Source organism: Indioceanicola profundi, from assembly GCF_003568845.1.
Lineage (GTDB): Bacteria > Pseudomonadota > Alphaproteobacteria > Azospirillales > Azospirillaceae > Indioceanicola > Indioceanicola profundi.
The window spans coordinates 113,815-228,680 of sequence record NZ_CP030128.1 but is presented as its reverse complement, the minus strand read 5'-3'; the positions used below and the strand labels follow the sequence as shown (position 1 = coordinate 228,680).

Sequence of the window (114,866 nt, the reverse complement as noted above, 5' to 3'; positions counted from 1 at the left end):
CGCTGCGGGTGTTCATCGCGTAGCCAACCAGCACGACGGATGCGAGGGCTAGCGTCCACAGGACGAGTAAGAGTGCGAACCCCTGTTCCTGTCGAAGCGGGTTTGGCATCAGCGTTGTTTCGACTGCACCTCAGCGCCGAGTTGAGCCCCGGTCGGCGGCACTGACGCAACCTCATTTTTGGCGCGCGGGGGCGGCCTCTGGTCCTGGACCGGTGGCGGTGCCCGGTCCTTGATCTTGATTTCGGACCGTTGCTCGCCCTTGACAAGGATGACGCGGTCGCGTGCGATCTCCTCGACGGACCAGGCACCGATTTTTTCGCCGACCGGAACGCGTTCGATGCGGGGCGATCCGTCGCTCTCGATCAGGACGACCTTTGTCGGTGGCATATCTAGGATGCCGACCAAGCGGATCGCACTTAGCGCCACGTCGGGCGCGGGTTCAGCCTCTTCCGCCACGACTGGTCGCCTGCTTTCGTGAAACAGCGGGCGCTCGACCACCTCATCATAATCTGACCGCGGGTTCATATCGAAGTCAGCCACTTCGATCTCCACCGCCTCCTCATCTTCCGGCTCTTCAACGACCTGCACCGGCGCCGCTCGCACAGGCCTCTTCTCGTCTGTCCCAATCTGCAGCCCGATGATCGACGCAAGCGCGATGCAAGCTGTGCCAAGAAGAATCTTCAATCGGTTCGCCTGGATTATGTGCCCGATCATGTACTCTCTCCACAGGCGCGGAATCTGACGATCTTCGATGCAGGCTAGTCTGGACAGGATGGGGGTACAAGCAAGCTGTGGCAATCATTCGGTCTACGCCGTCCGACGCGGGCCTGCTGTGATTGGTTCTTTGCGAAATCCGTGGCCACACTCGGGGCTTGCAAGCTCTACTGCGAGGTACGAAGAGGGCGTGGCCATTCTCCGCTCTGGCACCATCCTGCAAATAGCAGCGCATCGCTTGAGACGTCACCTCCGACGTGAACTGCTCAAGCAAGCTCTTACTGCTGCGCTTCCTGGCAGCCCTTGGCACATGATACGATCTCCGTTCTCCCCGATCTGGGGCAATGCCCAGAACACAACATTGTCAGGCCTCCTTCTACCGTAGCTGCAAGACGCCAAGTGCAACCTGTCAATAGAAGCAGGTGCAGGCCGTCAAAAACATACAAACAAATATGCATTCTCCACGCTCGCTGGGTCGAACCAGTCGAAATGTCCATCATTTCGGCCGCAAAAGCCGCATCACCCCGCAATTATATTCACATCCGCACCCTATGCGCACCCTAAGAGGGTGGGCTTACGCAAATATGTAAGTATCCCGTGCTTATCCATAGAGCGCGATGTGAAAAGTTCCGCGCATTCTTTGATATTCTGAAGATGCTCAAGATAGCAGATGTGATTATGCCTATGTCCCTGTGGGGACGGGTAGCACTCCTGCTACGGTAAGTTCACATGCGACTTCAACACGCCGCATGTTCTCCAAAGATGCGGCATACTGTGTTGGCAGACTGCCGTGTCTTGCTCGAGCTGCACAGATCTGCAGCGCTGGTGCGCAAGAAAGCGCCGGTTTCTTCATGTTGCCGCTAATCACGCTCAACCGCGAGCGCTGATGAGCATCCGGCTTTCCGGGAAGTCACAATTCGGGAGGACACAGGAATGCGTAGGTCCATCACAGGGGTCCTTACCGCCGTTTCAGCCTTCTGCCTGATGGCGGCTGCCCCCCTAAGCGTAGAAGCAAAGGGGGGCAGCAACCAAGGCCGTGGCCACTCGCCGCTTATCCTCAAAGACCAGGGCAGCTTCTTTGTGGGCGGCGAAACCATGTCGCGCGGGCCGGACGACGATATCACCGTGGGGCAGATGTATGTGGAGTACATGATCCCCGCAACCAAGCGACGCAGGCTGCCGGTGGTTATGTTGCATGGATGCTGCCTGACCGGAAAGACCTATGAGACCACCCCGGACGGGCGCATGGGCTGGGACGAGTACTTCGTGCGCAAAGGCTATCCGGTTTATGTACCCGACCAGGTTGGCCGCGGACGGTCTGGTTTCAATGCCACCATCTATGAGCAGGTCAGGGCCGGAGAGCGTCCTCTCTCCGACCTGCCGCGCATCAACCAAGCTAGTTATCAGCGGGCCTGGCAGATCTTTCGATTTGGCCCTGAATATGATCAACTTTTCCCCGGTCAGCAGTTTCCGGAGGATGGATTTGACGAACTGTTCCAGCAGATGGTGCCTGATCTGATAGGCTGGTTACCGACGCCAAATCCGACCTGGGCGCGACTTGCCACACTGTCCGATAATCTGAACGGCGCCATTCTCATGGGACATTCGCAATCGGGGTTCTTTCCGCAACGTGCGGCCTTGTCGGAGAACGCGACCAACGACATAAAAGGGCTGATCTCACTGGAGCCCGGCAACTGTGCGGCCACAGCATTAACTGATCAGGAGTATGAGTCGCTGGCTAGAATCCCAACCCTTGTCGTCTTCGGTGATTTTATCGAGGAGGACACGTCCGGAATATGGGCAAATGCCTTGCGCGACTGCCGCCAATATGCCGAGAGGATCAATGCGGAAGGAGGCGATGCGGCTGTCGTCTTCTTGCCGGATGTCGGCCTGCACGGCAACACTCACATGTTTATGCAGGACCGTAACCATCTGCGGGTCGCAGATTTCTTGCTCCAATGGATTCGAGATCATGTCGACCACCGGCACGGCGACAAACGGGGCAAGTGATACCTGAACCGATGATGCAAATGCATCAACGGATGTGGCACTGTTTTTGAAATGTCGACAGCAGGGTATTCAGCCGCTTCAGGCGACGACACCGAACAGGCTGGCGGGGATGGCAGCGACCTGGCCTTTGCGGACCATGATCAGAACGTCGCAACCGGTGGCTGGCCGCTGCGCTGTTGTTCAGGTACTTGCATTGCCACAGCTTGCGGAAGAGGGCCGAGCGATCGCGGCATCACGCTTGGCGCTTCGCGCTAAGCAGGAAGTCGATGGTCTGCCCCGCGTGCATCCCGCAGCACGGTACAGGGATATCCAGCAGCCCTTCACCTGATTTTAGGTCTCATCGATCCGCCTGTACTCGTTCGGCTCCAGCGGTTAAGGGTGGTGTGGGCAAGCATGATTCCACGGCTGGCCAGCATGCGCTCAAGATCGGGATAGCTGATCGGGAATTGCAGATACCAGCGAACCGCCTTCAGGATCCTCTCGGAGAATCGGCTGAAGCCAAAGCCCCGATGCCCTCCGTCAAATTTTGCAACGGAATCCCAACGACCAAGAAGTTGATGGTGCCGCGACCGACATTTCCCAAGTGGGCTGACTCGGAAGGCCACCGAAGAACTACTGCACCATAACGTATCACCTCGTCGGCACGTTGACAGTAGCTCCAGAAAGCCGTCACACGCCCGGTCCAGGCCGGTCAGGGAAGAATGGCAGATCATACAAAGTAGAGCATCAGCCCTTGGCCCAGCCCCAGAGGTACCGCACTTTCTCGACAAAATCCGGCAGGTCAGCCATGCCCGATCGCCTACTATATCGGGGCCATATCAAGGCTGGAGGAGCCCATGAGCGTTGCCTTCTCATGCGCCACATCAGTGATCCCCTCTGACTTCATCAGATCCAGCGTGAAAGGCCGATTGGCCCTGCCGTCGGCACTCAGCTTCCCACTTGAACCGATCCTAACCAGAAAGTGGGTTCTGGCGACCCTGGCAGGGATGAGCATTTCCACTGCTCACGCACAGATGCTTGAGCACGGGGGAGAGGATGAACTCATCATCTGGGGACGGGCTTTGGACCTGACCGGCAAGGCCAGTGCGGCGTCCCAGGGCGTCATCGGCTATGCGGACTTCTCTACCCGGCCCATCATGCGCGTGGGAGAACTGGTTGAAGTTGTACCCGGTCTTATCGCTACTCAGCATTCCGGCAGTGGCAAAGCCAACCAGTATTTCCTCCGCGGCTTCAACCTGGATCATGGAACGGACTTCGCCGCCTATTTCGACGCTGTACCCGTCAACCTCCGGACCCATGGACATGGGCAAGGATACCTCGATCTTAACTTCGTTATTCCCGAGCTTGTGGAGGTGGTTGAGTACAGCAAGGGAACCCACCACGCCGCCAACGGCGACTTCTCCTCAGCCGGTACCGCCCGGATCCGAACATATGACCAGCTGGAAAAAGGATTTGTGGAACTAACCGTGGGATCCAACGACTATTACCGCGGCATCGCTGCCGACTCTTTCGGACTCGGCCCGGCCACCCTGCTGCTCGCAGTCGAAGGGGAAGCATACGACGGGCCGTGGAAGCTGGAGGAGGACTTGGAAAAGGTGAATAGCCTGATCAAGTACACCATACCCCTTGAGCGCGGGCGGATGGAACTTGCCGGTACTTTCTACCAATCGGACTGGCGCGGGAGTGACCAGATTCCCGAGCGGGCGGTGGAGCAAGGCCTCATCTCAAGATATGGCTTCATTGACCCCGATCTGGGGGGCGAGACCACTCGAGCGAGTCTAACCGGACAAATTGAAATTGGTGGTCTCACGGCCAGCGTCTATGCCGTTGCCTACGATTTCCGACTGTTCTCCAATTTCACCTATTTTCTCACCGATCCGGTGAATGGAGACGAATTCGAACAGCGTGATAAGCGCACGATCTGGGGTAGCTCCGCCGACTATGCGCATGATTTCGGTCTGGTCGGCCGAGAGGCAGTGGTGAGGATCGGAACGGATGTGCGCCACGATCAAATCGATCATGTCGGTTTGTATCAGACGGTATCGCGCCGCAGGATCTCCACGGTCCGTAAAGATGCCGTGGACGAATTCAGCATAGGAGGCTATGTGGAGCTGGAGGCAAATTGGACCGATCGGCTGCGGACGATGACCGGCATACGCGCGGATCATTACCGGTTCGACGTTGCCTCGCATGTGGGGGAAAATAGCGGGGATGGGAATGACAGCATCCTCAGCCCAAAGCTTTCAATTGCATATCTCGCCGGAAGCGCGACGGAATTTTATGGTAACTACGGGCAGAGTTTCCACTCCAATGATGTCCGCGGCGCGACAACGACGATAGATCCCGCCACGGGCGCGGCGGTTGACCAGGTAGAACCGCTAGTAAAATCCGAAGCTGCCGAACTTGGTGTCCGCACCCGCCTTGCCGAAACGCTGCTTGTGACACTCTCCGCCTTCTGGCTCGACCTGGACTCTGAACTGGTGTTCGTGGGCGATGCCGGCACAACCGAACCAAACCTGGGATCCCGCCGTTATGGGGTAGAGGTCGCGGCTTTCTGGCAGCTGGCAGACTGGTTGACTCTCGACTTATCTGCAGCCACCACGCGGGCGAGGTTCCGAAACGCACCAGATGGTGAGAACCGAATCCCTGGCAGCATCAAAGAGGTTCTTGGGGTCGGTGCCGTCGCCACTTTTGACACCGGCCTGAACGGCAGCCTCCGTCTGCGCCATTTCGGCAGCATGCCCCTGATCGAGGACGGTTCCCTGCGCTCGGGAGCAACAACCCTGGTCAATCTCGGCCTAGCGTACAAAGTCGGCGCGTTCGAGTTCAGCTTCGATATCTTCAACCTGTTTGATGCTAACGATTACGACATAACCTACTACTTCGCATCTCGATTGCCAGGCGAGGACGCCTCTGTTGCGGACGTACATTTCCATCCGGTGGAGCCTCGCTCCGCGCGGGCGGCCATAAAGGTAAGGTTCTAATAAGAACCAGATAGCTTTGGTCCCACTTGCTCCAGCCTGTGGACCTGAGCCGGAAACGGGGCTGAGAAGAGAGCAACTCTCAAGGATTTGACCCTATGAAGCAGCCCTGAGCGACTTCGGCGGTTGCCCTCGCCGTCGGGGTGCTTCTGCCGATGGCATCGGGCGGTCCAGCAGAGGCCCCTGCCCCGCCGCCTGGGTCAACAGTCTCTGCCCGGAGGAGATGAACCATTTGCTCCCGCCCTGGGATGCGCCGATGTGCAGCCTTTCCAAATGGAGCTGTCAGGTTGCCGGCGCCCGGTCCCTGCTGCTGCATCCGCTTCACGGTCGAGATCATCAGCGAACCCGTATGCTGTACCACTGCTTCAGCTAGAGCCCGCGCGAGGTCGAGCTGATCCAGGCGGCGCGGCATTGAGGTCGGTAACAAGACCATCCGGGAGCGGGGGACTGCATTTCGGTCGGGACTTCGCCGCCGCCCTTAGCGCCGTCGGCTCAATCCGGGCAACAAGCATTTCCTGGATGAAGTGTTTATCCGCATCCGCGGCAAGCATTACATATAGCGCGCGATCGACCAGAACGGACTCGTCCTCGACATCCTGGTCCAGAGCTGGCGCAACACGAGGGCGACCAAGTGCTTCTTTCGCAAACTGCTGAAAGCGCCGCGCTTTGCGCCGCGGGTCATCATCACCGACCGGCTGAGATCATACGCGGCCGCGAAAAGGGAGTTGAAGCTCGACGGCAAGCATGGCAGAGCCGCTGCCTGAATACTCGCTGCGAAGTCCCGCACCCGACGGCGCAAGCGGCACATGAGACGGTTCAGATCCGCCGGCCACGCCCAGCGGATCCTCTCCTCCCATAGCCTGATCCACAACCACTTTCAGGTGCGTCGACAGCTCACCTCTGCCTTCGAGTACCGCGCCGCCCACAGCTGCGCCCTTATCACCTGGGGCGTAGACGCCGGCCTTGCCCAGGTGGGCTGATCCGCGAGACGACTACGGATCGGCGGGCCAAAATCCCCCATCGCGCCAGCAACTTGACAGCGCCCCGCACCGACAAGGGCGATTGCCCGATCCTTACGCGAAAAGGGGCGGGTCCGATCGGACCCGCCCCTGCTGTCTACCGGTCCGGCGTCAGACCGCCTTGGACTGGCTCAACACGCCGGTGGACTGCCGGTCCAGGTCGTCCTCCGGAGACTTCACGAATTCCGGGTCCGGAACAGGATCGAAGGAGCCCAGCACCATCGTGAAGGACAGGATGCCAATCAGCTGGGCAACGCCGGCGCAGGCGAAGGCCAGCGCGAAGGAACCGGTTCCGCTGATGATATAGCCGGTGATCACCGGGGCCGCAGCGCCGGACATGTTGTTGAAGACGTTGGTGATGCCGCTCACCGTGCCGCCGGCGCCCTTTGGTGTGATCAGGGCCGGAACGGTCCAGCAGACCGGGGCGGCGCAGGAGAGGCCGCTGAGGGACAGGGAGATCCAGAAGATCGCCCAGGCCGGGTCCTTGGTGAAGACCGCGCCGATCACGCTCAATCCCACCAGCAGACCCGCTATCAGTACCGTCTTGCGCACCTTGGCCTCGTCCGCGCCGCGGCGGATCAGCCGGTCGACAAGCCAGCCGCCGACGATCAGTTCCGCCACCGTGCCGCAGAGCCACGGAATGGCAGCGTGCCCGGCCGACTTAATGATGCTGATGCCCAACTAGTTTGGCAACCAAGTCAGGAACAGGAAGAAGACGTAGCCATAGGCCGCGAAGCCGAGGGCCGCTCCCCAGACCTTCCGCCTGCCGAGCAGGTAGCGCAACATCTTCGGCCCGCCGCCCTTGACCGTCTGTCCCTCGGGTGCTGCCCCTTCATTTTTGATGTAATCGTGCTGGCGTTGTGCCGAGCTGTCGGCACCCGCCACCATGGCGGAGGCGCCATCCGTGGTGTCCTTCGCCCGGACCATGCTGGCGGCAATTTCCTCCATGGAGAGGTTGAGTTCGTGCGCGCCCGCCGCAACGCTTTCCTTGAGACTGGCGACGTGCTCGCTGCGCTGCCGGGCCAGAGCCTGGACCGTCACATCCAACGCGAACTTGATGACCCTCACCGGTTGGCCAGACAGGTCCCCACAATGTCCCAAGGTCATGGCAGTAGGTCGGGAATCGCGCCAGACCCCCGTCCAGTAATTATATCGAAAGTATTAGGTGTCTAAAACGTAACGGGTATGGATGGGGAAAAACTAACTCTATTTTGCTGTCAGGCCACTCCAGCGCCGTGCTGGCGGCATTAAACGGGAGGAAAGTTCATGATCGGGGGCATGCAGCTTGTGGAATTCGGCAAGGCCGATATTGAGAACGTCATGGCCAAGATGTCCGTCAAGGACATTGACGGTCTGGCCTTCGGGGCCGTTCAGCTCGATGCCCAGGGGCGAATTCTGCAATACAATGCGGCGGAAGGCGCGATCACCGGCCGCGATCCCAAGGCCGCGATCGGAAAGAACTTCTTCACCGAGGTCGCTCCGTGCACAAACACGCCGGCCTTCAAGGGCGCGTTCGATGCCGGCGTGAAGGCGGGCAATCTCAATACAATGATCGAATACACGTTCGACTACAACATGAAGCCGACCAAGGTGAAGGTCCACATGAAGAAGGCTTTGGTCGGAGACAGCTACTGGGTCTTTGTAAAGCGGGTATAGTCCGGCCCGCATCTCCAACCACAACCCGTGCAGCCAGTCTGCTTTGTCCGGGCCGGCCTTCCGGCAGGGCTCCTCCTTGCGTGGGAATCGTCATGTACGGATTCGGAAGATTTTCCTTTTCTGGCACCCCGGCTCTGTACGGTCCACAGCTTCAACGGCAGACCAACGGCTTTGGGGCGTGGATCGCGGGCGGCGCCGGATCAAGCATTCCGGAGCTGCTGGCATGACGACCGCACCAGCTGACATTGCGACACCAGGCTGGTGGCAAAACCGGTCCATTCTTGGTCGTTTCGTCAAGGATCTCGTGGAGGGCGAGCTGCAACGCCTCCGGCCGGGAGCCGGGGACGCCCTGCTGAAGGACCGGACCGAGAACCTCGAGATCGGCCCAGCTGGGCTGGGTGCGGACAGTTTGGAACTGATCACGCTGGCGACGGCGTTGACGGAGGCGCTGCATCTGCACCGGTCGGGCGTTGAGGACCTCCTCCTTGCGCGCCGACAACTCTCCGAGTGGATCGATATCGCGGCGGTTGGCCTCAGCCACTACGCCGAAACAGTCACCTTCCGCACATCCGGAAGCACAGGCCAGCCGAAGCCATGCCAGCACGGTCTGAACCGCTTGCTCGAGGAGACGGAGCACCTGGCGCGCATTCTCGGCCCGGTCCGGCGCATCGTCAGCCTTGTGCCCAGTCATCACATCTACGGCTTTCTCTTCACGGCGCTTTTGCCGCAGCAGCTCGGGATTCCGATCCTGGACGGGCGCGGGCGCCTACCGGCCAGGGTTGCGGCGGATCTCCGCAGTGGCGATCTCCTCGTCGGCGTGCCTGAGCTCTGGACCAGCGTGGCGCAATCCGGAATACGCTTCGCTCCCGGCGTGCGAGCCGTGACCTCCACGGGCCCGCTGGCGCTGGAGGTGTTCAGGGCTCTCGAAGCGCAGGGTTTGGACAAAATTCTGGAGGTGTACGGCTCCAGTGAAACCGCAGGCATCGGATGGCGCGCCAGCGCCGATGAACCCTATCAGCTCTTCCCATATTGGCAGCTGCGCGCAGACGGGACAGAGATTTCGCACACCGGCTCAAGCCTCGCTGTCGCCTTGCAGGACAAGATCCATCTGCTCTCGCCTGGACAATTCCATGTTGCCGGGCGCCTGGACGGAGCCGTGCAGGTCGGAGGCGTGAACGTCTTTCCAGACCGCGTTGCCGCCGTGCTCCGGCTGCATCCCGGCGTCCAGGATGCCGCTGTCCGGAGCTTTGGCGGCCCGGGTGCGCTCCGCCTGAAAGCCTTCATCGTCCCGCGCGACAAGGCCGCGGGGCCGGTTTTTGCAGCCGAGCTGCGCGACTGGGCGGAAACGCGCCTTTCCATCCCCGAATGCCCGAAATCCTGGACTGTGGGAGAGGCATTGCCGCGCACCCCGCTTGGAAAAGCCGCGGATTGGCATCCTCTTATGTCCCCGGAGATGCGCTGATGCCCGGCCATCATGCAGGCGAAGGCGCAATCGACCTTGGGGGACCGCTTGTCCTGGATGAGATCGAGCGCGTCGCCCACGGGGCAGCGGTCACAGTCAACCCTGCCGCGAGGGAGCGCATGGCCGCCGCCGGCGCAGCCCTGTCGGGCCATGTCGAGGAACGCCGCCGGATTTACGGCGTGACCACCGGGTACGGGCCGTTGGCCGAGCATCATGTGCTGCCGGAATGTGCCGAGGCGCTGCAGCGCGGCCTGATCTACCATCTGGCCAGCGGTGTGGGCGCTCCGTTGCCCTCCGACCAGGTGCGCGCCCTGATGGCCGTGCGGGCCGCAAACCTTGCCCAGGGCTACTCCGGGATTGGGGCGTCAAGCTTTGCGCTGCTGCTGGATATGCTGAACCGGGATGTGGTGCCCGTGGTGCCGGAAATGGGCACTGTGGGGGCGAGCGGCGATCTGACGCCATTGGCTCATGTCGCCCTTGTGATGATCGGCGAGGGCGAGGCTTTTGTCGCCGGAAGGCGGGTTGCGGGCGCCGAAGCCCTGGCACACGCCGGATTGATTCCCGCCCAATTGGGGCATAAGGAGGGCTTGGCCCTCGTGAACGGGACTTCGGCGATGACCGGGATCGCCGCGCTGAACGGCAGCCGCTGCGGACGCCTGCTGGACCTCGCACTCCAGATGGCCGTCTGCAACGCCGAGCTGTTCCACGGGTACAGCGAGGCGTTTGATCCGCGCTTCGGGATGGTGCGCCCGCATCCGGGCCAACGCTGGGCCCATGCCGAGCTTGCGCGGCTGTGCCGCAGCAGCAGCCGGCTTCAAGCACCCCAGCAACCACCGCCCGTGCTGGAAAAAGTGGATGCCCAAAGCGGCGTCTTGCACAATCGTCCCCTGCTCCAGGACCCCTATACAATCCGCTGCCTGCCCCAGCTGTTCGGCGCAGCCAAGGACCAGCTCGACCATCACAACGGGATCGTTGAAACCGAGCTTGTCAGCGCGACCGACAATCCCCTGATCTTTGCCGCGGATGGTCATGTTCTGCACGGCGGCAACTTCTTCGGCCAGCATGTGGCCTACGCGTCGGACAGCTTGGCCCTGGCCGTGACCGGGATCGCGGTGCATGCCGAGCGCTGTTTGGCACGGCTTACGGACCCGCGGCGCAATGGCGGCCGGCCCGCCTTCCTGACCGGCGGGACCGTGGGGCTGGACAGCGGACTGATGGGGGCGCAGGTCACGGCAACGGCACTCGTGGCGGAAATGCGCAGCCTGGCCGTTCCAGCCTCGATCCAATCCATTTCAACCAATGCCGAAAACCAGGATGTTGTCACCATGGGCACCATCGCGGCGCGCAGAACGGCGCGTCTGGTGGAACTTGCCGCCTATGTGCTGGCGATCCAGGCAATCGCCCTGGCCCAGGCCATGGAGATGACCGAAGGCTCAATAAAGGCCTTCGCGGTCTCCAGCCGGGAGCTCCTGGCAAGGGTTCGTCAGACGGTTCTCCCGCTGGATCGCGACCGCCCGCTGTCGCCGGACATCGCGGCATTGGCGTCTCTGTTCCTGTCTACCCGCTGGCGCCCGACCCTGCCGCAACACGATATGCCTGGAGAGATCTGATGACGCTTCCGGAGCGGAGCCTGATTGGCTGCCCCCGTCTCAAAGAGCAGCTCTTCGACGGAACAATCGATCCGGACAGCCTTGAGCTGGGCGTGATCGGCTTCGACCGGATCGGTCTCGTCCGCCTCTACAACCGGTACGAGGCTGGGGCTGCCGGGCTGTCGCACGGCGCTGTGTTGGGCCAGCCGCTGTTTACAGCGGTGGCGCCTTGCATGAACAATTTCATGGTGGCTGAGCGCTTCGAGAGCGAGGCCGAGCTCGACGAGACGGTTCCCTATGTGCTGACCTTGCGCATGCGCCCGACCCGGGTGCAGCTGCGCCTGCTGCAACGGGCGTCAGCACCTTTGCGTTTCGTTCTTGTTGGACGGACCTGATGCTGGCGGACATGCCCCCATGCGAGCTTCCCGCGTCGGGCGAAGCAGATGAAAGCCTGCTGCGGCTTCTCTACCAGGTGCCGATTGGCATCGTCCAGTTTGACAGCACCGGCCGCATCGAGCTTATCAATCCCGAAGTGCCGCGCCTGCTGATGCCATTGCTGGCGAGCTGCGCCGACCCGGACAATCTGTTCAGCATTCTGGAGACTTGTGTTCCAGATCTGCCGCATCTGGTGGGCAGTCAGGCTCTGCCTAGCGGCTCTGTATGCGAGAACCGGCGCATCTATATCGGCAGCCTCGGTCCCGCCCAACGGACGATCTGGGCCTCACTCACAGTGACGAAGATCAGCCCGCATCGCTATGTCGGCACGCTCACCGACATTTCGGAGTTGGTCCGCCAGGAGCAACGGACCCGCCTGACAGACGCTTGGTTCGCCGCCATCCTGCAGGGGGCCACCGGATACATGCATTGCACGGTCGATGATTTCGGCCGGGTGCTGGACTGGAACAGGTCCGGCGAAAACCTGCTCGGTTGGAGGCAGGAAACGATGCTCGGCATGCCGATCCGCGTCATCTTCCCACCAGGCCCCCAATTGGACCATCAGATGCGGGAGCGTTTCGCGACGGCCCAGGACCAGGGCTGGCATCTCTCCACCGGCCCGATGCTGACCCAGGACGGGCAGCGGTTCAGCGGGGACTGTCTTGTCTCCGTTCTCGATGCGGAGCCGAAGAACCGCCAGTACCTTTTCATAGCCCGGCGCCTTCATGGCGAGTACGTTGAGGCCGATGCGCTGGTCAGGCTCGCCACGACCGATCATCTGACCGGAGTTCTCAATCGGGCTCGGCTTTTCGAACTGGCCGGCCGGCAGCTTGTCCAGTCCACGCAGCGGAGCGAGCCGCTGTCGATGATCATGCTCGACCTGGACCATTTCAAGACCATCAACGACCGCTTTGGTCATCCTGTCGGCGACCGGGTGCTGCAGCGGTTCGCAACTCTATGCCGTGAGGAAATCCGGAGCATCGACCTGCTGGGACGCATTGGCGGAGAGGAGTTCTTGGTTCTCCTGCCCGGGTGCGATTTGGAGGTCGGGAGAGCCATAGCGGAGCGCCTGCGCCGGCGGATCGAGCAGGAAGCAATCCGCCTGGACGAGGACGCGGTCTCCGGACCGGGGCATATTGCAGTCACCGCCAGCGCCGGGGTCGCCGCCTTGGAGACCGGCGAAACCTTGGAGCAGCTGCTGCGGCGAGCCGACCGGCTGCTCTATGCCGCCAAGACGCAGGGACGGAACTGTATAAGGGCCGCATTTGCGCCAGCCTCATAGACACTTTCACCCGCGCGGCGGGGCTTCGGACAGAAACGCCGATCAGGGCCTCCGGCACGATTTCGGCCCTCCATACTGGGTCGGATCCTCCGGGACGCCGCTGACACAAAGCTTGGCCAGATGAAGCGCTACAAATCACCTCGGCAGGTGCAACGCTTCCTGTCTATTCACGACCGGCTTAGCAATCTTTTCCACCTCCGCCGCAGCCAGCACACCGCTACTAGGTTTCGTATCGCACGCGCTCAGGGCTTCACGGCCTGGACGGAGATTGCTGGTAGCCGATTGGCTGCTTAAGCCAACCCCGTTCCTACTCCCTGGGCATCAGTGCGTTCCTGGTTACCCGCATGGGCCATCAACTTGACGGTGCACGCCGGCCACTCCGGCTGCATTGGGAGAACAGCGACATAGACCAGGTTGCAAGGGAGACAGCGCATGAAGGGCTTCGATCCCGGGTACCGAAGCCCTCACGCTCAGACGCTCCAGGTATCAGACCTGCGCAAGTCCACCATCGACGAACACCTCGCCGCCGGTCATGAAGCTGCTGTCCGAGGATGCCAGGAACGCGGCCACCGCCCCCGTCTCCGCCGGGTCGCCCATGCGCCCGAGGGGCGTCGTGCGGCCGAGCGCAGCCATCCCCTCCTCGCCCAGCACCTCAAGCGCCAACTCCGTCTTGGTCGGCCCGGGAGACAGCACGTTGACCCGGATTCCCGTGCCGCGCAGATCCAGCGCCCAGCTGCGCGCCAGATTGCGGATCGCGGCCTTGGTCGCGCTATAGATGCTGAACTGCGGCGTTCCCATCACGCCCGTGCTCGAGCCGGTCAGGATGATCGACGACCCCGCTTTCATCAGCGGCAGCCCCTTCTGCGCCGTGAAGACGAGCCCCTTCACATTGACATCGAAGAGCTGGTCGTAATGCTCGGGCGTGATTTCCCCGAGCGGCGCGAACGCTCCCGTGCCGGCATTGGCGAAGAGAATGTCCAGCCCGCCCCGTTCGGCTTTGACCGTGTCGAACAACCGGTCGAGGTCGGACAGGTCCGTCACCGAGCCCGCTACCGCCCGCGCCGAGGAGCCTAGCCGCGCCACAGCGGCGTCGAGCGCCTCCTGCCGCCGGCCGAAGATGTAGACGAAGGCGCCTTCTTCGATGAACCGTTCGGCGGCCCCGAACCCGATGCCGCTGCTGCCGCCCGTCACCACCGCCGTCTTGCCCTGAAGCCTGCTCATGATGTGCTCCTTGATTGAGGTTGCACTGAGCTGGCGACACACCCACCTAACAACAAGTATGCACCTTTTTGTAAGTACCCTGGAAAATGACAAGACATCCTTCAAACCCGATCCAGCCACCGCCGCAGCCCCCGCGGCCCGAGCCGAGTTGCACCCCGACTTTGCCCGGCTTCACCTGCGGCCTTGACGCGACCTTGCGGATCATCGCCGGCAAGTGGAAGCCGCTGATCCTGTACTTCCTCGCTCAAGGTGGCCCGTACCGCTATGGCGAACTCCGGCGAGCGGTGCGCGATGTCAGCGACAAGATGCTGATCCAGCAGCTCAAAGAACTGGAGGCCGATGGTCTCGTGAAGCGGACCGATTACAAGGAGATTCCCCCGCGGGTAGACTACAGCCTCACCGCTCTGGGCCGCAGCTTGGCCGAGGCCCTCGTGCCGCTCTGTTCCTGGGGCACGGAGCACATGGAGGAGGTGAGCCGGGTTTTTGCCGAACGGGACGCCTGGACCGGTGCCGTCAACCTGCCGGCCGTAGGTCGCAAAGAGGGCTGATGCGTTCTCTCTCAGACCTTGAAGACCGCCCCGGTCACCTCAGCCCAGGTCAGGAAAGCCTGAGCCCGATGGCAGCGATGGTCGGCATTGGAGAGATTAGCGGGTCGGCGGAAGAGATTGGCGATTGGCTCATGAGCGGACAGGAACCGCTGCGCCTGGCCTGGTGATTTGAACCGCTTCATCATGCGCTTCCGTCGTCGGGTCGGCTGATGGCTGTTCTCGGCCCTCTTGTTCAGCTCTTTATGGTGCCGGTGTTCGGTGCCGGGCATGATTGTCCGCTTTACGGCACCGTAGCTGACCAATTCTCCTCTTCCAGCCGGCGCAGCTTCCTGAGCTCCGACGGACCCAGGCCGTCGTACTTCTGCTTCCAGCGGAAAACGTCGCCTGGCTGATCCCCATCTTGGCTCAGGCCTCGTCCACCCCCGTGCCCAGCTCCGCTTGACGCAGGGCAAAGGCGATCTGCTCATCCGTGTACTTCGACGTCCTCATCGACCGGCACTCCCCATCCTTGGGTCAACAATCATGCCGAACGACTCTCAATCTGACTGGAGGCATTTTCCGGGAAGGGGTCAGAAGCCCTTGCCCTGAAAGAGGAGACTGCATTCGTGGTCGCGGATGCGGATGGTGCAAGAGCCAGTGCGCTCCACCTTACTGGTGCTGCAGGCTCCTGCTTCTGAATACAAAACGCCCTATGGGTCGTCAGAGCCTGCACCGTCGTGATGCATTCAGGCACCGACATCATATCGCCAGACACTCGCCTCCCACGCTGCACTCTGGCTGGCGTGGGATGGCAGGGCTGCACTGTTTTGGTTGGGAAAGACAATCAGGCCGAAGACATGGTCGGCAACCCGGGCAGTGCAGACCGGAAGCAGCAAACGGCGGTACGGGATGTGCTCCTCTCCCGGCAGGCTGAGCCGGCCGCCATAGCCGACCGGCTGCGCCGTAAGGAGACATTCGTCGAAAAGGCGGCGATGCCCCTCATAGATTTCTGACGACAGCAGCTCATCCATATGGCGCCCGGTCGGGTCATATCCGAATACGCAGCAAGCACCCGCTCCCATCCGCAGGCAGAGATACCGGCCGCTGCTCGTACGATGATAGAGCAGCATCCAGGGCAGGACAGCCATCGGCATCGTGACAGGATCCAGATCCTGGGTCTGTGGCAACCCCTGAGGCGAGCAGAGCGACTGCCAATAGCGGAAGCCCTCCCGGAGTGGCGGGGTGTCAAGGAAGCCCAGAGAGTTGGAAACTATCATACAAGCCTGCGAGGATCATCAAAGAGGAGGGACTAGTCCCGTGCGCTGATGCCGCCATGTCGTCAGGACTGAGCGCACTCCTACCCGGCGCGGATTGGGTGGAGATGATCAAAGTTCATCGGCATTGCCCTTGTAGGCATCCGCAGCACCGACGGTGAAGCCACGACCATGGGGATAGCGCATCGCGGCTTTCGCCTGGGCGGCTTGCGCCATCGCACCCCAGACCAGAAACTGCCGGCCCTGGCTCCAGCTGTCCAGCACCCGCTGCGGAGCCGCTGGCGCCACACGGGCGAAGGCTCGGTGCGTGATCCGGGCTAGGAAGGCCTGATCGCCTGCATTCCTGTTCTCTTCCAGCACATAGAGCAGGCTTTCTTGGCTCTTCTGCTGGACCACAGCGTCTTCACCGGTGTGAATGCTGCGAGACAGGCTTTCAAGCTCCGCAGCCATGGCCTGTTCCTCGCGCCGGAGCGCCAGGGTGATCTTGGCCTTGTCCCGCATCTGGTGCGTGATCTCCTGCAGCTGGCGGTGCCGCGCGGCATAGAGCGCCTTGGCGTGGCGAATGCGCTTGCTGACAAGATCGGCAATATGTGCGGCAGCAGCGATGCTGGCAACTATACCGAACCAGAACGGTAGCCCGTCCATCATCACTGGTCCAATTGGGCTGCAAGCCTGGTCGGGAGCCCTGATGAGGCGGAATTCGTATCGTCCTCCGGCTCCATAATCTCGATCAGGTAGAACCCTGTTGCAGGGGGAAACGCCTTCTCGACAACTGCTTTCGCCTCCGCGATCGACAGTGCCCACACCTCTACCCTTTGGGAGCGCGCCCACCAAGGGGCTAGGAACGGGTGCTCCTTCTGCTCAAGCAAGGCCCGTTGCACATGCCGGATGATCAGATGGGCTTCAAAACGCCGCCCCGGGCGCTCAGGGCGCGCGAAAGCCTCCTCTTCGCCGACAACCCGGATCAGCGCGGAGCGGCCGGCGGAAAGGTCGGCCAACCGCTTGGTCACCATGTACTGGCGCCGACGTGCCGATTTGACCTCTGCCTCGAGTTTAACAAGCCGGGGCAGCATGCTTTCCCGCCGGGCTTGCAGACGCAGGGCCAGAGTACTGCGCTGCTGAATCCGCTCGTCCACCCTGTCCTGCTTGAGATCGGCCCGGATTTTCGCCTCAGCCCCATACGCGATGGCCATGTCCGCCAAGTACGAAACCCCGGCAATCACAACGCAGACCACCAAGGCTTCAGTATTGGCCTGGATCATCAAGTTTTACGCGAGACAAATCGTTCGGAATAGCCCCCCATCCGAGCCATCATTGATCTCTGGACGCGGCGACACTCGTCAGGACGGCATCCCGAGAGCGTCATTGCCAGGTTGCGGGACAAATACGCAGTGATAAATTCGACCGCCGCAAACCGTGCGACATCCTCCTCAATGCCCTTGGCCCAGAGAGCCGTGAATGCCTGGTCGAAGGTCAAGCGCACTATGCGGTGATGACATTCAGGTACCCACATTCCACCCCTGTTCCTTGCTCCGCCTATCCGAGCCATGTGCGTTCACAGCAGCCGGACGGTCTGCCTTGCGCCGCACCTCGCAAGATCGAGAGTCGCAGTCCAGGCGTTGAACTGCCGTTAATTTCGAAAGTAGATTTACTTTCGGAGATATCGGGGTGCTTTACTACCCGTGCAGTCTTGATGAGCCCGGTCGAAGTGGTATGTAGGATCAACGTTCGCGATTGGCAAGGGAAAACCGGGTAGTCTTCTTTATGCGACCTGCATGTCTTTCCAGGTCCGTTTAAAACCCGGAGCCGCCGCAGGTGCGGCCGGTTACGGTGCCAGTGGAGGAGAGCATCCTCTCCCGGCGTCTTGAAGACTTGGAACCGCCCCTGATCTGGCACGGCTACACTGTGCAATCGCCCGCTAATCAGTTCAGCACCAAGCCTGCAGATGTCCGCCACATCCTGCGCGGGGAGCCGTGCTGCGCGAAGGCGCAGGAACTGACCAGGCGGATGCGGATAGTAGGGCTGCCGCTTTGATCCAAGGTATGCATCCCATAGATTTCAAATAGCCGCTCCAGTGCAGGCTGGGAATCGCAAGTCTCCGGCGCTAGCACGCCTGCCGGCATGGGCAGAGCGTCAGTTCATGAGGTAAGCCACAACCCCGCCATCTGGCTGTGAATGTCAGTTTTCAGCCTCTTACTTCGATTCACCAGGGACGGTTTCTCCCTAATGCTGTTGATGTAACGTTCCTGCCGGCGATTGCGTCGGCATTTTCCTGCCAAGGAGCATGAGATGAACGACGACCGGACCGAAGGCTCGATGAAGAAGATGAAAGGCGACCTCAAGGAGGGCGCTGGCAACCTGACCGGAGACAGCAAGCTCCAGTCCGAGGGCAAGGCGGACAAAGCCGAGGGTAAGATCCAGAATACCGTCGGCAACGTGAAGGATGCCCTTACAGGCAAGGACCGCGCCTGAGCCTGGTGAGACCATGAGAATGGAATGCGGCCTCCCGCGGGGCCGCATTCTCGCATTCAAGAGAGGAGCCTGGACATGTTGAAGTTCTTGGGCAGCGCCATTGGCATCATCTTTCTCATCGGGCTGATTGTCGTCATCGGCATCTTCGCGCTGATTTTCTAACAACCAGAAGCATAGAGCGGCCCGGGAAGACGCTCGAACGAGCGCTGCGCTTGACCATGATCCTGCTGGGCACCCTCCTGCTGATCGCCACAGCGCCGCCTAATTGATCTGGCCGGACATCGCTCTCTTCCTGGAGACAGACAGCGGGTGGAATCTCCATTTACATTGCCCGAAGCGGACTACCCCTGCCGGAGGGGTCTCCGTTCTCTCTTATGATGGGGGCACTCTGGAGGAGCCATGGAATCTGGGGAAGCCATGGACAGGTGTATTGTCGAGGTCGGCGGGGTGGCTGCCGGCATCCTGGTCAAGGAGGCGCGAGGCTATGTTTTCTTCGCTGCCAAAGGGACATCTCCACTTGACCAGCACCGCTTCGCCAGCGTGGCATCGGCGGAGCGCCAACTCCGTCACATGCTCGACGGAAATGCCCGGCACTCGAAACGGAGGGCCACATGACGGATGTACGCCTGCCCGATGGACGTGGAGAAGGGGTCGAGCCGGCACGTTATGCCTAGACCTGCTGCATGATCCCGTCGCTGTTCGTAACAGGCCAGGTGGAGCAGGCCCGGGCCAATCGCTATGCGGCGCTTGGTTGCCTTAGCAAGCCCTGTCATGAGGCCGTCTTGCTGTCCAGCATCGTGGCGGCCGGCCAACGCGATCGCTTCCTCGCGGGCTGGAGCTGTTCGGGATGCACCTCACTCTGCAGATCTGATCGGGGCCTCCTATCAGGATCAGCCATCGCAGGCTGGTATCCTCCTGGCCCCTTTGTCAGTCACCCCGCGGGTTGCCGTCGGAAAATCAGCGGCACCTAATGGATCAGAAACCTCCCTGCGCTGGTTGGGACAGGGCCCAAGCCCTTGAGACAGGGAGAGACCAAGTGCCGCGCAGGATCAACGTCACGATTTCGCCGGAGATGCGCACCCGGATCGTCGACCATCTCAAAGGCCAGTCAGGTGTGGCGAGCATCACCTTGCACCGCGGCGCTTCTCTGGGCTCTGATGATGACGTCCTATCTATCGACACATCCAACAATGCCGCTCTGGCAGCGATCAAGTATCTCGACCAGATCGGAGCATTGAGGGTCGGCTCCGTGACGATCAGTGAGCCTTCCGTGGTGATCTCGTCCGGTCAGGCGCGGTCCTTGGACGACGAGGGCAACGAAGCGATCTGGGAGGAGATGGGAGCGCTGATGCGCCGGGAGTCCAATCTCTCCATCAACTATCTTCTTCTGATGACGCTCTCCGGCGCTATCGCCGCCTTCGGGCTGGTCACGGACACCCTGCACATCGTGATTGGCGCCATGCTGGTTGCGCCCGGATACGCCCCCCTGCTGCGCATCGCATTTGGATTGCTGGGCCATAGATACAGTGCGAGGGCCGGAATATGGTCGACCTGTGTCGGGTATCTGCTGCTGGGAGCAGGCGGGCTTATTGGTACTGGCCTTGCCCTCTGGCTGCACAAGAACGCCGCGACGGACCTGACCAGCCTGTACTGGGTGGATTACTGGTCGAAAATCACCGCGACGGGAGTTGCCACCTCCTTGCTCGCCGGCATCGCCGGCGGCGTCATAACGTCGTCCCGGCAGACCGTCCTCGCCACAGGCGTCATGGTGGCCCTCGCCCTGGTGCCGAGCATGGCGATCGTCGGGATGGGGCTGGGGTCCGGTAACCTTGATCTTGCGCTGGATGCGCTGGCACGGTGGGGTGTCGAAGCACTCTGCGTGCTTGTTGGCGGTGGTCTCACTCTTGCTGCCAAGCAGGCGCTCGTGCATCGGCGAACGCATGCGAACTCGATCTGATGTCGGTGTGGCACACCTGTCATTCGCGGAACTTTGCGGCCTCATAAAAGCGGGGGCGGGGTTGGAATCACCAGCGCGCCAGCTCTTGTGTACAGCGCGCCGGGCCGTCGGTCCGAAAGCATTGGTGGTCGAGGAGGGGTTCTTGTCCTGACTGGCGCCATGCGGCGGCGCAGGATGGCGGTGCGGTTGATGAACTGAAGTGGCACCCTATCCTCTGGCCTCAGCCCATTACGGCATCTAGGGCGAGACGGGCCGGATCATCTGACCGGTCTACACAGCTGAAGCACAATGCGCGCTTCCGTGCCGGCTCGCCACGGTCAAGAAGCCTGCCCCAGTGCACCATGGTCCAGCTGTTCGTCACAGCCTCACTCTTGCAGATTCTACGCAAATAGCGGAACGTTCGCAAAATTCTGCAACTCTGGGCCTCCGCCCGGGTCTGAATAAAGGAGAGGGACGATGACGATCACGCGCAGAATGCTTGGGGCAATGACCATCGCAGCTACCCTGCTGGCGCCGATGAGCGTCGCGGCCCAGCAACCTGCAATTACCGTGGCCTCGACCACATCGACCGAGCAGTCTGGCCTGTTTGGGCATATCCTGCCCATCTTCACCGAGGAGACCGGCATCGAGGTCAAGGTCGTGGCACTGGGGACCGGGCAGGCCCTGGATGTTGGTCGGCGCGGCGACGCCGACGTGGTGTTCGTGCACGACAAGCCGTCGGAGGAGAAGTTCCTGGCCGAGGGGCATGCCGAGGAGCGCCTTGACGTCATGTACAATGACTTCGTGATCGTCGGCCCGAAGGACGACCCGGCCGGTGTCAAAGGCATGAGGGACGCCACAGCCGCCCTGAAGCGCATCGCGGAAGCAAAAGCTCCCTTCGCCTCGCGCGGGGACGACAGCGGCACCCACAAGGCCGAATTGCGGCTCTGGACGCAGGCGGACGTGGACGTGAAGAGCAGCGGCTCCTGGTATCGCTCCACCGGCTCCGGCATGGGGCCGACGCTGAACACGGCCGCCGGCATGGACGCCTATGCCCTCACCGACCGCGGCACCTGGCTCAGCTTCAAGAACCGCCAGGACCTTGCCATTCTTGTTGAAGGGGATGAGCGCCTCTTCAACCAGTATGGCGTCATGGTGGTCAGCCCCGAGAAGCACCCGCATGTGAAGGCCACCGAAGCCAAGCGCTTTGCAGACTGGGTGGTCTCGCCCGAGGGCCAGGCCGCCATTGCCGATTTCAAGATCGGGGGCGAGCAGCTGTTCTTCCCCAACGCCGGGGAATGAGCCCGGACATGCCCCGCCGCCGCCGCCTGATCCTGGCCGCCGCCATGTTTGCCATGCTGCCCGGCATGGCGTCCGCCGCCGATGCCGTGAAGCTGCATGCCGCCGGCAGCCTGAAAAGCGCCCTGACCGAACTTGCTATGGCCTTCACCACCGATACCGGGATCGCCGTCGATCCGGTCTTCGGGCCGTCCGGCCTGCTGCGCGACCGACTGGCCGGCGGCGAGCCAGGACATGTTTTCGCCTCCGCCAACATGGAGCACCCACAGGCCCTGCACGCGGCCGGGCTGACGGGTCCCGTGCGCCCGTTCGCCCGCAACACCTTGTGTGCCCTGGTCGGGCCGGATCTTGCGGATATCGGCAGCGCACAGCTGCTGGATATGATGCTCGCCCCGGACACACGGCTCGGCATCTCCACGCCCAAGGCCGACCCGTCAGGAGACTATGCCCTCGCCCTGTTCGCCAAGGTCGAGGCTGTACGGCCGGGCAGCGCCGCGGCTCTGGACGCCAAGGCGCAGCGCCTGACCGGCGGGCCGGACGCCCCCACCCCATCCGCGGGGCGGAACATCTATGCCCATCTGGTGGAGACGGGAGCGGCCGACATCTTCCTCACCTACTGCACCAACAGCTTGGAAGCCGCTCGGCAGGTGCCGGAATTGCGGTCCATCGCTGTGCCCAACGAAGTGTCCGTCGGGGCCGAATATGGCGTCACCCTTCTGAAGGGCGCGCCGGACGCCGCAGGGCATTTTGTCAATTACCTGCAATCCCCGGAGGGCCGGGCCATATTGCGCGGATATGGCTTCAGCAGCCCGGGGTCCTGACCCGGGCCAGAGGAAGGAACCGCCATGTCCAGCCCGATGGAACTCCGGCCCGGCGAAACCGCCGTCAACGCCCCTGGAGATTTCAATGCCGGGATCTACTTCATCGGCCGCATCCGCACCCCCTGGACGCGGCGCGCGGAGTGCCCGCGCCAGGGCCGGCTGGACGGCCCGGTCTGCCGGATCGAACTGTTCGAGCCCTGGGCGGCAGCCCTGGACGGGCTTGCCGCCTATGAACGGATCGAGGTGCTGTACTGGCTGCACCTGTCGCCGCGCACCATCATCCGGCAGAGCCCGCGCAATGACGGGGTGGCCCAGGGGGCCTTCTCCCTGCGCACGCCGCTCCGGCCCAACCCCATCGGCACGCAGATGGCGGCCCTGGTCGGGATCGACGGGCCGGTGCTTCATGTCCGCGGTCTCGACTGTGTGGACGGCACGCCCTTGCTCGACCTGAAGCCGGACCGCTGCGCCTACACGCCACTGGCAGCGCCGCAGCCGGGCGACAGCCACGCCGGTGACAGCTGACCACCAGCCACGCGGCGGCCATGGCTCCACGCTCTAGAGGTAATGCGATGCGGCAACTGTTTCTCACCCTGGCTGTCCTGGTTGCGGGCATGGCGGGTAGCTCGTCCACAGCAGCAGCTGAGGCCCGGACCCTCACCGATGATGCCGGTCGCACGGTGACCCTGCCGGGCGCGGTGTCCAGGGTGTTCACGGCGGGGCCGCCGGCCGCCATCCTGCTCTACACCCTGGCGCCGGAGATGATGCTTGGCTGGCCGCGGGAAAACCGGATGCTGGAAAAGGCATACATGGCCGAGCCCTATGCCAGCCTTCCGGCCACCGGACGCTTGACCGGGCGCGGCAGCAGCGCCGGCCCCGAGACCATCCTGGCGCTCGGCCCCGACCTGATCCTGGATGTCGGCTCCACCCGCGCCACCTTTGCGGATCTCGCCAGCCGCGTCCAGGCGCAGACCGGCATCCCTTACATCCTGCTCAGCGGCCGTTTCGAGGACATGGCCGGCACCTACCGGTCCCTGGGCAGGATTCTCGGGGTCGAGGCAAGGGCGGAAGCACTGGCCGCCTATACGGATAGCCTGATGGCCGAGATCGACCGCCGCATTGCCGCGCTCCCCGCCTCCGCGCGGCCCCGGGTTTACTATGGCCGCGGTCCCGACGGGCTGGAGACCGGCCTCGCCGGGTCCATCAACACGGAGATCATCGAGCGGGTTGGAGCTGTGAATGTGGCGGCGGGCGGCGGGTCCGGCGGGCTGGCACAGGTGTCGCTGGAACAGGTGCTGGCCTGGAACCCCGACGTGATCATCACCACCGACCCGCATTTCTTCCAACACGCCCGCACCGATCCGCGCTGGTCCGGTGTGGCCGCCGTCCAGGCGGGCCGCGTGCATCTGGCACCGAAGCTGCCCTTCGGCTGGGTGGATTTCCCGCCCGGCGTCAACCGCCTGATCGGCGCCCGCTGGTTGGCTTCCATCCTCTATCCGGACCTCTTCCCCGAGGACATCCGCCCCATCGTCCAGGATTTCTACAAGCGATTCTATCATGTCGAGCTCTCGCCGGAGCAGGCTGACCAACTGCTCAGCGTCGCCGAAGCCGAAGAGGTGGAGCGGTGACCACGGATGCGGCATCGCTCCAAATCCGCGTGCCGGCCTGGCGGCGCTGGAGCCCGCTGCTGGCCGTGCTGCTGCTGGTCCTGATCGCTTTCGGCGTCGGCGCCTATCCGATCTCCCCGGTCGATCTGCTGGCCTCGGTATGGGCGCGGCTCACCAGTGCCAGCAGCGGATTGGCTCCGGCGGCGGAAACGGTGATCTGGCAGGTCCGGCTGCCGCGCGTAGCCGCCGCTTTGATGGTCGGGGCGGCGCTGGCCACCGCCGGGGCGGCCTATCAGGCCATGTTCCGGAACCCCCTGGTCAGCCCCGACCTGCTGGGTGTCTCCGCCGGCGCCAGCCTGGGGGCCATCCTGGGCATCGTGCTGTCCCTGCCGCTCGTCCTGATCCAGGGCTTCGCCTTTGCCGGCGGCCTGGTCGCGGTTGGCGTGGTCTACGCCGTCGGGGCTGCCGTCCGGGGCCATGACCCGGTGCTGCTGCTGGTGCTGGCGGGCATCGCCGTGGGCGCCCTGCTGAGCGCCGCCATCTCCATGCTGAAGGTGCTGGCCGACCCGTATGACCAGCTGCCCGCGATTACCTACTGGCTGCTGGGCAGCTTGGCGTCCACCACGCCATTGGACGCCTGGTCGATCGCTCCGGCCCTCCTGCTGGGACTTGTGCCGCTGTGGCTGCTGCGCTGGCGCATGAACCTGCTGACGCTTGGCGAGGAGGAGGCCCGGGCGCTCGGGGTCGAGACCGGTCGCCTCAGGCTGCTCTACGTGGCGGCGGCAACGCTGGTAACGGCGGCCAGCGTCTCCATTGCCGGGGCGGTTGGCTGGGTGGGGCTGCTGGTGCCGCATGTGGCCCGCATGCTGGTGGGACCGGATTTCACCCGGCTGCTGCCGGCCGCGGCCCTGACCGGGGCGGGCTTCCTGCTCGCGGTGGACACGCTGGCCCGCACAATGGCCGCCGTGGAGGTGCCGCTCGGCATCCTGACCGCCTGCCTCGGCGCCCCCTTCTTCCTCTGGCTGATGGCCTCGGGGCGCAGGGGCTGGCTATGAGGCTGGAGCTACGGGATCTCGCCTATGGCTATCCGGGGCGCACCCTCGGAGAGAGGGTCTCCCTTACGCTTGGCTCCGGCGAGCTGCTCTGCCTGCTGGGTCCGAACGGGAGCGGGAAGACCACTTTGTTCAAGACCCTGCTGGGCCTTCTGCCGCCGCGGGCCGGTCGCGTGCTCCTGGGCGGGGCCGACCTGTCCAGCCTGACGCGGGCGGAGGTGGCCCGGCGCATCGCCTATGTGCCGCAATCCCATACGGCCTATTTCCCGTATTCCGTGGCCGAGGTGGTGTTGATGGGCCGTACGGCCCATCTCGGGCCCTTCGCCAGCCCGGGCAGCATCGATCACGCCGTTGCCGGGAGGGCGCTCTCGGCCATGGGCATCGCCCACCTCGCCAACCGTGCCTACACCCAACTTTCCGGCGGGGAGCGGCAGCTGGCGCTGATCGCCCGCGCCCTGGCCCAGGCCGCCCCCATTCTGGTCATGGACGAACCCACCTCCAGCCTGGATTTCGGCAATCAGGTCCGTGTGCTGGAACGCATACGGGCCCTGAAGCGGGAAGGACAGGCCATCATCCTCTCCACCCACGACCCGGCGCAGGCCCATGCCTTGGCCGATCGGGTGGCGCTGCTGGAGCAGGGCGGGATCATGGCCCTGGGACCGCCGCAAGAGGTGGCCACCGCTCAGACTCTGGCCCGGCTGTACGGCGTCAGCGTCGCGGTGGAACGGCTCGCCAACGCCGATCTTGTGGCCGTGGTGCCGCGCTACTGAGCGTGATCCACGCCCACCATGACGTCGGACGCCTTGATCACGGCGTAGGCGTCTTTGCCGACCTCGAGTCCGAGAGTGTCCACCGAGCCGTTGGTGATCGCCGCGGTGACGATCGTGCCGTTGCCGACATCAATCCGGACATGGGCCGTGGTGACGCCCTTCTCGATCCCGACCACCTTGCCCTTCAGGGCATTCCTCGCGCTGATCCGCATGTGTCTTGCCTCCTTTGTTGTCCCCTCTCAACAGGCCAAGGCACGTGCCGTTCTGTTCTCATCGTGTGAATCGGTGTGGGGCCTTGTGCCGATCGGCGCGACTAAGTTTTTGATTCAACAAGGAACTGATGGGTCAAACTTAGGTTCGGAAATACAGCCGAGAACAGTCATCAGCCAACCCGACGACGGGACCGCACCATGAAGAAGTTCAAATCACCAGGGCAGGCCCAACGGTTCCTGTCCGTTCACGACCAGGTTACGAACCTCTTCCGCCGCCCTGCTGATCTCTCCCATACCGGTCATCGCCGACACAGGGCCCAGGCCTTCCAGGCCTGGGCCCTGTGTCGGCGCGGCCTTCGCCATCTGAGAGAATGCACCAGCCCTCTTTGCGACCGACGGCCGGCAAGTTGACGACATTGTCGTGCTTGTCATGCCAGCGCTATACCGGCAAGCCACCAAGCCCATCGAGTTGATGGTGTCATCAGGATACCGCCTGAGCAGCTTGGTGGACATGGTCCCATTGCCTACCTCCTTGTCCGACCGACATGTCGTTAGGGCCAGTTTAACGAATGATGCCTCACACAGCCTGATCCACCAAAAGCGACCTGTCGAAGGACTCGATATCAATGTCGTCCTCGAGCCTACTGCCTCCGGCGGATTTGACACATCAGATCGTCATGTCCAACCCGGCGGCCCAGTTCGCTGTGGATGCCAATGGGCGGTTCCAGTTCCTCAATCCAGCCTGGGCCACCATCACTGGCTTTGATCCTGCCGAGTGCCTCGGCCGTTCCTGCCGGGAGTTCGTCCATCCGGATGATCAGGTTCGGCTAAGCAAGAGGCTCCTCGGCCTGATCTCAGGGCAGGTTACTTCTACGACTGGCGAATACCGTGCCCAGTGTCGGAATGGCAGTTACCGCTGGGTTGAAGTCCAGACCCAAGCATTGACGTCGCCGGACGGACACGTCGTCCAGCTATTCGGGACAGTCACGGATCTCAGCAAACGGAAGCGGGCCGAGGATCTCAGCCAAGGTGAACAGGCCGTTCTGGAAGCGATGGCCAATGGGGCCACGCAGCAGATCCTGCTCAATCAGATATGCCTACTCTATGAAGACCTTATTGCGGGCAGTCGCTGTTCCATCCTGTTGCTGGATGAGAGCGGCCTGCGTCTACGAAGCGGAGCCGGTCCCAGCCTACCGCCGGCCTATAATGAAGCTGTTGATGGCGTCGCCATCGGCCCGGATGCTGGATCGTGTGGGACTGCTGCCCACACTGGGGAGCCGGTGATCGTCACCGACATCGGCACGGATCACCGCTGGAGCAGATTCCGTTCCCTCGCCTTGTCGCACGGCCTTCGGGCCTGCTGGTCCTTCCCGGTTATGGTGGACGGCACGGTCTACGGCACCTTCGCCATTTACCATCCCATTCCCCATGCCCCCGACGAATGGGAACTGGAGTTGGCTCACCGGCTCTCCCGGCTGGCTGCCATTGTGGCCAGGAAGGCTCAGGGGGAGGCAGCACTACAGCGAAGCATCCAACGGCACGACTTGGCCATACAAGGGGCCAGCGTTGGTCTGTGGGAAATGGACTTCCAGCGGGCCTCGATGTTCACCTCCCCCCTGTACCGGACCATGGTCGGTCTGGACCAGGAAGATGAGGCCAGCATCACCTGGGCCTACCCTGAGGAAAGTCTTCCGGCCTACCTTCTGGAGCGGATGCATCCCGAGGACCGGGACAGAACGACTGCCGTGATGCGTCGGCACCTGGATGGTTTCGGTCACTATAATGCTCAGTACCGCCTGCTTCAGCCGGATGGGCAGTATCGCTGGTTCCATGCCAAGGGACAGGCGATCTGGGACGAGAAGGGACAGCCGGTCCTGATGGCCGGCTCTCTCTATGACATCACTGACCAGATGATGGCCATGGAGCGGCTCCGTCTCAGTGAGCAGCGGTTCCGTGACTTCGCTGAAACGGCGTCGGACTGGTTCTGGGAGAGTGATGCTGATCACCGCCTCTCCTTCATCTCAGAGCGAGGCCTCGAGCGGTTCGGGCTCAGCCCGGCAGACATTTTGGGACGGCTCCCTACGGAGATCGTGGAGGAGGACACCACGGCACCGAGGTGGGCTAAGCATGCCGAAGATCTCCGCCTGCACCGGCCGATCCGAAACTTTGAGTTCGGCTTCCGGACCGCAGATGGCGACATCCGCCATTTCCGGATCAACGGAAAGCCGATGTTCTCCAAGGACGGCTTGTTCTTGGGCCACCGTGGTACAGGTACGGACATTACAGCCGAGAGGCAGACGCTGGCTGCTCTCATGGATCGCGAACAGCAGCTATCAGACGCTCAGCGGATCGCCAAGCTCGGAAACTGGCGATGGCAGGTCGGTACCACAGAGGTGGTGTGGTCGGACGAAGTCTTTCGGATTTTCGGCTTCGACCGAGATACCTTCCAACCCACCATCGACAATTGGCATGCCCGGATCGTTCCTGAAGATCGGGACCGCATGATTGAGGCTCTCAACCGCTGTGTGAGCGAACAAAGCACATTCGAGACCGAATACCGCTTCTGCCTTCCCCATGGCGAAGAACGGATCATGTGGGCCGAAAGCCGTTGCGAGCTTTCAGAATCAGGGGAGGTCACCCATATCTTTGGCATCTGTCAGGACGTGACCGACCGCGTACGGCAGCAGCAAGCCTTGGAACGCCGGGAGCGGGAACTCCTGAAGGCTCAGCAGATCGCCGGCATGGGTCATTGGCGACTGCTCGTGGACACCGGCAGACTGGAATGGTCCACCGGCACTCACGACCTCATGGGATCGCAACCGGGCTACTCCCCCACTATCGACGAGTACATGGCCCGCGTCCATTATGAGGACCGGGACGGCCTTGCCGAGCATTTGAGGCGGACTATAACGGACCGGCAACCAGGACAACGGGAGTTTAGAATCCGCACTCTGACCGGTGAGGAGCGGGTTCACTGGGTTGACGGCGAACTTGAGTTCGACAGCACAGGCGGCGTCACCGCTGTCTTTGGCATTGTCCAGGACGTGACAGAGCAACGCCGGATGCAGGAAAGGCTCAAGATTGCCAAGGAGGAAGCCGAGGCCGCGAACCGGGCCAAGACGATCTTCCTCACCAGCATGAGCCACGAACTCCGGACGCCGCTGAACGCCATCATCGGTTTTAGCGACCTGATATCCCATGAGGCCCTTGGCCCTGTCGGGCAGGTCCAGTATCGCGAATACGCCGAAGACATCCACGCCAGCGGCCGCCACCTGCTGAGCCTGATCAATGATGTGCTAGATGCAGCCCGAATTGACGCGGGCCAGATCGCCCTGCAGGAAGAGCTTGTTGAAACAGAGCGGCTCACCGGCGAAGTGATCAGGTTGCTTCAGCAGCAAGCTGAATCAGCCGGGTTGACGGTCGCACTGACCCTGCCGTCCCCGGCTCCGGTGATCCGGGCTGATCATCGTCGTCTCCGACAGGTCCTGTTGAACCTGTTGGGCAATGCCATCAAGTTCACCCCGCCGGGAGGCACCATCAGCATCATCGTGGAGGTGAAGCCGGCGACGGTGGACATCACGGTCATCGATACCGGCATCGGCATCCCGCCGGATCGGATCCCGAACCTTGGACAGCCTTTTGTCCAGATCGCCGACAACGTGCTGGCCCGACAACACCAGGGTTCCGGGATGAGCCTCCATATCAGCCGTGTGCTGGTTGAACTGCATGGCGGCAGCCTCAAGCTTGAGAGCAAGCCTGGAGCGGGTACGCAGGTCACGGTCTCACTACCAATTGACCGCATTATGAACATTAAGGCTCATTGAATTTCAGAGTGCACTGTCATATGTGGACCACCGCTGCGGCGCAACGGCACCGTTAGATGCCGTAATGGGCTTGGGCCAAAGGATGGCGTGCTGGGTGGCTGTCCCCCAGAGTGATGGTGTGAGGAACGGGGCCCGAGCGGGTCGGCCCCGAGCATCATCGGAGAGCAGCCATGGAGCAGTATGCCGGGATCGACGTGTCGTTGGAACTGAGCAGCGTGTGCGTGGTGGACGCCAAGGGCCGGGTGGTGCGCGAGGCCAAGGTGGCCAGCGAGCCCGGTGCGCTGGTGACTTTCCTGCGGAGCCTGTGCCCGGTGCCGGTGCGGGTCGGGCTGGAGGCCGGTCCCTTGTCGCAGTGGCTGCACGCAGGCCTGGTGGCTGCCGGGTTTGACGCGGTACTGCTGGAGACCCGGCACGTCAAGGCGGCACTGTCGGCCATGGTGGTGAAGACGGATCGCAAAGACGCCCGCGGCATCGCCCAGCTGCTGCGCATGGGCTGGTACCGGCCGGTGCACCGCAAGTCCCCTGGCGCGCAGGAACTGCGGGCCCTGCTGGTTGGGCGCAAGCTGCTGCAGGCCAAACTGCGCGACGTGGAGTTTTCCATCCGCGGCCTCCTGCGCGGGTTCGGGCTGAAGGTCGGCGAGGTGAGCAAGGGCCGGTTCGAGAGGCGGGTCCGCGAGCTGGTGGCCGGGCACGAGATGCTGGAAGCGGTGACCGGCTCGATGCTGACGGCGCGGGCCGGATTGCAGACGGAGTTCATGGCGCTGCACCGGCGGGTACTGGCGGCCGTGCGGGCCGATGCGATCTGCCGGCGGCTGATGACGGTGCCCGGTGTTGGCGCGGTGGTGGCTCTCACCTTCACGGCCACCATCGACGATCCCGGCCGGTTCGCCAGGTCACGGGCTGTGGGTGCACATGTGGGCCTGACGCCCAAGCGCTACCAGTCGGGCGAGACCGACATTGTGGGCGGGGTGAGCAAGGCAGGCGACGCCATGGTGCGCACAGCACTTTATGAGGCGGCCAATGTGCTGCTGAGCCGGACGACCCGGTTCTCCGCCCTGAAGCACTGGGCGGCGGAGGTGGCACGGCGCCGGGGCGTGAAGCGGGCCAAGGTGGCCCTGGCCCGCAAGCTGGCAACCGTGCTGCACCGGATATGGGTTGACGGCAGCGAGTTCCGCTGGGGCAAGGAGGCGGTGGCGGCGTGACGCGGCTGCCACAAAAGGAAGGGTTCAGACGGGGCGCTGGCCCTGTCCCCGGGGATGTCCCGTCGCCGGGACGCGGGAGGCAGTGAGGACGAGAGTAGTGGTGGGAGGGCTGCACCTGCGGCCGAGCCCGCGCCCTAGTTGTCCGGTGGCGACACGTCCTTGGCGGTGTACACCGTGAGCTGGGCGGCAAGCTTGGTTTTCGTGAGGTCGCACGGACTGGACGGCCGATAGGCCGGGTTGGCCAGATTGGGTTTGTCGGCGAGGCGCTCATGGACGACGTCGTTGGGGGAGCGGCCGGTGAGGACACGCTGTCGGCGGGCGTTGTAGCCGAGCCTGTAGCCGCTCAGCAGGCGCTCCAGGGCATCATGGGTGCCGATGCACATGACCAGCACCTTCCGCCCGATGCGGCCGTTGAAGCGTTCGACCATGCCGTTGGTCTGCGGCCTGTAGGGCTTGGTCGTGCGGTGCTGCACGTCCAGCGCCCGGCAGGCGGCCTCGAAGCCGTCGGCGGTGAAGCAGCTGCCGCGGTCGGTCAAGACGTGGGTGACCCGGAAGGGAAAGGCGGCCACGGCTTCTCTGAGGAAGGCGGTGGCGCAGGCTTCGGTTTCCTCGTCCTTGACCGCCAGGTGGACCATGCGCGAGGCGCGGTCGATGGCGACATAGAGATAGCGTTTGCGGGCCCCGGAGCCGATCACGTGCAGTTTGGGCAGGTGCTTGATGTCGATGTGCACGAAGCCGCGGTCGTACTCCTTGAACTGTTTGGTGCCCTTCTTGGGCGCCGTGACCGTTGGGGCCGGCAGCTGGCCCAGGCCTTCAGCTTTCAGGATGCGGTAGATGGAGTCACGGTTGAGGTGGGGCAGGAAGTGGCGCAGCGTAAAGGTGAGGTCGTCCAGAGCAAAGCCGGTGCTCCGGCGCAGCTCGCAGACGATGGCCCGTTCTTCGTCCGAGGCTCTCCAGCGCAGATGTTTGGGCCGCGAGGTATGGTCTTGGACGTCATCCGGACCGCGCTTGCGCCACTTGCGGATGGTTTCGGTGCTGACGCCGTAGCGCTTGGCCAGCACACCCGAGGGCTCCGCGGAGGCGGCAATGGCGGCGCGCACGGCCGGCGTGGTGCGGGCGTTGGGGTGGATCTGGAACATGGCGGCCCCCTTCCGGCTGGCACCCAAGGGCTCCCCGGCGCCGCCACGAGGGATGATGCCCGCCGCGGTCGGCCCCTCAACCCTGGCCCTAGCGGGCCACCGCCACAGGCGGCTTCGGGGTTGACCGGCCGTCGCGCGGCGGGCGCTTGGGGCTCGTCATGGCGACGACAGAGGGCACCGCGCCGCGACCCGCCTCACGACCGGGCCGCAGCCAGACGCCCTTTGATCCAGCAGCTGTAGTCCTGAATGGCCCAACACACCGGATCCCAACAACGCTCCGCCATCACACAACTAAGGTGGGGGATCTGGGTCCATCCTCAAGCTTCGCAACAGATCCACCTTTGCTGCATTGCCAAAAGCCGAGTTGATTCCCATCTTGAGACATAGCGCTCGAGTAAGCTGCAATGCCCATGCCATGGAGTTAAGATGTTCGAACAGTTGGTTGACTCGATTCCTCTTATCGTCATAAGTGCAATAGTCGAGACCAACATAAGCTTAGCTCGTCGTATTGACTTGTCGGCGCAGAACTTAAAGCAGAATCCGCGCAATCTGAAAACTTCCCGCCCTACCGGGTCAATCGGTGGCGCAGAATGGCAATGCTTGGAATAACATCTTAACATTACGTGCTTACTCTGGAACTCATATCTGGCCTGTATCGATGAGGCACGATTTCCGCCATAGCCGACCGATATACCGGCACAGGCATCTCACATGCGACCCGGCAGAAGTAGCAGGTCCTGCCGCACTGAAAGCTATGAAGTCGGCCGCCGTCACCGTAAGGTTCGCTTGGGCTTCTTGCTCCGGTGAAAACCAGCTCTGGTCGGCAGTTGTCTTAGACCTACGGCAGTCTAGGTCAACGCATTGAGCGCATCAAAAGAGATGCATATTAGCGCACCGGCTACGAAAACAAGGAATTGCTCTAGATGGTGGAAGCAAGTGAAATATTGAATAGCGAACCGGAAAACGACTTTAATCCGGTTCGTCGCGCCGCGGCTGATCGGACGCTGTCAGTTCTTGAACTGATTGCCTCCGCGAACGAAGCCGTTCCCGTCAAGGCAATCGGCACTCGTCTTGGCCTGCCGAAGCCAACAGCGCACCGTCTGGTCAATAACTTGCTGGAAAAAAAATTCCTTGCCCGCACTGCTGGAACTCGGGACGTTACTATCGGTCCTGAAGCCACAAAGCTCGGAATGAAAATTCTGCGTTCATCCCTGCTGCTTGCCCCGCGGCGTGCCGCTCTTCGCCAGATCAGTGCTGAAATTGGTGAAACGTGCAATATAGGCGTACTAGACGGCGATGCAGCAATTTACGTCGATCGTGTCGAGGTAGAACACTCCCCCTTGCGCCTCCAGTTTGGAGTGGGCTCGCGAGTTCCGTTGCACTGTTCTGCCCTTGGGAAGCTTTTCCTGGCATACCTGCCCGACAGCAAACGGATGCGCACGATCCAGCAGCTAAGCTTTACTCGCTACACAGGATATACGTTACTTGACGAGAATGCATTAACACCCGAGCTTCAGCGCATTCGTGCGAATGGCTACGCAATCGACGATGAGGAATTTATTGCAGGAGTATTCTGTGTTGCGGTGCCTGTTCCAGCGGTAACCGGCAGATCGATGGTAGCAATTGCTGCGCAGGGCCCTAAAGCTAGATTATCACACAATCGCCTTCCTGAAGTACTACAGTGCTTACAACGAGGGGCAGAGCTCTTCGCAGTATTGCTTAAAACCACGACCAGCTGAACTCTAGGTCACCGGCTCATTTTGACGGCGGCGAGGAAGTTTGTGGCGTGCTTTTCGTATCGGGTATCGACGGCGCGATCGTGTTTGAGCTTTGAAAAGAAGCGCTCAACGAGGTTGCGCTGGCGATAGAGCCATGGGCTGAAGGCGAGCGTTCGCTTGCGGCCCTTCATCGGCTTAACGTCGGCGAAGGCCCCGCGGTCGCTAAGGCTCTGGCGGAGACGATCGCTGTCGTAGGTTCGGTCGGCGAGCAGGATTTGACCGTCGCCCAGCCCCTCCAGCATATCGGCGGCGCTGACGCCGTCGTGAGCCTGGCCCTCGGTGAGTTTCAGCGCCACCGGCAGTCCGTTGGCGTCGACGAGCGCGTGGATCTTGGTCGTCAGTCCGCCTCGCGAGCGCCCCATGCACTGGGTTCGAGCGTCGTTTCGAGCGGCGGCCGGCGTGGCGTGCGGCCCCCCTTTTTTACGTTCCCACCATGTTGGTGGACCCGGATCGAAGACGAGTCGATCATCTGCAGGTCGCCGTCATAGGCCTTGGACACCGCCTCGAAGACGCGGTCCCACACCCCGATCTTCACCCAGCGGCGGAAGCGGTTGGCGCAGGTCGTTGCCGGACCATAGCGCTCGGGGATACCGGCCCAGGGCGAGCCTGTCCTGAGCGTACGCCTCCGGTGAGGGTCGCCTGTTTGGGTGTGGGGTGATGTGAGAGTCATAGGGATATCCCTGTGACTATCCCTATGGCAGTCCCTATGGCTTCGCAGCGTGTAGAAGTGATCACCGGGCTGGCGGGTCGTCGCCGGTTCAGCGCCGACGAGAAAGTCCGGCTGGTGGAGGAGGCGTTTGCGCCTGGAGTGCAGGTGGCGAGCGTTGCCCGGCGGCTCGGAATTGACCAGAGCCTCCTGTATCGCTGGCGTCGTCAGTTGTTCGGCGACCCACCGCGTCTCCCAGCCTTCACGCCGGTCACGGTAACGGAGTTGTCGACGACGGCGCCGCCGACCTCAGCCGGTGTCATGGAGGTGGAGTTCGCGAGCGGGACGCGCGTGCGGATCAGCGGAGCCGTGGAAGCGTCGGTCGTGACGGCAGCCCTGGTCGTCCTGGCGGAGCGGTCGGCATGATCGTGGTGCCGAGCGGGGTGCGGGTCTGGCTGGCGGGCGGGGTCACTGACATGCGCTGCGGGATGAACTCGCTGGCGCTGAAGGTGCAGGAAGGCCTGGGCCGCGATCCCCATGCCGGTGATCTGTTCGTCTTTCGCGGCCGCCGGGGTGACCTGGTGAAATGTCTCTGGCACGACGGCCTGGGCATGTCCTTGTACGTGAAGCGTTTGGAGAAAGGACGGTTCGTCTGGCCCACCCCGGCGGACGGCGCTGTCGCGATTTCGGCGGCGCAGCTGGGCTATCTGCTCGACGCGATCGATTGGCGCAACCCACAACACACGTTTCGGCCACGGTCGGCGGGATAGCTGCGACAGGGTGAATCAGGGGGTCCCGCGGGCGTGGAAAGTCCAGGATTGCTGCGGCTTTCCGGAGTATACTGGTGGGCATGGACAGCCTGCCCGACGACATCGCCGCCTTGCGCGCCGCGCTTGCTGAAGCGCAGGCGAAGGCAGCTGACGCCGAGGCCCGGCTGGCCCAGGCGGAGGCCAAGCGCTCCGACGATCAGGCCCGGATCGCCACCCTGACCCTCCAGATCGAGAAGCTCCAGCGCGAGCTCTATGGCCAGCGCTCGGAGCGCAAGGCCCGGCTGCTGGATCAGCTCGAGCTGGAGCTGGAAGAGTTGGAGACCAGCGCCAGCGAGGACGAGCTTATTGCCGAACAGGCCGCGGCCAGGACCACGACAGTGGCAGCGTTCGCCCGCAAGCGACCGGCACGCAGAGCGTTCCCTGAGCATCTGCCCCGCGAGCGTGTCGTCATCCCGGCGCCGACCAGCTGCCCGTGCTGCGGGTCGACGCGGCTGAGCAAGTTGGGCGAGACGGTGACGGAGAGTGCCGAGCGCATTCCCGCCTCCTACAAGATCATCCAGACCGTGCGGGAGAAGGTGAGCTGCCGGGATTGCGAGCGGATCAGCCAGGCGCCGGCGCCGTTCCATGCCACGCCCCGGGGCTGGGCCGGACCGAACCTGCTGGCCACCATCCTGGTCGACAAGTTCGCCCATCACTTGCCGCTGAACCGCCAGTGTGAGCGCTTTGCCCGCGAGGGGCTGCCGGTCAGCCTGTCCACCGCCGCCGATCAGGTCGGCCATGCCTGCGCCACCTTGAGGCCGCTCCATACCCTGCTGGAAAAACACGTCCTGGCGGCTGAACGCCTGCACGGCGACGACACCACGGTGCCGGTGCTGGCGAAGGACAAGACCGATACCGGCCGGCTCTGGGTCTATGCCCGCGATGATCGTCCCTTTGCCGGCCAGGCCCCGCCGGCGGCGGTGTTCTACTACTCACGCGACCGCAGCGGCTCGCATCCGGAGGCGCACCTGGCCGGCTATGCGGGCCTGCTCCAAGCCGACGCCTATGCCGGCTACGACCGGCTGTACGCGCCGACCCGGAAGCCGGGACCGGTCACCGACGCCCTTTGTTGGGCACATGCACGTCGGAAGTTTTTCGAGCTGGCGGACATCGCCGCCAAGGCGCGCCGCGGCGGGAAGGCGCCGGAGATTTCTCCGGTGGCGCTGGAGGCGGTGACGCGCATCGACGTGCTGTTCAGCCTGGAGCGCGAGATCAACGGCCTGCCGGCGGTGCAGCGCCTGGACATCCGGCAGGAGAAGGCGAAGCCCCTGGTCGATGAGCTCGAGACCTGGATGCGCGACCATCGCGCGGCGATGTCGAGACACGCTCCTGTGGCGAAGGCGCTGGATTATATGCTGACCCGCTGGCCCCGGTTCACCCGGTTCCTGACGGACGGCCGCGTCTGCCTGACCAACAATGCGGCCGAAAGAGCGCTGCGCGGTGTGGCTCTCGGGCGCCGGGCCTGGATGTTCGCGGGCAGCGACCGGGGCGGCCAGCGTGCTGCGTTCATGTACGGTCTGGTGATCTCCGCCAAGCTGAACGGCATCGATCCACAAGCCTGGCTGGCCGATGTCCTGGCTCGCATCAACGACCTGCCCCAGAACCGCCTGCACGAGCTGCTCCCCTGGGAATGGAAGCAGCGGCGGGCCCCAGCCCTCGCAGCCTGAGCCTATGCCGGCCATTTCGTCCGTCTGCACCATTGCGCGGGCCGCCGAACAGCTGGGCGAAGACGAGGACTGGCTCTGGGATGTCTGTACCGAGATGAACGCCGAGGATGGCTGCCTCTGGGTCTACGGCCCGGGCGAGGAGCAGACCATCGCATTCACGCCGTTCGGCCTTGAGAACCTTCAGGACCTGATCGAGTACTACAAAGCCCATCCCGACCAGCTCAGGCGGCACCACAGCACATGATCTCCGCGGTGCTCACCGGATGAGTACTCCTGAGCCGCCAACAGATGCCGTTCAGCACCCTCTGGTCGTCGGCCCGCGGCATGCCACGTGGCTTGTTCGGAAGCAAGGGTTTGATGATCGACCATTCGAAGTCGGTCAGTTCATAGCGGCGCGCCGTACTCATCAAGGCTCCTCCCCCCACGCCGCTACCCCTTTATGAGTTCATGACCTAGCACTGCCGCGATCCGGCGATGGCCGTAGCTGGGACGTCTGGCGACAGCTTGACGTCACCGGCCTTCCGGTAGGGTCCTCTGGGCTCGGACTGCCCGATTAGGCGGCCGTACAGGCCGGACCGGGAAACTCCGAGAGTTCCGGGGATGGCGGTCATCGGCCAGCGTTTCGTCCGGCCAGATCGGCAGCGAAATCTGTTTTTTGCCAGCGCAGTGTCGAGCGCCTCACGCAGGATCTCGTTCTCCGCGGTCTTGCAGCCGAGAATGCGCTCCAGTTCACGCACTCGCTCCTTCGGTTCGGCGCGCTTCAGCCGCTCCAATGACCTCGTCATCCACACGTACCGCTTCCCTGCCACCCTTGGCCAAGCGACGTCGCCAGTGAAACAGCATGCTCGGCGCAATGCCGTGCTTGTGGGCGATATAGCTGACCGACATTCCGAGCTGGCTGGAATCCGCCACAAACCGGAGCTTCTCCTCAAGGGAGAACCGCCTCCGAAGCTGGACACCGGTGAAGACCTCAATCCGCTGAATCGGCTCATATACAGGTTTGGCCACAGGCATACGCCTATACCTCCGGGCTCGCCCGGTGTCCGGTCGAAACAGGGAGCAGTTCACCAAGGCGTCGGAATAAATTGCCAACGCACACAAAATCCCGCAACAGCAAGGCAAGGATGGTCGCCAGCGTCCCCTCTGCTTCAAAGGAAAGCTCGACGAGGATCCGTCCAAAACGCGAATTGCACTCGAGCCATAAACAGCTACCATTCCGGGACGACCCTCGCCCACCGGTAAAAGTGGGCGAGGTGTTTGCGAACTTGCTGTGGCACCTTCTTCATCAATCTCGCTGACGATGTCCCGAGACCGGATCAAGTAACCTGCTGCGGGCGCATGTCAGACGGATTGATCCCGGCAACAACCACCGGCTTTTTCATAGCGTCGCGCCGAAATGGTTCGCCAAGCTCCTGATTGAGAACCACCTCGATGAAGGTGGTGATTCCTCGAGCTTGATCTTCAACGGCTTGATTAAGTGATGTGGTGAGATCGGTTTGGGTGCGCACCGTAACGCCTTTCAGACCACATCCTTCCGCGACCTTTGCATAGCTGAGCGCTGGATCGAGCTCAGTTCCAACAAAATTGTTATCATACCAAAGCGTGGTATTGCGTTTTTCTGCGCCCCATTGATAGTTGCGGAAGATTACCATCGTGACGCCCGGCCATTCCGGACGCCCGATTGAAGTCATCTCGTTCATTGAGATGCCAAATGCACCGTCACCGGCGAAACCAATCACAGGAACGTCGGGAGCACCGATTTTCGCACCGATGATGGCCGGAAAACCGTAGCCACAAGGTCCAAACATTCCAGGTGCCAGGTACTTGCGCCCTTCATCGAACGAGGGATAAGCATTTCCGATAGCACAGTTATTACCGATGTCTGTCGAAATAATAGCGTTCCGTGGCAAGGCGGCCTGAATAGCACGCCAAGCTTGGCGCGGCGACATCCGGTCGGCGTCTCGCTCACGGGCCTCGGCATTCCAGCTAGTACCGGGATCATCCTCCTCATGGTCCAGAGAGGACAGCATTTGCAGCCAAGCGGACTTGGTCTGGTGAATCAAATTTCGCCGCGCTTCGCGATCGAGATCCCCTGCCGTAGCCGCAAGCTGTTCCAAGAGTTGCTGCGCCACCTGCTTGGCGTCGCCACAAATACCGACGGTTACCCGCTTAGTCAGGCCGATCCGGTCAGGGTTGATATCCACTTGAATGATCTTGGCCTGCTTGGGCCAGTAATCGATTCCGTAACCGGGCAGCGTGGAGAAGGGATTAAGACGTGTGCCAAGCGCCAAAACAACATCAGCCCTGGCGATAAGCTCCATAGCGGCCTTAGAGCCATTGTAGCCAAGGGGTCCAGCAGCCAGAGGGTGACTTCCGGGGAACGCATCATTGTGCTGGTACCCACAGCAAACCGGCGCGTCCAACCGTTCGGCAAGCGCCACCGACTCCGGAATGGCCCCGCCGATGACGACGCCGGCACCATTAAGAATGACAGGAAATCGCGCTTCTGAAAGCAACCGGGCAGCTTCGGCGATGGCGTGCCTACCACCAGCAGGACGCTCCAATCGGACGATCTGTGGCAGCTCGACATCAATGACGTGGGTCCAGTAATCCCGAGGAATGTTGATTTGCGCTGGTGCACAGCCGCGCCATGCCTTCTCGATGACGCGGTTAAGAACCTCCGGAACACGGTTTGGATCACGCACCTCCTCCTGGTAGCACACCATATCTTCAAACAGGGCCATCTGTTCGACCTCTTGGAACCCACCCTGCCCTATCGTTTTATTGGCAGCTTGTGGGGTTACCAAGAGCATAGGGGTGTGGTTCCAGTAGGCTGTTTTGATTGCGGTAACAAAGCCCGTTACGCCGGGCCCATTCTGGGCGATGGCCATGGCCATCTTACCAGTGACACGGGTATAGCCGTCGCAAATCAAGGCCGCATTGCTTTCGTGCGCGCAGTCCCAAAAGGTGATTCCAGCCTTCGGAAATAGGTCCGAGACAGGCATCATAGCTGATCCGATAATGCCGAAGGCATGCTGGATCCCGTGCATCTGTAGGACCTTGATGAAAGCTTCTTCAGTGGTCATTTTCATGACGGTAACCCTTTCGTTGAAAGTATTCGGTGGCCCTGTCGGCGCAGATCGTAGCGCGTTAGGTAGTGTTATCAGTACGCGCTAGAGCGCTGACAGCTTGGCGGCGCCGTTGATCTTGGTCTGGTTGGCCGGTTCGGCTTGTAGCACTTAACCGCCGTCGGCGACCTTCGCGGTCCCACTGCACACGATCGCGCGGCAGGCGCCATTCTTTCACCTCTGCAACGTACCGCGCCCGCTGCCGTACTGCCCCAGGATCAAGGCTGGCATGGCAGCAGACCTCAAGAAAGTCCTCATCCTGCTCAAGTAGCCAGCGTCGGGCAGCCCAAACGTGATCGGCTGTACTGGAAGCCACAGCATCAAGAATGGCTTGGCGGACAACGGCGCGCCAGAGCGCGACCGTTGGATCGGGTGAGGATCGATCAAAGATCTCACTTTTCATCTTCTGCTATCCCTTTCCCACTTGACCCTTGTATTCTGGGCGCGGGCAGAGGACCTGGACGTACATGCAAAGATGAACCCGGCCCGGAGCTAGATTCCCTTACGGTATAAGCGGAGCAGAGCGGCATATTCGCCAAATCGTGAAACTACCATTTTCGGCGCCATCTCTGTACGCTCCCGTTCCGCCGGTCCAGGCGACCACACGCGGAACTATCGCGATTTCTTTGCGTCGCCAACAGGCGACTTAGATGCCGGAGCGATATGATCCGAACGAATCTCAGATGGCATACTGATATGCGAATTTGGGTCTTGGCAGATCATGATGCGTCCTCCCAGCCAGGCACTGTTGGCCTGTTTTTCAGCCAACTGCCCACCTGATCCGTGGGCTACCGCCTTTACGGCTTCTGGTCTCATTGAAAGAGACATTCTGTTTCATAAATCACCGCCGCTGCTCCTTGCGCAAGCAGAAATATGGCCCTACCTACTTTTAGTATCGCGCCACGTCGGCGATGCTGGCTGCCGGCACGCTGAGCCTGAGGTTTCGCCTGTCTGACTAGGTGAGCATGAGCGGCCCGGCGGTCTGATCAGCAGGAATGGCATCGGCGGTAATTAGCCTTGATGAACTGCCGATTCCTGAAAGCGTGTGACCAAATATTATGGTCCGGATAGTGCGGCTTTTCAGCTGCTTGCTGGCCAGAGGCCTGACTTACCGGAGTTGCTATCCGACACGTAGCCCGCGAGTGTTCCCGACACAAAGCTGGCGCATATTGTCCAGACACGGAGTCCTACGCTGGTCGCCATTTTTCACATGTCGCCAGCCTTGCTCCAGATTCTTCCAGAGACGGAAGGCGCTTGCTTGAGGGGTCTCGCGATCCGGCGAGCAGCGCAATTCCGCTTCGCTAACCGAATCTCCAGATCCCCGGCCCGGTTTGCCTTCCTTGGCAGAATGTAATGTTCTCCCTGAGCAAACGGGCAAAATGGGTAGGATGTTATTTTTCCTTGCGCTCACCGGCAGACAGGTGGATTGATGAAACACAACGTCTCTCTACATGAGACGATTGGCCGAAAAAGAGCAGACCGTGACGTGGAGCCATAGTCTCCAGAATGCGGGCGAAAAGCTCTCGAAAGCGAGCGGATAGCTCTTGGCTGGGAGGATGCGCTATGATCCGTCTGACTGCGGATTACCAGACTGAAACACCGCCTGCTGCCTCCGACCCGGTAGACCTAAAGGGGGCGGGAGAGCGGATCCTTGCCGTGCTCGAAACTGTTGCCGCAGCCGGCCGGCCTATCCTCATTCGGGAAATCATCGACCGGCTCGAGTTGCCAAAGCCAACTGCACATCGGCTGGTTGGAGCCCTTGAGGAGAAGGGATATCTGACGCGGAATCTGGATCGTCGCGCAATAATGATCGGGCCGCGGCTTAGACACTTGGCGCTCGATGCGCTACGGGCTGCTCTGGCCGATGCGCCTGCACGTGCGATTTTGCGCAATCTGAGCTTTGAACTTGGCGAGACTTGCAACGTTGGTGTTTTTGACGGGGGCGATGTTGTCTATCTCGACCGCGTTGAAGCCGGCAACTCGCCTCTCCGGCTCAATTTCGGCGTTGGATCGCGCGTCCCGCTGCACTGTACAGCAATGGGAAAGCTGTTCCTGGCGCATCTGTCCGACACATTACAAGCGCGGATACTTCAAGGCTTATCGCTGCCCCGCTTCACAGACCATACCCTGTGCAATCCTGAACTTTTGCTCCGTGAACTCATCGCAATCCGCGCAAGCAGTTATGCGGTTGATGACGAAGAGTATGTGCCGGGCGTGTTTTGTACCGCCGTTCCCATTCGCAACGGTGCCGGCCGCGTGATTGCCGCGCTTGCCATTCAGGCACCGAAGGCCAGGGTTACACGCGCCAACATCGCCACCCATCTGCCGATACTGCTCGGCGCCGCAAACGCCCTTGCTCCGGTATTTGGCGAATGCATGCAGTCGGCGGAAACCAGCAACGAAGCTGCGCCGCCGACGAGTGGCTCCGGCCTCACGGATCCTCCAACAGATCGGTGTCACACCTGACGCACAGCCGGTCCAACCAGGATCAGGCATGCTATTGCGCAGCTGCTCCCCAACAGGGCTTTGCTGTCCACTGAAGGAGGGAATCATGGCCGGCGCATTTGCGCTTCAGAACGGGTGTCCGGAACGGCTTTTAACCCGGGCGGGGATGTCTGAGGCTGTTCCGGCTGCGGTGGTCGCAGCTGGATCGGCGGTGGCGCTCGCAGGCGCGTGGCGGGCCGCCCAACATGGTCTAATCGAGCCAGTACTCGTTGGCGACCCCGACATTATTACACGAAAGGCCCGCGAGATTGGTTGGAATCTGCATGGTGCCTGCGTAATCCCAGCTCAGGACGAGACAAGCGCGGCACGCTTGTCCGTTGCCCTAGCCCGCTCCGGTGAGGTTGGCATTCTGATGAAGGGCCATCTTCATACCGATACTCTTCTGTCCGCTGCCCTTGACCGGCAGCATGGCCTGCGCATCGGTCGGCGGTTCACACATGCGTTCCACATGACAGTGCCATCCACAGGACGCGAACTCATCATCACCGATGCTGCCGTAAATATTGCGCCCGATGTGGACACCAAACTTGATATCATCCGCAACGCCGTTGAACTTGCGAAATTGCTTGGCTGTACGGAGCCCCGGGTGGCGCTCCTGTCCTGTACAGAGGAAGTCACGCACCGCGTTCCCTCGTCGATCGATGCAGCTGAGCTGACCCGGCGCTGTGCTGCAGGTGCGGTTGAGGGGGCCCGTGTCTTTGGTCCAATGGCACTTGATCTTGCCGTATCGGTCGAGGCGGCGCGCATCAAGGGACTGAACCATCCCTGTGCAGGCGTAGCCGATGTGCTGGTCGTGCCAAGCATCGATACCGGGAACGCGCTTTTCAAAATGATGGTGCATTTTCTTGGGGCGGTCGCAGCCGGCGTGGTTCTGGGCGCTGCGGTTCCGATCATATTGACCTCGCGGGCCGATCCGCCGGAAGCGCGCATCGCCGCCGCGGCGATTGCCAAAATTCTGGCCAGCAGCAGGTCAACGGACTTGCCGCCGCTGGTCCAGACTGGACCAGCAATACAGGCCGTGACCGGCCTCTAGCTCACTTCGCCGGAACCGAGCCAATCAGGAAGCTCGGATATGTCTCTACAACCTGGGAGGAGAATGATGAAGAAAGTAAATGCTCACCTTCTCGGCCTCAGCATCGCCGCACTGGTCGCTGCATCCACCGGGACGGCCCACGCACAGGAAAAATATCCCTCACGGCCGATCGAGGTTATTGCCACTTTTGGGCCTGGTGGCGGTGCCGATCTGATGGCGCGCCAGTTCGCCCGTTTAGCGGAAAAAGAACTCGGCGTTGCCATGCCCGTTGTCAATATTTCCGGCGCGTCCGGCAATGCTGGGCTTACCCGGGTGCTGACCAACGCACCGGATGGATATACGGTGGGCACCCTGATCGCCTTGTCCGTGTCAGCCTGGGGTGCGGGTCTTGGCAGCGCCAAGCCCGACGACTTCGCCTATGTCGCGATGACCCAGAATTCGCCCTCGATGCTCTTCGTGTCCAAGGACAGCCAGATCCAGAGCTATGATGATTTTGCCAAGCTGGCGAAAGAAGCTCCAGGCAAGCTACGCGTCGCCACGTCTGGCTATGGCACCCAGGACGATATTACGCTGAAGTACCTGGCAACCGTGGGCGTGAAAACAACCAATGTTCCCTTCGCCAAGCCCGCCGAGCGTTACGCCTCTACCGTGGGCCGGCATACAGACGCTATCTATGAGGAACCTGGCGACGTGGTCCAGTTCCTTAAGTCTGGCGACCTAAAGCCGATCATCACCTTTGACGAAGTGCGTCATCCCGCTTTCCCCGACGTCCCGACCTCGGCTGAACTCGGGATGAAAATCAACGACCTGCCGAATTTCCGCACCATTGTTGTGCCGGCCCAGACTCCGCCGGAGCGGGTACAGACCCTGCATGCCGTCGCCCAGAAGGTCCTGGCGAGCCCGGAATGGCAGAAGTTCTGCGAGGAAACCTATACCTGCGTTGAGGGTACCTACCCGCCTGAAAAGGTCAAGGACACGGTGGAGCGGTTCTACGAGAACGTAAAAGGGTACATGGCCCGCTTCAAAGACAAGGAATAATCCGTGGGCATGTGCACGAGGATCCAAGCGGACCCGTCCCGCTTGGATCCTGCTTGAAAGCAAAAACTCCAGGAGAGACCGATGTCGTTGCTCCCCACCAGCGTGCGGCGCACTGCGGGTCCGATCGCCTTCCTCGTCGGCGCCCTCGTGCTCTGGAACCACATCGTCCAAGATCCCGATATGCTGGACGGCATGCCCGGGCTCGTCGGTCCTGCCGGTTGGCCCAGATTCATGCTCATCGGCATCGGCATCTGTGCGCTGATCTGGCTGTTGATCGAATTTAGAGCCAGCATGCTTCACCTCAAAGAGGACCCCATCAGCCATGGCGGGGTGCTGGAGGAGGCAGCAGCGGCGGCTCCAGCCACGGCTGCGCCGGACGAGCACGCCTATAACAAGCGCCGCGCGGCTGTGGGGTTGGCCCTTGTGATCCTGTACGGCTTGGCGATCCCCCAAATCGGCTTTCTGCTCTCGACCCTGGCCTATATCGCGCTCTGGTGTCTGTTCGGAGGGGTGCGGCGGCCAAGCATCGTCGTTCCCGTCACGCTGCTGGGGACCCTCGCAATTCTCTACATGTTCGTAATGCTCGCGCAAATGCCGCTCGACCGGGGGCATGGCGTTTTCGACGAATTGACGGTGTATATGTACCGCGCCCTCGGCATTTACTGATCCATGCGGGAGGAAGACCATGGAAACGTTTGACCTACTCCTCACCGGCATGGCTGGCGCCTTTGATCCGCACAATTTCCTGATGCTGGTCGTTGGCCTGATGATCGGTGTTGTGGCCGGCGCGCTCCCGGGAATTTCCTTTGTGAATGCCATGGCCATGGCCTTGCCTTTCACTTACCTGATGGCGCCAGTCACAGCCATGACGTTCCTGGGGGCCATCTATGTGGGGGGAGTCTTTGGTGGCTCGATATCCTCTATCTTAATCAATATTCCGGGCACGCCTGCATCCCTTCCGTCCTGCTGGGACGGCTATCCGATGACCCGCAAAGGGCTATCGATGCGCGCCCTTGGCATCGCAATTACGGCGTCTGCGTGCGGCGGCATTGCGAGTGCCCTACTGCTGACCTTTGGATCTCCACCCTTTGCACGCTTTGCCTTAACATTCGATCAACCAGAGTTTTTCGCCGCGACTGTGCTCGGGCTTGCCAGTGTTATTGCGATCGCCAAGGACGCGCCGCTACTGAGCACCTTGTCACTGTTCGTGGGATTGCTGATTGGCACGATGGGCATCGACCCGATGTACGGCATGACCCGCCTTACTTTCGGCGTTCCTGAACTAGAGAGCGGCATCAACTTCACGGTGGTTATGATCGGCCTATTTGCGATCGGCGAAGTGATCGACCTGATCTGTGCGCCCGCGAGCAAAAAAGGTATCGTAAAGCAGGCTCCCGGTCGCCAAATTTATTTCCGAGATATCTGGAAGATAAAAGGATCTATCCTTCGCGGCGGCGGTCTGGGCTGCATGATCGGAATGATCCCAGGTGCCGGTGCGACGGTGGGAGCTGTGATTGCCTACGGTGTTGAGCGGCAAGCATCAGGGCGTGGCCATGAGTTTGGAACTGGTGTTGAGCAAGGCCTCGCCGCGCCTGAAGCGGCCAAGAACGCCACCACCGGCGCGGCCCTAATCCCTCTTCTGACGCTTGGAATTCCCGGCAGTGCGGCCACTGCGATTATGCTTGCAGCTATGCTGATCCATGGCCTGAACCCGGGCCCAATGTTATTCGCCACCAATGCCAACCTCGTTTACACCATATTTGTGAGCATGTTGGCCGCCAATTTGCTGATGGTTGTCGCCGCATTCGGCGTGGCGCGCGGCTTCTCGACGCTGATGCGGGTTCCGCCGGCCATCCTCGGCGCCTTTATCATTGTGTTGAGCGTGGTCGGCGCCTACGGGGTCCGTAACAACATCTTTGATGTGTATGTCTGTCTCGCGTTTGGAGTCGCCGGCTTCTTTATGAAGCATCTGCACTTTCCATCCGCACCGCTGGTGCTGGGCGTGATCCTTGGCCCCCTTGCCGAGCGCTATTTTTTGACGTCGTTGGCCAGCTATGAGCAGGATCCAACGATTTTCTTCACGCGGCCGATCAGCGGCACAATCATAGGCCTTTCGCTGATCTTCGTGGTCTGGTCACTTTGGCCGATCATCCGGCCGCTGTTTTCCCGAGCCCCTCGCCAGCCTCGCCGCACCGCCGCCGACAACTTGGTCGGCTCGGCACGGCCACGATAACTCCAACCGGGAGAATCCACCATGAGCAGCATTGCTGTGGAGCCAAAAACCGTCCAAACCGACGCGCGCGCTATCATTGCTGACCTCGTGGCGCGGGCGCGAACCGCCCAGCATGCCTTCGCCAATGCCACGCAGGAGCAGACTGATGATGCCGTCGCGGCTCTCGCCTGGTCACTTTATGAGCCCACGCGGGCGCGGGAAATTGCCGAGCTCGCTGTTGCCGACACCGGGCTCGGCAACGTTGCCGACAAGGTTATAAAGAAACAGCGGAAAACATTTGGAACGCTGCGGGACCTCCTGCGAGTCCGCTCGGTTGGCATCATCGAGGAGGACGCCGCAAAGGGTATCGTTAAATACGCCAAGCCGATGGGCGTGGTCGCTGCGGTCACGCCCTCGACCAATCCGGGCGCCACCCCTGTCAACAAGGCCATGATGGCGATCAAGGGACGGAATGCCATCATCATTGCTCCTTCGCCGATGGGGTCGGCCACTACCGCACGTGTGGTCGATTATATGCGCAAGGAACTCGCTCGTATCGGCGCCCCCGCGGACCTCGTGCAGATGGTGCCGCCGCCGATTACAAAGGATCTGACCCAGGCTTTGATGGAAGCCGTTGACTTGGTTGTCGTCACAGGATCCCAGGATAATGTTCGTCGTGCAGCAACGTGCGGTACGCCGAATATTGGCGTAGGGGCAGGTAATGTCCCCGTTATTATTGATGAGAGCGCGAATCTTTCCGAGGCAGCGCAGAAGATTCATGCCTCGAAGACCTTCGACAATTCGACATCGTGCTCTTCCGAGAACGCGGTGATCATTCTCGACGCGGTTTATGATCGCGCAATCGCCGCGTTGAACGATGTGGGCGGATATTTGTGCACCGCCGAGGAAAAGCAGCGCGTGCAAGAGGCGCTTTGGCAAAATGGCAAGCTGAACCGGAACCTGATCGCCCGTGATGCGGACATACTCGCCCGCAGTTTCAACTTGCCCGCCGCAGCTGAGAAAGCCCGCTTCTTTATGGTCGAGGAAACCGGCGTTGGCAAAGGCTTCCCCTTCTCCGGCGAGAAGCTGTCACTGGTGCTGACGGTCTACCGTGCTTCCGATTTCGAGACGGCCATGGACCGGGTGCGCGAGATCTTGGAGCACCAGGGCAAGGGTCATTCCTGCGGCATCCACACCCAGACCCCAGATCACGCGCGGCGTCTGGCCGAGGAATTGGACGTAGTGCGGGTGCTCGTCAATTTTGCCCACACCTTCGGCAATGGCGGAGGTTTCAACAGCGGCCTGAACTTCACGCTGAGCATGGGGTGTGGCAGCTGGCAGAAGAATTCCATCTCCGAGAACCTCAACTACAAGCACTTTCTCAACATTACTCATCTCGTTACGCCAATTCCGGAGGACAAGCCGAGCGAGGACGATCTCTTCGGGCCTTTCTGGGCACGTCACGGACGCTAAGGAGAAGGCCATGAACTTCGAAGAGCATGCTGGTAAGACCGTCCTTGCACGCGCTGGCATCCCGATTCCCCGCGGCCGGCTTTGCCTTACCCCCGCCGAGGCGGGCGATGCCGCGCGCGAGATTGGCGCGGTGGTCGTCAAGGCACAGGTCCCAACCGGGAAGCGTGGAAAAGCTGGTGGTGTCAAGCTCGCGGCGACACCCGAGGAAGCCACTGCAGCGGCGGAGGCGATCATTGGCATGGAAATCGGGGGGCACCCGGTTCGGCATGTTCTTGTCGAGGAGCGCGCCGACATCGCCCGGGAGTTCTATGCCGCGGTATTGAACGATCCTACAAGCCGCAGCCCTCTGGTGCTGTTCTCAACAGAGGGCGGGATGGACATTGAAGAGGTTGCAGCAGAACGGCCGGATGCGCTCCGTCGCATGGCTGTGGACATTCGCGTGGGCTTTCAGGCGGCCGATGCGCGCCGGCTCCTGCTCGGCCTTGATCTAGGGGATGCGAGCGGAGCGGTTGCGGACTTCTTGGCCGAGCTTTACCGGGTTTATCGCACACACGACGCCGAACTGGTTGAGGTCAATCCCTTGGCCCTCCTCGGCGACGGGCGGGTGGTGCCAGTAGATTGCAAGCTCACGCTGGACGACAGCGCCCTGTACCGCCAGGCTGAGATCGCGCCACTCGGCTCGCCGGAGACCCTAACCGACTTGGAAGAACGTGGTCGCGACCTGCATTTGAAGTACATCCAGCTGGAGGGCAATGTCGGCGTCCTTGCCAATGGGGCTGGCCTGACGATGACCACTATGGATGTGATCAGCCACTTCGGCGGGCGGCCGGCAAACTTCCTAGAGATTGGTGGCGAAGCCTACACCAAAGGGACGGAGGCGCTTGATCTTGTGCTCTCGAACCCTGGGGTCCGGAGCCTGGTCATCAACTTCTGCGGCGCTTTTGCCCGCACGGACGTGATGGCCGACGGTGTGGTGAAAGCCTGGAAAGAGCTCAAGCCCACCCTGCCCGTGTTTTTCTCGATCCATGGCACTGGCGAGGATGAGGCGGTTCGCTTAGTCCGCGCGGAGTTGGGCGTTGAGCCCTATGACCTGATGGAGGACGCCGTCAAGGCGGCCGTGGAGGCAGCACAATGATCATACGCAAAACAGACCGTGTCTTGGTTCAAGGAATTACCGGCCGCCAGGGCACCTTCTGGACTGAGCAGATGCAGGCCTACGGCACCACTGTGGTGGGCGGCGTCAATCCTAAAAAGGCGGGTACGACACACTGCAATGTCCCGATCTTTGCCACAGCCGCGGACGCCATGCAGGGCGCCCCGTTCGATGTCGCTGTGATGTTCATTCCGCCCTCTGCCGCGCTGGCAGCGGCGCTGGATGCCATTGAAGCCGGCGTCAAAACACTGGTGGTGCTGACCGAGCACATTCCGTCCCAGGATATCATGCATATGCATGCCGCAGCCGAGGACCGAGGCACCCGGATTGTGGGGCCCAACACCGCTGGGCTAGTGACGCCGGGTGAGTGCTTTGTTGGCATTATGCCGGCATTCAACCCGCGTGTGTTTCAGCCGGGCCGCATCGGGGTTGTCTCGCGCAGCGGCAGTCTTGGGACCCTGGTTTGCCTCAACCTGGTTCGGGACGGGCTTGGCCAGTCGGCCTTTATCGGCATCGGCGGCGATCCCATGATCGGAACCACCACACGCGACGCCGTAACGGCCCTGGTCGCGGACGAGCGGACCGAAGCTATAGTGCTCGTTGGGGAGATCGGCGGCACAATGGAGGAGGAGGCGGCCGAGGTGGTCGCCCAAACCACGAAACCCGTGGTGTCCTTCATCGCTGGAGCGGCATCGCCGCCCGGCAAGAAAATGGGACATGCCGGCGCTATCGTTAGCGGAAATCGCGGCAGCTACGCCTCGAAGCGAGAGGCTCTGGAACAGGCCGGCGCCATTGTTGTCGATGTCCCCGGGGAAGTACCAGGCGCTCTGCGGCGCTTGGCCGGCACTAGTGGGCCGAGCACCGAGCTCGGCAAGGTTGACCATACAGTCACGGCAGGACAAGACCGCATATGACAACGTCAGATGAGCGCGACCGCCACCTGCTTCCCCGCTTCGCGTTCGACCCGCAGCCGACAGATGTGTCGGGATGGGCTGATCCGAGGCCGCGGGCGGGAACCTGGCTGGAACAATACTTCTCCCCGCGAGAGAAGGTCGACACCTCACCGAAGGTCCACGACGAGGTAAAGTATACAACCTGCTATATGTGTGCCTGTCGATGCGGGATCAAGGTTCACCTCCAAGACGAGAAAATTCGCTTCCTTGAGGGTAACCGTCGGCACCCGGTTAATCGGGGGGTGATCTGCGCGAAGGGCTCGGCCGGCATCATGACCCAGTACTCGCCGGCGAAGCTGCGCAAGCCGCTGCTGCGCACCGGCGAGCGGGGCGCCGGGGAGTTCCGCGAGATCGAATGGGAAGAAGTATTTGAGATTCTTGCCCACCGGCTCGGGCGTATCCGTGCAACGGACCCGCGCAAGCTTGCCTTCTTTACAGGGCGAGACCAGAGCCAGTCGCTGACGGGCTTCTGGGCCAGCCAGTTCGGGACGCCGAATTATGCAGCGCATGGCGGCTTTTGCTCGGTCAACATGGCCGCCGCCGGGATGTACACGGTTGGCGGCAGCTTTTGGGAGTTCGGAGAACCGGATTGGGACCGTGCGCGGTACTTCCTGCTTTTCGGGGTTGCCGAGGATCACGACAGCAACCCGCTCAAGATCGGCATGTCGCGGCTGAAGAAGGCCGGCGCGAAGTTCGTCTCCATTAACCCGGTCAAGACCGGGTATTCCGCGATTGCGGATGAGTGGATTGGCATTCGGCCCGGCACGGATGGCTTATTCGTTTTGGCCCTGATCCACGAGTTGCTGCGAAGCAACTGTGTCGATCTTGAGTATCTCGTGCGCTACACCAATGCCCCTTGGCTCGTAATCCAGAACCCTGGCGGTGCGGACGATGGGCTGTTCGCACGCGATGCCGAGAACCAACCGCTGGCCTGGGACGTCACGGAGCAGCGCGTAGTTGCTGCCACTGGAGCGGATATCCGGCCGGCGGTGGTCGGTACCTTCGAACTGCCGGACGGACGGCGGGCGGTGCCGTCCTTCCAACTGCTGGCTGAACGCTATCTCGACCCGTCCTATGCGCCGGAGGCAATTGCAGACCGTTGTGGCATCTCGGCCGAGACAATCCGGCGCATTGCCGGCGAGATCGCACATGTCGCCTTCAACGAGACCGTTGTGATTGAGCAGCCCTGGACCGACTGGGCCGGACGTCGGCATGAGCGCATGGTGGGGCGGCCTGTTGCGGTGCACGCAATGCGTGGCATCTCAGCCCATTCCAATGGGTTTCACACCTGCCGGGCTCTGCACCTTCTGCAGTTGCTGCTGGGCGCCGTGGATACCCCCGGCAGCTGGCGTTACAAGTCCCCCTATCCGAAGTCAGCTCCGCCGGGTCCGCGGCCATGCGGCAAAAAAGGCGATGTCAAAGCCGGAAACTCCATGGCCGGCGTCCCGCTTGGCTATCCAATGGGACCCGAGGATTTGCTGGTTGATGATGAGGGACGGCCGCTGCGCATCGACAAGGCGTTCAGCTGGGACGCCCCGCTTTCTGTTCACGGCCTCATGCATATGGTTGTGCGGAACGCCTGGCAAGGTGACCCGTACCGCATTGACACGCTGTTCATGTACATGGCGAACATGGCGTGGAACTCGTCGATGAACACGTCCGAGACGATGCGGATGTTGGCCGACAAGGATCCCGAGACTGGCGAATACCGCATCCCCTTCATCGTGTATTGCGACGCCTACGATTCGGAGATGGTGGCCTTCGCGGATCTTGTGCTCGCCGATACCACTTACTTCGAGCGCTGGGATGCGATCTCACTGCTTGATCGCCCCATCGGCAGTGCTGAGGGCCCGGGTGACTCAATCCGGCATCCGGTCCTCAAACCCGATCGGGATGTGCGCCCGTTCCAGGATGTGCTGATCGAACTTGGCGCGCGCCTGGGCCTGCCGGCGTTCACCAATCCTGATGGCCGCCCGAAGTACCCAGGCGGGTACCCCGACTACATTGTAAATCACGAGCGCAAGCCCGGTGTTGGCGCGCTCGCAGGCTGGCGCGGCACAGACGGGAACACCGTGGGCAAAGGCGCTCCCAATCCGCGCCAACTCGAACAGTACGTACAAAATCAGTGCTTCTGGCGTCACGAGTTACCGATGGAGCAGCAGTTCTTCAAGTTCGCTAACAAGGCCTATCTTGAGGGGGCCACAGCCATGGGCCTGCTCGACAAGCCCGAACCCATCATCCATCAACTCTACAGTGAGCCGCTGCAACGCTTCCGCTTGGCAGCCCGCGGTCATGGTCCTGTGACCGCGCCGGCCAACCGCCGTGAACGCGTGGAGCGCTACTTTGACCCACTGCCCTTCTGGTACATGCCCTTTGAAGAGGAGTCTTTGGACGGTGCGTCCTATCCTCTTCACGCAATCACGCAACGGCCTATGCCGATGTATCACTCCTGGGGCACTCAGAACGCCTGGTTGCGCCAAATCCTAGCCCGCAATGAGCTCTACCTTAACCGTTCTATGGGCGAGCGGATCGGGCTCAAAAGCGGCGATTGGGCTTGGCTCTCGAGCCCACATGGGCGAGTTAAGGTCCAGGTCGGGCTGATGGAGGGTGTTAATCCTCATACGGTCTGGACGTGGAACGCCATTGGCAAACGAACCGGTGCTTGGAACCTGAAGTCCGACGCACCTGAATACCGCCAGGGCTTCCTTATCAATCACCTGATTTCGGAATTGCTGCCTGAGCATGGTGGATATCGCCACTCCAACTCCGACCCGGTGACCGGACAGGCGGCTTGGTTCGATTTGCGCGTGCGGATCGAGAAGGCAGCGCCAGAAGAGGCAGGCGAAACCTGGCCGATTTTCCCAGCCCAGGCTCGGCCACCTGGTCTCGAGCCGCCGGCGGACAACTTACGATACGGAGCCGAGTTCCGCGAGAAGCGCGTCCGTACCCGAGGGAGACCCTGAAATGACTAGCCTGCCGTCTCCAATGCCCGGTCAGAAGAAGCTGGGCCTTGTGGTCGACCATGACACGTGCGTGGGCTGCCATGCCTGCGCAGTGGCCTGTAAGGAATGGAACACGGGCGGCCACATGGCGCCCCTGCCCGATCAGGATGCCTATGGGGCTGATCCGGATGGCGTGTGGTTCAATCGTATCCACAGCTTTGAGGCTGGCGAAGAAAGCGGAAGCTGCGCGTCGCGCACAACGCATTTCCCCAAATCCTGTCTGCACTGCGAGACTCCGGCCTGTGTGACCGTCTGCCCAACTGGCGCCTCCTACAAACGCGCCGAGGACGGTATCGTCCTTGTGAACGAGGATCTCTGTATCGGATGCAAGCTGTGCTCCTGGGCCTGCCCCTATGGTGCACGTGAGTTCGATGGAGCCGCCGGCGTGATGAAGAAATGCACATTGTGCGTAGACCGGATCTATAATGAAAATCTCGAAGAAGCCGAGCGGGTGCCGGCCTGCGTGATGGTATGCCCGGTTAGTGCCCGTCATTTTGGCGATCTCGGGGATCCAGACTCCAATGTGTCAAAGCTGGTGCGCGAGCGCGGCGGCTATGACCTGATGCCGGAACTGGGATACCGCCCCACCAACAAACATTTGCCGCCGCGCCCCAAGCCGGTCGTGCCACAGGACAGTCGCGTTAGCAGCGGCGCGGGAACACATGCCGCCGATGCGAAGGGGCTGCTACGTTGGGTTGACCTCGTCTTGTCGCGCTAGGGAGAGCGCCATGCATCCTGCTTTTTCGATTATTTTCTTCACCACGGCGGCCGGCGCAGGTTACGGCCTGTTGATGGCTTTGGGACTGCTTGCCCCGCTCGGGCTGGTCCCGCAAAAGTGGGGCTTCGGAGCCGTGAGCCTCGCGATTGGTTTTGGTCTCGTGATCGCCGGGCTGCTGTCATCCACCCTGCATCTCTCACACCCCGAGCGCGCCTGGCGGGCATTCTCACAATGGCGGTCTTCCTGGCTCTCGCGGGAGGGGGTTGCGTCCGTTATCACCTTTATTCCTGCCGCTGTGTTTGCGATTGGCTGGGTGGTCTTTTCCGTAACGGGTGGCATTGTAGGTGCCGCAGGCTGGCTGATGGCTGCGCTGGCCGCAGTTACCGTCTACTGCACGGCAATGATCTACGCCTCGTTGAAGCCGATCCACCAATGGCACAACGCTTGGGTCGCACCAAATTACATGGCGCTTGCTCTGATGAGCGGCTTGCTCCTACTCGAAGCATTGGTCCACCTATTCGGGGCTGCGAGTCCGTGGCTGACGGGTGCCGCCCTCCTCACTGTTGTTGTATGCTGGATCTTGAAGGAGGGATATTGGCGTTTCATTGACAGCACTCACGCCACCAGCACACCAGAAACGGCGACCGGACTGGGACATCTCGGCAAGGTACATTTCCTCGGGGCACCCCACACAGAAGCGAATTATCTTCTGAAGGAAATGGGGTTCCGGATCGGGCGCAAACATGCAACTCGCTTGCGCGCCATCGCTCGCATTGGCAGCTTTGCCGTTCCGGGCTTGTTGTTGTCAATCGCCTTCGCGGCTGGCGGCGTTGTTGCAAGCGTGGCATCGATACTGGCCGTAATCAGCGCCTCAATTGGCCTGATCGCGGAACGATGGCTGTTCTTCGCCGAGGCTAAGCATACGGTCAACTTGTATTACGGCGCTCAAGCGGTTTGACCCGCAACGGCCATAAGCGCGTGGCGGAGGTTCAGTAGTCGCACCGTCCCATCAGGGTCCCACCGAAAACCACGCATCTAGACGCGAAGACGCCCCAGAATATGATCTCGCGTTTGCGGTACGCCTTGCCTCCTCCTCCGTGGAGCTTGCCAACGGGAAAGAACAGCTGTGAGAGGCCGGCCGTCCGGCAAGGAACTAGGGACGCAAAACACCGCGTCATGACGATCCAGCGGCTGCTAGCTTATCCAGAACATCGGAACTTTCCCCTGTTGTGCGCAACAGAAATCACGCGTCTAGCAACACATGGCATTTCGTCTTCAGGCCGAGAGCGACGGTAAAACAACCTCAGAAATGCCAGACCAACGGTGAAGGAGCGGATGCCAGAAGTCGGTTGCTCCGATCCACCCTTCCACGACGAGGAGAGGCGTGCAAGTGACATGGGAAACCGCACACATCGCCATCGTTGTTGCCCTTGCTATCGCAGTCTTCATAGGCTTTCTCCGCGAACGTCTGCCGCCAGACGTCGTGGCAATGATAGCGTTAAGTGTTCTGCTGCTTACGGGAGTGCTGGAAAGTTCGGATGCCTTGACCGTCTTCAGCAATAGCGGGCCTATCACTGTCGCCTGCATGTTCGTACTCAGTGCGGCGCTGGAACGAACGGGGGTGATCGAAATTGCGGGCACCGCCGCAACCAAGCTTGCCGATCGCTCCGCGGCCCAAGCACTCGTGGCCATGATGTTATGTGTAGTTGGAGCATCCGCCTTTATGAATAATACTCCGGTTGTCGTCGTTCTGACTCCCGTCGCTTTCGTTTTGGCGCGGGCGATTCGACTTGCTCCATCCTGTCTACTCATCCCGCTCTCATACGCGAGCATTTTAGGAGGGATGACAACGTTAGTTGGCACATCAACAAACCTGCTAGTAAACGGGGTTATTGTTTCATATGGGCTTCGCCCGCTTAGCATGTTCGAGATTTCCGGAGCAGGACTAATCCTGGCCATGATCGGCATCTGTTATATATTTGCGGTTGGCCGCTGGTTGCTGCCTGTCCGGGAGACCTTCACCGGTATTATCGATAACCGCGCTAAGCGCGCGTTCCTGGCTGAGATGCTGATCCCCCATGACTCTCCCCTGATCGGAAAGCATCTTAGGGACGCCGGCCTTACCGATGGTCAAGGAAGTCAGGTCATTGATGTCCTGCGTGGAGAACAGTCATTTCGTCACTGTCTCGGAGAAATCATACTCGCGAGCGGAGATCGAATCGTGCTGCGTACCAACGTTGCTGATGTTATAGGCCTTCGCGAAACCGGCAACGTCTTGTTCGGAGCTCGCCATCAACACGCCGTCGAGCCGATTAGCAGCCGCTCGACGGTAATGATGGAAGGGATTGTTGGGCCGCAATCGCGCCTAATAGGATATCGCATCGCCGATTTAAATTTTCGCCGGCTTTACGGAGTCTACATCCTTGCACTGCATCGACAGGGTGAGGACCTTGGCTCCGGCTTTGATGAAATACGGCTCTCCTTTGGCGATACGCTGCTGCTAGAAGGACCATCCGATGGTTTGAGGCGCCTGTTCGAACGACGAGTTCTGGTCAACCTTACTGAGCCTACATCCGTCCCTTTCCGTCGGGACAAGGCGCCGGTCGCCCTGGGCGCAATCCTCCTTGTGATGGGACTCGCGGCTTTTGAAGTTCTGCCAATCGTGACACTTGCCCTGGCCGCCGCCACGGCTGTCGTGGCGCTTGGCTGCCTAACCGCTGACGAGGCCTATGCTGCCATCCAATGGCGGACCTTGAATCTGATTTTTGGTATGCTCGGTTTGGGACTGGCCCTTGAGCAAACTGGGACCGCCGCGATCATCGTCGACTATGTGGCCGCACTTATTGGCGCATGGGGGCCGTGGGCTGTCCTTGCCGTACTTTATCTTCTAACGTCCATACTGACGGAGGTCATTAGCAACAATGCGGCAGCCATCTTAATGACACCGATTGCCATAGGTCTTGCCCAGCAGATCGGGGTGGACCCACGCCCGTTCGCGATCGCCGTGCTCTTTGCGGCAAGCGCCAGTTTTGCGACGCCGATCGGATATCAGACCAATACATTTGTCTATAACGCCGGCGGCTACCGGTTCACGGATTTCGTTCGCATCGGACTTCCGCTTAACTTGCTCATGTGGGCAAGCGGAACCCTGATTGTTCCAATGTTTTGGCCATTTTAACAAGGCCAGTGTGGGGCCACCTGAGAATCCTGGTATAATCGGATGGAGCGCGTGAACATGTACTGTCCGCATTATCCTCCCCATATAGCGTGCATCAGGGCTACCAGCAGGGTTCCTACCGAAGCTGTTAAAATTCCGCGCCACAAGAACCAAGAAAGGGCAAGAAGCATCTTCGCCACGTGATGGAGCAAGTCCAGGGATGGTGCCACGCACCTCTCAACGCCCATGGATGCTGCTAAGGAGAAAATCAAAGTCACCATAGTTGCTCCGTGCTTCACATCAGATGTTGTCGCCCCGGTGGCACTAAACATGCCATCAACTGCATTTACAATGCCGGCATCATGTAAAAGCGGATTCAGTAGACAGAACATTACTGGTGTTAGAAATACGTAGAAAGCAAAATGGTATCTGGCATAAGGGGGCGGCGCATGATGACCATCATACCTGCCTGAGAGTGGGCGTATCCTCGACATTGAGGAGAGAAAAGATCCAAATAGGGCGTGTGATGCGCCTCGATGGCTTGTCAATAGTGCCGCAGCGTGTTTCCACTTCTTTGAGTCCTTCTTTCTCACTGCATTCCTCCTATAACTTTGCGATGCAGATGTATGAACGAGCTGTGACTGCGATTTAGAGAAGGCGCTGTCCATTCAGAACAGCGCTAGTATTTTCTGTGCAGGCGTGGAGATCGACGGCGAAAATGTCGTAGTCCCGCTGAGATCGAAATCCGCCACGAGGGCCTGTTTACCAGACGAGGCCTTGAGTTCAGTTTGTGTTCAGATGATCTTGAGCCCATATGGCCATGGGTCGGCAAAGGCGGAACAGGACATTCGAACTGGCCTCAGGCCTGCGGTAAATCACCGCCCAAAATCTGCATCCCGGCGGACAGGGTGCCCGCTGACCGTCCGCAAGCTAAGGGCGAGCCGCCATCACTCGGGAAGCTCGAGCAATGATAACTTTGTCTGCCTGAATATCACATCCACAATCTGCTTCGCATCTGCTTTCGGCCGTGGGCGGCGTGACGTGGGTGCCGGCACGGCAACTGGTAAAAATCGGAAGAGTGCTCGCTCGGTCACCGCGTTGACCGAGCCCTCTGCTCCGTTTGCATTGGAGGAATAAAATGCGCAGCCAGGCCGCGGGATTGATCCGTACCGATTCACCGATAGACGATTTGCTGGAACGTCTGCTCCCCTCCATAGAGCCGGTTCAGGAACTTGAATCTGTTTCTTTGCGGGACGCACGGGGGCGAGTGCTGGGCCGGACAGTGGCAGCAGAAGGCCCTGTGCCTGGCTTCCGACGGTCAGCAGTCGACGGGTACGCCTTATGTCTGCCGGCCGACGGTGCTGCTACTGACCTAGTGCTGCCAGTTGTCGGCTACATTGCGGCCGGCGCCCCTCTTATCGATGTGCCGCCCACACCTGGGGCTATCCGGATCTTCACTGGTGCGCCAGTGCCGCGGGATTTTGACCGCGTGGCCATGCAGGAGGATTGCCTTGCTGGCCTGACCACAGTGCCTGTTCGCCGAGTGCCAAAGGCGGGTGCCAATGTCCGCCAAATCGGTGATGATATTGCTGCAGGGCAAGTGGCCCTGAGCTGTGGCACACAACTGGATGGGCGCCATTTGGCTGTGGCCGCGTCACTTGGACTGACAAATCTTCGGGTGCGGCGGCGAATCCGTATTGGTGTCCTTTCTACAGGCTCGGAACTCGTGTCCCCTGGGCAGAACCTAGGTCCAGGCAAAATTTACGCCTCGAACGGCGTTCTAGTTACAGCCATTCTCGAACAGGCGGGATTCGACGTGGTGGATCTCGGCATTGTTGAGGATGACCCGGACTGCATAAATGCTGCCCTAAATACAAGTCTTGAGCTGGATGCGTTGGTGACCAGCGGTGGCGTTTCAGTCGGCGAAAGCGACTATGTTCGCCGAACAATGGTAGCGGCGGGAGGAAAAATCGAGCAGTGGCGCCTGCCGATCAAGCCGGGAAAGCCAATCCTTTTCGGCCGGCTACCCCGAAACGCGAGGAGCGAGCTTCCCGTGATTGGACTGCCCGGCAATCCTAATGCCGCGTTTGTAACCCTCGTTCTGATTGGGTTACCTCTGCTCCGTGCCGTTGCGGGTCAACCACGGCGAGTGCTCCATCCGATCCTCGTGGAGGTACAGGCAAGCTGGCGCCACGCGCCGGGTCGTCAAGAGTTTGTACCCGTTCAACTGCTCCCGGCGGGTTTGCGCGGAATTGCGGGCGCATGCCGGGCAGGGTCCGGCGGATCGGCCCAGCAATGTGCATTGAGCACCGCGGATGCTTTGGCCATTGTACCGGCGGAGGCGGATGGCGTTGCCGTTGGCGACGTGCTTGCCGCTTATCCCATCAATCAGATCGCCTGATGCGAGCGTCGAGCCCTCTAATCATCAGTATCGCATTCAGCGTCGGACAATGGATAGCGGTGGGATTGCTGCTTGAACTTGACAGGCGGATGCGCTTGCTCACCGGTCCTGCACCGGGCGGGCCGCCCGGTAGGTCAATGGAAGCGGCTATTTAGTCGACCATCGTGATGTCTTGGCAGCCGTGGACGCGGCCGGAGAGTTGGCCTCATCTGTCGGCATCAGCACTGCGGCGATTGCCATAGCGGTCCGCTGGAGACTTGGCAGGACAGTGTGGGTGGCAGCAGCCGAGAGCCGTGCCTTCGGAGCCTGGACGGCCAAAGCAGCAACCATCTGGCCGGCGGCATCTCGGATTGGCACAGCAATGCAAAAAACGCCTAACACATACTCTTCGTCGTCCATAGCGAACCCATTCCGCCGGACGCGGTCAAGTTCCGTTTGGAGTGCACGCGCATCCACAAATGTAGCCGGCGTAAAGCGCGGAAACGGAACCTCCTCCAGAAGAAACCGGCACGCGGCTTCTGGCATCTCGCTGAAGAACAACTTCCCCATGGCCGTACAATGTAGTGGTACGCGCGAGCCGACCCCAAACTGCAGTCTTAGAGGTGAGTGGTCTGCCTCTACACGGTCGAGGTAAACGATGTCACCTCCTTCCATAACCCCGATGTTGCAAGTCTCACCCAGCTCCACGCTTAAAGCTTGGAGCAACTGGCGTGCCGGTGCTTGAGCCACCGACGACCTGAGAATATCGAAAGCGAGGCGGGCGAATTTGGGTCCCACAGTAACCGCCCTTGGATCGAAGCTGCGCTGCAGCAGACCCTTCTCGATAAGGCCATTTACCAGCCGATGCGCCGTGGGCTTGGGAAGCCCGAGTGCCTCTCCAATAACTCTAACGTTCAGTGATCCCGCAGCTTCTGCCACAAGCTCTAACACAGCGAGCACACGATCTGTTGCGGGGCGCCGGCCCCCGCCAGATACGACGACGGGCTGATCTTCTAAAAAGTTTGTATGTTGCCGACTGCGTTTTGCCATGATGGTCGGTGACCTGCTCTCTTTGGCAGACAGGTCTATCATTTCTTGGCCTGCCAAAGCCATACCCTGTATGGAAGACACGACCTGCGGACCGGGAATCAGAGTTCCAGATCCGGCAATCCAAGTCTTTGTGGTTGGGGTTACCACGAACAGGGCCTGTTGCTCTTGATCGGACGCATTGTGCTCGAGTCATATACTTTTTATTTTATCACTGGTGGGACGGGATCAGCAGGCCGCGTTCTCGCAAATTCCCTTTCTGAACATTCACGGAATAGAGCCCAAGGGATCGCCGGCCTGCGGGTCGTAAAAGCATCCATCATGCTCAGCATGATTTCTGGCGGTACAAATGCACCGGCCACAATGATCGCGGAGAATGCGTCAGACATGGTCATCCAAGACGCATGCTGAGCGCTCGTCCCGGCTCACACGCCGTGATTTGATCTGCTTGAACTCCGATTGCCTGCAGCCTCTGTTTGCAGTAGCTTGATCAGGCTCGATGTGTCCAGTCGCCCTCCTCCCCGAGCTTGCAACAGGCCATAAAACTGCTCGATGAGGGCTGTGACAGGCAGGGATGCCCCAGAGTGGTGCGCTTCTGCCAAGCAAATGCGAAGATCTTTTCGCATCCAATCAACAGCGAAGCCGAACTCAAACTCGTCACGGAGCATGGTCCGTCCCCGATTCTCCATTTGCCAACTCTGGGCCGCGCCCTTGGAGATCACGTCAAGAACCAAGTCGCCATTCAGGCCGGCCATCTTTGCAAATTGCAGGCCCTCGGCCAAGCCCATGAGAAGTCCGGCAATGCAAATCTGATTTACCATTTTGGTAAGTTGTCCGGACCCAACTGGGCCCAGCAAAGTCACAGCGCGGGCGTAGGACCATAGGGCCGGGCTTGTACGATCAAACACGGATGATTCACCGCCAACCATAACCGTTAGCTTGCCCTGCTCCGCCCCTGACTGCCCGCCTGACACAGGCGCATCAAGAAAATCGACCCCTTGCTCGCCTGCGGCTGCATGCACTTCTCTAGCGAGGGCAGCCGAAGCTGTCGTATGGTCAATCAACACACTGCCAGGCTTCATGCCTGCAAGCACCCCATCTGGTCCGAAAACAACCGCACGCACGTCATTATCGTCGCCGACGCAAGTGAACACAAGGTCGGCGCCTTCTGCCGCTTGTCGCGGAGTGGCGGCTGCCCGTCCACCATGCGCCGTTACCCACGCCGCGGCTTTGGCGGGAGTTCGGTTATAGACCGTGACCTCATACTCTCTTTCGGCGAGGTGCCGTGCCATCGGTGCGCCCATAACGCCCAAGCCAATAAAGCTTACCTTCTGCAGCATCATGCCCTCGTCGCGCTAAGAGTTGGATCGGTCTGATTGCGATCTGATGCTGTTGCCCGCACCACACCGGTAGCCAAATCTATGATGCCCAGATCAGGAGGGCCGGTGCAACAACGGGATCAATGCAGATGCTCCTTGTGGGGTGAGCCGGACAGGGGGTTACGTTCTACCCTGGATCCGGGCAGGCTTGGGTCATGGATGTATCTCGCTGGGCCATTGACCTGAACCTGATTGCTCCGGATCGAGCCTGTCTGGAACGGCTGATCCAGGACGGTAACGCGCATCAGAAGCTGGTGCCTCGTACTGCTGGGCTGGTCGACGGCAAAGCCCCTGGGCAGACACCGAAGCTGAACGCCGAGCAACGGGCCGAGTTGGCCAGCATTGTCGAGGCCGGACCGACACCTGCCATTCATGGGGTGGTCCGTTGGCAGTTGGCCGACCTGGCCCAATGGGTCTGGGAGGAGTTCCGCATCAGCATCAGCCCGCAGACCCTGAGCCGCGAACTGCGCGCCCTTGGCTATCGTAAGCTTTCTGCTCGGCCCCGCCCTTACGCCCAGGATGGCGAAGCCGCAGCAGCGTCCAAAAAAACTTCCCCACCCTGATTGCGGACATGGCCAGCCGGGTCGAGGGTTCCATCGAGATCTGGTTCCAAGACGAGGCCCGTATGGGCCAGAACACCAAGACCACACGCCGATGGGCCCGGCGGGGAACCCGGCCGCGAGCGCCGCACGATCAACGAACCCGATCCCGCTACATATTCGGCGCCATCTGCCCGGAGCGGGGAATAGGGGCAGGACTGATCCTGCCGTTCTGCAATGCCGCCGCCATGGAACTGCATCTGGCCGAGATCTCCCAGGCTTTACGGCCCGGCGCCCATACAGCCCTGGTCGTCGATCAAGCTGGATGACATACCTCGGCGAACCTCAAGGTGCCCGCCAACATCACTCTCGTGCCGCTGCCCCCGCGCTTGCCTGAGCTGAACCCGGTCGAGAATGTCTGGCAGTTCCTGCGCGACAACTGGCTCTCGAACCGCGAGTTCAAATCCTATCAGGATAGTTTTGATCACTGTTGCGAGGCCGGGTACCGCCTCATCGATTAGCCCTGGAAGATCATGTCCATCGGCTCTCGAGCCTGGACCATAGGTCATGAGCAGTGAGAACTGGTGTCAGGTGGTCTGTGCCTTCGGTGCCTTTCCAATCAAAAAGGCCGAAAAGATTGTCGTGAACAGGCTTGCGGCGATTACCGTCATTGCTACGGCCGGATGCCCATTATCGAGGAGCACGCCCAAAACCAGCGGCGCCAGACATGCCCCAAGATCGAGCCCTGAATAGACGAAACCGAACACCCTGCCCGTGGCACCGGCCGGTGCGGCCGAGCGCACCAACATATCTCGGGCTGGGGTCGTCGATCCGGATAGGAAGCCTGCGATCGCGATGGCAACAAGAAGAACGCCAGCGCTCATAGCCACATGACCAACGGCCAGAACGGTTAAAGCGGCACCGGCAAGACCAGCGGCAACCATGAATTCGTGACGATGGGTGCGCCCGGCCGCAATCCCCCCGACCAGGGTGCCGGCCGCATTGGCGATCATGTATCCGGTCAGCATCAGACTGGCTGTCGTGAGATCGATACCGTGCAGCTTCGGCAGGGCTGTCGGCATGAAAGTCTGCAAACCGGTCAAGGATATAGACAACAAGGCGAAATACGTAAAACAAGCCAGGATCGGAGCCGTAATCAACACCCTCCCCTTCTCTGCTCCCGCCTTGGTGCCTGTCCCAGCATGGCGCGGGGTCACATCCAATGTGCGTTTTGAGGCCATCAGAATGAGCCCGACGGTCAGTCCGAAACTGCCCACCAGGCTGATGGCAGTTGGCCACGACAGTGCTGACGCCAAGAACAACAGCACCGCCGGTGCCGCCGCCCATCCCAACACGCCACCGATCGTATGTATGCTATAGGCAAGCGCCATCCGCTTAGGCTCGACCGCATGGGTAAGAATTGCGTAGTCGGCGGGATGGAACACGCTGTTGCCGAGACCGGCCATGATCATCAGGGGGACAAACAGCCAGAACGATGTGATTTGACCAGCAAGGATCATGCTTCCAGCGAGCAGCAACAGGCCTGTGACCAGAACCTTGTAGGCACCGAAGCGATCAACAAGGAACCCTGCAGGCGTCTGGGCCAAACCGGACGCCGCGAAGAACATCGTCATAACCAGACCAAGTTCTGTATAGCTGACGTCGAAATGCTCTCGCAAAACTGGAAACAGCGGCGGTAGCGTGAGATGATAGAAGTGGCTGAAGAAATGCCCACCGCCAACTAGGGCAATCACCTTTGCGCTTCTGCTGCTATTATCGGATTTTTGCAAAGGCATTTGCTCCAGTTCCTAATGCAATTTCATCGAGTAATTTGCCTGCTACTCTCGATATGACTTGGACCCTACAGCGTGCGCCCAAGGCGCCGATGGTGCCTTTGCCATAGACACCAAACCGTCACTGATAGACATTCTTAGAACATCACAACGCTCCGAATAGCCTCACCACGTGCAAGTGCTGCGAAACCATCATTGATGCGGTCCAGCCCGATCCGCTGCGTGATCAGCTCGTCCAGCTTCAACGTGCCATCAATATAGGCTTGCGCCAGCATCGGGAAATCGCGCGAGGGACGTGCCCCACCGTAGCTGGACCTGCGGATACGCTTTTCCTGCATCAAAGCGCCCCAGCGAAACGAAATATCGGCCTGCACATCCGTCTTACCCAACCAGATAACCTGCCCACCGGGGCGTACTGCCTCCACCGTGGTGCGAAAAGCTGCCGGGCTCCCTGCGGATTCCAGCACCACATCCGCGCCACGCCCTTGCGTCAGCGCGCGAACTTGCGCCGCCACATCCGCTTTGCTCGCATTTACCCCATGTGTCGCCCCAAGCCGGGTCGCAAGGTCCAGCTTTTGATCATTGAGATCCACGGCGATGATCGTGCCGGCCTTTGCCATGCGGGCTCCCTGCACAGCTGCCAGTCCCACGGCTCCGCAGCCCACCACCATCACTGAATCGCCAGGTGCGATCTCGGCGATATTGAGGGCCGCCCCGGCTCCCGTCATGACACCGCACCCGATCAGGCAGGCCGCATCGAAAGGGATGGCCTTCGGCACCGGAACCGCCTGCTGGTCCGGTACGATGCAGTACTCGGCGAAGGTGCCGAGAAACATCAGGTGGTGGAGTTCCGTGCCATCCGCTTGCCGGGCCTTGGAAGTTCCATCGAAATGCAGGGCCTTCGCTCCTTCTTGCAGATACGGCTCACAGAGGATCGGGAGATCGCGATTGCAGTAGAAGCAGCTGTTGCAATGCGGGTTCCAGGACAGCACCACATGGTCTCCAACCTGGACCTCCTGCGCCTCGCTGCCCATCGCCACGACCTCGCCGGCCGCTTCATGACCCAGAATGATGGGCATGGGATAGCGCAGCTGCCCCTGTATTACCTCGAGATCCGTATGACAAAGTCCGGCCGCCCGGACCTGAACGAGTACTTCTTTGGGGCGTAGGTCTGGAGCCGTCACGGTTTCGATCCGGAGCGGTGATCCGGCCTCATGAAGAACTGCGGCCTGGTAGGAGAGCACCATGGTGGATTCCCTGCTGTGGAAATATGTCAGATGGAAACGCCGCCCCTACGACACCTCGGCGCCGCTCTTCGAACCAGCGATTCCGCCCGCTCGCGCTCATCTCGCCCGACGGCTTGAACAGGCGCCAGAGTCTAACATATTAGCAGTATCTCTCAAGCGGCAGTTCGAAGCGGGTCCAGAACGGCAGGTTAGGACAAATCAAATCAGGCGGTCAGATTCCTCTGGACGAGCGCAGCGACTGCTGATAGCGTACTGACATATCAGGGACCGTGCGAAACATCGCTGCCCTGGCAGGAAACACAGTTTGGCTTAGGAGGCCCTCATGGAACTCACTCAAACCGTGATGACCGAACGGCAGCGCAAATATCGTGAGACCTACCGCGAGCGCGTGGCCGGCTGGTATAACGGCTGGCTGCATGTCGCCATCATCTACACGATCGGCTTTACCGCGCTGTATATCTATCTGGCGAATGTCGAGAATCTGCGCTGGTGGGAACTGCTCATCGTGCCGGTAACCTTCCTCGGTGCGAACTTCTTCGAATGGTTCCTGCATCGCTATGTGATGCACCGACCCTCCAAAATCCCGGCGCTGCGGGCGATCTACAATCGCCATACCTTGATGCACCACCAGTTCTTCACCGAAGAAGAAATGCGCTTCGCCAACCATCATGACTGGCGTGTGACCTTCTTCCCGCCCTACGCCTTGGCCACCTTCACCCTGATGTCTATTCCGATGGCGCTGGTCGCGGGCTGGATCTTTACCCCGAATGTGGGCTGGCTCTTCATCACCACCACGACCTCCATGTACCTCATCTACGAGTTCATGCACTTCTGCACACACGTCGATGAGAACTGGTTCGTGCGCAACGTGCCCTTCATCAACACGAACCGCCGCCACCACACCGCCCATCACAACCAGTCCATTATGATGGAGCGGAACATGAATCTGACTTTCCCGATCATGGACTGGCTGTTCGGCACGTCCGACCTCAATCGGGGGCTCATCGGTCACCTGTTCAACGGCTACGACACCCGCTATGTGAAGCAGGATATGCGCAAGACCTCGCGCACCCCGAAGCCCCAGTCGAAGCACACCATGGTGGCTGCGGAATAACCTCCGCGCTCTCCCGGACGGAACCGCGCTGGACGAAAGAAACCCCCGCAGAAGGCAGCTTCTGCGGGGGTTTTTGCTGCAGCGCCGTCTGTCACCAACACGCGCGATGGGCTTACGGCGGGTTAGGCCAGTACCAGGGCCGGGCGCGGAGATATCAGACCATCGCACCATCAAATGCGTCGGACCCGAGCTCCTTCACCCCCACAAAGCTGATCTGATTGCCCTCTCCGAAATCGAGGACCAGGCGTCCCTTGGCCAGGCTGATGCGGTCATCGAGGGCGCTCAGCGTGGTGTCGCCATTGCTGTCAAAGAAGGCGAAGGCCTCCACGTGGGTGTCGAGGCTTGTGCCATCAAAATAGTCGAGCACATGAATCTTATCCTCGCCTACCTTGAAGCCAATCACCTCATCCTTGCCGAACCCCGGACCGAACAGGAACAGATCGGCACCATCGGCACCATTCATCGTGTCGCCGCCGCCGGCCCCAGTAAGCACATCGTCGCCGTCACCGGCATTCATCCGCTCCGATGCCGATGTAGCTTGCAGCGTGTCGTTGCCCTTTGTGCCGGTGAACACGCCGGTCGGTGTGGGCTCTAAACACCCGGAACATTGACCGTGACCGTTGCGGTGGACTCAAGGTCGCCAGCATCCCGGATCATGTAGATGAAGCTGGTCGGCACCGGGGCACCGTCCGGTTCGAGCAGATCCCGGGCCGGATCGTCGGTGCTATAGGTAACTGTTCGCGTGGCGGCGCTGAAGCTGACCGTTCCGACCGTACCCTCCGTGTTCACCGAAACGATCGTGCGGGTATCGCCAGCATCGGGTTCGGTATCGTCGGCAAGCAGCGTATTCCAAAGGTTCAGCGTTGTAGCGTCCTCATTGACCTTGACCGTGTCGCTATTGGCAACCGGCCCATGGTTCGATGGCTCGATTTCAATCGTGAAGTCATCAGGGACCCTCGCACCAGCAAGATCCGTGGCCGAGAGCCTGATATCCAACGTACCCCCATCACCAAGTGCCGGCATTCCGCTGAACGTCAGCGTGCTAGTACTACAGGTGCGAATAGTGGCGTTTGCGGTAATGGGCATGCTCGGCAGCAGCCTGATGTCGCCGTCGCCAGCGTGACCACGCAAAGATGAATGCTCGGGCGGTGCGCGGCTTCAGGAGCAGCCGGGCGAGCAGGTAGCGGATCTCGGGCACGGATGGGAGGAGTGCCGGGCGCAGGCTCACGCGGCAACTGACTTTGGCGGACTCCTTTCGTTCGCTTTGTTCCAGGTGGACCGGCGCAACTCGGCGGACAGCCGGGCCAGGAATGCAGCCGCGGCCATGCAGAGGGTCATATGGCGTCCTGGATCGGCCTGCCGCCACCAGAACCCACCGCCGTTATCGCATGGTCCATCTGGAGAAGGCGCCACCAGCAACGCGCGCATCAGTGCCATTGGCAACGCCGTATCCAACCGGTAAATCCCCGCTGTAGTATTAAGCCGCTTGGCTCCGGATCTGCGACAAAGCCTCGTCAATATCTTCCGACGTCATCTCCCACTCATTGCTGAAATTGGCAACCACCTCCCGCATGAAAAGGTCATAGAGAGCCACGGCCTGCTCATCGCCCAGATGGTCGGCCAGGATGGCAAGCGCCAGCTGGCTGGGCGCATCGCCCTCGTAGCTCCACTCGAAATCATCGTCCGCGATCCGCTTCAAATCGGTGCGATACGGCAGCGGCTGGCCATCCACGGTCACAGACACGCCGTCGATGGTGCGGTCCCCCCGATAAACCTTGGTCATAGCGTTTCTCCCTCCCTGCTCATGATGGGCTTGCGGTTGAAAGCTAGCTGACATATCATTGGTACGTCAAGCGTCGCTGGAGCTGTCCAATGGATGCAATCGAACCGAATGTGCTGGCACTGATCTGGTTCATCCTGCTGTTCGCAATCAGCTGCGTCAGCTTTTACCTCATTGTCGGCATGTTTCCGCTGCGTCTCCGCCCCAAAGCTGCACAAGGCCCGGGTACCCTGCCCTTGATCGGCGGAAATCTCGCCGCCCTGCTGGCTCTTACGGCCGGGACGATTGCTTACGGAATCGGCGAGCTGCGGTGGACCTCCCTTGTGATCTGTGGCGGTCTGCTGCTCCTCTTCGCCCCAACCCTGCTGCAGAGCCTTCCTGCCCGGTGGCGTGACGGTAAGCCGGGTTTGGCTGCCCTGCTCCTTGTCCAAATTCTGTGCCTTTCCCTGCTGTATGGTGCAACCGACCTGATCTAAAAGCCAATTCAATGGCTCTACCTCTAACCTGCTGAATGGAGGAAATCATGCCCTTCCCGATCAAGGTAGCCCTGTCCATCTTTGTGCTCATCACCATGGTCGCCGCCTACTTCTTCCAGGATTATCTGGGCCAGACCGGTCCCAAATACGCTGTCCTATTCCTTGGCATCTTCATGACGGTGGCCCTCTGGGTGTTCCCGGAAGTCACCCGTGATGCCAAGAAGGATAAGCAGAAGTGAGCAGCGGACAGACCAGCGACGGTCCGGTTTGGCGCGGTATGAGCCGCGCCGAACTGGATACCGCCTACGACAATTCCGCTGCTGTGCCGGAGGGCATAAAGATCCTGCAAGGCTATGTGGACCGCAGCGCCGAACTGCGCCGGCACCAGCCTGACCTTCTGGACCTACCCTATGGGCCGCGCCCCCGCAACCGGATCGACCTCTTCCGTTGTGGCCATCGGCAGGCTCCACTGATGGCCTTCGTGCATGGCGGCTACTGGCAGCGGAATGCCAAGGAGATGTTCTCCTGCCTCGCAGAAGGCCCTATGGCACATGGCTTCGATGTGGCCATGATCGGCTACACCCTGGCCCCAGATGCGTCCTTGACCGAGCTCAACGGTGAGATCCGCAATGCCATCCGTTTTCTCCGGGAAAACGGCCCGTTGCATGAGGTGGCCACAGGCCGCTTGGTTATCTCCGGCTGGTCGGCAGGCGCACATCTGGCGTCCCTGCACATGAACATGCCAGAGGTGGATGCGCTGTTCTGTCTAAGCGGTCTCTTCGATGTAGAGCCCATCCAGCGCGGCCGCCTCAATGCCCTATTGAACCTCACGGACGAAGAAGTTCAGACCCTTAGTCCAATCCGGAATATTCCCGATCAGGCCAAACCGGCGGTGCTGGCTTATGGCGCGGACGAACTTCCGGAACTCCAACGCCACTCTCGCGCCTATGCGGAAGCTCTGAAAGCAAAGGGCTACGACGTGCATCTGCTGCCTCTGGACGGTGAGAACCATTATTCCATCCTGGACCAGCTCACACAGGCGGACAGTGTGCTGACAAGAGCGCTGCTGCGCCTTGTTTAGTCTTGATGCGCGGCAATGCTGGACCGCGTGATGGTGGCCCTGCTTTCTGCTATGCCGCTGCTCCTACAGAACCGATGTACTGGAACGAGGTTGTTCGTGCCAGTTTCATCAGGTCGAGCAGGAGGCTCCCATGACGTCTTTGCTCAGAACCATTGTCTGCGGCGTTGCACTGTCTCCGCTTCTGGCGCTTGGCCCGCTGGCCGATCCGGAAACCAATGTGCAGCCCCCGATTCCGCCGGCCGAGCAGGTGAAGATTGCCTATCTTGACGGCTATGAGCCGGTCATTTCTAATCTGGAGCGCTTACAGAATAACTTTGCACTGGGCACCGGCGAGGTCGTGACCAATGTGGAGCCAGAGTGAGAATCGCTGGTTCGTCGACGTTGTCGGTCAGGACAGCCAATTCTTCCGCGCTACCGAATACGGGCCGCATGTGCTGACAGAGGCGGAATGCCGTCCGGCCGGATCCGCCAACGCCGAGGCGGAGCCCTCCGCACAGGCCAAGTGAAGCCGAGCGCAAAGCGTGTCGTCCCCTCAGTGCCCGGCCCCCTAGCGTTACAGCGGCATCTTATGTTTGGGGTGGGCGAGTTGGGACAATGCTTGGTGACATCGTCGCCAGGCGGACCAGACGATGACCAGTGCAGGCCCAATTCGCCTCTGGTTCAGGCGGCTGGTAACACGACGGATCTCGTGCACCGACCAGCGGACCATTGGCTTTGTGCTCGCGATCGGGTTTTTGGGGGCGTGGTGAAGCTGTCTGCCTTGTGGCGCACCACCGCGAGCAGGGCAAAGGCCAGCATCACCAATGAGACATGCCGATGCCAACCATGCCAGCTGCGGCTTTCATTATGGTCCAGCCCCAACTCACTCTTGGCGGTCTCGAACGCATCCTCAATGGCCCACCGTCTGCCCTCCACGGCAACCAGGGTCTCGATACCAGTCCCTTTGGGGCACCAGGTGGTAAAGTCGGTACAGTCCGCATCAAGGATGTTTCGTCGTACCAGCAGCCCGCGTGTCCATAAGCCCAGGCCAGCCGGTGCTCCGACCTCCTCGGTCAAGATCCGCCAGCTCCAGATAGGCCCAGTCATATAGGCGTGAGCCCTTGGCTGCCGCGCCGGCCGAGCGCCGGACATCATCGTCGGCCGGCAGGCTTTGTGCGATCGCCGGCGCGGTCCCGGAGATCCAGAGGTCTGCCCGCCAGCTGTTGAACAGGTGGCTGCTGGCGACGCCGCACACATAGCCCTTGCCGGCCCGGCGTCGCGACATCTCGAGCTCGCCCACATTATAAATGCTGTCCGCCGCCGCCCAGGCAAACGGCACCTCGGCATTTTCCGCCCGCCGGGCCATGGCCGCTGCAATGGCGGGCTTGGTGGCGAACCTCACCCCGTCCGGCACATGAGCGCCCGCCAACCGCTCCAGATGATCTGTCCATGCTTTGGGAGATACAGCCGCCGGTCAACAAAGGCGTGCCCCTTCGGAGACCTGGGCGGCGAACACGCCGATTTGGCAGTTGGTGATCTTCCCCGCCGAGCCGGTGTACTGCCGCCCAACCCCACAGGACGCCTCGCCCTGCTTCAGGACCCCTGTTTCGTCGACGACCAGCACCGCTTCCGCCGTGGCCAGGCGCTCTACAGCCTGATCGCGCACCAGATATCCGCGTCCCAGTGGCTGCGCCCCAGCACGGGCTGCTGGCGCCGGGGCCTTGCATCACCCGCCACCTCGGCACCTCCATCCGGTTTTCCGCCGCTCCGGGCCCAATAGCCCGTCCAGGAAGGCGGCAGCGGATCTGGCCACGGTTGCCCAAGCAAACAGGGTTTGAAGCCGGGCTTTGGCGCCCTGCAACTTCGCCGACCACACTTCGAGGAGATCATCGACGGCAATGCCGGACATGGGACACCTCCCCAGATCCGATTCAACACCCGAGAATCTCTATCATTGCAGCTCAGATTCCAGCTTCCGCCTGCATCCGCGTACAAATATTCTTCCCACTCGGCCCGACTGGAGCCTCTCTGCCACTTTCCAAACATTTCGCGATCTAGCTGCGTGAGCCTTGTTGCCACCTTGGAACATGACAGCTTTCCATTGGGGTGTTCCCATGTCCAGGCGTAGTGTTCGGAATGTTGTTCTCCGCCCAGGTCCGGACATCATCCAGGCCCGGCCCGCCGTGAAACGCTCTGGTGCGCTCGACCGGAAGAGCGCTACCAAGCTGCGCTTGCGTCAGGTCCATGTTCCATCCCAACCGCGCCTAGGCGCCGGGCCCTTAAATTTGAGCCGCAATCATGGCTTCTGACGCGAGCCACACAGGCGCGGCATGGGACGCCAACGGTAGCAGAATGGGAGGATTGCTGCAGGACCACGACTGGTCAGGCACCTCTCTTGGCCCGATTGAGACCTGGCCGGGCAGCCTGACCGTGGCAGTCGGGATTATGCTGGGCGCCCAAACGCCAATGGGCATCTACTGGGGTCGGGATCTTGTTCTGCTCTATAATGATGCCTGGGCCGCAGTCATCGGGAAGAAACATCCCCTTGCGCTCGGCAAGCCAGCCCAGCAGGTTTTTCCGGAACTCTGGGACACCATCGGACCCGTGCTCACCGGCGTGCTGGCGGGGAAGGGTGCAGCAGAGGCTCGTGACCAGCTGCTGCCCTTCAGCCGGAATGGCAGGATCGAGGATGCCTGGTTCACCTACAGCTGCACCCCCATTCCGGGCGAGAGCGGCCCGCCCGCCGGTATTCTCACTATGCTCATCGAAACCACCGAGGAGCACCGGGCCTCCCTTGCCCTGCTTGAGAGCGAGGCACAGCTCCGGGCATTGGTGGAAGCAAGCTCCTATGTGATTTACCGGACAAGCCCTGACTGGTCGGAGATGCGCCGTCTCTTTGGCCGGGGAATTGTGCACGATACGCAGCATCCAAGCGGAACCTGGATGCAGGAGTATGTCCACCCGGACGACCGCGCCCGTGTTCGGGATGCGATCCAGAGTGCCATTCGTGCCAAGAGCGTTTACGAACTTGAACATCGGATTTTGCGCGCGGATGGGACCACTGGCTGGACGCTGTCCCGCGCCGTGCCGATCCTGGATGCCAGGGGCGAGATCGTTGAATGGTTTGGGACGGCCAGTGATATAACGGCGCGACGGCAAACAGAGGAGGCGTTACGTGCGAGTGAGGCGCGGCTGGCCGCCATCTTCGCCCGCGCCGCGGTTGGACTTTCCGAGATCGCACCGGACGGGCGTTTCCTACAAGTAAATGACGAGCTCTGCCATATTCTGGGACGGCCGCGGAAGGACCTGCTGAACCTGTCGATCGCGGATGTCACCCAGTCAGATGATGTGGGTCCAAGCCTCGCTGCCGCGCGCCAAGTGCTGGAGACCGGGCAGTCTGTGTCCCTGGACAAGCGCTATCGCCGCCCTGACGGCAACGAGGTGTGCGCAAACAGCATCCTGACCCGTCTGGACGGGGAGCAAGGCCCGAGCCTGCTCGCCGTCACAGTCGATTTGACGGCCCGGCACGCCGCTAAGGCGGCGCTGCGAGCGGCGCGCGACGAAGCCGACCACGCCCGCCGGGCGGCGGAGGAGGCAAACCAAGCGAAATCGCGCTTTCTGGCTGCAGCCAGCCATGATCTCCGCCAGCCGGTCATGGCTGCGGGCCTGTATCTCGGCCTGCTGGAGAGCCGGGTGCGCGATCCCGAAGCCGGCGATCTGGTCGACATGGTGTCTCTGTCGCTCGATGGATTGCGTACCATGCTCAACGGGCTGCTGGAGACAGCGCGCCTGGAGGCTGGTGTCGTCGAACCCCGGGTGGAGGCTTTTGCGCTGGATGACCTGCTCTACCGGCTGGGCGCAGAGTTCGAAGGGCTCGCGCGGGCAGCAAAGCTCTGGTTCCAGGTACCGCCCACCGATTTGGTGGTGCACAGTGATCGGCTCCTGCTCGAGTTGATCCTACGCAACCTGATCTCCAACGCGGTCAAATATACGGAACGCGGCGGCGTTGCGGTGGAATGCGCACGCGCAGAAGACTGCGTGCGCATCAGCGTGATCGATACCGGTCCGGGCATCCCAGCGGAAAGCCAGGAGCGCGTCTTCGAGGACTTTGTGCGCGTGGGCGAGACGAACCGCTCCCTAGGGTTCGGGCTCGGCCTCCCGACGGTGCGCCGTGCTGCCGCGCTTCTCGGGCATCGAGTAGACGTGCGTTCCGAACCTGGAAAGGGCTCGACCTTCAGCGTCTGGGTGCCTGACGGGGAGAAGGCGCCCCCCGCGAGCGCGGCCTCTCCTCCGTCAGCCGACCTTCCATTACCCGCATGCGCCGTGCTGGTGGTGGAAGACGACCAGATGGTGGCGGCGGGGCTGCGCATGGCCCTTGAAGATTGGGGGCTGGACGTCACCCTGGCGCACTCGGTTGCCGAAGCGCGAGCCGCAGCGGCGGACCAGCGCTTCGACTTGGTCATCTCTGATTTCCAACTTCCCGACGGCGATGGCTTTGGCGCAATTCCGGCATCGTGCTCCGGCACGGCAGGACGCACGGTGCTACTCACAGGCGATACGCGACCGGAAACGCTGCGGCGCGCACATGAGGCCGGATTCTGCCTGCTGACCAAACCCGTCGACATTCGGGCCCTGCGGGAAGCAGTCCGGAGAATTGTGGGCACCGACATGGGCCAGGGGTGATACAGGAGCCGCAACCGGACCAGGGCCGCAGACAGCAAGACCACGCCGCCGACCGTTCGCCAGGAGACCTGGAAGAATATCGATGCCATTCTCTCTGCTACGCGGATGCCTTGGGTGGTGCCAGCGCAATCGGCTGGCGGATGCGCTGCCTCCGTCGTGCGGGCGCTTCCGTGAAGAACCTGGCCCATAGCGCATCCCTCGCCGTGTGGTGGTCAACCGTGCCACCACACCCCGGGATCAAACACCTAGCGCCGCCACGAGGAGGAGGTGGGGGCAGCACATCGCTGCACCGGCCCTTCCTCGTGGACCGTCCTCTCGGTCAGGCAATGCTCATGCCGCCGCCGTCGCCACGGGCGACCGCCTTGATGGTGGTCCGCCTGTTACCCCCGGTGATGTTCCAGGCGTGCAGGTGAATGCTGTACGGCAGCTGGAACACGCCGTTCGCGTCCGGGTACGCGTCACCGGTCTCCATTGACACGTTCAGGCTGGACAGGATCTGCACCGAGCCATCCGCCGTGAGGTGGAAGTTTCCGATGTAGGTGCCGTTATAGAGCCACGAGACCGCGAGCGTGAAATCGATGATCTCGCTCTCGAACAGGAACGACAGTTCCGAGTAGAACTCGGACATGGTCACCGGCCCTTGCCAGTCGGGGATGTCGCGCACCGACAGGCCTTCGGGAAGCACGCTGACCGCCGTTCCCTCGTTCACCTTCATGCCGTCCTTGACGACATCCCAGAAGAAGCTGGTGGCGCCGATCGCCGTGTCCACTGTTCCGCCCATGTCAGCCTCCCACGCGTTGCAAACGTTTCAGCTGGATGTTCTCGACCTTGCCGACGAGAATGGCTTTTCTCCAGTCCGGCCTCACCAGCGGGGGCGTTTGCTGAGGCGGTGGGGGCTCGGCCACGGGGGCGCCGTCCTTCCGGACCAGCTCCGGCATCTGCGGGTAATCGGGGCTGTAGTCTTTGCAGGCGGCGAAGTCGCGCGAGCACATGTCGGCCTGCTCCACGATCCGGTTCAGCTCAGCGGATATCTGGTCATTGATCGCGTTCAGCTTGGCAGCGTCCAGGTCCTGGAACCAAGCCTGGTTCCGCAGGGCGAAGTCGATGTCGTTCTGCATCCTCTGCAGGGCCCGCATGTGATCGGACAGGCGCGCAAGGTTGCGCCGCGCGGCCTCGATCTCCACGAACGACGCGTCGTCATTGGGCAGCTTGAGCTCGTTGTAGGGGTCGAGCGTCACAGCGAACGGGTAGCCGCGCCCGGCGCGCCCCTCATTGAGCGCATTCGACGCCAGCCGGAACAGGTCCGGGATGCCCTTGCATATCTCGACGCTGCCGCCCTTCTGGTAGACGAAAACCTCTATCTTGTGCTCCGCGCTCGACATGCTCTCCTTGAAGCCGACATTGGCCTCCCCGCTCGCGAACATCCCGTAGCTCGCCTCGACGGACGCGGCGATCTCCTTCTGCCGCTCCACGCGTTGGGCCTCGATCCTGACAACCCCGTAGAACTCAATGCCGATGAACATGCCACTGACGAACAGGTCACCGAACCGCTCGCGGAACCTCTTGCTGTTGGCGTTGCTCAGGAGCTCCCATGCTTCTGGCGCCAGTTTGGGGTCCACGATCCCCTCATAGGCGTTCAGCGCGTTGACGCGGACCATGCAGAAGGTGGCTTGGCTTGATACCTTGCACCGCTCCTTGAATTTGAACTTGGCGCTGCCGCCGATGAGGCCGAACCCGCCGCCGATCTTCACGTCGATGTCCGCCGCCTGGTCGAAGTCGCTCTCGGCGTTGATGTTGACGAAGGCGAAGTCGCCCTGCTGGCCCGCGGCGCCATCTATGGGCGCGTGGCCGCCGACGACGGCCGGCTGCTTGGCGTCGCCACGCACATTGTCGTAGCCGGTCCCGTAGTTCAGTCCGGGCTGCCAGTCCACCGCTTGCATGCATGCCTCCTGTTCTCCAGGGATAGGGCGGTGGCAATCGACATTGAGTCCTATTCTTGGCTTTGCCACCTGTTGCACGCGGACATTTTAAATCGAAGGGGGCTGTTACACGCGCGATCATGAGTCTATACTCGGAATCGGCCAACAATACCTGGGCGCATGAAATATATGATTAAGCGCTATTTGGCATTCTGTTGCAATGTTTGGGAATGGTTGCAGAACCGCTCTTAGCCGATACCCCCAAGCGGCGCCATTGAACAGAGCGACGCTTGAGGCGGCCTGAACGGGTCTGCCATGGGCGGAGCCTGGCCTTTGTGGATCATGGCCATGATCTCGCGGCTGGCGATGATCCTGCCCAATGATGGTATCCAGATATTCTCGCTGCCTGAGCTCGGGGAACCACCAAAGCTCACCTGCCTTTATCGTCCTGGTGGCGCTTGGAGAAGCGGCGATCCTGTCGATGGTGATGGTCCGCGGGCTGTTCGTGTGCTGCTGCTTTGATGCTCTGCAAAAGAGGCGCCGAACCGCCGCATCCCGTTTGCTGCAAAGCAGGATACCGAAGGTCCGCCCCTGGGCATCGACGGCGGTACAGGTACATCCACCGGCCTTTCATGCGGATCTAGGTCTCGTCCACCTGCCAGGCGCAGGTTGCTTTTGGTGTCAGCCGTTGACGGCATCCTTCAGCCACTTGCCGGCGGCGCACTTCGGCTGAGGTGAGGCAGCAAGCCGCCAGCGCGGCTGTCCAGGATGGCGGCCATGGGTGTGCTCCGGCGCCCGGCGGTCATCCGCACAACCGCCCGGAAATCCTTGGCCAGCGCTTCGAAGCAGCCGGCGGCCAGGGCTGCGCCTTCTGGTGCACCGCCGAGGGCGGCAGGTCATGCGGCTTCCAGCGCCAAGGCGCACCGGTCGTCACACCGTGGCCTAGGCCGTTGAACACGTCCCGGAGCCCCTGCTCCCGCTGCCCGGCAGCTTCCGGCAAAAGCATCAGATAGGGCGCAACCAGCGTCCATTCCTCGTCCAACACATCCGAGGGGTCAGGTTTGCGTGACGCCGCCATCCCGCAAATCCGGGACCCCAAACAGGTCCAGGACAGCCTGGCCGCACCAGGGCGATTCCAGTGCCATAGAGAATGGCAACGCTGACCAGGCGCTACGTTGGAGCGGAACACTGACCCGAATTGTGAGGCCAGCGCTCCTGCGGCCGGCAGTCCTGTCGACATACCCCTTAATCCCAAACACTGCAGTTACAACCTCTTCATGACCTGCGCGCAGATTTCACCGCACAAGCAGATTAGGAGTGCTGGTGGTGGGGATCGTGATTGCCTTCCGGCGCGGGCGTGGTGAGACGGCCGATGTGAATTGTCTGGCTGGCTTCATGCTGGCCAGAACCGGTCGGCCAAGCGGTCAGATGGACCGCTTTGACCATATGGAGCGGTTGCTCCAGCAGATGCCGGGCACAGCGCTGCATGGAGCGGGTATCGATCTCCTGCACGCCTTCATCAGCCTGCTAACGGACGATGCCGCCCGCCTTCGGCAGACTCTATCCAGGAGCGGTACAGATTCTCGTGATCTCCAGGCCATCCACCTGCTCTTCACCCTTGTCGACGACATCATGCTGATGATCGACGTGGATCCGTTGGATGCCGCCTCCAAGCTGCGCCGGCTTGTGCAGCGCTATGACCAGATGAAGGCGCTGATCACCGATGTCTAGGCTGACCCGCCGCGGCACGCCAGTGTCCTCCGGGCCGCAGACAGTCATCGGTGACGCCCACCATCCCCGTGGTGAACGGGCAAACGGGTTTTTATCTGCCGCTGCGTGCTGGTGGAACCGCGCCGACCTGCACGGCTTCGGAGACAAAGAGATCGTCTTGCCGTGTCACCCTGGCGGGTAGAGTGCCGCGATGATGGCAGGCATGGTCCGCAATCGTCGGGATCTGATCCAAGGCACAACGCCGGGTTGATCGACCTGGCGGTAGCACCCAGGACGGGCAGATAGAACATGTAGGGCGGGAATGCGCTGTCACGGCGGCCTCGTCCGAAGACAATCATCCTTGTCGGATCAACGCGTATCTACCGCTTGATGGTTAAGAGAAGCACAGTTCCCCAAGCGGAGCAGCGAAAATATCCTTGAAACAGGAAAGTGGAGGGTGCACTTGGCCACAGACGCCTTGTGCAGGCGCTGAAATGACGGCCAGGGCATAAACACGCCGCGCTGGATGAGGCTGGCAACAGTGCGGAGCGTCCCGCGAATGACTAGGGCGCGCCCTGTGTGCTGATGGTTTACGCCGACGTCCAGCACCGGTCGCCTCGGCGCTTCTGTCGCACTATGCCGGCATTTGCATCCTTGTTTCACCAGCGGAAATTAATGTTCGCATAACACTAAAGTGGTAGAGCGCGCCTAATTCAGTGATGGAGAATTGGCGTGCGCGCAAACACCCTGTTCAGCTTGTGTATCACCGCCATCGGGGCCGTCGCCGTCGCGATGGCCCTCGCCCTTGTGTACCAGCAGTACAGCCGCCGGATCGACAGCCATGCCGCACAGCAGCACATGGCCGCCTTGGGGGCTGTCGCGCGTGCTGCAGAGACCCTGGCGCTTGAGCGGGGCACGGTGGGGGCAGCGTTGCTTCAGGAGGCTGCGGCACCGGACAAAGTCCGGGCAAAGATAGCGTCCGATGCCATGTCAACGGACACGGCCTTTGCTGCCGCTCTTGACATGCTGGATCGCATGACGCGCCGGACGGCCGAGATGGAGCAGCTCGCGGCGCTGCTCAAGCGGGTAGCGGCGTTGCGCGCCCGCGCCGTCACTGAAGTCGCACGGGAGAAAGCGGCACGGAACCCGCAACTCCTGAAAGATTATGCCCCAGCGGCTGCCGCACAGGTGGGTGAACTGACGCCGATTCTCCAAGTGCTGGAGACCGAGGTCTCGGCACGCGATGCCAGAGCCGGCCTGTTCGTTTCGCTGGCCCGGCTCGCGATGGACCTTCGGGCTACGGCCGGTAATCGCGGCGTTGCCATGACTCAGCTTGTTGCGTCTGGCGCTCCAGCTGCCCCAGCGGTGCTGGAGCGTGATGCAGAGCTTGCCGGCCGCGTCGATGAACTCTGGACCCGGGCTGAAATCCAGGGAAGACAGGTCGGAATGCCACCAGGACTGGCGGACGCCTTTGACCAGGTGAAGCGGCACTATTTCGGCGAGGGCCTCACACTTTATGCCGATATTCTCAAGGCGGCCCGCGATGACGGCCGGCACGGTCTCGAACTCTCCGCCTTCCGGGCGCAGCAAACGGCCTTTCTGCAATCCATCCTGCTGGTCCGCGACGCCGCCCTGGCGGACGGCACTTCTTATGTGGAGGCGCAGGCCGATGAAGCCATGGGCCAGATGGTTGCCGCCATTCTCCTGACCCTGGCTGTGGCGGCAGCCATTTTCGTCCTGGGCAGCGTGTTCCGCCGGCGCATTGTCACCCCGCTCGGCAAGATGACCCAGGTGATCGGCCAGCTCGCCGCGGGCGAAACGGATATCGAAGTGACGGGCGCTGAGCGGGGTGACGAGGTCGGCGACATCGCTAAGGGCCTGCAGGTCTTCAAGAGCAATGCCCTGGAGCGGCTGCGCCTGGAGCAGGCGCAGGCAAAGGAGCATCAGATCCGGGAGGAACGCGCCCTTGGTGTTGAACGGCTGATCCAGCAGTTCGAGCGCGACGTGACGGCGGCGCTCGGTGTGGTGACGTCCTCGGCGACCGAGTTGGAGGCAACAGCCCCGTCGCTCTCGGCCACGTCGGAGCAGACCTCGCAGCAGAGCACTGTGGTGGCCGGGGCCACCGAGCAGGCCTCGGCGAATGTGCAGACCGTGGCTGCTGCCGCGGAGGAGCTGACCAGCACCATCCAGGAAGTGGCACGGCAGATGACCCAAGCCCGCGACATCGCTTCACATGCGGCCCAGGAGGCCGGCCAGGCCAAGGAAATGATCACCGGGCTCGACGAGGCCGGTCGGCGGATCACCGATGTGATCGAGATGATCCAGAGCATAGCGGCACAGACCAATCTGCTGGCATTGAATGCCACCATTGAGGCGGCACGCGCCGGCGAGGCCGGGAAAGGCTTCGCCGTGGTAGCCTCGGAGGTCAAGCAGCTGGCCACCCAGACGGCCCGTGCTACTGAGGATATCCGCGGCCAGATCGGCGGCATGCAGTCGAGCATCTCGGGTGCCGTGGAGGTGATTGCCAGCATTGCCGGCGTCATCCACAGGCTCAACGAGGTTGCGGCCAGCGTGGCTGGCGCGGTGGAGGAGCAAACTGCAGCCACCGCGGAAATCGGTCGCAACGCCTCCGATGCCGCGAAAGGCACGCAGGAGGTTGCCGCAAATATCCAGGGCGTGCGGGATGCGGCAGAGAGTGCTGCTGCTGGCTCGGTCCAGGTGCTCGACGCCTCCCAGGACGTGGCCCGGCAGGCGATCGTGCTCAAGAACAACATCGACGGATTCATTCAAGGCGTGCGGGCCGCCTGACAGATGCAAGCTGCCAAAACGAACTGACTGGGCCGGACAGTGAAATCTGCCCTCAAAGAGAAATGGCGAGCTGCCGCCGACTGCTGGTATTTGGAGAAACCCTATGAGCGCACGCCTTTATGACTGCCAGTGGATCGAGATACGGAGTCCGGCCTGTCTGCAGGGCCTCGAAGGCCTCCCCGTGCCTCCAGGCCGTTATCGGCTGTATCAATATGCGCAGGAGAAGGCCGGAAGCGCTGCCTCACGCCAGTCTTTTCTCGATTATTGGTGGGAGCTGGAGCTTCCCGGCAGCAATGGTGATTTCATACGTGTCCGTGCGACGCTGCAGGAGCTGTTCGGGCAGCCGACGGAGCCGATGTCAGCCGGTTGAAACGCCGGGAAGGGCGAAATGCCAAAGATATTCACACCAGCGGCCGGCATCTGCTGGCTCTGACCAATGATATATTGGACAGGGCCCGGATGGATGCCGGCCAGCTTGCCGTGCAGGATGAACGTGTCGATCTCGGCCGACTCTGCGGAGAGGTGATCCGCCTGATGCAGCGGCAGTCCGAAATGGCAGGATTGACAATGGCTTTGACCTTGACCCCGCCATCTCCGGCTATCAGGGCCGACCATCGCCGTCTCCGGCAAATCCTGCTGAACCTTGCGGGCAACGCCGTCAAGTTCACACCGGCAGGGGAATGCATCAGCATCCTCGCGGAGGTGAGCCCCGGTGCCGTCGCTGTCCGGGTGACGGATACCGGAACCGGCATAGCGCCGGACAGGATTCCGGACCTTGGACGGCCTTTTGTCCAGATCAACGACAATGTGCTGACCCGTCCGCATCAGGGATCTGGAATGGGGCTTTCTATCTCCCGTGTTCTGGCTGAATTGCACGGGGGTATGGTGTTGATCCAGAGCCAGCCCGAAGCGGGAACAGAGGTTACCTTGTCCCTGCCCCTACTAGAGCAGATCACCTTGTCTTGAGGCACTATAGAGACCTGATTTATCGGGCCGGCCTGCCGGGTTTCTCACTGGAATCCGATGCGGCAGTCGCCGGCACCGGCGGCTGCGATTGAACGTCCCGGGCTCGCGGAGGGACGGAACGATGGTGCACCGGCCGGTCCAGGACTGGGATGCCGCAGTCAGGGCATCAGCGTCGATACTGCAGCAGATGGCCTTGTTCCTACAAATAGGTTGCCCCAAACCCTTTTTGCACCCGACCGCATTTGCGGAGCATGTCCTGCCATATTGCCTGAATTCCAATGCCCCGGTGAAGGCAGAAGCCGAACTCTGCTATCCTGCTGGCTGGCCGCTATGGGCTGCATTTCATGGTCCGGCGGCCGCACTTTTCGTGCGGCGCCAGTTGCCAGGAGAGCAACCGATGATCAATGTGGCAAAGCTGAGCGATCTGGAGCTGGCACGGCTCGCCCTGGCCTGTACGGATGAATATCATCGTAGGGCCTTCAGCGACCGGCGCTTGGCCTATGGCAGCGCGGCAACGGCACGGATCAGTCTCCAGCACTGTGTTCAAGCTGCGGAAAAAACGTCCTCCTCGTCCAGAGACAAGGCGCCTGCCAGTCCGCGGCGCTGATGTGCCGTGACGTACCGCCGCCTCGTCCATGCCCCGCATGCCGCAGAGCACACAGAAAGCGAAGAGCGTGCCCACCAGGTGGGAAAGTGTGCAGTTGGCAGGCCTTGTCTTAACCAAGACGGTTGCACCGCGCCGGTCGTGGATGGAAACAGGTGGGATTGCGCTGCCATCCGCAGCCCCCGCCGAAGGAATGGACGCAGGATTGGGAATTTACTTTCAGCGATGCGCGCCAGTCGCGTTGGCGCTGTTGATTCTGACCGCCAGTGCCGCCACTGCAACCGAATGCCCGGAGCATTTTGCCGGCGGCGAGGCGCCTGTCCTGCGCAATGAGAAGCTCGCCCCCAAAGCCCGCGAGCTCTGCAACATCGGCTTCGCCCTGCTGCATTCCGGCCTGACCCGGACCGCGCTCTACGCCGCGGAACATCTGACCCGGCATCGGGTGCGGGACGCAAAGGGTGATGAGCGCAATGACACCTTCCATGAGGAGTCCCGCCTGCCGGCGCAGGACCGGGCCCGGCTCTCCGACTATGCCCGGTCCGGCTATGACCGCGGCCACCTCGCGCCCAATGGCGACATGCCGGAGCCGGAGAGCCAGCACCAGAGCTTCTCGCTGGCGAACATGATCCCGCAGAACCCGGACAACAACCGCAACCTCTGGCGCCTGATCGAGACGGCGACGCGCGATCTGGCGCTGGAGCGCGGCGAGCTCTATGTGGTCACCGGCCCCATTTACCAGGGCAGCGAGGTCAAGGCGCTGAAGGGCCGGGTGCTGATCCCGACCCATATCTACAAGGCCATCCTCGACCCCAGGACCGGCGAGGCCGCCGCCTACGTAACCCCGAATGCGCCCGGCCGGTCCCACGAGGAAATCTCAATCGCCGCGCTCGAACGGCGCACAGGCATCGAGGTATTTCCCCTCCTGCCGGCGTCATCCCGGCAGCGGGCCATGGACCTCCCGGAACCGCAGGAACCCAAGCGGCCCCGCTCCCGCACTGCCGCCGCCCAGAATGAGGACCAAGCTCTTGCCGATGCCCTTGCCGAGCTGCTGGAGTGGCTCTTGCGCAAGCTCGGCCTCTGACCCTGCCCTGCCCCCGTGGAGATATGCATGACCGGCCTCAAGGCCCCGTTCCAGAACTGCACCGAGAGCGCCGAGCTGGCCGGCCTGACGCTGGAGAACGGCACCGACCGGATTGCGATCTACGGCAATGCCGATATCACCCGCGACAAGGCCGGCCTTGCCAAGATCCTGGCGCTGCAGGCTGCCATCCAGGCGATCGCGGTATGCCTGGAAGCGGAAAAGGACCGCTTGCCCGATCATGTTGACGGGCCAGACGAGCCGACCGGGGTAAAAAACCCCTTTGTTTGACAGGAGCAGAACACTCCAGCCGGCGTGGCTTAGGCGCGGCAATCCGTCGGGGGCAGCGGTCCGCTTGGCCCCCTCTCAGCGAGGCTCATCTGACCTGTGCAGGACCGGCCGTCTCGTGGATCAAGGATCCTGTTCACGACACGCACCCAGGGCAACAGGATCGTCGCCACAGTTCCCTGCCCCGGCGTGCTCTCCAACTGCAGGGTCCCCCCGTGCGCCTCGACAAAGGATCGCGCAATCGGCAGCCCCAATCCGGTGCCACGCTGCCTCCGGTTATGTGCCGGTGCGATCTGGGCGAAAGGTTCAAATGCTTGGCGAACCTCTTCCGGCCTCATTCCAACCCCTGTATCGGCAATCCGTATCAGGACGGCCTCCCCGGCTGCAACGTCCGCCGATATGTCGATCCGACCACCATCCGGTGTGAACTTGAGGGCATTTGACAATAGGTTCAAGACGACCTGGAACATCATTGTCGGATCTATGCGCACCGATGGAAGTGCATCTGGCAAATTCAATAGCACAGTGATTTTTTCCTGCTCGGCTTGCTGCTGCACAGTACGGCAAGCTCGACGGATCACCGCGTCAATGGTTGTGAGTTCCTCCCGCAGGTCGAGCTTGCCGGCTTCGGCCTTGGAAAGGTCCAATAAGCCATTCACCAGATGCAGCAAATGCTTACCACTGTCATAAATGATCTGGGCGTATTCGCGGGTGGATGCCACGTCGACCGGATCTGGCGTTTCCATGCGCAGAATATCGGAAAGTCCGATGACGGCGTTGAGCGGCGTCCGCAACTCATGGCTCATACGCGAGAAAAAATCGGACTTTGCCCGACTGGCCGCGGCCAAATTCCGGTTCGCCTCCGTTAATTCCCAGGTGCGCGCCACGACGGCGCGTTCCAGCATGCCCACGGTGCGGCGCCGATCGGACGCCATGGCGCCCAGCAACAAGGTGGCCAAGGAGGTGCCCAGCATCAGGCTCTGGAGTTCGGGCAACGGCATCTCGGTGCCGGCCAGGGTAGCGACCGCGACATTCCCAACGTTAAGCACAGAAACAGCAAGTAGAGCGGCAGAAAGCCCTCCATGCAGTGCGATGCCAAGAGCAGGAATGAGGAGCAGATGCCAGAGTCGGAGGTCCGCCCGGACAAGGCCCGGTAGCCCGTAAGCAGCACAGAGTGCGGCACCGAGCACAGCGCCATAGAGCAGCACACGTTTCCAGCTCGGCAGACGCTCAATCTGCAGCCAGGGCATCCTACGCGCCAGGAATTGCGGGGCAGCATAGGCCAGCAGAAGAAAGGCAAGCGGCGTCACCGTAAAGATGCCGACGAGATCGCCAACCCAGAACAGACCGACATAATAAAGGCTCTGCTCCAGGCTGGCCGCCCCCGTCGCAACATAGGCCGCGCCGTGGAGTACAGCGGTGCCGAGCGCCGTTGCCGTTACAACCAGGCAGAATAGGCCGGTGGTCAAGAAGGTCGAGGGTTGGTCGCGGCGCGCCATTTGCCGTCGGTAGACGGCAGCTCCCGTGCCATAACCCGCTACAACGGCCAGGGTCGTAGCAGCCCAGGTCAGTAGATCGTCTGGATACCAGTAACCTGCGCCGGCGATCAGGGAGGCCAATGCCACGACCGGGGTGAACCACGCGCCAAAGAGCATCAAACACACAATGCTCAGCCCAGCCGGCGGGTAGAAAACGCTGGCATAGTGTGTCACGCCGAAAATGGCTGCGGCCTGGAACAATGCTTGCCACAGGACCAGGAAGCCCCCGACAAGACCAGCCTGCTTCGCCTTCCCCTGCAACCAGTGCCGCAGTTGCCCGGTAGGGGGCGGAGTTGATCTCGCCGCGTCGCCCATTGTCTCCCTCATGATCCACACCTGACGAGCAGCCGCCAGTCTCAAGGATTCCCCTGAACAATCAGTTGCGATGATCTCATGCCATCTGGAGCCTGCATTGTGCCCGCAGTGCCAGTCGGCGGGGCAAATGGCTACTGGATTCGTTGCGGCAGATTGGGGTGCGGCTCGGCACGGACCGCCGGAACGCCAGTTTCGATGAGCTTTCACCACTGTCCTGAAATTTGGGCCACTGCCGGCCACGAGGGTCAAGCTTCGGTAACCGCCATATGAAACCGAAAACGCGATTCTCTCCAGCGGAGTCGGAGCATCAAGCCTTCTAAGGAACCCAGCTGAGACAAACCGCATATTGCTGTCCAGGTTCAACAACCTGTAATCAACGAACGGAAGCTATAAACGCCGCGGCAAGTGCGCTGCTCGTCAGCGTTTGCACTCGGCCGTGGCTGTGCGAAAAGGGGACCAAATATGACGGACGATGCCAACAGCGCTGATCCGATGCCGTGCCTGGGAACCGGCATCGGCGATGATGAAATGGCGATTCTCCACAAATGGGCGGAGGACATGGCGGCTCTTGGCCATCCGCTGGTGGCGGTTCGCCTGCGGTGGAGGGCGCACTGCGCCTTCACCGGAAGCGACCCAAACCATGATCCGGACTCGAATCTCCTGTTCAGGGCCTTGGAAGCAATCGCCGGCAATTGCGAGGCCGTGTGAAGAAAACCGGACCGCAGCCGAACGGCCGGACCATCAATCACCTGACAGCTCGTTTTCGGTCTGCTCTGGCTTCCGTCGCGCAATAACTTCCATGGCAAACAGCAAAGGATCATGGGCCAGCCTGGGATCTATGCCGAGCTCCGCGCAGTCCGCGTAGAAGCGAAGACGCTCCGCCATTTTTGGATTTGCAGTTTCGATCGTAGCCGCGGCCTCTCTCAGGCTGGCCACAGGGTCGAGACGCGTCGGAGAATGCGCAGAAGCAGTCCGCACCAGGTCGAAAATTTCTTCCGCATCTCTGGGCAAAATCAGGGCTTCCCACAGTCGAGGAACGGCGTTTCCCTGAAACTATGATACATCACATACCCTCGCAAGTCAGTTTAGGTCCGCTCTGTCAAGTTTTCCCAACATCACCTTCTATCGTAAACATGTTAATGTTTTGTGCCATGACCAATGGAAGGTCAAGTTGCCCAAGATCATCTTTCGCAGACTATGCCGATTCTTGCAAACAGGGCCGTCGCGGGCGCGTCGGATTAGAGAGCTGTTCCTCTCCAGCTGGGCTGAACATTGGCGGAACGGGCATCCGATAGCCTACTGGCGCAATTCACAGGGCGGGCTGGTCGGCAAATCTGGCGAGGGCCTGCGCTGGCTGATGGTCCGGCCTGACGACCCACAGGCCTTGAGTCGCCGGAATGGCATCTCAGCAAGCTTGGCGTCTGATCCTGCCCGATCCCACCGGAAACCTGTACGGCCGGCATCACGGCCCCGCTCCGGAACTGCTCCGGGAGTGCCGAGAGGGCTGGCCTGACGGTGGCGAACGGCACCGGCCGGACCGCGATCTACGGCAATGCCGACCTCGTCCGCGATAAGGCCGGCCAGCTCCGTTCTGCCTGCACCCGGGTGGCAGCTCCACTGCCTGCCCTCATCCCGCTTTCAGGCTCGCGATTGCCTGGGCCACAGATCTACGCAGGATCGCTGTTTCGCCACCCAGCGCACTGGCGGAGGCCAGCACCTCGCCGCTCGCCTGCAGCGTCGCCTGCGCCATCCTGCGCAGCCCGGAGACGTTCTCCGCCGCCCGGTTGGTGCCTTCGGAGGCCTGCTGCACGTTGCGGGCGATCTCCCGCGTGGCGGCCTCCTGCTCTTCGACGGCCCCGGCAATGATGGTCGAAATGCTGGTGATCTCATCCACCGTATGGCGGATCGCCTCAATGGCCGCAACCGCCTCGCGGGTCGCCAGCTGCATCGACGCGATCTGGGTGCTGATCTCTTCGGTTGCCCGCCCGGTCTGGGTGGCCAAGGCTTTGACCTCGGACGCCACGACGGCAAAGCCTTTGCCGGCGTCCCCTGCCCGCGCAGCCTCAATGGTGGCGTTGAGGGCCAACAGATTTGTCTGCCCGGCGATCCCTGCGATCAGGCTTACCACATCCCCGATGCGGCCTGCCTGTTCGGAGAGGCGCTGCATCTGTCCTGTGCTGTCGCCGACCCGGCCCTGGGCCGTCTGGGCGATGCCGGCCGCCCGGGTCACATGGCCGCTGATCTCCTGGAAGGAAATGGCGAGCTCCTCGGTGGCTCCGGCCACAGCCTGCACATTGGCGCTGGCCTCATCCATGGCCTGGTTTACGGCCGAGGCCTCGCTCTGACCGCTGTGCGCCTGATCGCTCAGCGTTCTTGCGTTGGTCTCAAGCGCCGTCATGGCCTGTTCCAGTCGGCCAATCAGGCTCTCGACCTGCATCTCGAGATCGCCGGCGATTTTTCGCGCTGCGGCCTTCTTCTCCTGCTCGGCGCGCTGATCAGCGGCAATCTGCTCCGCCTCCAGCTGGAGCTTGGCCGCTGCATTCTCCTTGAAGATCTGGACCGCCCGGGCCATGGCGCCGATCTCGTCCTGCCGTTCCGCCATGGGCACGTCGACGGCAAGGTCATTGGCGGCCAGGCGGTCCATGGCACCGGACATGGCGGCGATCTGGCGGCCGATGGAGCGGCTGACCACCAGCGCCAGCCCAAGCGCGAGGGCCACCGAGACAATGGTGCCGGCCAGCGTCGTGATCCAGGTGAAGTTCACCGATCGCATCATTGCGGCCGAGGACAGGTCCAGCGACTGCCGCGCCAGCCCAGCAAGGCTGCCCGTCTCCGTGTCGAGGATGTCCGAGAGGGCGCGCAGCTCCTCGAGGCTTGCATCCACCGCGGCGGTGGCGGCGATGACCGCTTCCACAGCCGTGCCGTAAACGCCCAAGGTGTCGCCAAGCGCGCGGCCGAAGCGCTGCACCCGCGGCACCTGTTGGCCGGCCTCCAGTATCTCGTCCTTCAGCCGCAGAGCCGTCGCCAGCTCCGTCCGGGCCGTCTGCCCATCGGCCGGATTCCGGGAGCTGATGAAACGAAGGGCGGCGCCTGAGCTTCCCTGCAGGGCTTCATTGAGGCGCAAAACCGGGGAAAGAAGCCCGGACTGACTCTCGCGCACCACATAGTTCTGGAGCGCGGAATGAATGGTCCGCATCTCGGTCACAGACTTGACAAGACTGGCTGTGGCCGCGCGGCGCTCGCCGATCCCCTCAACCACCTTGCTCATGGCAGTCCGGAACGCATCGGTGCGCGCCGCAAGCTTCTGAACAGCGAGGGTCAAGTCCGCTGTATCGGCACGCCCGGAGAGCGCCGCCATCGCCTTCGTCAGCGTCTCGCCCGCGGCATCCACCTCAACCCGTGCCGTGTCCGATTCATAGAGGGCATAGGCCACGGTGGTGTGCTGCAGCCGATCCACGCCATGGACCAGCTCCGCCGCAAGGGCGGTCAGATCGACATTGCGGGTAACGGCTGTTGCCGAGCCTCCCACAATGGTGACGCTGCGCAATGTTGTGGCAGCAAGCACGAGCAGCAGAGCCGTGGTGCTGAGCGCACCAACAAAGACTCGGGTTCGGATCGAGAGGCCGCTGAAGCGACCGCCAAGCCGGAGATGGGCGAAGCTTTGCACGGACATGGTGTCGGCCTCCCTGTTTGGCTCTGCTGCGACCCGGTCAGCGTGCCGCCTGGATACGGGCGATCGTGTCCGCCCCGAACTTGGCCTCGTAGCCGGCCATGGCGGGTTGGACCTGCTTGGCGAAAGCGGCGCGGTCGACTGTGCGGACAACCTGCATGCCGGCCTGCTCCAGCGCGGCGACGCCCTTCTCCTCAGCCTCCGCGGCAAAGGCGCGGGACGCGGCCGCTCCGGCCTTGGCGGCGGCAAGGAAGGCCTTGCGGTCCTCCTCGGACGCCTCGTCCCACAGATCCGGCGACATCACGATCAGGGCCGGGTCGTAGACATGGGCGGTCAGGGTCAGGTGTTTTTGGACCTGATCGAATTTGGAGGCCTGGATGGTGGCGATCGGGTTCTCCTGCCCGTCGAACTGGCCGGCCTTCAACGCCTCGAAGAGCTGCGGGAAGGGCAGCTGGCTGGCATCCGCCCCCAGAGCCTTGAAGCCGTTCATGATCACGTCGGATTGCGGGGTGCGGAGCTTCAGCCCCTTCACATCATCCGGGGTGGCCACCGGGCGACGCGAGTTGGTGAGATGGCGGTTGCCGTTCTCACCCCAGGCCAGGGCGACAATGCTTTCCGCCTCGAAGCGCTTCAAATAGTCAGCCCCGATCGGCCCGTCCAGCACGGCATGGGCATGGGCGGCGTCCCGGAAGATAAAGGGCACATTCAGCACGCCGACCTCTGGAACAAAGGTTGGAAGCGGTGCACCGGTGATGAAGGCCAGGTCGACTGAACCGAGTTGAATCCCCTTCATCATCTCGACTTCGCCCCCGAGAGCGGCGTTCGGATGCTGTTCGACCTTGTACCGGCCCTGGGTCTGCGCCTCCAACACCTTGGCGAAGGCCGTAGCCCCGGCGCCAAGCTGGGACTCCGGTGCCAGAATATAGCCGAATTTGATCACCCGTGCGGAGTCCGCGTGGGCTTTTCCGCCCAGCACCGGGCTTAACAGGGCGAGGGTTGCGGCGACGGCAAGCAAGCGGATGCTTTTCATGGACCAACCTTCCGTGGGTGCGGATCATGCTCGACATAGCGCCCCGCTATATCGATTGTGTTAGCTCCACATGATAGGCGGCAGCTTCGTGTAAAAAGCAAGTCGAATCAGCGCACCGTGGAAGCAGGCGCGATGTTGATCCTGCTTTCATCTTCCGGGCGGCCTATCCTGAGGAAACAGGCGTTCAGCGGCACCCTGACGCGATCGTCACAATGCAAGTATCGTTAACGCCAAATACCGTCCCGGTGCATCGGCGCGTTCATGGACTTTCAACTCTGGCGGAAGCCCTCCATGCGGGCGCCTCCTCTATGAGGAGCCTTGGCGACGATTTCCGACCCTTTCCTAGCACCCTTGCCCGAAGTGCCGGGGATCATGCCACGCTGTGACACGGTCTGCTGGCTGGCCTTGCCGGCACGGCCCGTCGCCACCCGGGGCAGCGGCACAGGAGCGGCAATGAACGGGGCGGCCTGGAAGTCGGGCCGTCCCGGAACAGCCTGTCCTGGTCGCCACCCGTCACGCGCTGGCCCCTCCGCCAGGCTGGTTCCGGCGGCCCGGCGGCCGTCCAGCTTCGTCCTGTTGGTTGCGACCCCATGTGCCCCTATGACCGGAACCTTGGCATCCGGGATAGGGGCCACGGCAGCCAAGCCGCCGCGCTGTGTCGCGCGGCGCGCGCCTTCCGGCACAGGATGCGCTCGGGCCGGAGCCAGGCTGCGCCCGCGCCGCGTAGGTTCTGACGCCCTGCCGCTTGCTGGAGACGCGGCCTGCCTTCGGAAGGCGTCGCGGACGCCGCACCGGGGGGCGCGCTCGGCCATCAGGCCGGTTGCGGTCCATGTCCGGCTCCGGCGTTTCCTTGTCCGCCTCCTGATGCCCTCTATGTGCCGCCGGTCCCGTTTCAGTTTGTGACTGCCTCCTGGACCAGGATCTGATCGCCGCGCCGACGGATCTCGACGGTGAGCGGGGCGGCATCGTGGTCGCGGGGCGTGGAGAGCACGACGGTCTGGCCGGGGGCGAGCACAGCTTCGATGCGGACCGGCGTCCCGTTGTCCTGGGCCATGGTGGCGACCACCCGGAACCCCTCCTGTTCGACGGTGTAGTAGGCATCGCCGGCCACCTCGCCGAGCTCGATCGCCCGGGCAGATTGCGGCAGCAGGTCGCTGGCGTAAGCCGGGGCGGTGAAGGCACAGGCGGCCGCAGCCGCAAACACGCGTTTGCGCATGGTCATGATCATCTCCTGAAGGGTCAGCGCCGCGCGTTCCCGCTGCGGCCTTGCTTGCACAGGAAGATGGCTCGGCTATCATCATCAGTCCAACAGATAGGATCGATGATGCCCATTGATCATACTAATCTTGCCCGCCTGGACCTCAACCTGCTGGTGGCCCTGGATGCGCTCCTGACCGAGCGCAGCGTCACGCGGGCCGCGGCCCGTATCGGCATCGGCCAGTCGGCCATGAGCCACAATCTGGCCCGGCTGCGATCCCTCTTCGGGGATGAACTCTTGACGCGTGGAGCGGACGGCATGCATCCGACGCCACGCGCCCTGGCCCTGGCGGACCCGGTGCGCGTTGTCCTCTCGCGCATCGAATCCCTGGTCTCGCGTGCGGAGAGGTTCGATCCGGCAACGGCGGAGCGGCTGTTCCGGATCGGATTGCCGGACAGCATCGAGGTGCTGCTCGGCCCGGCGCTGCTTGCATATCTCTGCGCGGCCGCCCCCGCCATCCGGCTGCGCCTCTACTCCACCGACCGGCTGCGCCTGCTCGACGAGTTGGATGCCGACCGCCTGGATCTCGGCATCGGCATCGGCGCCTTCCCGGAGGGCAAGACACACCACAAGCAGCGCCAGATCGCCACGGACACCTATCTGTGCATGTTCAATGCCGACCGGGTCGGGCTGTCCCCGCCCATCTCGCTGGAAGACTATGTCCGGCTGCCGCATGTGCTGACGAGCCTGCGGGAGGGGGAGCGCGGGGTTGTGGACGAGGCGCTGGCGAAGCTCGGGCAGAAGCGCACGGTGGCGCTGACCACCCCGCGCTTCGTCGTGGTGCCGTTCCTGGTCTCCCGGGCCGCGGTGATCACCACCATGCATGCCAGATTGGCGCGGTTCTTCGCGGCAACCCTTGGGCTTGCATTGAGCCCGGCGCCGGTGGAGCTGCCGGAGGTTTCCGTCTCGCTGCTGTGGCACGCCTCTTATGACGAGGACCCGGCGCATATCTGGCTGCGCCGGACCGTGTCCCGCTTCATGGCGGAAGCCGCGCGGGACCATGGCGGCGGCTGACCGGAAAACCCTCACAGCTCCAGCACGCCCGTTCTCTTATGTCGAAGGCCGCTGGGAACCGCGGCGGGGCGCAGCCCCGGTATCCTTGTGCGCCGAAACCAGAGGCGAAGTCGGTCAGCAGCGGGACGGCGTCGGGATTGTCCGCCTCCTCCTGGACGAGATCCGCGGCCGGCCCCGGCGGCCGCCGCCGACCGGGCGGGCGCTGTCCTCCCGGCGCCGCAGCCCGGGCGGTTGGACTTTACTGGCCTGTTCGGAGGTGAATTGACACAGGGCAGTGGTCCGAGAGCCGCGCCTTATCCTGCTTCCCGGTCTCCCGAAAGACGATGCTGTCGAACGAGTTTTGCCGGATCGCATCCCGGGCCGCTCCGCCCAGGATGATGTGGTCGATGTACTCGGGGTACTGCCCGCCCCAGCACTTTGAGGTGCGGCCCGCCGTGACCCGTACCAGCGGTGCCGGCCCGTTGTCCAGAACTGCCCAGAGCGGGTCGCCCTCGGGGAAGCGCCGGTTGAAGTCGCCCATCACGGCAAAGGCAAGGCCCTCCTTCTGGCGCGCATCGATCCAGCGACCGACGATGGGGATCTGCTCGGCAATCTGGCTGCAGGCGTTGGCGCTGCTGGCCGGGCTGAAGCAGCCCGACTTCAGATGGACGGCGAGCAGCCGGAGATCGCCGGTGGACGGTGATGTCAGCGCCCCGGCGCAGACTCCGCTCCCGGTTCGGCAGGAGGTCCAGTTCTTCCAGGTCGGGATTGCGGGTGTAGCGCAGGCCCTTGCGGATGGCGAAGCCGGGCCGCGATAGTCCGGCTCGTCGGTCAGGATGATGCTGTACTCCTGCGGCGGGAACACTTTCTGGGCCGCCTCAATGCTGTCGATCTCCTGCAGGGCGATCACGTCGGCATCGAGCTCCTCCGCATAGGCGCGCAGCAGCGCGAAGTCGGCCTCCATGCGCTGGTAGATGCGCCGGTTCTCGTCCGCAATTCCTTTGTTGATCTCGGCCGCCGCCGATGTTCCAGGTGGCGAGCTCAAGGGCGGATGCAGGGCCTGACAGGGCTGCAAACAAGACGGCGACGGGAAGCACGTGGCGCATGCGCAGTGGCAATCCTGATCAGAAAGGCGTGGGCGAACATGCTGCTGCGGATCGGGAGGCAGAATGGTCGGCCTCCCGTCCGGCGGCCTCAGCCATTGACGGCGTCCTTCAGGCCCTTGCCGGCGGTGAACTTCGGTTGGCGGGAGGCGGCGATCTCATTGGCCTCGCCGGTGCGCGGATTCTTGCCCTGGCGCGCGGCGCGCGCGGCAATGGCAAAGGTCCCGAAGCCCAGCAGGCGCACATCGTCCCCTGTCTTCAGGGCGTCCGTGATGCCGTCGAACACGGCGTCAACGGCCTTGGCGGCATCGGATTTGGACAGGGCGGTGATGTCCGCGACGAGATCGTTCCTGTTCATGCTGGAGCTCTCCGATCCGAACGAGGCCCCACTATCGGGTAGGAGCGGCACGAATTGCCAGCGCAATCCTTAGATCCGCCGGCAGCGCCCCTCCCCTGCCCTCGCCGCGGAGATCACGAAGGGCCGTTCGGGCCTATGCCGACGCGGTCACGGGTGGGGCATCCTTGCTTAGTGCCGCCACTCCTTGCCTTCTCTTGAGATCCTGCAGAGGCAGCTTCGGTGTCTGGCATGATCACGATCGATAAGCAGGCCAGCTTTCATCGAAGAAGGGGTGTCTGGTCCGGCCGGGTGGACCGCTGGCGCAAGGGACGGCCGGTCCCGACAAGGAAGCGGCTCTCGCCCTGCAGCCGGCGCTCAGGAGAATCATCCGGCCGCAATGGTCCGATGCCCCAGGGCCGCAATGGTCCGAACGCCCCTCAGTTCGCCTGGCCGCAATGGTCCGACTCCCGGTGTTTCATCGCCTGGGCCGCAATGGTCCGAGACATCCAACCACAGAGCCGGGCCGCAATGGTCCGACATCTCACGAACGAGGACAGGTCCAGTACCGCACTTTTGCCGATTCGCGCGTTCACGCCGCCCAAACCATCGGACCTTTGCGGCCCCGCCTGAAGCTGCCTCTGTTTTCCACCGGACCATTGCGGCCACATGACCAGCCCTGCACGGGGTCCACGCTTTCCGACCGGACCAAAGCGGCTCAGGCTTAGGACCATTGCGGCGCGCATCGCTATCGAATCGGGCTTTCCACCGGACCAAAGCGGCACATCAAATAATAAGGATTTCAAATAACAACAAATAGGCCAGGCCGCAAAAGTCCGAACTGGATTTTGAGCTGACGACCTGGAATCCTCTGACCTGCGCCGAACAGGAGATCCCGGCATGGCCGACATCCGCCGCCTCATTACCGACCACGGCATTGACACGGCACGCCAGCTGGTCACGAGCAAGGCTGAGCGCTCAGCCCTGGAAGCAGCCTATGCCTACATGTCCGATGAAAGCCAGGAATTAGGCATTGCTCATGCGGGCTTTGCCCTGACCAGCCTTCCCCATACCAATCCGGACCGCGCCCAGGACCCTGAATACCATCGCAAATCCAACAACCGGTGTACGCTGATCATTCAGTCGGGCCGGCGCAGCGATGGGTCGTTGGTCGGGGTTCCCTATGGGGCCAAGGCCCGCATGATCCTGCTCTATCTGCAGACCCAGGCTGTGCGCACCAACTGCCGCCGCGTCGAGCTGGGCGACAATTGGCATGCCTGGATGAAGGCGATGGGAGAGCGCAGCGCCGGCGGGAAGACCTATCAGCTGGTGCGCGAGCAGGCACAACGGATCACCGCCTGCTCGCTTCAGTTCATCTGGGACACGCCCACGGCCGAGCTACGGACCAATGCGGCCTTCGTCCGCAACGCCATCAGCTTCAAGTCCACCCCTGCCGATACGCGGCAGGTCACCCTCTTCCAGGACGAAGTTGAACTGGATGAAACCTTCTTTGCCGATCTCAAGCGTCACCCCGTGCCTTTGAGCGAGGCCGCCCTGCGGCACATCTCCGGTCATTCGGCGGCAATCGACATCTATATCTGGCTGAGCTACCGGCTGCATGTGCTGGAAAAGCCGACTCCGGTGCGGTGGCATGCGGTGAAGGCGCAGTTCGGAGAGCATTATAAGAAGCTCTCGCACCTCAAGCCCAATTTCCTGGCTGCCTTGAGCATGGCGCTCGCCGTCTATCCCGACGCGCGGGTCGATGTGACCGACGAGGGCCTTGTTCTGCATCCAAGCCGACCGCCCATTGCGAAGATCGCCTGAGGGCGGAATCGGACCATTGCGGCCCTGCCGTCGGACCTTGAACACTCCCGAGATATCTACCCTGCTCCGGAGTCAGCACCAGACTGGCCCGTCCGGCGGACAGGCGCGGCCTGTTTCGCCCCGTCCCGTATCAGACAAGAACCTTTCCGGCCCGGTGATGGCGGCGCCGAAAAACCGGTGCGGCCAGGATCAAGGCCGTCGCTTGGCGAAGGCCAGTGGATTTTCTCTCCGTCTGCATGGCACAGGCTCCCCTCCTCCACCACGCCTTGATCATTCGAGACATGGATCGACGTCAGTGGCGCCTTGGGCATGGAGCGGCTGAAAGGGCTGTCGCACAGCGGGGCCATGCTGCGCTCCTCGTCGCCTTGAAAGCAGGCCATCCTCGGCGGCACGGCCTGCTCTCGCCCTTTGCCTGAGGTGCTGCCCATCCTGGCCGAGTCCCTGCCGGCCGACCTTCGGCGTACCGGCTGCGTAAGACCGGGCTACACGGCCCTTCCACGGATCCGGCGCGGCCACTCTGGCTTTCCGGAGTGGCCGCGCCGGATCCGTATAATGGGCGGCCCTGGTTTCACGATGATCTTGTCCGCGGCCGGCGGCGCGTCGCGCCGCGGAGGCGGCACCGCGGCAGTCATGGTGCTGAAAGGGCGGATCATCCGTCCGGTGTGGTCGCCGGGCGCGATCACCCCCGCCCCCTTTTGACAATGAACATGGCGAGGCGGCCGGCACGGCGGCGGTCGCCCTGTTTCCTTACCAACCGGAAACCTTCCACCTTCCTCTGCACCTCTTGGGAGCCGGTGCCCTGATCCAAACCCGCCGTGGCCGGGTCCAGCAAACCGGCCAGAGAACCGTACGGAAACGTGCTGGTTCTGCTGGCGACCCGGACCATGAAAAGGTCGACGGGCGCGCCCCGGCCGGCCTGCCGAAGAGCTGCGGCCCTCCTCATTCCTTTGGTCCCCTCCCCTGTCACGAGAACGCTCGGCAACGGCAGCTCCTGGATCGGACAGAATGGTGCGGCGGCGATGCGAGGCGCAGACCAACCTCCTTGCGGCTCGGCTTGTGCGGCAGTGCCATTCAGTTGCCATGACCAGGAGGGCGGGCCCAGTCCGGCCAGGAGCCCGCCGCATGATCGGCGCCGATCGCTGGAAATGCCCGCCGGCGGTGCGGGCAGGAGCATTGACGACTATGCGGCATCCCCTTTCACACTGGCTCTCGCGGACCTGTCATGCTCACCGCCACTCCGCGCGCCCGACCCGATATGGCATCACGTCGAAACGGTTGCTCAGATTGGGGCGTCCTCCTGTCTGCAAATGTATGCAAGTCCCGGCACCAGTGCGACCGTCGGCGTTGGCAAAAGGCATGGCGGGGTGCGGAGTATGACAGCGTGGCTGAAGTCGACCCGCATCGCACACGCAACCGGAATTCTTCAGTGGGAGAGTTCGGCGCTCTGAGGGACTCATGGCCTCGTTTCCCATGCCGTTGCAGGCGGCAGGACGCTTGATGCGGTGGCAGCGGTCCGGGCTCCAGCCACTTCGTCGCGGCGGCGGCTGGCCGCCCTCCGGTTCTGACGTCAGAACCTCGGAGCCGGCTGGTGCTGGACACTCGGACCATTGCGGCCCTGGCTTCGCCGAGCAGCGCTCGATGCTCGTGAAGCGAACATCGTCCTTACCTCTGCTATGTTTCACCGGACCGGGAGAAAGCCGGTCCCCGGCCAAGGATTGGATGAGTTGAGCGCGCAAGGGGGCGGTGCAACCAGCCTGTGCAGTCCAGCGTACGACCTCGGGGAAAGTTGCGATGGGACGCCGCGTCACGAGGCGGAGTGCAACTATCAACTATCAACGTTGATGTTGACTGGTTGATTTCGCCATGCGAGTCTGGTGTGCAGGCGAAAGATGTTGGAAGGGGGGCGCGATGAATGGTGAACGCATGCGGGAGGTACGGCAGCAGTTGGGCCTCAGCCAGGCGGAAATGAAGGATGCGCTGAACCGTCGCCTCCGCCGCAGCTATGACAAGCCGAAGATCAGTCGCTGGGAGAATGGACGGGAGAGCATCCCCGACGATGTTGCTGCGGAGCTTGCGGCGCTGCTGGAAGGGCGCCCACGCCAGGCCCGAGTCATTGTTCTGGCGAACCAGAAGGGCGGCGTCGGGAAGACCACCAGCGCTCTGAATCTTGCCTATGCGCTGCGGCGCGGCGGGCGGGAGGTGCTGCTGGTGGACATGGATCCACAGGCTACGGCAACGGCCGGTATCCTGGCCGGCGGCGCCGTGGAGGCTTACCGCCAGGGGCGTACCATGGCGCAGGTTATTCTGACCGGCAAGCCGATCGCCGACATCATTATCTCGGCCGGAGAGGAGATCATCGACGGCTGTGCGCCGCCATTCGATTTGGCGGGCAGCCACATTGACCTGGCCGAAACCGACGGGCGACGGGAGCCCGGCTTCGACGCCGCCCTGCGCGAAGCATTGGACGAAGTGCGCGGGCGCTATGACTTCATTGTCATCGATGCGCCACCGAACCTTGGCATGTTGACCTGGATGGCCCTCGCTGCAGCCCAGGATGTGCTGATCCCGGTTCGCACGGAACCCTACGACACGATGGGTGTGGGCCTGATCCTGGGCACCATCAACAAGGTCCAGCGGCGCCTCAACCCCGGCCTGCGGCTGGCCGGAATCCTGCCAACACAATATGGCAAGCGCAAGAGCGTGGACCGGGAGGTCTTGGCGCTTCTGGTGCAGGCCATGGGGGGCAAGGCCCCGGTTCTGACGCCTGTGCCGGACAGCGCGGTCTTTGGCCATGCCGCCCGCAATGGTCGCATCGCCCTCGAGGCGAGCCCCAGCAGTCCGGCGACGCAGGTTTATGCGAAGCTTGCCGACGGATTGGCCGCCGGGGCGGTGCTGCCGCGAGCTGTCGCGGACATGGTTTTGGATGAGCAGGAGGGCTAGAGCATGGCCGGCAAGGCGAAACGACCCTCACCCATTCTCGGCGCGGCCAGCGCAATGATTGGCGACGCGTCCGACACGCTGGTAACCAGGGACAGCCGGTTCCGACATACGTTTGAGGCGCCGTTGGAGCGGATCAGGGCGGATCCCGGCCAGCCGCGCAAGCGCTTCGATGCCGCCGAGATCCAGGCGCTGGCAGCGACCATGGCGGAACAGGGGCAGTTGCAGCCCATTCTGGTCCGGCGCGATCCCGACAGCCGTGCTGGATGGATCATCGTGGCCGGGGAACGCCGATGGAGGGCGGCGGCGCTGAACGGCTGGCCGGCCTTGCTGGCGATCGAACACAGCGAAGATCCGGAAGTGGCGGCCCTGATCGAGAACCTTCAGCGTGTTGACCTGACGCCTGTTGAGGAGGCGAGGGGGCTTCAGCGCCTTATCGAGGGGAAGGGTTGGAGCCAGAATCAAGCAGCGCAGGCGCTTGGCAAGAGCAAGGGGGAGGTGAGCGCAACCCTCCGCATTCTCTCGCTCCCAGAGGAGATCCTGGATGGGGTTCTGACGTCAGAACTGGACATTCCGCGGAATGCGCTGGTGGAACTGGCCAGAATTGAGAGCGGGACCGTGCGGGATCAGCTGGTCGAGTTGGCCAGGAAAGGCATGCTGACCGTCCGGAGTATTCGGGCGGCACGGGAGGCCGAGGAGCAGAAATCGACTGTTCAGTCCGGGGAGCCGGCGCCGACACGGACAGGATCAAAGGCCGGGATCCACTTTAGTGTTCGCGGCCTTGAGAAAATGACGACGGCTCTGCACGCTGCCCGCACTGCCGGCCACACGCTAGGGGCGGAAGAACGCCGGTGTCTTGAGCAGCTGAAGGCAGAAATCGACTCCATTCTCGCGGGCGGCACATAGGTCAGACGGCAAATTGTCGCCCCAACGCAGATCCGGGCCGCTTGCATCTTGCCAGTGCCCGCCCCCGGGCCTGCTCGCCGATCTCTCTTATCTCTTGGCCGGGTTGACGTGCGGCGCGGGGCATTTGTGGTCGGGGCCGTTGCCCTGCCGTTGTCGCGGGTGGAGGAAGGAAGGGTGAAGAGCTGTCCGTCCTGCGGTTCACGCGGGCTCCGGCCAGGGGACCACGGCAAAATAGGGATATATCCGACCGGGAACGGGCCGCGTTCGACTTGGCTTTCGATTGTTGTGCCAGGGATCAGTACCGGCTCTGGCCCTGTCTGGCATGGTCCTCAGTACCTCGATCCAGAGCCCTGAGGGGAGCCCGCCTCCTCGACGCGGCGAGAGGCGTAGCGCCTTTGGTGAGGATTTCCAGATAGGCCCTGGAAGCAAAGACGCGGCCACGACATCGGCCTGTCACCTCGTCCACGGCGCCAAGCTGCTCCAGTTCGGCAAGCACCGCATCCACCGTCGGCGCCGACAGGCGCGACCGCTGAACCAGCGTACCGGCCGTGGCATAGGGCGCCTCTTGCAGGGCCTCATATCGCCGCAAGGCTGATCCGGTGCGCTCGCTCGCCCTGGCAATCCGCTCCCGGTTCCACCTGAACAGCTCGACGATCCGGGAGGCTGCGAGGACGGCGCGGTCGGCTGTTTCGGCCACCCCCTCCAGGAAGAATTCGAGCCAAGCCTCCCAGGCTCCCTGTTCCCACACCTCCTGCAGCAAACGGTAATAATCGCGTCACCGGGTTTTCAAGAAGAGGCTCAAATGGAGCAGCGGCTTCTGCAGCACGCCTTCGGGGCACAGGAACAGGGTGGCCAGGAAACGATCGATCCTGCTATGTCCGTCCAGGAAGGGGTGGGTGGTTTCGAACGGAACGTGCAGGAGCCCGGCTTTGACACGGGCCGGCAGGCGAGCCGCCCGATCGTGCATGAGGCGCTCGAATGCATCAAGACAGTGGGCGAGATCTCCCGGTGGCGGCGGCACGAACAGGGCATAGCCTGGCCGCGTCCCGCCGATCCAGTTCTGCGACCTGCGGAATTCGCCCGGATCCTTGGTCCCGCTCCGGCTGCCCTGCAGCAGGCGCACATGCATTTCGTGGATGAGACAAAGGGAGAGCGGCAGGCTGTCCATCCGTTCAAAGCCATATATCAGGGCGTCCACGCAATTGGACGCCTCGCGGACATCGTCCACCGGCTGCCCGGCCACGGCCTCCTGTTCAAACCGCAGCAGATCCGTGAGCGTCGGCCGGGTGCCCGCGATCGTAAGTTGCTAGAATAGCTTCCTTGCGCACAGACATGTAGAGGAACAGCTCCTGGCGTGGGCGCATCCTGGTGATGCCGTCCAGGCGACAAAGCGCCCGCTCGGTGCGGGTCAAGCGATCCAGGAGAGACAGAAAATTGACGGGCGGAGCGGGCGGCAGGGGCCGCGGCACATAGGCCCGCACCATTTCTTCCGCAGCCGGCATTTCCACGATCCTTCCCATGCGGGAACTTCCAAACGCAGATTGGGCCGTGGCAGAATCTCTTATCTAAGCAATCGGCAAATCCTTGAACAAGCGGGACAGTTAAGTAAACCGCTTCAAGGAGCCGGAGTGCCGTTCAGAACATTGCTGACGGATGCTTGGATGCGCCGCGATCCAGACGATGAATCAGGCAGTCATCCTCGCCGAAGACCCGGCGCTCAACGGGGCGGAAGCCGAGGCGCTGATAAAAGCGGTGGGCCCGGTGGTTGCTGGCGAGCGGGTCGATCAAAAGCGCCTCGACCGACGGATCGGCGAAGCAGCGATCAATCGCTTGGCGCATCATCGCCGTGCCGTATCCCTGGCCCAGGGCCGCCTCGTCGCCGACCCAGATATCGATTGCACGCAGCCCGGCAGGCATCCCGCCCCAATAGTGGCTATCCTCCAGCGCGGGGTCGATGATCTGCATGAAGCCGATCGCATGGCCAGAGATTTCCGCGATCAGCAGTTCCCGCCACGGCGGATGGCGCGAAAGCTCCTCCTCCCAGTTCATGCCGCCGTCACTGCTGCGTGCGGCAATGACGTGCGGCTTGGCATCCCAGGCGCGCAGCAGTGCAAGGTCCGAAGGAAGCGCAGGGCGAAGCTGAAGGTCCATGGTCCAACTCATTATGTTACCGGCCAGTTGCTCCGGCCAGAACCCGGCCCTCTCACGAAGCGGCAACATCATATAGCATGACCGGCCGGGTGGCATTGCGGGCGTATGGCGGTCATGAGCCGCTCCGGCGTGCCGCAGTCAAAGTCCTGGCCCGTGCTCGTATCCGCTCTTCTCCAAGGGAGGGGCCGTGAGGAGCCAAGCCGGTGGGGTTATGGCGTCGGAGCGCAGCCGATCGAAACCCGGACCAGTGGCTGAGTTGAAGCGGCGAGCCCGGTAGCCCATGGCTTCGGTCGGCCAGGAGAGAGCGAGGGCAGTCTGGCCCGCAGCAACATCCATCCGGACTGTAGGGCCTTCATTTCGGGTGACCATGTCCGCCAAACCCTGGACTCCAAGCGCCATATCCTCGTGGACGTGAACGGCATCCCTCTCGCCCTGAGGCTCACTGCCGCCAACTGGCACGACAGCAAGGAGATCGTGGCCCTGGTCAACACCGTGCCGCCGGTCCGGCAGTGCGCGGGACGGCCCCGCCGCCCGGCCAAGCTCCACGCCGACAAGGGCTACGACGTTGCCCCTGTTCGCCGGGCTTTGCGCCGCCGCGGCATCACGCCCCGGATCGCCCGGCGCGGGATGGACACCGGCCAGCGCCTAGTTCGCCACAGGTGGGCGGTGGAACGGACGCTCGCATGGTTCAGCCGATACCGCCGCCTCGTCAACCGCTGCGGGCGCCGCGCCGACATCGTCTCAGGCTTCCGCCACCGCGCCGCCGGCCTTATCTGCTGGCGCGTCGTCCAAAGATGGCTTTATTAGGCGCGCTTGGATCCGCGCAAGGCCTGAGCTGCCATCAGCAGCACGCGCCGATCCGGCACATTGTACAGCGGCCGCGACCCTGATGGCGCTTGAACCCGATGGTGCAGGGCATTTGAATCTTTCCTGTACACCAGGTCCTTGCCGGAACGGCGGTGGCGGCAAGCATGGATCGTGAGATTGACTCCGCCCCACCCGTCACCAGGATGTGATCTCATCCACATCCTGTGAAGCGGGACCCCGGAAATTTGACCAGGGCTGTTCCGGCGCTGTCCAGGTGGAGGTTTCAACGTTGAAACCCGTCGGGGCGGATGCCGGCGCCCATCAAAGGGCGATGTGCAGGAGGAGAACCTTCCGGTTGCCAACCCGGAGAATGGCCAGGGCGGCGTGGCAGGGTCGCATCGAATCCGCTCTGGCTTGCGTTCGGACGGCCCCTCTCCTCCAGGATGGGCCTCCTCCCGATCGGGGCTGGACCGGCCCGCTGACCGGACCAGATCCCGGCGCAGGACCATGAGGCGTGGCTCTCACGAGGGCCGTTGCATCTCCGGCCACAACGGCCTGCAGCGCCTGCGCCACAGGAAAGGAGGGTTCAGCGCCGAACCGGCAGCGCGGGCTTGCCGACAGGCGGAGGGCATGTAGGATGGCGCATCTTGAAATCGGGGGAGCCAATGGCCGTAGCAGTCAAGGAACGCCGCACCGGCAAGGCCGCCAAGCCGGCAGGCAAGGGGCAGACCGGCGCCACGCCGGTGCAGGTGCCGAAGCTGGTCGTAATCTCGGCAAGCAAGGGCGGCGTCGGCAAGACCAGCGTGGCCCGCGCGCTGGCGGTCGCCGCGGCGCATGCGGGGCTTCAGGTCGCCATGGTCGATCTGGATCCGCAAAAGTCATTGCGGGACTGGTGGAGCGAACGCCCGGACGCGGCGCCGCAGATCGCTATGTTCGAGGATGTCGGGATGGGCAATGTGCAGGCGTTTCTGGATGTGGCGCGTGAGCAGCCGCTCGACATCATCATCGTCGACACGCCGCCCGGCGTGGAGGCGGCGCCGGAGCAGATGGAAGCCGTGCTGAAAGCAGCAGATCTGGTCCTGGTGCCCAGCCAGCATGGACCGCCGGACGTCATGGCGGCGACACGCTGGCTGGAGCACCTGAATGTGCTGGGCGTTAGCCGCTTTGCCGCGGTGCTGAACCGGATCCAGCACAATGTGAAGACCAACACGAATACGGCGCGGCTGAAGCTGAACGCGGCCGGGCCGCTGGTGCCGGTCGAAATCCCTCAGTATGAGGTGTTCAACGACAGCTTCGGACTGGGCGTCGGTCCACAGGAGATCGCGCGCTCGCCGGCGACGGACTATGTGGAGGGGCTTTGGGCCTTCGTGCGACGGGAGATTGGCCTTGACCGCTAAGCCAGCCTTTCAGCTCTCGACCAAGCAGGTCCGCGCCCATCGCAACGAGCAGACCGCTGTCTTCGTGCCAAAGACGCTGCAGGACTACGAGGTTCGGATCCAGGGCCTGTGGGACCGGGCCGAGGAGACCTTCCTGGAGATCGGGCGCCATCTCGACCAAGCGGCGGCCAAGTTCGGTGAGGAGGAGGTCGACCGGCTCAGCCTGCCCTTCAGCAAGGCAACGGCGTCGAAGCTGAGATCGGCGGCCCGGTTCATCGATTCCGGTCGCGTCGACGCCGCCCTTCTGCCGAAGAGCTATGCAACGGTGTATGAGATCTCGCTCATGCCGGAACCATTGCTGCAGCAGGCCGTGGCGGAGCGCGTCGTGGCGCCGGATGTCTCCTACCGCCGTGTCGTGTCGTTCCGCCGGAACGCGGCCGAACAGCCGCGGAGCCGCCAGGAGAGCCTTCTCGAACGCCGGGAGCGGTTGAAGGCGCAGATCAAGGTGCTGCAGAACGAGCTGCGCCGCGTCGAGGCCGCGTTGAAGGCAAGCGGGGACGTCACTGGGGAAAGTCCGGAACTGGGCCCCTCAGACTCCCGGCAGGTCCAAGCGGTCGAGGATCGCTGACGCGTGTTGGAAGATGGGGGCGTGGCCGGTCGGGCAGGAGGTTGCGATTCCGGCTGGCCTTCGGATCGTGGCGGTGAGAGCGCCGGCGGCCCATATCCAGGACCCAGGATCCCAGCCTGCCAGTTGGGCTGGCGCCAATCTGGCGGGCGGTGGCCGTGGTCCGCCGGAGCGGGGATGTGAGTAGGCTTTGCAGCTGAGGGCAATCCGCGCCGGCACGCGGCTGACCCCCAGCGGAAGCGGGGCCTGTTCCAGAGTCTCGACTTTGATGTGACCGGCCAGTTTGGGCGGTGCGATCTTGGAGCCTGCCAGATGGTCCAGGTACTGGTGCGCCGTCACTGGTGGCCGCCGCAATGACCGATGATGGCTACGGGGCGCCAGTACCTCAACCGGCTGGGTGAGGATCATATCTATACAGAATGCATCCGGAGGGATTGCGGCGCGCCCCCTGCTGTCGAGCAGCTTGCGAAGGAAATCCCTTTCACTGTCCGTGATGACAGGATTGGCCTTGGTAGTGATCGCCAACGCGATTACGTGGGCGTCCTTCCGCTGGCCCTCCGTGCGGCACCCAGCCAGGACCTCCGAAACCCATGACGACAGCGGCTGGTGGAGTGCCTCCGAAAACGCAAGATCCATTCGCTCTCGCCGATACGCCAGCGCTTTGAGCGGAATGCCTAGCTGCCGACGGACGTTGCGTATCCATTGTTCGTGGATGAGCAAAGACCAGGCCGGCGTGAACACACCCTTTTTCCACCAAGTTCAGCAGGAAGTGGGTACGTTGCCCACGAAAAGAACGCAGGCGTCCAGCACCGGGGTCGGCTTCGTTGCTTCTGCCACAGTTTGAAATCGTACTGCTGCGAAATAGAGGCGATGGTGTCCAGAGTGTTCCGGCGGAGCCCCATTTGCGGCTCGGCATAGCGCTCGACCTCACGCCGGCCAAGCCGATGATGCGCGCCGACCTTCCTGTAGGGGAGGGTGCCGCGCCCAATCAGGTTCACCACGGATTGCCGGGACATGCCAAGGAGCCGAGCAGCCTCGTTCGGGCTGATCTCATCCTTGGCCGTTTCAAGCAGCAGCTCCGCCGCAGCGATCAAGCATTCTATCGTCGCAGCATCGAAAGACATGCATTGCTGGCCAGCCGCCGACAGCATGTCCGGCAGGAACCGCCGGATGCGGTCAAGCCTTCATGCTGTTGGGCTATCCGTCTCGAAGCCCCGCGCTTACCCCGGTCGATGTCCCCGCCGCTTTCGGCTGACCGGAAAGCGGGCGGGATCGTCCGTCCATGGATCGAACACCGCCGCCCCGCTGTGCCGCACATCCTTGCCATTGCGGGTGACCAGATACAGCTCGGCCTCGAGCGCGGTGGCGGCCAACAGCGTGTCGATGACAGGTGGCGGGTGCCCCGTATCGCGCCGCACGGTGCCACTGATCACGCCCCAGCGGCGCACCACCCCATCACTGACCGGCAGCAGCCGTGGGCCGAAGCGGGCAATCAGCGCGTCGCGGCTGGCCATGTGCCGCCTCCGATCCGCACTGTCCGGCGGCAGGTTGGCAATGCCCTTTTCATACTCCCCGATGGTCAGGATGCTGAGATGGAACAGATGCTCGTCCTGCGATGCCGCCCACTGCTTGACACTGGGGGCTCCCGACGGATTGATCAGGGCCGACACGACATTGGTGTCCAGCAGCCATCCAATCACAGCTCCACGTCCCGCCCGGTATCGTGGTCGCGCGCGAAATCCAGCTCAGCGCCTGCAACATGCAGGCTTTCCATGAACTCCACAAATCCGCCCGGCGCGGCCTGCGTTGCCTGCAGCTGTTCCAGCTCCTCCGCCGCGATGACAACCACGGCATCCCTTCCCCGCCGGGTCACCAGCTGTGGTCCTTCCGTGCGGGCCCGGCGCACCAGTTCGCTGAACCGCGCCTTCGCATCTTCCAGCTTCCACCCGCCGCCAGTTCCCGGCCTGTTCACCCGTTCCATGCCTCCACCTCCTGACTAGCTGACCAGAATATAGGTCCAACCGGACCCGGACGCCAGCCCATCAGACCGCATTTCGAACACGCCAGCGCGTCCCTCTATCCACTGCCGCAGAATGAACCGGCGAGGGTCCATGCAGCCGCAAGTGGGACTGCCTCAGCAACGGGCTTCGCACGGTTATTGGAAATTGGATTTTCCGGGGCAAAACCCGAGGATCGCGGCGTTCGTGAGTCCGCGATCGTCAAGTGAAAGGTGACAATGGTAGCTGCACGTAAACATGTCGCGTCGGCTGCCTCGGTGCAGCCGTTCCATAGAAGGGCAGGATGCCGCTTGTGAACGCTCATACATGTTGTCAGTGAGTCAGACATGTTGTCAGCGGATCACTCTTGATGTCAGTAGAACGGTTCTAAAACCCAGGCCCTGCCTGGATTCTGGCCATTGGAATCTGCCGCTGACTGTCGCTGTGCAGCCATTCTGTAGAAAAGCTGGATGCCGCGGCTTTTCGGGGCGGAGCGCCCCCGTTTTGGTGCCTCATTCCGTAGAAGGGTCGTCGGGGCCGAACTGGGGCCGAGTGCTAGGTGAAACCGCCAAAGCGGCGTATTCCCTGGATTTCAGAAGGCTGCCTTTGTCCTGATCGACCGTGGGCGACGAGTAGGGTCGCAGCAGAGCCCATGAAATCGGAGCGCCCGTAAAGCCCGAGGGTGCGGCGCCATCGGCCTCCGGATCGTGCCCGGGAAAAGGGAGCGGTCAGGGGCTGTCCGGCAGGCCACAATCTTTTCCGCTGGCTTTCATCCGCCCGGTTATGCCCCGCCGCAAGGCTTGAAAATCGAGAGGGATGACGGTACGGCTTACGCGGTTGTCGCTCCGGCTTCAATACCGGAATCTGGCCCATTTGGCCGCTTTCCCGCCCATTCTCCGGCTTGAATCCTGATCCGATCTCCGGCTTCAGGACCGGTCTGCTGTCGTCTTTGCTGTCGCTTCTAGCCATGGCGGTATCCCCGGCCGTGACGTCCGACGAAAACTCCGGCGTGGCGGCTGAGCCCGCAACATCGTGGTGACGTTTTGTCCGCCGATGAAGCCGGAGATTCCGCCCTTGAAGCCGGAAGCGCCACCATTTAAGCCGGAACGCAACGGCGCAAATCCTCAAAAGCCAGTCCGCTCATGAAGCCGGAATGACAGGAAGCCACAGGATCGTCCATGGCCCTTATCGCCTACGCCCGCGTCTCGACCGAAGACCAGTCCACAGGTTTGCAGCTGCTCGCCCTCAAGCAGGCAGGGTGCTCCAGCATCTTCGAGGAGCATGCCTCGGGCGGCGACCGCGACCGGCCCGTGCTGGCCAAGGTCCTGGCCAGCCTAAAAAAGGGCGACACGCTGGTGGTGGCCCGCATCGACCGGCTGGCGCGCTCGCTGTTTCACCTGCTGGAGGTGATCGACGGGCTGGAGCAGCGCGGCATCGCCTTCAAGTCCCTGGGCGACCCGATCGACACCACCAGCCCGCAAGGGCGCTTCGCCCTGCAGGTTCTCGGTGCTGCCGCCGAACTGGAGCGGGCCCTGATCCGCGAGCGCTCCATCGCCGGGCTCAAAGCGGCCGTGGCCAGGGGAAAGGCGCCCGGCAATCCCGGGCTGCGCCGGCGCGACCCCGCGGCCCTGGAGAAGGTGCGGCAGGGGAGGGAGGTGGCCCGGGACGACCTCGTCATCGCCCACGCGCAGGAGTTCCTGCCAACCGTGGAGGCGCTTCGGCCGACCGCGGCCTGGGATCGGGTTGTGCGCGCCTTGAATGCTTCGGGCAGCATCCGGCCCTGGGATCGCAAGCCGTGGACGCCCAACAGCCTGATCCGGGCCGTGCGCCGGCTGGCTGCGGCGGGTCTGGTCCGCCAGGATGTGCTCGCTGCTGCGCCCAAGCGTGTTGACAGTGACGACCTGGTGCTCATGGTGGCTGGCCTGGCGCGCCTGGAACCCGGCCTCACGCTGGACGGCATCGCGCGCCGGCTCCAGAGCATGGGGCAGCGCACGCCGCGCGGCGGTCTGCGCTGGAGCCGCTCATCGGTCAAGAACCTGCTGGACCGCGCCAAGGAGCAGGGGCTGGTGCGGGAGGCGGAGCCTGCATGAGGGATGGTCAGCCGCCTCTGCTGTCTTTCATAGTCGGAGATTAGCCCCTGAGCTCTGCGTCGCATCAGGAGCTTAAGCGCGCCGATCGGCAGAAGACCCCGCGCCGATTTACAAGCTGGGCAGACAGCGGTGACCGGACCCTGCGACCTGGAACTTCTGATATGCTTCGCCTTGCAACCTACTGAGGGAGGCGACTATGGCCGTTACAGGCATCGGCGGGTTTTTCTTCCGAGCGCGGGATCCCCAAGCATTGGCGGAGTGGTACCTGACCCACCTTGGCGTGGGGGCACCAGAAGGCGCGTTTGTCTGGCCGCAACAGGCTGGCCCCACCGTATTTCAGCCCTTCTCCGAGGATAGCGCCTACTTTCCGGCCGACAGGGGCTGGATGCTGAACCTGCGGGTGGATGACCTGGACAGCATGCTGGCCGATCTCTCCGCTGCGGGGATAGCCATTACGCGCAACCCAGACTGGGACTCCCCTCAGGTCGGCCGTTTCGCCCGGCTCTATGATCCAGAGGGCAACCCTGTCGAGTTGTGGGAGCCGACAGCGGTGAGTGATCCTGCCCGAAGAACTGCCGCCGCCAGCGATTAGACCAAGTTCTGGTCCGCGCCGACCTGTCCTACAAACCGCGATCGTCGTTACGGCGGTCTCGGGCCTCCAATTTGGTGGGTTCTCCACGGCGCTGGCGGCCCTAGGCAACCGGTTGCCGAAGTTCTTTGCCCGCCTAGCCGAACGCAGCCGGGTCGCTGCAGGGACCAGCTCCTGCTGGCCTTGGCGCTGACCACAGATGATCTCGCAGCGGACCAAGGCGGCCCTGGCCGCCCTCGCGGAGGCGCTGACCGCCCACGCATTGCCATGCTCCCAGACAGGGTAGCTGGCACCTGGCAACGATCAGGCGAATGATCGAGGCGGCATAGCTGCTACGCCGGCGCCGCTGGTCAATTGCTTTCCATTTTTGGGCATAACGCCTTCAGGTGCATCAATGCCATCAGCGCTCATATCAGCTTCGCCCTTGGCTTTGGCGGATGCAGGGTTTTCGCCTAAGCCATGTTCTGCCCCGATTCCAGCGCCCTGGCCCTTCTCCGCAGCCTTGACCTACTCCTCCTTGGTCCACTGATCCTGCTTCTTGCTCACGGCGGCCTCCTGTCGAGGGTGGATAGGGTCAGCAGTGCCGGATAGACGGTATCACTGGCCGATTGGTGAACAGAAAAAGGAGAGCGGCACTTTCCTGCCGCTTCCTTCTTTCTGAAGCCGCATGAACCCCGGCTTGCGCCGCTGCATCCAGCGCTAGAACTCCAGTTCGGCAAGGCTGAAAGGTTTAACCAGCAGCTTCTGCACGCCGGCGTGCAGGGCAGCCGCCATGCCAGGGGCGACCTCCAGGGAGCGGCAGCCGGTCATGGCGAAGATCCGCACCGTGCGCGAGCACTGACGTATGCTCCGGATCACCTCCGCCCCGTCCAGATCAGGCAGCAACAGATCGCAAAGCACCACATCCGGCTGCATCTGGCCGTAAAGTGCCAGGCCTTCTTCTCCCGACCCAGCCAGACGGACCTCGTGCCCGCTATGGCGCACGGCATGGGCCAGGGTAGCCAACAAGGACGGATCATCGTCGATAATGAGGATGCGGGTCATGGTATGGCCTGTGCTCGCCGAAAGAAGCCTCCTCATATGAGCGAGTGCTAAACCAAACGTAAACGCGAAGGCTGTGGCCTTCGCTCGAGTTGCTCGCAGACGACTCAGTCGGCCAGTGCCGTGGCTGTGGAGTTCCGCGCCGACACGGCTGGAAAGGCCGAAAATGTTTCGGCAGCATTCTTTGCAACACGGCCATGATGCTGGCCAGCAGGGCCGAAGCTTCCCAGGGCTTGGCCAGATATCCCAGGACCGCATCGCGATTGGTTCGGGCTTCGTCGCTCTGGCCGGAGAGGAACAGGGAGCAGGCGCCGAACTGCTGGCGGATGCGGCGGGCCAGCTCGATGCCGACCCCGTGCCCGTCAGCCAGGTTGATGTCCATCAGCACCCGATCCGGACGGTCTTGCTCCGCCAAAGCCATTGCCTCTGCACGGCTCTGCGCCAGGCCAATGATCATGTGGCCAGCATCCTCCAGGATCGCCTGTGTCCACAGGGCAATCAGCGGCTCGTCCTCAACCACCAGGATCCGCATCGCGACACCTCTGTTCCGGGTGCCGCCTCAACCCGCCGTGCCAGCCCCAGTTCTGCCGCAGTGCGGATTTTTTGTGCGGAACCGTACGAAGGCGTAGGCCGGGTGACGCGGCGCATCGCCTTGTTCTCGGGCCGGGGTAGCCGGCATAGGCTGCGGGGCCACCCTCGCTGGATCCGCCAATGATGTGCGGGAGGCCGTGCGTGGATCTTGGTCCAGCTGGCGGTAGAGGGCCTGCAAGGCGTCCCGCTGCGCTTTCAGCCGCCCCCGCTCCGCTTCGAGATCGCCTGTCATGTTGAACCCCGTCGGGAAAGCGGGAACTTTAGATGAATTGAATGCACCGCAACAGCAGATTCCTGTACGATTGCGTACGCTTTAGGCTCTGCGTCAGGAGCCGGGACCAACTGGCGGAACGCCCTAGGCTATTCCCCGTCCGAACGCGCCAAACGCCAGTCTCGACGTGCGGACATGGCGCCGCCGCAAGTGGAGACGGGCGGTATACCCTGAAGAACCATCGCCATCCTGGCGGCATCGGCGGTACAAGGTCTCTTGTCGGCAGCCACATGCGCCCGTGGATGGCCGAAACCATATGTGTGCTCCCGCTATCAGCACCGGGCACTTTGTCATGGACAATCCCGACAAGCGCACTGCCACACGGAACCTGATTTTATGCGCCTTGCCGTCCGAGGTGCGCGACCGCCTGCTGGCCTAGGCGGCGCCGGTGGATCTGCCCTTTTACCAGGTGCTGCAGGAGGCCGGCGAGCCGATCCGCCATGTCTACTTCGTCGAGCAGGGCATGATCTCGCAACTGGTCCAGCTAGAGGGCGGCCAGGAGCAGGAGGTCGGGCTGTTGGGGCGCGAGGGGCTGGTGGGCTTGGTTGCCGGCATGGGAGCGGAGACCTCTTTCACTGCGAGTATGATGCAGGTGCCCGGATCCGCCCTGCGCCTGCCCGTCGTGGAACTCCGGCAGGAGATGGCCCAGGGTGGGGGCCTGCAGATTCTGCGGCAGCAACAACAGGCCAGCATCCAATAGCAATCCTGGCCAGGATGATACTGTTGACGTCGGAGATCCCGTGTGCAATTTCGTCAGGACCGAACCGTTTCATTCAGCAAAACAGCATGGAACGCAGCCTGCCAATAGTCGTTGGCGTGGTTACGGGGCAACGCTCCGCATAAAAGCAACTCCATAGAGTTGCTGTAGAGGAGGGGCTGGCACACGGGAGCCGTACCCTTGCCGGCTCCTTCCGTCTAGGGGCTGTCGCCAGTAGGTGTCCCCTGGGCATTAGGGCGAACGTGGCTAAATCGATGCCAGGACGCGTCGTCGGCATGCGGATGATGCCAACACATCGCTGATGGTCTGCTGGATTCGATCCAGTGAGAAGGGTTTCTGCAGGAAGACCTCTGCGCCCGCGTCCATTGCGGTGACCTCGTCGACGGTTGCAGACGCCAGGATCACCGGGACGCCGAGCTCGCGGATCTGAACCGCGGCAATCACACCGCTTGTTCCTTGGGCAAGCTGGCCGTCCGTAATCACCAGGTCCGGCTGATGCTGGAACGCGGCCTGCACGGCTGCGGGGCCGGTATCTACGGCGGCTACGACCTTGTGTCCCATCGCATCGAGGGCACATTGGAGCGCGAACGCGACCAGAGTGTCATCCTCGGCAATCACCACGCATGCCATATGAGCCGCTCCTGATGTTGACGCAGCCCCAACGAACCTGAACAAGGAATGTTGCATCGCCACAGACAAAAGGTTTCATAATTTTTTAAGATCGCGAAATATTGTTGGTCGCCTTTAAAGCATTTTGCCCCTTCCAATTGGAACGAGCCGGGCTGCTGCTGTTGCAAAATTGGCTGGCCTTCGTGGGAATGGCTCCAACGAGAGGGGGAGCCGGACCATGTCGGACTTCAAGGGTCGCCACTTGGAGGGCAAGATCGTGTTGTGGGCGGTCCGGCGGTACTGCCGGTATGGGATCATCTATCGCGATCTGGAGCAGATGATGGCCGAGCGCGGCGTCTAGGTCGACCACTCAACCATCTACCGCTGGGTCCAGAAGTATGCGCCGGAGATCGAGAGGCGTCTGCGCTGGCAATGGCGTTGCCCGCGATCGACCAGCTGGCGGGTGGACGAGACGTACGTGAAGGTCGGCGGCAAGTGGGCGTATCTGTACCGGGCGGTTGACAAGCACGGGAACACGATCGACTTTTACCTTTCTCCCACGCGGAACACCGCGGCGGCCAAGCGCTTCCTGGGCAAGGCGCTGAACGACCTGAAGGATCGGGAAAAGCCGACGGTCATCAACACCGACAAGGCACCGACCTATGGGGTCGCCCTGGCGGAGCTGAAAGCCGAGGGCAAATGTCCCGAGGACACCGAGCACCGACAGGTGAAGTACCTGAACAACGTCGTCGTGGCCGACCACGGAAAGCTCAAGCAGCTGATCCGGCCGGTGCGGGGCTTCAAAACGCTGAAGACAGCTTACGCCACCATCAAGGGCTTCGAGGTGATGCGGGCCCTCCGGAAAGGGCAGGCCGCTGCCTTCAACCTCACCCGCGACATGCGCGGCGAGGCCCGCCTCATCGAGCGCGCTTTCGGCATTGGACCCTGTGCACTGGCCGAAGCAATGACGATTCTCAGCGAGCAGATGGATCTCAAGGCGGCGTAGCGCCGTCCAAGGTGCTGACAACTACCTCGATGCGGCGGTCTTCAATATTTGCAACAGCGCCCGTCGTCGCCTGCTGCGCCTGCCAGAGGCGGCGGCACGCGAACAGGAGAAAGCCCACATGTGAAAGGCACTTGGGCCGGCCTTCGCCAATGCGATTGCCGACTTTGCTGCCTATCAGGAGGAAGGCCGTCAGGACCGGCAGGTCCTCACCCTGATTCATGGCCGTGCCGATGTGATCATCGGGGACTGCCGCATTCTGTTGCATCATCTCCGAATGGCGATGGCAGCAATGGGCGTTTGGAAGGAGTGGAAGCTCCACCCGCTCTTCACCCCAACTCCCCGGGCGGCGGGATTCCGTGAGGCCTCCGTAGCTGCCGATTTCAATGCAGGCCTTGCAGCCATTCGTGCAGATGGGACCTATCAGGCGATCATGGAGAAGTACT

Annotated in this window: 104 protein-coding genes and 9 pseudogenes (1 of these 113 running past the window's edge); 68 read left to right on the top strand and 45 right to left on the bottom strand. The window is 62.2% G+C overall.

Features of this window, described 5'->3' with window-relative positions; genetic code table 11:
• Together DOL89_RS22335 and DOL89_RS22330 are read right to left on the bottom strand one after the other, a co-directional pair.
• Positions 1-16: the beginning of a type II secretion system minor pseudopilin gene (locus tag DOL89_RS22335; protein ID WP_162937805.1), read on the bottom strand. The gene continues 770 nt to the left of window position 1, outside the view; only the first 16 of its 786 coding nucleotides appear in the window; it begins with the start codon at positions 14-16; its stop codon lies beyond the left edge, outside the window.
• Between the two features lie 92 nt (positions 17-108).
• Positions 109-714 (bottom strand): hypothetical protein, encoded by a 606-nt coding sequence (locus DOL89_RS22330; protein ID WP_119681573.1) that lies wholly within the window; start codon positions 712-714, stop codon positions 109-111.
• 933 nt (positions 715-1,647) lie between these two features.
• Here DOL89_RS22330 and DOL89_RS22325 point away from each other — a divergent pair.
• From DOL89_RS22325 to DOL89_RS25190, 4 genes are all read left to right on the top strand, one after another.
• The gene (locus DOL89_RS22325) at positions 1,648-2,724 is read left to right on the top strand and encodes an alpha/beta hydrolase family protein (protein WP_225890087.1); all 1,077 of its coding nucleotides are present in this window, start codon (positions 1,648-1,650) and stop codon (positions 2,722-2,724) included.
• Positions 2,725-3,560: 836 nt separating this feature from the next.
• Positions 3,561-5,708, top strand: coding sequence for a TonB-dependent receptor (locus tag DOL89_RS22320; RefSeq protein WP_119681572.1), 2,148 nt, complete (start codon positions 3,561-3,563; stop codon positions 5,706-5,708).
• Between the two features lie 563 nt (positions 5,709-6,271).
• A complete protein-coding gene (locus DOL89_RS26110; RefSeq protein WP_119681758.1) occupies positions 6,272-6,469 on the top strand; it encodes a DDE-type integrase/transposase/recombinase in 198 nt (65 codons plus the stop codon).
• A gap of 42 nt (positions 6,470-6,511) precedes the next feature.
• The gene (locus tag DOL89_RS25190; RefSeq protein ID WP_162937804.1) at positions 6,512-6,685 is read left to right on the top strand and encodes a hypothetical protein; all 174 of its coding nucleotides are present in this window, start codon (positions 6,512-6,514) and stop codon (positions 6,683-6,685) included.
• 150 nt (positions 6,686-6,835) lie between these two features.
• On the opposite strand, the gene DOL89_RS22310 is transcribed toward DOL89_RS25190, so the two are convergent.
• Together DOL89_RS22310 and DOL89_RS22305 are read right to left on the bottom strand one after the other, a co-directional pair.
• Positions 6,836-7,405: an MFS transporter gene (locus DOL89_RS22310; protein ID WP_119681571.1), complete on the bottom strand. Its 570-nt coding sequence runs from the start codon at positions 7,403-7,405 to the stop codon at positions 6,836-6,838.
• On the bottom strand, positions 7,406-7,792 hold the full coding sequence (locus DOL89_RS22305) for a hypothetical protein (RefSeq protein WP_119681570.1): 387 nt from the start codon (positions 7,790-7,792) through the stop codon (positions 7,406-7,408).
• Positions 7,793-8,002: 210 nt separating this feature from the next.
• Here DOL89_RS22305 and pyp point away from each other — a divergent pair, with 210 nt between their 5' ends.
• From pyp to DOL89_RS22280, 5 genes are all read left to right on the top strand, one after another.
• Positions 8,003-8,380, top strand: coding sequence for a photoactive yellow protein (pyp, locus tag DOL89_RS22300; RefSeq protein WP_119681757.1), 378 nt, complete (start codon positions 8,003-8,005; stop codon positions 8,378-8,380).
• A gap of 178 nt (positions 8,381-8,558) precedes the next feature.
• Positions 8,559-9,842, top strand: a complete 1,284-nt coding sequence (gene pcl / locus DOL89_RS22295; RefSeq protein ID WP_162937803.1) for a 4-coumarate--CoA ligase — start codon at positions 8,559-8,561, stop codon at positions 9,840-9,842.
• Entirely contained in the window at positions 9,842-11,452 is a 1,611-nt protein-coding gene (locus DOL89_RS22290) for an HAL/PAL/TAL family ammonia-lyase (protein ID WP_162937802.1), read from the top strand. Before pcl ends, DOL89_RS22290 begins: the two co-directional genes overlap by 1 nt.
• A complete protein-coding gene (locus tag DOL89_RS22285) occupies positions 11,452-11,826 on the top strand; it encodes a hypothetical protein (RefSeq protein WP_225890086.1) in 375 nt (124 codons plus the stop codon). Before DOL89_RS22290 ends, DOL89_RS22285 begins: the two co-directional genes overlap by 1 nt.
• Positions 11,826-13,148, top strand: a complete 1,323-nt coding sequence (locus tag DOL89_RS22280) for a GGDEF domain-containing protein (RefSeq protein ID WP_119681567.1) — start codon at positions 11,826-11,828, stop codon at positions 13,146-13,148. The genes DOL89_RS22285 and DOL89_RS22280 overlap by 1 nt, the downstream gene beginning before the upstream one ends.
• 486 nt (positions 13,149-13,634) lie before the next feature.
• Here the strand turns inward: DOL89_RS22280 and DOL89_RS22275 are convergent, their stop codons facing one another.
• Complete coding sequence (locus tag DOL89_RS22275; RefSeq protein WP_119681566.1) at positions 13,635-14,369, bottom strand: SDR family NAD(P)-dependent oxidoreductase; 735 nt, start codon at positions 14,367-14,369, stop codon at positions 13,635-13,637.
• 161 nt (positions 14,370-14,530) lie between these two features.
• Here DOL89_RS22275 and DOL89_RS22270 point away from each other — a divergent pair, with 161 nt between their 5' ends.
• Complete coding sequence (locus DOL89_RS22270; RefSeq protein WP_119681565.1) at positions 14,531-14,917, top strand: winged helix-turn-helix transcriptional regulator; 387 nt, start codon at positions 14,531-14,533, stop codon at positions 14,915-14,917.
• Between the two features lie 11 nt (positions 14,918-14,928).
• Here DOL89_RS22270 and DOL89_RS22265 read toward each other — a convergent pair.
• The 5 genes and pseudogenes from DOL89_RS22265 to DOL89_RS22250 form a co-directional block, all read right to left on the bottom strand.
• Positions 14,929-15,222, bottom strand: a pseudogene (locus DOL89_RS22265) (DDE-type integrase/transposase/recombinase); the annotation flags it as partial.
• Positions 15,219-15,406: pseudogene (locus DOL89_RS25725) on the bottom strand (transposase); the annotation flags it as partial. The pseudogenes DOL89_RS22265 and DOL89_RS25725, both read right to left, overlap by 4 nt.
• 236 nt (positions 15,407-15,642) lie before the next feature.
• Entirely contained in the window at positions 15,643-15,927 is a 285-nt protein-coding gene (locus tag DOL89_RS22260) for a hypothetical protein (protein WP_205574742.1), read from the bottom strand.
• A 354-nt stretch (positions 15,928-16,281) separates the two neighbouring features.
• On the bottom strand, positions 16,282-16,818 hold the full coding sequence (locus DOL89_RS22255; RefSeq protein ID WP_119681563.1) for a hypothetical protein: 537 nt from the start codon (positions 16,816-16,818) through the stop codon (positions 16,282-16,284).
• On the bottom strand, positions 16,818-17,432 hold the full coding sequence (locus DOL89_RS22250) for a hypothetical protein (protein WP_119681562.1): 615 nt from the start codon (positions 17,430-17,432) through the stop codon (positions 16,818-16,820). The genes DOL89_RS22255 and DOL89_RS22250 overlap by 1 nt, the downstream gene beginning before the upstream one ends.
• A gap of 1,027 nt (positions 17,433-18,459) precedes the next feature.
• Here DOL89_RS22250 and DOL89_RS22235 point away from each other — a divergent pair.
• The 10 genes from DOL89_RS22235 (at position 18,460) to DOL89_RS22195 (ending at position 26,124) form a co-directional block, all read left to right on the top strand.
• Complete coding sequence (locus tag DOL89_RS22235) at positions 18,460-18,642, top strand: CsbD family protein (protein WP_119681559.1); 183 nt, start codon at positions 18,460-18,462, stop codon at positions 18,640-18,642.
• A 24-nt stretch (positions 18,643-18,666) separates the two neighbouring features.
• Entirely contained in the window at positions 18,667-18,804 is a 138-nt protein-coding gene (locus DOL89_RS26160; RefSeq protein ID WP_449768891.1) for a hypothetical protein, read from the top strand.
• Positions 18,805-19,041: 237 nt separating this feature from the next.
• Positions 19,042-19,257, top strand: a complete 216-nt coding sequence (locus DOL89_RS22230; RefSeq protein WP_119681558.1) for a hypothetical protein — start codon at positions 19,042-19,044, stop codon at positions 19,255-19,257.
• 421 nt (positions 19,258-19,678) lie between these two features.
• Positions 19,679-20,599 (top strand): DUF389 domain-containing protein, encoded by a 921-nt coding sequence (locus DOL89_RS22225; protein ID WP_162937801.1) that lies wholly within the window; start codon positions 19,679-19,681, stop codon positions 20,597-20,599.
• A gap of 456 nt (positions 20,600-21,055) precedes the next feature.
• Positions 21,056-21,880, top strand: a complete 825-nt coding sequence (locus tag DOL89_RS22220; RefSeq protein WP_162937800.1) for an extracellular solute-binding protein — start codon at positions 21,056-21,058, stop codon at positions 21,878-21,880.
• Between the two features lie 8 nt (positions 21,881-21,888).
• Positions 21,889-22,698, top strand: coding sequence for a molybdate ABC transporter substrate-binding protein (locus DOL89_RS22215; RefSeq protein WP_119681556.1), 810 nt, complete (start codon positions 21,889-21,891; stop codon positions 22,696-22,698).
• 24 nt (positions 22,699-22,722) lie between these two features.
• Positions 22,723-23,220 (top strand): tRNA (N6-threonylcarbamoyladenosine(37)-N6)-methyltransferase TrmO, encoded by a 498-nt coding sequence (gene tsaA, locus DOL89_RS22210; RefSeq protein ID WP_225890085.1) that lies wholly within the window; start codon positions 22,723-22,725, stop codon positions 23,218-23,220.
• A gap of 47 nt (positions 23,221-23,267) precedes the next feature.
• Positions 23,268-24,323 (top strand): iron ABC transporter substrate-binding protein, encoded by a 1,056-nt coding sequence (locus tag DOL89_RS22205; RefSeq protein WP_119681555.1) that lies wholly within the window; start codon positions 23,268-23,270, stop codon positions 24,321-24,323.
• Positions 24,320-25,357 (top strand): FecCD family ABC transporter permease, encoded by a 1,038-nt coding sequence (locus DOL89_RS22200; protein ID WP_119681554.1) that lies wholly within the window; start codon positions 24,320-24,322, stop codon positions 25,355-25,357. The genes DOL89_RS22205 and DOL89_RS22200 overlap by 4 nt, the downstream gene beginning before the upstream one ends.
• Complete coding sequence (locus tag DOL89_RS22195; protein ID WP_119681553.1) at positions 25,354-26,124, top strand: ABC transporter ATP-binding protein; 771 nt, start codon at positions 25,354-25,356, stop codon at positions 26,122-26,124. The genes DOL89_RS22200 and DOL89_RS22195 overlap by 4 nt, the downstream gene beginning before the upstream one ends.
• Here DOL89_RS22195 and DOL89_RS22190 read toward each other — a convergent pair.
• Complete coding sequence (locus DOL89_RS22190; RefSeq protein WP_119681552.1) at positions 26,118-26,336, bottom strand: TOBE domain-containing protein; 219 nt, start codon at positions 26,334-26,336, stop codon at positions 26,118-26,120. The two genes, DOL89_RS22195 and DOL89_RS22190, sit on opposite strands and share 7 nt — an antisense overlap.
• A 150-nt stretch (positions 26,337-26,486) precedes the next feature.
• On the opposite strand from DOL89_RS22190, the pseudogene DOL89_RS26155 reads away from it, so the two are divergent.
• The 3 genes and pseudogenes from DOL89_RS26155 to DOL89_RS22175 form a co-directional block, all read left to right on the top strand.
• A pseudogene (locus DOL89_RS26155) lies at positions 26,487-26,747 on the top strand (hypothetical protein); the annotation flags it as partial.
• Between the two features lie 266 nt (positions 26,748-27,013).
• Positions 27,014-30,160 (top strand): PAS domain-containing protein, encoded by a 3,147-nt coding sequence (locus tag DOL89_RS22180; RefSeq protein ID WP_162937799.1) that lies wholly within the window; start codon positions 27,014-27,016, stop codon positions 30,158-30,160.
• 170 nt (positions 30,161-30,330) lie between these two features.
• Positions 30,331-31,362 (top strand): IS110 family RNA-guided transposase, encoded by a 1,032-nt coding sequence (locus DOL89_RS22175; RefSeq protein ID WP_119681550.1) that lies wholly within the window; start codon positions 30,331-30,333, stop codon positions 31,360-31,362.
• Positions 31,363-31,496: 134 nt separating this feature from the next.
• On the opposite strand, the gene DOL89_RS22170 is transcribed toward DOL89_RS22175, so the two are convergent.
• A complete protein-coding gene (locus tag DOL89_RS22170) occupies positions 31,497-32,501 on the bottom strand; it encodes an IS481 family transposase (RefSeq protein ID WP_119681549.1) in 1,005 nt (334 codons plus the stop codon).
• A gap of 923 nt (positions 32,502-33,424) precedes the next feature.
• Here DOL89_RS22170 and DOL89_RS22165 point away from each other — a divergent pair.
• Positions 33,425-34,240: an IclR family transcriptional regulator gene (locus DOL89_RS22165; RefSeq protein ID WP_119681548.1), complete on the top strand. Its 816-nt coding sequence runs from the start codon at positions 33,425-33,427 to the stop codon at positions 34,238-34,240.
• Between the two features lie 8 nt (positions 34,241-34,248).
• Here DOL89_RS22165 and DOL89_RS22160 read toward each other — a convergent pair.
• Positions 34,249-34,949, bottom strand: a protein-coding gene (locus tag DOL89_RS22160; protein ID WP_404813521.1) for an IS5 family transposase whose coding sequence is annotated in 2 segments (ribosomal slippage) — positions 34,249-34,643 and positions 34,643-34,949 — 702 coding nt in all. Because the reading frame shifts where the segments join, the coding sequence is not laid out codon by codon here.
• Positions 34,950-34,973: 24 nt separating this feature from the next.
• On the opposite strand from DOL89_RS22160, the gene tnpA reads away from it, so the two are divergent.
• From tnpA to DOL89_RS22140, 4 genes are all read left to right on the top strand, one after another.
• Positions 34,974-35,351 (top strand): IS66-like element accessory protein TnpA, encoded by a 378-nt coding sequence (tnpA, locus tag DOL89_RS22155; RefSeq protein ID WP_119680993.1) that lies wholly within the window; start codon positions 34,974-34,976, stop codon positions 35,349-35,351.
• Positions 35,348-35,695 (top strand): IS66 family insertion sequence element accessory protein TnpB, encoded by a 348-nt coding sequence (gene tnpB / locus DOL89_RS22150; RefSeq protein WP_119680994.1) that lies wholly within the window; start codon positions 35,348-35,350, stop codon positions 35,693-35,695. Before tnpA ends, tnpB begins: the two co-directional genes overlap by 4 nt.
• A gap of 80 nt (positions 35,696-35,775) precedes the next feature.
• Positions 35,776-37,401 carry an IS66 family transposase gene (tnpC, locus tag DOL89_RS22145; protein ID WP_119681547.1) on the top strand — a complete coding sequence of 542 codons (1,626 nt, stop codon included), beginning with the start codon at positions 35,776-35,778 and terminating at the stop codon, positions 37,399-37,401.
• 4 nt (positions 37,402-37,405) lie between these two features.
• On the top strand, positions 37,406-37,645 hold the full coding sequence (locus tag DOL89_RS22140) for a hypothetical protein (RefSeq protein WP_119681546.1): 240 nt from the start codon (positions 37,406-37,408) through the stop codon (positions 37,643-37,645).
• Between the two features lie 16 nt (positions 37,646-37,661).
• Here DOL89_RS22140 and DOL89_RS22135 read toward each other — a convergent pair.
• From DOL89_RS22135 to xsc, 3 genes and pseudogenes are all read right to left on the bottom strand, one after another.
• Positions 37,662-37,808, bottom strand: a pseudogene (locus tag DOL89_RS22135) (transposase); the annotation flags it as partial.
• A gap of 322 nt (positions 37,809-38,130) precedes the next feature.
• Positions 38,131-38,415 (bottom strand): transposase, encoded by a 285-nt coding sequence (locus DOL89_RS25185; RefSeq protein WP_162937798.1) that lies wholly within the window; start codon positions 38,413-38,415, stop codon positions 38,131-38,133.
• Between the two features lie 302 nt (positions 38,416-38,717).
• A complete protein-coding gene (gene xsc / locus DOL89_RS22125) occupies positions 38,718-40,493 on the bottom strand; it encodes a sulfoacetaldehyde acetyltransferase (RefSeq protein WP_119681544.1) in 1,776 nt (591 codons plus the stop codon).
• A 1,599-nt stretch (positions 40,494-42,092) separates the two neighbouring features.
• Here xsc and DOL89_RS22115 point away from each other — a divergent pair.
• From DOL89_RS22115 to DOL89_RS22060, 12 genes are all read left to right on the top strand, one after another.
• Positions 42,093-42,995, top strand: coding sequence for an IclR family transcriptional regulator (locus tag DOL89_RS22115; RefSeq protein WP_119681542.1), 903 nt, complete (start codon positions 42,093-42,095; stop codon positions 42,993-42,995).
• 85 nt (positions 42,996-43,080) lie between these two features.
• A complete protein-coding gene (locus DOL89_RS22110; RefSeq protein WP_119681541.1) occupies positions 43,081-44,067 on the top strand; it encodes a bifunctional enoyl-CoA hydratase/phosphate acetyltransferase in 987 nt (328 codons plus the stop codon).
• A gap of 63 nt (positions 44,068-44,130) precedes the next feature.
• Positions 44,131-45,105, top strand: coding sequence for a tripartite tricarboxylate transporter substrate binding protein (locus DOL89_RS22105; protein WP_119681540.1), 975 nt, complete (start codon positions 44,131-44,133; stop codon positions 45,103-45,105).
• 81 nt (positions 45,106-45,186) lie between these two features.
• Positions 45,187-45,771, top strand: coding sequence for a tripartite tricarboxylate transporter TctB family protein (locus tag DOL89_RS22100; RefSeq protein ID WP_119681539.1), 585 nt, complete (start codon positions 45,187-45,189; stop codon positions 45,769-45,771).
• Positions 45,772-45,790: 19 nt separating this feature from the next.
• A complete protein-coding gene (locus DOL89_RS22095; RefSeq protein ID WP_119681538.1) occupies positions 45,791-47,338 on the top strand; it encodes a tripartite tricarboxylate transporter permease in 1,548 nt (515 codons plus the stop codon).
• Positions 47,339-47,359: 21 nt separating this feature from the next.
• The gene (gene sauS / locus DOL89_RS22090) at positions 47,360-48,790 is read left to right on the top strand and encodes an acylating sulfoacetaldehyde dehydrogenase (protein WP_119681537.1); all 1,431 of its coding nucleotides are present in this window, start codon (positions 47,360-47,362) and stop codon (positions 48,788-48,790) included.
• A gap of 10 nt (positions 48,791-48,800) precedes the next feature.
• On the top strand, positions 48,801-49,925 hold the full coding sequence (sucC, locus tag DOL89_RS22085; RefSeq protein WP_119681536.1) for an ADP-forming succinate--CoA ligase subunit beta: 1,125 nt from the start codon (positions 48,801-48,803) through the stop codon (positions 49,923-49,925).
• On the top strand, positions 49,922-50,857 hold the full coding sequence (locus tag DOL89_RS22080; RefSeq protein WP_119681535.1) for a succinate--CoA ligase subunit alpha: 936 nt from the start codon (positions 49,922-49,924) through the stop codon (positions 50,855-50,857). The genes sucC and DOL89_RS22080 overlap by 4 nt, the downstream gene beginning before the upstream one ends.
• A complete protein-coding gene (locus DOL89_RS22075) occupies positions 50,854-53,859 on the top strand; it encodes a molybdopterin oxidoreductase family protein (protein ID WP_119681534.1) in 3,006 nt (1,001 codons plus the stop codon). Before DOL89_RS22080 ends, DOL89_RS22075 begins: the two co-directional genes overlap by 4 nt.
• A gap of 1 nt (position 53,860) precedes the next feature.
• Positions 53,861-54,616, top strand: a complete 756-nt coding sequence (locus DOL89_RS22070) for a 4Fe-4S dicluster domain-containing protein (protein ID WP_119681533.1) — start codon at positions 53,861-53,863, stop codon at positions 54,614-54,616.
• Between the two features lie 10 nt (positions 54,617-54,626).
• Positions 54,627-55,574, top strand: a complete 948-nt coding sequence (locus tag DOL89_RS22065; protein ID WP_119681532.1) for a dimethyl sulfoxide reductase anchor subunit family protein — start codon at positions 54,627-54,629, stop codon at positions 55,572-55,574.
• 432 nt (positions 55,575-56,006) lie between these two features.
• Positions 56,007-57,794, top strand: coding sequence for an SLC13 family permease (locus DOL89_RS22060; RefSeq protein WP_119681753.1), 1,788 nt, complete (start codon positions 56,007-56,009; stop codon positions 57,792-57,794).
• 71 nt (positions 57,795-57,865) lie between these two features.
• On the opposite strand, the gene DOL89_RS25180 is transcribed toward DOL89_RS22060, so the two are convergent.
• Entirely contained in the window at positions 57,866-58,366 is a 501-nt protein-coding gene (locus tag DOL89_RS25180) for a hypothetical protein (RefSeq protein WP_162937797.1), read from the bottom strand.
• Positions 58,367-58,932: 566 nt separating this feature from the next.
• Here DOL89_RS25180 and DOL89_RS22055 point away from each other — a divergent pair.
• Positions 58,933-60,174 carry a molybdopterin molybdotransferase MoeA gene (locus DOL89_RS22055; RefSeq protein WP_162937796.1) on the top strand — a complete coding sequence of 414 codons (1,242 nt, stop codon included), beginning with the start codon at positions 58,933-58,935 and terminating at the stop codon, positions 60,172-60,174.
• A gap of 147 nt (positions 60,175-60,321) precedes the next feature.
• On the opposite strand, the gene DOL89_RS22050 is transcribed toward DOL89_RS22055, so the two are convergent.
• Both DOL89_RS22050 and DOL89_RS22040 read right to left on the bottom strand, forming a co-directional pair.
• Positions 60,322-61,203 carry an IclR family transcriptional regulator gene (locus DOL89_RS22050; protein ID WP_119681752.1) on the bottom strand — a complete coding sequence of 294 codons (882 nt, stop codon included), beginning with the start codon at positions 61,201-61,203 and terminating at the stop codon, positions 60,322-60,324.
• Between the two features lie 422 nt (positions 61,204-61,625).
• The gene (locus tag DOL89_RS22040; protein ID WP_162937795.1) at positions 61,626-62,543 is read right to left on the bottom strand and encodes an NAD(P)-dependent oxidoreductase; all 918 of its coding nucleotides are present in this window, start codon (positions 62,541-62,543) and stop codon (positions 61,626-61,628) included.
• 305 nt (positions 62,544-62,848) lie between these two features.
• Between DOL89_RS22040 and DOL89_RS25715 the strand changes: the two are divergent.
• Positions 62,849-63,639, top strand: a pseudogene (locus DOL89_RS25715) (IS630 family transposase); the annotation flags it as partial.
• Positions 63,640-63,705: 66 nt separating this feature from the next.
• Here the strand turns inward: DOL89_RS25715 and DOL89_RS22020 are convergent.
• Together DOL89_RS22020 and DOL89_RS22015 are read right to left on the bottom strand one after the other, a co-directional pair.
• Positions 63,706-64,914 (bottom strand): MFS transporter, encoded by a 1,209-nt coding sequence (locus DOL89_RS22020; RefSeq protein WP_119681526.1) that lies wholly within the window; start codon positions 64,912-64,914, stop codon positions 63,706-63,708.
• Between the two features lie 134 nt (positions 64,915-65,048).
• Entirely contained in the window at positions 65,049-66,158 is a 1,110-nt protein-coding gene (locus DOL89_RS22015; RefSeq protein WP_119681525.1) for a Zn-dependent alcohol dehydrogenase, read from the bottom strand.
• A gap of 322 nt (positions 66,159-66,480) precedes the next feature.
• Between DOL89_RS22015 and DOL89_RS22010 the strand changes: the two genes are divergently transcribed.
• Positions 66,481-67,272 (top strand): sterol desaturase family protein, encoded by a 792-nt coding sequence (locus DOL89_RS22010; RefSeq protein WP_119681524.1) that lies wholly within the window; start codon positions 66,481-66,483, stop codon positions 67,270-67,272.
• Between the two features lie 154 nt (positions 67,273-67,426).
• On the opposite strand, the gene DOL89_RS22005 is transcribed toward DOL89_RS22010, so the two are convergent.
• The 3 genes from DOL89_RS22005 to DOL89_RS21995 all read right to left on the bottom strand — a co-directional run bounded on the left by DOL89_RS22005 (position 67,427) and on the right by DOL89_RS21995 (position 69,055).
• Positions 67,427-67,846 (bottom strand): calcium-binding protein, encoded by a 420-nt coding sequence (locus DOL89_RS22005; protein ID WP_162937794.1) that lies wholly within the window; start codon positions 67,844-67,846, stop codon positions 67,427-67,429.
• Between the two features lie 17 nt (positions 67,847-67,863).
• Positions 67,864-68,358: an Ig-like domain-containing protein gene (locus tag DOL89_RS22000; RefSeq protein WP_162937793.1), complete on the bottom strand. Its 495-nt coding sequence runs from the start codon at positions 68,356-68,358 to the stop codon at positions 67,864-67,866.
• Positions 68,359-68,749: 391 nt separating this feature from the next.
• Complete coding sequence (locus tag DOL89_RS21995) at positions 68,750-69,055, bottom strand: DUF6166 domain-containing protein (RefSeq protein ID WP_119681521.1); 306 nt, start codon at positions 69,053-69,055, stop codon at positions 68,750-68,752.
• Positions 69,056-69,144: 89 nt separating this feature from the next.
• Between DOL89_RS21995 and DOL89_RS21990 the strand changes: the two genes are divergently transcribed.
• The 5 genes from DOL89_RS21990 (at position 69,145) to DOL89_RS25175 (ending at position 71,115) form a co-directional block, all read left to right on the top strand.
• Positions 69,145-69,528 (top strand): hypothetical protein, encoded by a 384-nt coding sequence (locus DOL89_RS21990; protein WP_119681520.1) that lies wholly within the window; start codon positions 69,145-69,147, stop codon positions 69,526-69,528.
• Between the two features lie 47 nt (positions 69,529-69,575).
• Positions 69,576-69,767, top strand: a complete 192-nt coding sequence (locus DOL89_RS21985; RefSeq protein ID WP_119681750.1) for a hypothetical protein — start codon at positions 69,576-69,578, stop codon at positions 69,765-69,767.
• Positions 69,764-70,609 carry an alpha/beta hydrolase gene (locus DOL89_RS21980; protein WP_225890084.1) on the top strand — a complete coding sequence of 282 codons (846 nt, stop codon included), beginning with the start codon at positions 69,764-69,766 and terminating at the stop codon, positions 70,607-70,609. Before DOL89_RS21985 ends, DOL89_RS21980 begins: the two co-directional genes overlap by 4 nt.
• Before the next feature lie 130 nt (positions 70,610-70,739).
• Positions 70,740-70,970 carry a hypothetical protein gene (locus DOL89_RS21975; RefSeq protein ID WP_119681519.1) on the top strand — a complete coding sequence of 77 codons (231 nt, stop codon included), beginning with the start codon at positions 70,740-70,742 and terminating at the stop codon, positions 70,968-70,970.
• Entirely contained in the window at positions 70,954-71,115 is a 162-nt protein-coding gene (locus DOL89_RS25175; protein WP_162937792.1) for a hypothetical protein, read from the top strand. Before DOL89_RS21975 ends, DOL89_RS25175 begins: the two co-directional genes overlap by 17 nt.
• A 473-nt stretch (positions 71,116-71,588) precedes the next feature.
• Here the strand turns inward: DOL89_RS25175 and DOL89_RS26105 are convergent.
• Positions 71,589-72,212: pseudogene (locus tag DOL89_RS26105) on the bottom strand (IS701 family transposase).
• Between the two features lie 674 nt (positions 72,213-72,886).
• Between DOL89_RS26105 and DOL89_RS21965 the strand changes: the two are divergent.
• The gene (locus tag DOL89_RS21965) at positions 72,887-75,271 is read left to right on the top strand and encodes a PAS domain S-box protein (RefSeq protein ID WP_119681518.1); all 2,385 of its coding nucleotides are present in this window, start codon (positions 72,887-72,889) and stop codon (positions 75,269-75,271) included.
• Between the two features lie 319 nt (positions 75,272-75,590).
• On the opposite strand, the gene DOL89_RS21960 is transcribed toward DOL89_RS21965, so the two are convergent.
• The 4 genes and pseudogenes from DOL89_RS21960 to DOL89_RS25170 form a co-directional block, all read right to left on the bottom strand.
• Entirely contained in the window at positions 75,591-76,052 is a 462-nt protein-coding gene (locus tag DOL89_RS21960; protein ID WP_225890083.1) for a hypothetical protein, read from the bottom strand.
• A 1-nt stretch (position 76,053) separates the two neighbouring features.
• Positions 76,054-77,211 (bottom strand): hypothetical protein, encoded by a 1,158-nt coding sequence (locus tag DOL89_RS21955; protein WP_119681517.1) that lies wholly within the window; start codon positions 77,209-77,211, stop codon positions 76,054-76,056.
• 117 nt (positions 77,212-77,328) lie between these two features.
• Positions 77,329-77,763 carry a hypothetical protein gene (locus tag DOL89_RS26100; RefSeq protein ID WP_404813523.1) on the bottom strand — a complete coding sequence of 145 codons (435 nt, stop codon included), beginning with the start codon at positions 77,761-77,763 and terminating at the stop codon, positions 77,329-77,331.
• A 182-nt stretch (positions 77,764-77,945) separates the two neighbouring features.
• Positions 77,946-78,268: pseudogene (locus DOL89_RS25170) on the bottom strand (transposase); the annotation flags it as partial.
• Positions 78,269-78,516: 248 nt separating this feature from the next.
• Here DOL89_RS25170 and DOL89_RS21940 point away from each other — a divergent pair.
• The 7 genes from DOL89_RS21940 (at position 78,517) to DOL89_RS21915 (ending at position 84,647) form a co-directional block, all read left to right on the top strand.
• Positions 78,517-78,921, top strand: a complete 405-nt coding sequence (locus DOL89_RS21940) for a hypothetical protein (RefSeq protein WP_162937789.1) — start codon at positions 78,517-78,519, stop codon at positions 78,919-78,921.
• Between the two features lie 837 nt (positions 78,922-79,758).
• Positions 79,759-81,708 carry a methyl-accepting chemotaxis protein gene (locus DOL89_RS21935; RefSeq protein WP_205574741.1) on the top strand — a complete coding sequence of 650 codons (1,950 nt, stop codon included), beginning with the start codon at positions 79,759-79,761 and terminating at the stop codon, positions 81,706-81,708.
• 103 nt (positions 81,709-81,811) lie between these two features.
• Positions 81,812-82,078, top strand: a complete 267-nt coding sequence (locus DOL89_RS21930) for a hypothetical protein (protein WP_119681513.1) — start codon at positions 81,812-81,814, stop codon at positions 82,076-82,078.
• A gap of 89 nt (positions 82,079-82,167) precedes the next feature.
• A complete protein-coding gene (locus DOL89_RS21925; RefSeq protein ID WP_119681512.1) occupies positions 82,168-82,674 on the top strand; it encodes a sensor histidine kinase in 507 nt (168 codons plus the stop codon).
• A 121-nt stretch (positions 82,675-82,795) separates the two neighbouring features.
• On the top strand, positions 82,796-83,281 hold the full coding sequence (locus tag DOL89_RS25165) for a hypothetical protein (protein WP_162937786.1): 486 nt from the start codon (positions 82,796-82,798) through the stop codon (positions 83,279-83,281).
• Between the two features lie 238 nt (positions 83,282-83,519).
• Positions 83,520-84,359, top strand: coding sequence for a DNA/RNA non-specific endonuclease (locus tag DOL89_RS21920; RefSeq protein WP_225890082.1), 840 nt, complete (start codon positions 83,520-83,522; stop codon positions 84,357-84,359).
• Between the two features lie 27 nt (positions 84,360-84,386).
• A complete protein-coding gene (locus DOL89_RS21915; RefSeq protein ID WP_119681510.1) occupies positions 84,387-84,647 on the top strand; it encodes a hypothetical protein in 261 nt (86 codons plus the stop codon).
• Between the two features lie 29 nt (positions 84,648-84,676).
• Here the strand turns inward: DOL89_RS21915 and DOL89_RS21910 are convergent, their stop codons facing one another.
• A complete protein-coding gene (locus DOL89_RS21910; protein WP_162937785.1) occupies positions 84,677-86,497 on the bottom strand; it encodes a sensor histidine kinase in 1,821 nt (606 codons plus the stop codon).
• A 462-nt stretch (positions 86,498-86,959) separates the two neighbouring features.
• Between DOL89_RS21910 and DOL89_RS21905 the strand changes: the two genes are divergently transcribed.
• A complete protein-coding gene (locus DOL89_RS21905) occupies positions 86,960-87,205 on the top strand; it encodes a hypothetical protein (protein ID WP_119681508.1) in 246 nt (81 codons plus the stop codon).
• Between the two features lie 33 nt (positions 87,206-87,238).
• Here the strand turns inward: DOL89_RS21905 and DOL89_RS25160 are convergent, their stop codons facing one another.
• From DOL89_RS25160 to DOL89_RS21890, 4 genes are all read right to left on the bottom strand, one after another.
• Positions 87,239-87,508: a hypothetical protein gene (locus tag DOL89_RS25160; RefSeq protein WP_162937784.1), complete on the bottom strand. Its 270-nt coding sequence runs from the start codon at positions 87,506-87,508 to the stop codon at positions 87,239-87,241.
• Between the two features lie 616 nt (positions 87,509-88,124).
• Positions 88,125-90,170: a methyl-accepting chemotaxis protein gene (locus DOL89_RS21900; RefSeq protein WP_119681507.1), complete on the bottom strand. Its 2,046-nt coding sequence runs from the start codon at positions 90,168-90,170 to the stop codon at positions 88,125-88,127.
• 37 nt (positions 90,171-90,207) lie between these two features.
• Positions 90,208-91,197: a DctP family TRAP transporter solute-binding subunit gene (locus tag DOL89_RS21895; RefSeq protein ID WP_119681506.1), complete on the bottom strand. Its 990-nt coding sequence runs from the start codon at positions 91,195-91,197 to the stop codon at positions 90,208-90,210.
• Between the two features lie 892 nt (positions 91,198-92,089).
• Positions 92,090-92,419 (bottom strand): hypothetical protein, encoded by a 330-nt coding sequence (locus tag DOL89_RS21890; protein ID WP_119681746.1) that lies wholly within the window; start codon positions 92,417-92,419, stop codon positions 92,090-92,092.
• 102 nt (positions 92,420-92,521) lie between these two features.
• Between DOL89_RS21890 and DOL89_RS21885 the strand changes: the two genes are divergently transcribed.
• A complete protein-coding gene (locus tag DOL89_RS21885) occupies positions 92,522-93,469 on the top strand; it encodes a LysR family transcriptional regulator (RefSeq protein ID WP_119681505.1) in 948 nt (315 codons plus the stop codon).
• 238 nt (positions 93,470-93,707) lie between these two features.
• Here DOL89_RS21885 and DOL89_RS21880 read toward each other — a convergent pair whose 3' ends face one another.
• Together DOL89_RS21880 and DOL89_RS21875 are read right to left on the bottom strand one after the other, a co-directional pair.
• The gene (locus DOL89_RS21880; protein WP_162937783.1) at positions 93,708-94,493 is read right to left on the bottom strand and encodes an endonuclease/exonuclease/phosphatase family protein; all 786 of its coding nucleotides are present in this window, start codon (positions 94,491-94,493) and stop codon (positions 93,708-93,710) included.
• A 149-nt stretch (positions 94,494-94,642) separates the two neighbouring features.
• A complete protein-coding gene (locus DOL89_RS21875) occupies positions 94,643-94,909 on the bottom strand; it encodes an HU family DNA-binding protein (protein ID WP_119681503.1) in 267 nt (88 codons plus the stop codon).
• Between the two features lie 876 nt (positions 94,910-95,785).
• Here DOL89_RS21875 and DOL89_RS21870 point away from each other — a divergent pair.
• The 3 genes from DOL89_RS21870 to DOL89_RS21855 all read left to right on the top strand — a co-directional run bounded on the left by DOL89_RS21870 (position 95,786) and on the right by DOL89_RS21855 (position 100,552).
• Positions 95,786-96,709, top strand: a complete 924-nt coding sequence (locus DOL89_RS21870) for a replication protein RepA (RefSeq protein WP_119681502.1) — start codon at positions 95,786-95,788, stop codon at positions 96,707-96,709.
• 1,908 nt (positions 96,710-98,617) lie between these two features.
• Positions 98,618-99,649 (top strand): AAA family ATPase, encoded by a 1,032-nt coding sequence (locus DOL89_RS21860; RefSeq protein WP_119681500.1) that lies wholly within the window; start codon positions 98,618-98,620, stop codon positions 99,647-99,649.
• A 3-nt stretch (positions 99,650-99,652) separates the two neighbouring features.
• On the top strand, positions 99,653-100,552 hold the full coding sequence (locus DOL89_RS21855) for a ParB/RepB/Spo0J family partition protein (RefSeq protein WP_119681499.1): 900 nt from the start codon (positions 99,653-99,655) through the stop codon (positions 100,550-100,552).
• A 295-nt stretch (positions 100,553-100,847) separates the two neighbouring features.
• Here DOL89_RS21855 and DOL89_RS21850 read toward each other — a convergent pair.
• A pseudogene (locus DOL89_RS21850) lies at positions 100,848-102,072 on the bottom strand (Fic family protein).
• Between the two features lie 115 nt (positions 102,073-102,187).
• Complete coding sequence (locus tag DOL89_RS21845; RefSeq protein ID WP_225890081.1) at positions 102,188-102,703, bottom strand: GNAT family N-acetyltransferase; 516 nt, start codon at positions 102,701-102,703, stop codon at positions 102,188-102,190.
• 330 nt (positions 102,704-103,033) lie between these two features.
• On the opposite strand from DOL89_RS21845, the gene DOL89_RS21840 reads away from it, so the two are divergent.
• The 3 genes from DOL89_RS21840 (at position 103,034) to DOL89_RS21830 (ending at position 105,514) form a co-directional block, all read left to right on the top strand.
• Positions 103,034-103,510 carry an IS5 family transposase gene (locus DOL89_RS21840; RefSeq protein ID WP_263973606.1) on the top strand — a complete coding sequence of 159 codons (477 nt, stop codon included), beginning with the start codon at positions 103,034-103,036 and terminating at the stop codon, positions 103,508-103,510.
• 665 nt (positions 103,511-104,175) lie between these two features.
• Positions 104,176-104,907 (top strand): ParA family protein, encoded by a 732-nt coding sequence (locus DOL89_RS21835; protein WP_119681496.1) that lies wholly within the window; start codon positions 104,176-104,178, stop codon positions 104,905-104,907.
• Positions 104,897-105,514, top strand: coding sequence for a hypothetical protein (locus DOL89_RS21830; RefSeq protein WP_119681495.1), 618 nt, complete (start codon positions 104,897-104,899; stop codon positions 105,512-105,514). The genes DOL89_RS21835 and DOL89_RS21830 overlap by 11 nt, the downstream gene beginning before the upstream one ends.
• 671 nt (positions 105,515-106,185) lie before the next feature.
• Here DOL89_RS21830 and DOL89_RS26095 read toward each other — a convergent pair.
• The 3 genes from DOL89_RS26095 to DOL89_RS21815 all read right to left on the bottom strand — a co-directional run bounded on the left by DOL89_RS26095 (position 106,186) and on the right by DOL89_RS21815 (position 107,492).
• A complete protein-coding gene (locus DOL89_RS26095) occupies positions 106,186-106,635 on the bottom strand; it encodes a helix-turn-helix domain-containing protein (protein WP_119681745.1) in 450 nt (149 codons plus the stop codon).
• Between the two features lie 96 nt (positions 106,636-106,731).
• Complete coding sequence (locus tag DOL89_RS21820) at positions 106,732-107,211, bottom strand: type II toxin-antitoxin system VapC family toxin (protein WP_119681494.1); 480 nt, start codon at positions 107,209-107,211, stop codon at positions 106,732-106,734.
• Complete coding sequence (locus DOL89_RS21815) at positions 107,208-107,492, bottom strand: type II toxin-antitoxin system Phd/YefM family antitoxin (RefSeq protein ID WP_119681493.1); 285 nt, start codon at positions 107,490-107,492, stop codon at positions 107,208-107,210. Before DOL89_RS21815 ends, DOL89_RS21820 begins: the two co-directional genes overlap by 4 nt.
• A gap of 1,194 nt (positions 107,493-108,686) precedes the next feature.
• Between DOL89_RS21815 and DOL89_RS21810 the strand changes: the two genes are divergently transcribed.
• The gene (locus tag DOL89_RS21810) at positions 108,687-109,598 is read left to right on the top strand and encodes a recombinase family protein (protein ID WP_119681492.1); all 912 of its coding nucleotides are present in this window, start codon (positions 108,687-108,689) and stop codon (positions 109,596-109,598) included.
• Positions 109,599-109,794: 196 nt separating this feature from the next.
• Entirely contained in the window at positions 109,795-110,190 is a 396-nt protein-coding gene (locus DOL89_RS21805; protein WP_119681491.1) for a VOC family protein, read from the top strand.
• Positions 110,191-110,886: 696 nt separating this feature from the next.
• Here the strand turns inward: DOL89_RS21805 and DOL89_RS25155 are convergent.
• Both DOL89_RS25155 and DOL89_RS21795 read right to left on the bottom strand, forming a co-directional pair.
• Positions 110,887-111,231, bottom strand: a complete 345-nt coding sequence (locus DOL89_RS25155; RefSeq protein WP_162937782.1) for a response regulator transcription factor — start codon at positions 111,229-111,231, stop codon at positions 110,887-110,889.
• Entirely contained in the window at positions 111,203-111,760 is a 558-nt protein-coding gene (locus DOL89_RS21795) for a response regulator (RefSeq protein ID WP_119681490.1), read from the bottom strand. Before DOL89_RS21795 ends, DOL89_RS25155 begins: the two co-directional genes overlap by 29 nt.
• Positions 111,761-112,478: 718 nt before the next feature.
• Between DOL89_RS21795 and DOL89_RS21790 the strand changes: the two genes are divergently transcribed.
• Positions 112,479-112,790: a cyclic nucleotide-binding domain-containing protein gene (locus DOL89_RS21790; protein ID WP_119681489.1), complete on the top strand. Its 312-nt coding sequence runs from the start codon at positions 112,479-112,481 to the stop codon at positions 112,788-112,790.
• Between the two features lie 264 nt (positions 112,791-113,054).
• Here the strand turns inward: DOL89_RS21790 and DOL89_RS21785 are convergent, their stop codons facing one another.
• The gene (locus DOL89_RS21785; protein WP_162937781.1) at positions 113,055-113,438 is read right to left on the bottom strand and encodes a response regulator; all 384 of its coding nucleotides are present in this window, start codon (positions 113,436-113,438) and stop codon (positions 113,055-113,057) included.
• A 217-nt stretch (positions 113,439-113,655) separates the two neighbouring features.
• Here DOL89_RS21785 and DOL89_RS21780 point away from each other — a divergent pair.
• Positions 113,656-114,423: pseudogene (locus DOL89_RS21780) on the top strand (IS6 family transposase).
• Here the strand turns inward: DOL89_RS21780 and DOL89_RS25710 are convergent.
• Positions 114,410-114,742: a hypothetical protein gene (locus tag DOL89_RS25710; protein WP_225890080.1), complete on the bottom strand. Its 333-nt coding sequence runs from the start codon at positions 114,740-114,742 to the stop codon at positions 114,410-114,412. The pseudogene DOL89_RS21780 and the gene DOL89_RS25710 sit on opposite strands and share 14 nt — an antisense overlap.
• Positions 114,743-114,866: the final 124 nt, after the last annotated feature.

Coding starts and splice junctions, on each gene's coding strand:
- DOL89_RS22330 (WP_119681573.1), bottom strand. CDS start 714: ATGATCGGGCACATAATCCAGGCGAACCGATTGAAGATTCTTCTTGGC.
- DOL89_RS22325 (WP_225890087.1), top strand. CDS start 1,648: ATGCGTAGGTCCATCACAGGGGTCCTTACCGCCGTTTCAGCCTTCTGC.
- DOL89_RS22320 (WP_119681572.1), top strand. CDS start 3,561: ATGAGCGTTGCCTTCTCATGCGCCACATCAGTGATCCCCTCTGACTTC.
- DOL89_RS25190 (WP_162937804.1), top strand. CDS start 6,512: ATGAGACGGTTCAGATCCGCCGGCCACGCCCAGCGGATCCTCTCCTCC.
- pyp (WP_119681757.1), top strand. CDS start 8,003: ATGCAGCTTGTGGAATTCGGCAAGGCCGATATTGAGAACGTCATGGCC.
- DOL89_RS22290 (WP_162937802.1), top strand. CDS start 9,842: ATGCCCGGCCATCATGCAGGCGAAGGCGCAATCGACCTTGGGGGACCG.
- DOL89_RS22285 (WP_225890086.1), top strand. CDS start 11,452: ATGACGCTTCCGGAGCGGAGCCTGATTGGCTGCCCCCGTCTCAAAGAG.
- DOL89_RS22280 (WP_119681567.1), top strand. CDS start 11,826: ATGCTGGCGGACATGCCCCCATGCGAGCTTCCCGCGTCGGGCGAAGCA.
- DOL89_RS22275 (WP_119681566.1), bottom strand. CDS start 14,369: ATGAGCAGGCTTCAGGGCAAGACGGCGGTGGTGACGGGCGGCAGCAGC.
- DOL89_RS22260 (WP_205574742.1), bottom strand. CDS start 15,927: ATGGATGAGCTGCTGTCGTCAGAAATCTATGAGGGGCATCGCCGCCTT.
- DOL89_RS22255 (WP_119681563.1), bottom strand. CDS start 16,818: ATGATGGACGGGCTACCGTTCTGGTTCGGTATAGTTGCCAGCATCGCT.
- DOL89_RS22250 (WP_119681562.1), bottom strand. CDS start 17,432: ATGATCCAGGCCAATACTGAAGCCTTGGTGGTCTGCGTTGTGATTGCC.
- DOL89_RS22235 (WP_119681559.1), top strand. CDS start 18,460: ATGAACGACGACCGGACCGAAGGCTCGATGAAGAAGATGAAAGGCGAC.
- DOL89_RS26160 (WP_449768891.1), top strand. CDS start 18,667: ATGCGGCCTCCCGCGGGGCCGCATTCTCGCATTCAAGAGAGGAGCCTG.
- DOL89_RS22230 (WP_119681558.1), top strand. CDS start 19,042: ATGGAATCTGGGGAAGCCATGGACAGGTGTATTGTCGAGGTCGGCGGG.
- DOL89_RS22220 (WP_162937800.1), top strand. CDS start 21,056: ATGACGATCACGCGCAGAATGCTTGGGGCAATGACCATCGCAGCTACC.
- DOL89_RS22215 (WP_119681556.1), top strand. CDS start 21,889: ATGCCCCGCCGCCGCCGCCTGATCCTGGCCGCCGCCATGTTTGCCATG.
- tsaA (WP_225890085.1), top strand. CDS start 22,723: ATGTCCAGCCCGATGGAACTCCGGCCCGGCGAAACCGCCGTCAACGCC.
- DOL89_RS22205 (WP_119681555.1), top strand. CDS start 23,268: ATGCGGCAACTGTTTCTCACCCTGGCTGTCCTGGTTGCGGGCATGGCG.
- DOL89_RS22195 (WP_119681553.1), top strand. CDS start 25,354: ATGAGGCTGGAGCTACGGGATCTCGCCTATGGCTATCCGGGGCGCACC.
- DOL89_RS22190 (WP_119681552.1), bottom strand. CDS start 26,336: ATGCGGATCAGCGCGAGGAATGCCCTGAAGGGCAAGGTGGTCGGGATC.
- DOL89_RS22180 (WP_162937799.1), top strand. CDS start 27,014: ATGTCCAACCCGGCGGCCCAGTTCGCTGTGGATGCCAATGGGCGGTTC.
- DOL89_RS22175 (WP_119681550.1), top strand. CDS start 30,331: ATGGAGCAGTATGCCGGGATCGACGTGTCGTTGGAACTGAGCAGCGTG.
- DOL89_RS22170 (WP_119681549.1), bottom strand. CDS start 32,501: ATGTTCCAGATCCACCCCAACGCCCGCACCACGCCGGCCGTGCGCGCC.
- DOL89_RS22165 (WP_119681548.1), top strand. CDS start 33,425: ATGGTGGAAGCAAGTGAAATATTGAATAGCGAACCGGAAAACGACTTT.
- tnpA (WP_119680993.1), top strand. CDS start 34,974: ATGGCAGTCCCTATGGCTTCGCAGCGTGTAGAAGTGATCACCGGGCTG.
- tnpB (WP_119680994.1), top strand. CDS start 35,348: ATGATCGTGGTGCCGAGCGGGGTGCGGGTCTGGCTGGCGGGCGGGGTC.
- tnpC (WP_119681547.1), top strand. CDS start 35,776: ATGGACAGCCTGCCCGACGACATCGCCGCCTTGCGCGCCGCGCTTGCT.
- DOL89_RS22140 (WP_119681546.1), top strand. CDS start 37,406: ATGCCGGCCATTTCGTCCGTCTGCACCATTGCGCGGGCCGCCGAACAG.
- DOL89_RS25185 (WP_162937798.1), bottom strand. CDS start 38,415: ATGCCTGTGGCCAAACCTGTATATGAGCCGATTCAGCGGATTGAGGTC.
- xsc (WP_119681544.1), bottom strand. CDS start 40,493: ATGAAAATGACCACTGAAGAAGCTTTCATCAAGGTCCTACAGATGCAC.
- DOL89_RS22115 (WP_119681542.1), top strand. CDS start 42,093: ATGATCCGTCTGACTGCGGATTACCAGACTGAAACACCGCCTGCTGCC.
- DOL89_RS22110 (WP_119681541.1), top strand. CDS start 43,081: ATGGCCGGCGCATTTGCGCTTCAGAACGGGTGTCCGGAACGGCTTTTA.
- DOL89_RS22105 (WP_119681540.1), top strand. CDS start 44,131: ATGATGAAGAAAGTAAATGCTCACCTTCTCGGCCTCAGCATCGCCGCA.
- DOL89_RS22100 (WP_119681539.1), top strand. CDS start 45,187: ATGTCGTTGCTCCCCACCAGCGTGCGGCGCACTGCGGGTCCGATCGCC.
- DOL89_RS22095 (WP_119681538.1), top strand. CDS start 45,791: ATGGAAACGTTTGACCTACTCCTCACCGGCATGGCTGGCGCCTTTGAT.
- sauS (WP_119681537.1), top strand. CDS start 47,360: ATGAGCAGCATTGCTGTGGAGCCAAAAACCGTCCAAACCGACGCGCGC.
- sucC (WP_119681536.1), top strand. CDS start 48,801: ATGAACTTCGAAGAGCATGCTGGTAAGACCGTCCTTGCACGCGCTGGC.
- DOL89_RS22080 (WP_119681535.1), top strand. CDS start 49,922: ATGATCATACGCAAAACAGACCGTGTCTTGGTTCAAGGAATTACCGGC.
- DOL89_RS22075 (WP_119681534.1), top strand. CDS start 50,854: ATGACAACGTCAGATGAGCGCGACCGCCACCTGCTTCCCCGCTTCGCG.
- DOL89_RS22070 (WP_119681533.1), top strand. CDS start 53,861: ATGACTAGCCTGCCGTCTCCAATGCCCGGTCAGAAGAAGCTGGGCCTT.
- DOL89_RS22065 (WP_119681532.1), top strand. CDS start 54,627: ATGCATCCTGCTTTTTCGATTATTTTCTTCACCACGGCGGCCGGCGCA.
- DOL89_RS22050 (WP_119681752.1), bottom strand. CDS start 61,203: ATGGCAAAACGCAGTCGGCAACATACAAACTTTTTAGAAGATCAGCCC.
- DOL89_RS22040 (WP_162937795.1), bottom strand. CDS start 62,543: ATGATGCTGCAGAAGGTAAGCTTTATTGGCTTGGGCGTTATGGGCGCA.
- DOL89_RS22020 (WP_119681526.1), bottom strand. CDS start 64,914: ATGCCTTTGCAAAAATCCGATAATAGCAGCAGAAGCGCAAAGGTGATT.
- DOL89_RS22015 (WP_119681525.1), bottom strand. CDS start 66,158: ATGGTGCTCTCCTACCAGGCCGCAGTTCTTCATGAGGCCGGATCACCG.
- DOL89_RS22010 (WP_119681524.1), top strand. CDS start 66,481: ATGGAACTCACTCAAACCGTGATGACCGAACGGCAGCGCAAATATCGT.
- DOL89_RS22000 (WP_162937793.1), bottom strand. CDS start 68,358: ATGCCCATTACCGCAAACGCCACTATTCGCACCTGTAGTACTAGCACG.
- DOL89_RS21995 (WP_119681521.1), bottom strand. CDS start 69,055: ATGACCAAGGTTTATCGGGGGGACCGCACCATCGACGGCGTGTCTGTG.
- DOL89_RS21990 (WP_119681520.1), top strand. CDS start 69,145: ATGGATGCAATCGAACCGAATGTGCTGGCACTGATCTGGTTCATCCTG.
- DOL89_RS21985 (WP_119681750.1), top strand. CDS start 69,576: ATGCCCTTCCCGATCAAGGTAGCCCTGTCCATCTTTGTGCTCATCACC.
- DOL89_RS21975 (WP_119681519.1), top strand. CDS start 70,740: ATGACGTCTTTGCTCAGAACCATTGTCTGCGGCGTTGCACTGTCTCCG.
- DOL89_RS25175 (WP_162937792.1), top strand. CDS start 70,954: ATGTGGAGCCAGAGTGAGAATCGCTGGTTCGTCGACGTTGTCGGTCAG.
- DOL89_RS21965 (WP_119681518.1), top strand. CDS start 72,887: ATGGCTTCTGACGCGAGCCACACAGGCGCGGCATGGGACGCCAACGGT.
- DOL89_RS21960 (WP_225890083.1), bottom strand. CDS start 76,052: ATGGGCGGAACAGTGGACACGGCGATCGGCGCCACCAGCTTCTTCTGG.
- DOL89_RS21955 (WP_119681517.1), bottom strand. CDS start 77,211: ATGCAAGCGGTGGACTGGCAGCCCGGACTGAACTACGGGACCGGCTAC.
- DOL89_RS21935 (WP_205574741.1), top strand. CDS start 79,759: ATGGCCGCCTTGGGGGCTGTCGCGCGTGCTGCAGAGACCCTGGCGCTT.
- DOL89_RS21930 (WP_119681513.1), top strand. CDS start 81,812: ATGAGCGCACGCCTTTATGACTGCCAGTGGATCGAGATACGGAGTCCG.
- DOL89_RS21925 (WP_119681512.1), top strand. CDS start 82,168: ATGGATGCCGGCCAGCTTGCCGTGCAGGATGAACGTGTCGATCTCGGC.
- DOL89_RS25165 (WP_162937786.1), top strand. CDS start 82,796: ATGGTGCACCGGCCGGTCCAGGACTGGGATGCCGCAGTCAGGGCATCA.
- DOL89_RS21915 (WP_119681510.1), top strand. CDS start 84,387: ATGACCGGCCTCAAGGCCCCGTTCCAGAACTGCACCGAGAGCGCCGAG.
- DOL89_RS21910 (WP_162937785.1), bottom strand. CDS start 86,497: ATGGGCGACGCGGCGAGATCAACTCCGCCCCCTACCGGGCAACTGCGG.
- DOL89_RS21905 (WP_119681508.1), top strand. CDS start 86,960: ATGACGGACGATGCCAACAGCGCTGATCCGATGCCGTGCCTGGGAACC.
- DOL89_RS21900 (WP_119681507.1), bottom strand. CDS start 90,170: ATGTCCGTGCAAAGCTTCGCCCATCTCCGGCTTGGCGGTCGCTTCAGC.
- DOL89_RS21895 (WP_119681506.1), bottom strand. CDS start 91,197: ATGAAAAGCATCCGCTTGCTTGCCGTCGCCGCAACCCTCGCCCTGTTA.
- DOL89_RS21890 (WP_119681746.1), bottom strand. CDS start 92,419: ATGACCATGCGCAAACGCGTGTTTGCGGCTGCGGCCGCCTGTGCCTTC.
- DOL89_RS21885 (WP_119681505.1), top strand. CDS start 92,522: ATGCCCATTGATCATACTAATCTTGCCCGCCTGGACCTCAACCTGCTG.
- DOL89_RS21875 (WP_119681503.1), bottom strand. CDS start 94,909: ATGAACAGGAACGATCTCGTCGCGGACATCACCGCCCTGTCCAAATCC.
- DOL89_RS21870 (WP_119681502.1), top strand. CDS start 95,786: ATGGCCGACATCCGCCGCCTCATTACCGACCACGGCATTGACACGGCA.
- DOL89_RS21860 (WP_119681500.1), top strand. CDS start 98,618: ATGAATGGTGAACGCATGCGGGAGGTACGGCAGCAGTTGGGCCTCAGC.
- DOL89_RS21855 (WP_119681499.1), top strand. CDS start 99,653: ATGGCCGGCAAGGCGAAACGACCCTCACCCATTCTCGGCGCGGCCAGC.
- DOL89_RS21845 (WP_225890081.1), bottom strand. CDS start 102,703: ATGGACCTTCAGCTTCGCCCTGCGCTTCCTTCGGACCTTGCACTGCTG.
- DOL89_RS21835 (WP_119681496.1), top strand. CDS start 104,176: ATGGCCGTAGCAGTCAAGGAACGCCGCACCGGCAAGGCCGCCAAGCCG.
- DOL89_RS26095 (WP_119681745.1), bottom strand. CDS start 106,635: ATGTCTTTCGATGCTGCGACGATAGAATGCTTGATCGCTGCGGCGGAG.
- DOL89_RS21815 (WP_119681493.1), bottom strand. CDS start 107,492: ATGGAACGGGTGAACAGGCCGGGAACTGGCGGCGGGTGGAAGCTGGAA.
- DOL89_RS21810 (WP_119681492.1), top strand. CDS start 108,687: ATGGCCCTTATCGCCTACGCCCGCGTCTCGACCGAAGACCAGTCCACA.
- DOL89_RS21805 (WP_119681491.1), top strand. CDS start 109,795: ATGGCCGTTACAGGCATCGGCGGGTTTTTCTTCCGAGCGCGGGATCCC.
- DOL89_RS25155 (WP_162937782.1), bottom strand. CDS start 111,231: ATGACCCGCATCCTCATTATCGACGATGATCCGTCCTTGTTGGCTACC.
- DOL89_RS21795 (WP_119681490.1), bottom strand. CDS start 111,760: ATGCGGATCCTGGTGGTTGAGGACGAGCCGCTGATTGCCCTGTGGACA.
- DOL89_RS21785 (WP_162937781.1), bottom strand. CDS start 113,438: ATGGCATGCGTGGTGATTGCCGAGGATGACACTCTGGTCGCGTTCGCG.